102 protein-coding genes, 3 tRNA genes and 1 pseudogene (2 of these 106 running past the window's edge) are annotated in these 114,709 nt (G+C 64.3%); 71 read left to right on the plus strand and 35 right to left on the minus strand.

From position 1 onward, the window contains the following. Positions 1–34, minus strand: the 5' portion of a protein-coding gene (locus I6F21_RS17150; protein ID WP_036010340.1) for a DUF2842 domain-containing protein. The gene continues 188 nt to the left of window position 1, outside the view; 34 of the gene's 222 nt are visible here — the first part of the coding sequence; the start codon lies at positions 32–34; its stop codon lies beyond the left edge, outside the window. A gap of 110 nt (positions 35–144) precedes the next feature. Here I6F21_RS17150 and I6F21_RS17155 point away from each other — a divergent pair, with 110 nt between their 5' ends. After that, positions 145–1,227 (plus strand): COX15/CtaA family protein, encoded by a 1,083-nt coding sequence (locus I6F21_RS17155; protein ID WP_109143558.1) that lies wholly within the window; start codon positions 145–147, stop codon positions 1,225–1,227. 19 nt (positions 1,228–1,246) lie between these two features. On the opposite strand, the gene I6F21_RS17160 is transcribed toward I6F21_RS17155, so the two are convergent. The 4 genes from I6F21_RS17160 to I6F21_RS17175 form a co-directional block, all read right to left on the minus strand. Further along, positions 1,247–1,591 carry a hypothetical protein gene (locus I6F21_RS17160; protein WP_036025406.1) on the minus strand — a complete coding sequence of 115 codons (345 nt, stop codon included), beginning with the start codon at positions 1,589–1,591 and terminating at the stop codon, positions 1,247–1,249. Between the two features lie 106 nt (positions 1,592–1,697). Continuing rightward, complete coding sequence (locus I6F21_RS17165) at positions 1,698–2,978, minus strand: O-acetylhomoserine aminocarboxypropyltransferase (protein WP_036010324.1); 1,281 nt, start codon at positions 2,976–2,978, stop codon at positions 1,698–1,700. 149 nt (positions 2,979–3,127) lie between these two features. Next, positions 3,128–3,712 carry a CoA-binding protein gene (locus tag I6F21_RS17170; RefSeq protein WP_036010322.1) on the minus strand — a complete coding sequence of 195 codons (585 nt, stop codon included), beginning with the start codon at positions 3,710–3,712 and terminating at the stop codon, positions 3,128–3,130. A 26-nt stretch (positions 3,713–3,738) separates the two neighbouring features. Further along, positions 3,739–4,563 carry an enoyl-CoA hydratase gene (locus I6F21_RS17175; protein WP_225140077.1) on the minus strand — a complete coding sequence of 275 codons (825 nt, stop codon included), beginning with the start codon at positions 4,561–4,563 and terminating at the stop codon, positions 3,739–3,741. An 85-nt stretch (positions 4,564–4,648) separates the two neighbouring features. On the opposite strand from I6F21_RS17175, the gene I6F21_RS17180 reads away from it, so the two are divergent. From I6F21_RS17180 to I6F21_RS17205, 6 genes are all read left to right on the plus strand, one after another. After that, on the plus strand, positions 4,649–5,077 hold the full coding sequence (locus I6F21_RS17180; protein ID WP_024341189.1) for a PaaI family thioesterase: 429 nt from the start codon (positions 4,649–4,651) through the stop codon (positions 5,075–5,077). A 158-nt stretch (positions 5,078–5,235) separates the two neighbouring features. Beyond that, a complete protein-coding gene (gene rplM / locus I6F21_RS17185; protein ID WP_018642440.1) occupies positions 5,236–5,700 on the plus strand; it encodes a 50S ribosomal protein L13 in 465 nt (154 codons plus the stop codon). Between the two features lies 1 nt (position 5,701). Then, positions 5,702–6,181, plus strand: a complete 480-nt coding sequence (rpsI, locus tag I6F21_RS17190) for a 30S ribosomal protein S9 (protein WP_018642439.1) — start codon at positions 5,702–5,704, stop codon at positions 6,179–6,181. 229 nt (positions 6,182–6,410) lie between these two features. Further along, on the plus strand, positions 6,411–7,631 hold the full coding sequence (locus tag I6F21_RS17195; protein ID WP_036010314.1) for a GGDEF domain-containing protein: 1,221 nt from the start codon (positions 6,411–6,413) through the stop codon (positions 7,629–7,631). A 60-nt stretch (positions 7,632–7,691) separates the two neighbouring features. After that, the gene (locus I6F21_RS17200; protein WP_036010312.1) at positions 7,692–7,928 is read left to right on the plus strand and encodes a hypothetical protein; all 237 of its coding nucleotides are present in this window, start codon (positions 7,692–7,694) and stop codon (positions 7,926–7,928) included. 101 nt (positions 7,929–8,029) lie between these two features. Continuing rightward, positions 8,030–8,326, plus strand: a complete 297-nt coding sequence (locus I6F21_RS17205; RefSeq protein WP_025036647.1) for an antibiotic biosynthesis monooxygenase family protein — start codon at positions 8,030–8,032, stop codon at positions 8,324–8,326. A gap of 82 nt (positions 8,327–8,408) precedes the next feature. Here I6F21_RS17205 and I6F21_RS17210 read toward each other — a convergent pair whose 3' ends face one another. Continuing rightward, complete coding sequence (locus I6F21_RS17210; protein WP_225140076.1) at positions 8,409–9,560, minus strand: AI-2E family transporter; 1,152 nt, start codon at positions 9,558–9,560, stop codon at positions 8,409–8,411. A 355-nt stretch (positions 9,561–9,915) separates the two neighbouring features. Between I6F21_RS17210 and I6F21_RS17215 the strand changes: the two genes are divergently transcribed. From I6F21_RS17215 to I6F21_RS17225, 3 genes and pseudogenes are all read left to right on the plus strand, one after another. Next, positions 9,916–10,620, plus strand: a complete 705-nt coding sequence (locus I6F21_RS17215; protein ID WP_225140075.1) for a hypothetical protein — start codon at positions 9,916–9,918, stop codon at positions 10,618–10,620. 90 nt (positions 10,621–10,710) lie between these two features. Next, on the plus strand, positions 10,711–11,484 hold the full coding sequence (locus tag I6F21_RS17220) for a gamma-glutamyl-gamma-aminobutyrate hydrolase family protein (protein ID WP_036025392.1): 774 nt from the start codon (positions 10,711–10,713) through the stop codon (positions 11,482–11,484). Between the two features lie 137 nt (positions 11,485–11,621). Then, positions 11,622–12,159, plus strand: a pseudogene (locus I6F21_RS17225) (transposase). A 234-nt stretch (positions 12,160–12,393) separates the two neighbouring features. Here I6F21_RS17225 and I6F21_RS17230 read toward each other — a convergent pair. Next, positions 12,394–12,624, minus strand: coding sequence for a hypothetical protein (locus tag I6F21_RS17230; protein WP_249781910.1), 231 nt, complete (start codon positions 12,622–12,624; stop codon positions 12,394–12,396). Between the two features lie 191 nt (positions 12,625–12,815). On the opposite strand from I6F21_RS17230, the gene I6F21_RS17235 reads away from it, so the two are divergent. Next, complete coding sequence (locus tag I6F21_RS17235) at positions 12,816–14,198, plus strand: nodulation protein NfeD (RefSeq protein ID WP_225140074.1); 1,383 nt, start codon at positions 12,816–12,818, stop codon at positions 14,196–14,198. Continuing rightward, the gene (locus tag I6F21_RS17240; RefSeq protein WP_036010294.1) at positions 14,195–14,956 is read left to right on the plus strand and encodes a slipin family protein; all 762 of its coding nucleotides are present in this window, start codon (positions 14,195–14,197) and stop codon (positions 14,954–14,956) included. Before I6F21_RS17235 ends, I6F21_RS17240 begins: the two co-directional genes overlap by 4 nt. Positions 14,957–15,112: 156 nt before the next feature. Here I6F21_RS17240 and glnA read toward each other — a convergent pair whose 3' ends face one another. Together glnA and I6F21_RS17250 are read right to left on the minus strand one after the other, a co-directional pair. Beyond that, complete coding sequence (gene glnA, locus I6F21_RS17245) at positions 15,113–16,522, minus strand: type I glutamate--ammonia ligase (RefSeq protein WP_036010292.1); 1,410 nt, start codon at positions 16,520–16,522, stop codon at positions 15,113–15,115. A gap of 153 nt (positions 16,523–16,675) precedes the next feature. Further along, positions 16,676–17,014, minus strand: coding sequence for a P-II family nitrogen regulator (locus tag I6F21_RS17250; RefSeq protein WP_007603495.1), 339 nt, complete (start codon positions 17,012–17,014; stop codon positions 16,676–16,678). Positions 17,015–17,395: 381 nt separating this feature from the next. On the opposite strand from I6F21_RS17250, the gene I6F21_RS17255 reads away from it, so the two are divergent. Then, on the plus strand, positions 17,396–18,895 hold the full coding sequence (locus tag I6F21_RS17255; protein WP_225140073.1) for an NAD(P)H-hydrate dehydratase: 1,500 nt from the start codon (positions 17,396–17,398) through the stop codon (positions 18,893–18,895). A 4-nt stretch (positions 18,896–18,899) separates the two neighbouring features. Here I6F21_RS17255 and I6F21_RS17260 read toward each other — a convergent pair whose 3' ends face one another. Then, positions 18,900–20,201, minus strand: coding sequence for a multicopper oxidase domain-containing protein (locus I6F21_RS17260; protein ID WP_225140072.1), 1,302 nt, complete (start codon positions 20,199–20,201; stop codon positions 18,900–18,902). Between the two features lie 154 nt (positions 20,202–20,355). On the opposite strand from I6F21_RS17260, the gene I6F21_RS17265 reads away from it, so the two are divergent. The 3 genes from I6F21_RS17265 to I6F21_RS17275 all read left to right on the plus strand — a co-directional run bounded on the left by I6F21_RS17265 (position 20,356) and on the right by I6F21_RS17275 (position 22,894). Further along, positions 20,356–20,440, plus strand: a tRNA-Leu gene (locus I6F21_RS17265). 174 nt (positions 20,441–20,614) lie between these two features. Continuing rightward, positions 20,615–21,976, plus strand: coding sequence for a trigger factor (gene tig / locus I6F21_RS17270; protein WP_225183349.1), 1,362 nt, complete (start codon positions 20,615–20,617; stop codon positions 21,974–21,976). Between the two features lie 282 nt (positions 21,977–22,258). Next, positions 22,259–22,894 (plus strand): ATP-dependent Clp protease proteolytic subunit, encoded by a 636-nt coding sequence (locus I6F21_RS17275; protein ID WP_025036638.1) that lies wholly within the window; start codon positions 22,259–22,261, stop codon positions 22,892–22,894. Positions 22,895–22,956: 62 nt separating this feature from the next. Here the strand turns inward: I6F21_RS17275 and I6F21_RS17280 are convergent, their stop codons facing one another. Further along, entirely contained in the window at positions 22,957–23,163 is a 207-nt protein-coding gene (locus tag I6F21_RS17280) for a hypothetical protein (RefSeq protein ID WP_128265601.1), read from the minus strand. Positions 23,164–23,345: 182 nt separating this feature from the next. Between I6F21_RS17280 and clpX the strand changes: the two genes are divergently transcribed. The 3 genes from clpX (at position 23,346) to I6F21_RS17295 (ending at position 27,838) form a co-directional block, all read left to right on the plus strand. Next, complete coding sequence (gene clpX, locus I6F21_RS17285; protein WP_008547851.1) at positions 23,346–24,617, plus strand: ATP-dependent Clp protease ATP-binding subunit ClpX; 1,272 nt, start codon at positions 23,346–23,348, stop codon at positions 24,615–24,617. A gap of 320 nt (positions 24,618–24,937) precedes the next feature. Further along, positions 24,938–27,361, plus strand: a complete 2,424-nt coding sequence (gene lon / locus I6F21_RS17290) for an endopeptidase La (RefSeq protein WP_036010279.1) — start codon at positions 24,938–24,940, stop codon at positions 27,359–27,361. Positions 27,362–27,433: 72 nt separating this feature from the next. After that, on the plus strand, positions 27,434–27,838 hold the full coding sequence (locus I6F21_RS17295) for a GFA family protein (protein WP_036025378.1): 405 nt from the start codon (positions 27,434–27,436) through the stop codon (positions 27,836–27,838). Between the two features lie 121 nt (positions 27,839–27,959). On the opposite strand, the gene I6F21_RS17300 is transcribed toward I6F21_RS17295, so the two are convergent. From I6F21_RS17300 to I6F21_RS17310, 3 genes are all read right to left on the minus strand, one after another. Then, positions 27,960–28,036, minus strand: a tRNA-Val gene (locus I6F21_RS17300). Positions 28,037–28,229: 193 nt separating this feature from the next. Next, positions 28,230–28,592, minus strand: coding sequence for a hypothetical protein (locus I6F21_RS17305; protein WP_051057016.1), 363 nt, complete (start codon positions 28,590–28,592; stop codon positions 28,230–28,232). A gap of 234 nt (positions 28,593–28,826) precedes the next feature. After that, positions 28,827–30,341 (minus strand): autotransporter domain-containing protein, encoded by a 1,515-nt coding sequence (locus I6F21_RS17310; RefSeq protein ID WP_225140071.1) that lies wholly within the window; start codon positions 30,339–30,341, stop codon positions 28,827–28,829. A gap of 496 nt (positions 30,342–30,837) precedes the next feature. On the opposite strand from I6F21_RS17310, the gene I6F21_RS17315 reads away from it, so the two are divergent. Further along, a complete protein-coding gene (locus tag I6F21_RS17315) occupies positions 30,838–31,698 on the plus strand; it encodes a methyltransferase domain-containing protein (RefSeq protein WP_225183350.1) in 861 nt (286 codons plus the stop codon). A gap of 123 nt (positions 31,699–31,821) precedes the next feature. On the opposite strand, the gene I6F21_RS17320 is transcribed toward I6F21_RS17315, so the two are convergent. The 6 genes from I6F21_RS17320 to I6F21_RS17345 form a co-directional block, all read right to left on the minus strand. Next, the gene (locus I6F21_RS17320; RefSeq protein ID WP_225140069.1) at positions 31,822–32,802 is read right to left on the minus strand and encodes a cation diffusion facilitator family transporter; all 981 of its coding nucleotides are present in this window, start codon (positions 32,800–32,802) and stop codon (positions 31,822–31,824) included. Between the two features lie 2 nt (positions 32,803–32,804). Beyond that, the gene (locus I6F21_RS17325; protein WP_225140068.1) at positions 32,805–36,023 is read right to left on the minus strand and encodes a CusA/CzcA family heavy metal efflux RND transporter; all 3,219 of its coding nucleotides are present in this window, start codon (positions 36,021–36,023) and stop codon (positions 32,805–32,807) included. Beyond that, a complete protein-coding gene (gene ihpB, locus I6F21_RS17330) occupies positions 36,016–37,002 on the minus strand; it encodes a divalent metal ion exporter adaptor subunit IhpB (protein ID WP_225125155.1) in 987 nt (328 codons plus the stop codon). Before ihpB ends, I6F21_RS17325 begins: the two co-directional genes overlap by 8 nt. After that, positions 36,999–38,273 (minus strand): divalent metal ion exporter subunit IhpA, encoded by a 1,275-nt coding sequence (gene ihpA / locus I6F21_RS17335; protein ID WP_036010223.1) that lies wholly within the window; start codon positions 38,271–38,273, stop codon positions 36,999–37,001. The genes ihpB and ihpA overlap by 4 nt, the downstream gene beginning before the upstream one ends. Positions 38,274–38,328: 55 nt before the next feature. Next, complete coding sequence (locus I6F21_RS17340) at positions 38,329–38,691, minus strand: hypothetical protein (protein ID WP_225125157.1); 363 nt, start codon at positions 38,689–38,691, stop codon at positions 38,329–38,331. A 120-nt stretch (positions 38,692–38,811) separates the two neighbouring features. Then, entirely contained in the window at positions 38,812–39,042 is a 231-nt protein-coding gene (locus I6F21_RS17345) for a hypothetical protein (RefSeq protein ID WP_146207727.1), read from the minus strand. 358 nt (positions 39,043–39,400) lie between these two features. On the opposite strand from I6F21_RS17345, the gene I6F21_RS17350 reads away from it, so the two are divergent. Further along, complete coding sequence (locus tag I6F21_RS17350) at positions 39,401–40,291, plus strand: hypothetical protein (protein WP_036010217.1); 891 nt, start codon at positions 39,401–39,403, stop codon at positions 40,289–40,291. 64 nt (positions 40,292–40,355) lie between these two features. Here the strand turns inward: I6F21_RS17350 and pepT are convergent, their stop codons facing one another. Then, complete coding sequence (pepT, locus tag I6F21_RS17355; protein ID WP_225140067.1) at positions 40,356–41,606, minus strand: peptidase T; 1,251 nt, start codon at positions 41,604–41,606, stop codon at positions 40,356–40,358. Positions 41,607–41,704: 98 nt separating this feature from the next. Beyond that, positions 41,705–42,034, minus strand: a complete 330-nt coding sequence (locus I6F21_RS17360) for an HU family DNA-binding protein (protein WP_036010212.1) — start codon at positions 42,032–42,034, stop codon at positions 41,705–41,707. 233 nt (positions 42,035–42,267) lie between these two features. On the opposite strand from I6F21_RS17360, the gene I6F21_RS17365 reads away from it, so the two are divergent. Then, positions 42,268–42,344, plus strand: a tRNA-Asp gene (locus tag I6F21_RS17365). Positions 42,345–42,439: 95 nt separating this feature from the next. Here the strand turns inward: I6F21_RS17365 and I6F21_RS17370 are convergent. After that, positions 42,440–43,936 (minus strand): caspase family protein, encoded by a 1,497-nt coding sequence (locus I6F21_RS17370; RefSeq protein ID WP_225140066.1) that lies wholly within the window; start codon positions 43,934–43,936, stop codon positions 42,440–42,442. 16 nt (positions 43,937–43,952) lie between these two features. Next, entirely contained in the window at positions 43,953–46,148 is a 2,196-nt protein-coding gene (locus I6F21_RS17375; protein ID WP_346656820.1) for a caspase family protein, read from the minus strand. Positions 46,149–46,386: 238 nt separating this feature from the next. On the opposite strand from I6F21_RS17375, the gene I6F21_RS17380 reads away from it, so the two are divergent. Together I6F21_RS17380 and I6F21_RS17385 are read left to right on the plus strand one after the other, a co-directional pair. Beyond that, a complete protein-coding gene (locus I6F21_RS17380; RefSeq protein WP_036010209.1) occupies positions 46,387–46,638 on the plus strand; it encodes a hypothetical protein in 252 nt (83 codons plus the stop codon). A 252-nt stretch (positions 46,639–46,890) separates the two neighbouring features. Then, positions 46,891–47,997: an autotransporter outer membrane beta-barrel domain-containing protein gene (locus tag I6F21_RS17385; RefSeq protein ID WP_225140064.1), complete on the plus strand. Its 1,107-nt coding sequence runs from the start codon at positions 46,891–46,893 to the stop codon at positions 47,995–47,997. A gap of 166 nt (positions 47,998–48,163) precedes the next feature. On the opposite strand, the gene I6F21_RS17390 is transcribed toward I6F21_RS17385, so the two are convergent. After that, positions 48,164–48,367 (minus strand): hypothetical protein, encoded by a 204-nt coding sequence (locus I6F21_RS17390; protein ID WP_036010204.1) that lies wholly within the window; start codon positions 48,365–48,367, stop codon positions 48,164–48,166. A 379-nt stretch (positions 48,368–48,746) separates the two neighbouring features. On the opposite strand from I6F21_RS17390, the gene I6F21_RS17395 reads away from it, so the two are divergent. The 22 genes from I6F21_RS17395 (at position 48,747) to I6F21_RS17500 (ending at position 70,919) form a co-directional block, all read left to right on the plus strand. After that, positions 48,747–51,002, plus strand: a complete 2,256-nt coding sequence (locus tag I6F21_RS17395; RefSeq protein WP_225140155.1) for a TonB-dependent siderophore receptor — start codon at positions 48,747–48,749, stop codon at positions 51,000–51,002. A 667-nt stretch (positions 51,003–51,669) separates the two neighbouring features. Next, positions 51,670–52,035 (plus strand): NADH-quinone oxidoreductase subunit A, encoded by a 366-nt coding sequence (locus tag I6F21_RS17400; RefSeq protein WP_008136158.1) that lies wholly within the window; start codon positions 51,670–51,672, stop codon positions 52,033–52,035. Next, positions 52,032–52,616 (plus strand): NADH-quinone oxidoreductase subunit B, encoded by a 585-nt coding sequence (locus tag I6F21_RS17405; protein ID WP_172783815.1) that lies wholly within the window; start codon positions 52,032–52,034, stop codon positions 52,614–52,616. Before I6F21_RS17400 ends, I6F21_RS17405 begins: the two co-directional genes overlap by 4 nt. A gap of 11 nt (positions 52,617–52,627) precedes the next feature. Continuing rightward, positions 52,628–53,242 (plus strand): NADH-quinone oxidoreductase subunit C, encoded by a 615-nt coding sequence (locus tag I6F21_RS17410; protein WP_036010195.1) that lies wholly within the window; start codon positions 52,628–52,630, stop codon positions 53,240–53,242. A 2-nt stretch (positions 53,243–53,244) separates the two neighbouring features. Continuing rightward, entirely contained in the window at positions 53,245–54,441 is a 1,197-nt protein-coding gene (locus I6F21_RS17415) for an NADH-quinone oxidoreductase subunit D (protein ID WP_036025346.1), read from the plus strand. Next, the gene (locus tag I6F21_RS17420) at positions 54,441–55,448 is read left to right on the plus strand and encodes an FkbM family methyltransferase (RefSeq protein WP_225140062.1); all 1,008 of its coding nucleotides are present in this window, start codon (positions 54,441–54,443) and stop codon (positions 55,446–55,448) included. Before I6F21_RS17415 ends, I6F21_RS17420 begins: the two co-directional genes overlap by 1 nt. A gap of 12 nt (positions 55,449–55,460) precedes the next feature. Next, positions 55,461–56,072 carry an NADH-quinone oxidoreductase subunit NuoE gene (nuoE, locus tag I6F21_RS17425; protein WP_036025344.1) on the plus strand — a complete coding sequence of 204 codons (612 nt, stop codon included), beginning with the start codon at positions 55,461–55,463 and terminating at the stop codon, positions 56,070–56,072. Further along, positions 56,072–56,272, plus strand: coding sequence for a hypothetical protein (locus I6F21_RS17430; RefSeq protein ID WP_050991808.1), 201 nt, complete (start codon positions 56,072–56,074; stop codon positions 56,270–56,272). Before nuoE ends, I6F21_RS17430 begins: the two co-directional genes overlap by 1 nt. A gap of 15 nt (positions 56,273–56,287) precedes the next feature. Continuing rightward, positions 56,288–57,613 (plus strand): NADH-quinone oxidoreductase subunit NuoF, encoded by a 1,326-nt coding sequence (nuoF, locus tag I6F21_RS17435; protein WP_036025343.1) that lies wholly within the window; start codon positions 56,288–56,290, stop codon positions 57,611–57,613. A 5-nt stretch (positions 57,614–57,618) separates the two neighbouring features. Further along, positions 57,619–59,694 carry an NADH-quinone oxidoreductase subunit NuoG gene (gene nuoG, locus I6F21_RS17440; RefSeq protein ID WP_225140060.1) on the plus strand — a complete coding sequence of 692 codons (2,076 nt, stop codon included), beginning with the start codon at positions 57,619–57,621 and terminating at the stop codon, positions 59,692–59,694. A gap of 10 nt (positions 59,695–59,704) precedes the next feature. Further along, entirely contained in the window at positions 59,705–60,772 is a 1,068-nt protein-coding gene (gene nuoH, locus I6F21_RS17445; protein ID WP_085969087.1) for an NADH-quinone oxidoreductase subunit NuoH, read from the plus strand. A gap of 14 nt (positions 60,773–60,786) precedes the next feature. Beyond that, positions 60,787–61,275 carry an NADH-quinone oxidoreductase subunit NuoI gene (nuoI, locus tag I6F21_RS17450; protein WP_027550624.1) on the plus strand — a complete coding sequence of 163 codons (489 nt, stop codon included), beginning with the start codon at positions 60,787–60,789 and terminating at the stop codon, positions 61,273–61,275. A gap of 9 nt (positions 61,276–61,284) precedes the next feature. Then, a complete protein-coding gene (locus I6F21_RS17455) occupies positions 61,285–61,923 on the plus strand; it encodes an NADH-quinone oxidoreductase subunit J (RefSeq protein WP_036010173.1) in 639 nt (212 codons plus the stop codon). Then, complete coding sequence (gene nuoK / locus I6F21_RS17460) at positions 61,920–62,228, plus strand: NADH-quinone oxidoreductase subunit NuoK (protein ID WP_036010170.1); 309 nt, start codon at positions 61,920–61,922, stop codon at positions 62,226–62,228. The genes I6F21_RS17455 and nuoK overlap by 4 nt, the downstream gene beginning before the upstream one ends. 61 nt (positions 62,229–62,289) lie before the next feature. Further along, entirely contained in the window at positions 62,290–64,389 is a 2,100-nt protein-coding gene (gene nuoL / locus I6F21_RS17465; protein WP_225140059.1) for an NADH-quinone oxidoreductase subunit L, read from the plus strand. After that, positions 64,390–65,898 carry an NADH-quinone oxidoreductase subunit M gene (locus I6F21_RS17470; protein WP_036010164.1) on the plus strand — a complete coding sequence of 503 codons (1,509 nt, stop codon included), beginning with the start codon at positions 64,390–64,392 and terminating at the stop codon, positions 65,896–65,898. It abuts the gene before it with no gap. A gap of 22 nt (positions 65,899–65,920) precedes the next feature. Then, entirely contained in the window at positions 65,921–67,357 is a 1,437-nt protein-coding gene (gene nuoN, locus I6F21_RS17475; protein WP_225140058.1) for an NADH-quinone oxidoreductase subunit NuoN, read from the plus strand. Position 67,358: 1 nt separating this feature from the next. After that, positions 67,359–68,165 carry a biotin--[acetyl-CoA-carboxylase] ligase gene (locus I6F21_RS17480; RefSeq protein ID WP_225140057.1) on the plus strand — a complete coding sequence of 269 codons (807 nt, stop codon included), beginning with the start codon at positions 67,359–67,361 and terminating at the stop codon, positions 68,163–68,165. Then, positions 68,165–69,835 carry a ribonuclease J gene (locus I6F21_RS17485; protein WP_225140056.1) on the plus strand — a complete coding sequence of 557 codons (1,671 nt, stop codon included), beginning with the start codon at positions 68,165–68,167 and terminating at the stop codon, positions 69,833–69,835. The genes I6F21_RS17480 and I6F21_RS17485 overlap by 1 nt, the downstream gene beginning before the upstream one ends. A gap of 10 nt (positions 69,836–69,845) precedes the next feature. Then, a complete protein-coding gene (gene mce, locus I6F21_RS17490) occupies positions 69,846–70,250 on the plus strand; it encodes a methylmalonyl-CoA epimerase (RefSeq protein WP_036010154.1) in 405 nt (134 codons plus the stop codon). 9 nt (positions 70,251–70,259) lie between these two features. After that, a complete protein-coding gene (locus I6F21_RS17495; protein WP_025036606.1) occupies positions 70,260–70,535 on the plus strand; it encodes a DUF1467 family protein in 276 nt (91 codons plus the stop codon). A gap of 30 nt (positions 70,536–70,565) precedes the next feature. Next, positions 70,566–70,919 carry a hypothetical protein gene (locus tag I6F21_RS17500; RefSeq protein WP_036025327.1) on the plus strand — a complete coding sequence of 118 codons (354 nt, stop codon included), beginning with the start codon at positions 70,566–70,568 and terminating at the stop codon, positions 70,917–70,919. Here I6F21_RS17500 and I6F21_RS17505 read toward each other — a convergent pair whose 3' ends face one another. Beyond that, positions 70,920–71,183 carry a GlsB/YeaQ/YmgE family stress response membrane protein gene (locus I6F21_RS17505; protein ID WP_024341246.1) on the minus strand — a complete coding sequence of 88 codons (264 nt, stop codon included), beginning with the start codon at positions 71,181–71,183 and terminating at the stop codon, positions 70,920–70,922. It lies immediately after the preceding gene. 31 nt (positions 71,184–71,214) lie between these two features. Further along, positions 71,215–71,664 carry a YidB family protein gene (locus tag I6F21_RS17510; protein WP_036025325.1) on the minus strand — a complete coding sequence of 150 codons (450 nt, stop codon included), beginning with the start codon at positions 71,662–71,664 and terminating at the stop codon, positions 71,215–71,217. Positions 71,665–71,894: 230 nt separating this feature from the next. Here I6F21_RS17510 and mtnK point away from each other — a divergent pair, with 230 nt between their 5' ends. Continuing rightward, entirely contained in the window at positions 71,895–73,184 is a 1,290-nt protein-coding gene (gene mtnK, locus I6F21_RS17515; RefSeq protein ID WP_225140054.1) for an S-methyl-5-thioribose kinase, read from the plus strand. A gap of 64 nt (positions 73,185–73,248) precedes the next feature. Here mtnK and I6F21_RS17520 read toward each other — a convergent pair whose 3' ends face one another. Then, positions 73,249–74,133: a hypothetical protein gene (locus tag I6F21_RS17520; protein WP_225140053.1), complete on the minus strand. Its 885-nt coding sequence runs from the start codon at positions 74,131–74,133 to the stop codon at positions 73,249–73,251. A 227-nt stretch (positions 74,134–74,360) separates the two neighbouring features. On the opposite strand from I6F21_RS17520, the gene I6F21_RS17525 reads away from it, so the two are divergent. From I6F21_RS17525 to I6F21_RS17555, 7 genes are all read left to right on the plus strand, one after another. Further along, positions 74,361–75,947 carry an ABC transporter substrate-binding protein gene (locus I6F21_RS17525; RefSeq protein ID WP_225140154.1) on the plus strand — a complete coding sequence of 529 codons (1,587 nt, stop codon included), beginning with the start codon at positions 74,361–74,363 and terminating at the stop codon, positions 75,945–75,947. Positions 75,948–76,002: 55 nt separating this feature from the next. Then, positions 76,003–76,926 (plus strand): ABC transporter permease, encoded by a 924-nt coding sequence (locus tag I6F21_RS17530; RefSeq protein WP_057029432.1) that lies wholly within the window; start codon positions 76,003–76,005, stop codon positions 76,924–76,926. Continuing rightward, positions 76,923–77,744: an ABC transporter permease gene (locus tag I6F21_RS17535; RefSeq protein WP_225140052.1), complete on the plus strand. Its 822-nt coding sequence runs from the start codon at positions 76,923–76,925 to the stop codon at positions 77,742–77,744. Before I6F21_RS17530 ends, I6F21_RS17535 begins: the two co-directional genes overlap by 4 nt. Next, the gene (locus I6F21_RS17540; protein WP_225140051.1) at positions 77,741–78,721 is read left to right on the plus strand and encodes an ABC transporter ATP-binding protein; all 981 of its coding nucleotides are present in this window, start codon (positions 77,741–77,743) and stop codon (positions 78,719–78,721) included. Before I6F21_RS17535 ends, I6F21_RS17540 begins: the two co-directional genes overlap by 4 nt. After that, the gene (locus I6F21_RS17545) at positions 78,714–79,742 is read left to right on the plus strand and encodes an oligopeptide/dipeptide ABC transporter ATP-binding protein (protein ID WP_225140050.1); all 1,029 of its coding nucleotides are present in this window, start codon (positions 78,714–78,716) and stop codon (positions 79,740–79,742) included. Before I6F21_RS17540 ends, I6F21_RS17545 begins: the two co-directional genes overlap by 8 nt. Positions 79,743–80,759: 1,017 nt before the next feature. Beyond that, entirely contained in the window at positions 80,760–81,743 is a 984-nt protein-coding gene (locus tag I6F21_RS17550) for an ABC transporter substrate-binding protein (RefSeq protein ID WP_225140049.1), read from the plus strand. A gap of 159 nt (positions 81,744–81,902) precedes the next feature. Continuing rightward, the gene (locus I6F21_RS17555) at positions 81,903–82,916 is read left to right on the plus strand and encodes an ABC transporter substrate-binding protein (protein WP_225140048.1); all 1,014 of its coding nucleotides are present in this window, start codon (positions 81,903–81,905) and stop codon (positions 82,914–82,916) included. Positions 82,917–83,121: 205 nt separating this feature from the next. On the opposite strand, the gene I6F21_RS17560 is transcribed toward I6F21_RS17555, so the two are convergent. Further along, positions 83,122–83,748, minus strand: a complete 627-nt coding sequence (locus I6F21_RS17560) for a LysR family transcriptional regulator (protein ID WP_225140047.1) — start codon at positions 83,746–83,748, stop codon at positions 83,122–83,124. A 129-nt stretch (positions 83,749–83,877) separates the two neighbouring features. Between I6F21_RS17560 and I6F21_RS17565 the strand changes: the two genes are divergently transcribed. Then, a complete protein-coding gene (locus I6F21_RS17565) occupies positions 83,878–84,270 on the plus strand; it encodes a RidA family protein (protein ID WP_109143594.1) in 393 nt (130 codons plus the stop codon). Positions 84,271–84,315: 45 nt separating this feature from the next. Then, entirely contained in the window at positions 84,316–85,005 is a 690-nt protein-coding gene (locus tag I6F21_RS17570) for an L-2-amino-thiazoline-4-carboxylic acid hydrolase (RefSeq protein ID WP_225140045.1), read from the plus strand. Between the two features lie 310 nt (positions 85,006–85,315). Here the strand turns inward: I6F21_RS17570 and I6F21_RS17575 are convergent, their stop codons facing one another. The 4 genes from I6F21_RS17575 to I6F21_RS17590 form a co-directional block, all read right to left on the minus strand. Then, positions 85,316–86,341 carry an ABC transporter permease gene (locus I6F21_RS17575; RefSeq protein WP_225140044.1) on the minus strand — a complete coding sequence of 342 codons (1,026 nt, stop codon included), beginning with the start codon at positions 86,339–86,341 and terminating at the stop codon, positions 85,316–85,318. A gap of 11 nt (positions 86,342–86,352) precedes the next feature. Further along, complete coding sequence (locus I6F21_RS17580) at positions 86,353–87,855, minus strand: sugar ABC transporter ATP-binding protein (protein ID WP_157283573.1); 1,503 nt, start codon at positions 87,853–87,855, stop codon at positions 86,353–86,355. Between the two features lie 15 nt (positions 87,856–87,870). Beyond that, complete coding sequence (locus I6F21_RS17585) at positions 87,871–88,890, minus strand: sugar ABC transporter substrate-binding protein (RefSeq protein WP_036010114.1); 1,020 nt, start codon at positions 88,888–88,890, stop codon at positions 87,871–87,873. 143 nt (positions 88,891–89,033) lie between these two features. Next, entirely contained in the window at positions 89,034–89,438 is a 405-nt protein-coding gene (locus I6F21_RS17590) for a globin (RefSeq protein ID WP_225140043.1), read from the minus strand. 481 nt (positions 89,439–89,919) lie between these two features. Between I6F21_RS17590 and I6F21_RS17595 the strand changes: the two genes are divergently transcribed. From I6F21_RS17595 to I6F21_RS17630, 8 genes are all read left to right on the plus strand, one after another. Continuing rightward, a complete protein-coding gene (locus tag I6F21_RS17595) occupies positions 89,920–90,294 on the plus strand; it encodes a DUF2946 family protein (RefSeq protein ID WP_225140042.1) in 375 nt (124 codons plus the stop codon). 85 nt (positions 90,295–90,379) lie between these two features. Further along, complete coding sequence (locus I6F21_RS17600) at positions 90,380–92,590, plus strand: TonB-dependent receptor (protein ID WP_225140041.1); 2,211 nt, start codon at positions 90,380–90,382, stop codon at positions 92,588–92,590. Between the two features lie 67 nt (positions 92,591–92,657). After that, positions 92,658–93,191: a copper chaperone PCu(A)C gene (locus tag I6F21_RS17605; RefSeq protein WP_225140040.1), complete on the plus strand. Its 534-nt coding sequence runs from the start codon at positions 92,658–92,660 to the stop codon at positions 93,189–93,191. 29 nt (positions 93,192–93,220) lie between these two features. Beyond that, positions 93,221–93,739, plus strand: a complete 519-nt coding sequence (locus I6F21_RS17610) for a YcnI family protein (RefSeq protein WP_225140039.1) — start codon at positions 93,221–93,223, stop codon at positions 93,737–93,739. Next, complete coding sequence (locus tag I6F21_RS17615; RefSeq protein ID WP_225140038.1) at positions 93,739–95,301, plus strand: CopD family protein; 1,563 nt, start codon at positions 93,739–93,741, stop codon at positions 95,299–95,301. The genes I6F21_RS17610 and I6F21_RS17615 overlap by 1 nt, the downstream gene beginning before the upstream one ends. A 164-nt stretch (positions 95,302–95,465) precedes the next feature. Continuing rightward, positions 95,466–96,785, plus strand: coding sequence for a proline--tRNA ligase (proS, locus tag I6F21_RS17620; protein ID WP_225113118.1), 1,320 nt, complete (start codon positions 95,466–95,468; stop codon positions 96,783–96,785). Between the two features lie 90 nt (positions 96,786–96,875). Continuing rightward, a complete protein-coding gene (locus tag I6F21_RS17625) occupies positions 96,876–98,156 on the plus strand; it encodes a lipoprotein-releasing ABC transporter permease subunit (protein WP_036010095.1) in 1,281 nt (426 codons plus the stop codon). A 7-nt stretch (positions 98,157–98,163) separates the two neighbouring features. Further along, complete coding sequence (locus tag I6F21_RS17630; protein WP_036010093.1) at positions 98,164–98,868, plus strand: ABC transporter ATP-binding protein; 705 nt, start codon at positions 98,164–98,166, stop codon at positions 98,866–98,868. A 92-nt stretch (positions 98,869–98,960) separates the two neighbouring features. Here the strand turns inward: I6F21_RS17630 and I6F21_RS17635 are convergent, their stop codons facing one another. Then, positions 98,961–100,040, minus strand: coding sequence for a zinc-binding alcohol dehydrogenase family protein (locus tag I6F21_RS17635; protein ID WP_036025284.1), 1,080 nt, complete (start codon positions 100,038–100,040; stop codon positions 98,961–98,963). A gap of 111 nt (positions 100,041–100,151) precedes the next feature. On the opposite strand from I6F21_RS17635, the gene I6F21_RS17640 reads away from it, so the two are divergent. Beyond that, positions 100,152–100,925 carry a helix-turn-helix transcriptional regulator gene (locus I6F21_RS17640; RefSeq protein ID WP_036025278.1) on the plus strand — a complete coding sequence of 258 codons (774 nt, stop codon included), beginning with the start codon at positions 100,152–100,154 and terminating at the stop codon, positions 100,923–100,925. A 153-nt stretch (positions 100,926–101,078) separates the two neighbouring features. Further along, a complete protein-coding gene (locus I6F21_RS17645) occupies positions 101,079–104,228 on the plus strand; it encodes a GAF domain-containing protein (protein ID WP_074447997.1) in 3,150 nt (1,049 codons plus the stop codon). Between the two features lie 49 nt (positions 104,229–104,277). Here the strand turns inward: I6F21_RS17645 and I6F21_RS17650 are convergent, their stop codons facing one another. Next, entirely contained in the window at positions 104,278–105,594 is a 1,317-nt protein-coding gene (locus I6F21_RS17650; protein WP_225140036.1) for a hypothetical protein, read from the minus strand. Between the two features lie 574 nt (positions 105,595–106,168). Here I6F21_RS17650 and I6F21_RS17655 point away from each other — a divergent pair. The 5 genes from I6F21_RS17655 to I6F21_RS17675 all read left to right on the plus strand — a co-directional run. After that, positions 106,169–106,891, plus strand: a complete 723-nt coding sequence (locus tag I6F21_RS17655; protein WP_109143607.1) for an outer membrane beta-barrel protein — start codon at positions 106,169–106,171, stop codon at positions 106,889–106,891. Between the two features lie 446 nt (positions 106,892–107,337). After that, entirely contained in the window at positions 107,338–110,841 is a 3,504-nt protein-coding gene (dnaE, locus tag I6F21_RS17660; protein WP_225147148.1) for a DNA polymerase III subunit alpha, read from the plus strand. A 271-nt stretch (positions 110,842–111,112) separates the two neighbouring features. Then, a complete protein-coding gene (locus I6F21_RS17665) occupies positions 111,113–111,475 on the plus strand; it encodes a DUF2846 domain-containing protein (RefSeq protein WP_036010067.1) in 363 nt (120 codons plus the stop codon). A 339-nt stretch (positions 111,476–111,814) separates the two neighbouring features. After that, positions 111,815–112,510, plus strand: a complete 696-nt coding sequence (locus I6F21_RS17670; protein WP_128265646.1) for a carbonic anhydrase — start codon at positions 111,815–111,817, stop codon at positions 112,508–112,510. Between the two features lie 222 nt (positions 112,511–112,732). Beyond that, positions 112,733–114,709: the 5' portion of a caspase family protein gene (locus I6F21_RS17675; protein ID WP_225140034.1), read on the plus strand. The gene runs 834 nt beyond the window's last position; the window shows 1,977 of its 2,811 coding nt (coding positions 1–1,977); it begins with the start codon at positions 112,733–112,735; the stop codon falls past the right edge of the window.

A 114,709-nucleotide genomic window follows, 5' to 3' on the forward strand; every position in this document is an offset into this window, starting at 1 on the left:
TGGCGCCGAGGAACTTGCGGGTGCGGATCGTCATGGCGGGAACTTTAAGGCTTTCGCGTTACTTGCGCTGCGGGAGCGGGGGACTATAAGGGGCACTCAACCGGGTTCAAGTCTCTTCGCCACAGGCTTGGTTTTGTCCTTGAAATGACGACGAATTCCGCCCCATCCGAGCCGCATCGCGCCGTGCGCTGGTGGCTGATCTGTGTGGCCGCGCTGATCGCACTGATGGTGCTGGTTGGCGGTGCGACACGACTGACGGAATCGGGCCTATCGATCGTCGAATGGAAGCCGGTCACGGGCAGTGTTCCGCCGCTGTCGGAAGCGGCATGGGCCGAGGCGTTCGAGGCCTACAAGAAGATCCCGCAATATCGCGAGCTGAATTCAGGCATGAGCCTGTCCGAGTTCAAGACGATCTTCTGGTGGGAGTGGAGCCACCGGCTGCTCGGCCGCTTCATCGGCGTCGCCTATCTGCTGCCGTTCCTGTTCTTCCTCTGGCGCGGCGGACTGTCGGGTGAGCTGAAGCGCAGGCTGTGGCTGCTGTTTGCGCTCGGTGGCCTCCAGGGGGCGGTCGGCTGGTGGATGGTGGCCTCGGGCCTGACGGAACGCACCGAGGTGTCGCAATATCGGCTGGCGACGCATCTTTCGCTCGCGCTCCTGATTTTCGCGGGGATCGTCTGGACGGTGCGGCGGCTCGAGCAGCGGCCGCAGATCGCGGCGCCGGCTCGGCTGCGGTTCACGAGCGCGGTGCTGCTCGCGGTGACCTTCGTGCAGATCTATTTCGGTGCGCTGGTCGCGGGCTTGCGTGCCGGGCGGGCCTACAACACCTGGCCTGAGATCGATGGGGCGCTCATCCCCTCGGCGGAACGGCTGTGGTTCGAGACGCCGTGGTGGCGCAACATGTTCGACAATGTGCTGACGGTGCAGTTCGAGCACCGCATGACCGCCTACGTGTTGATCGTGCTGGCGCTGCTGCATGCGATCGACGCGGTGCGCTCGCGTGCAGGTGCGGCCGCGAGCGGCGCGTTGTGGCTGTTCGCGGCGGTGAGCGTGCAGGCGGTGCTCGGCATCCTCACGCTGCTCAACCAGGTGCCGATCGATCTCGCGCTGACCCACCAGGCGGTTGCGATCGTGGTGTTGACGCTGGCAGTGATGCAGGTGGAGCGGCTGGCGTCACGGCAGTCTGTGCAGGCGCAGCCGCGCGCGGTCCCCGTGGGTCAGCCCGGCTGATCACCATCAGCCCGGCTGATCAGCAATAGCCGTAGACGCCGCACGCATAGGGCAGGCGCCAGAAATAATCGACCTGTTTCCCGCCGTAATAGGCGCCCTGATAATCGTAGCTCCAGGGGCGGCCGTAATAGCCAGGCAAGGTGTGGGAGCCCGGCAGCAGCGGCGTGCCCGGCAGGTTGCGGATGTAGCTGCCGATGCCGTAGGCCGGCGAGATCAGCGCATCCGGATCGGTCTCGACATAGACCTGAGGTGGGTCCTGCGGCGGCCCGGCCGCGCGCCGCTTCGGCGTCGCCGGCAGATCGGCGGCAATGGCCGCCGAGGCCGTCAGCATCACAGCCAGAGCGGGCACCATCCAGCGCAGCATCGTCGGCTCCGAATCAAAGGGGCGATCCAAGCACGATGTATGAGGCAGATATGGTTAATGAGGGTTAACCGACGGCGGCCAAAACGGCCGCCGTCGTTCCCAGGCGCTACGTCCCCAGCGCCTGTTCCAGATCCGCGATCAGGTCTTCCTTGTCCTCGATACCGACCGAGATCCGGACCACGTCCGGGCCGGCGCCGGACTTGATCTTGGCGGCGTCGTCGAGCTGGCTGTGCGTGGTCGAGGCCGGATGGATCACCAGCGAGCGGGTGTCGCCGACATTGGCGAGGTGCGAGAACAACTGCAGCTTCGACACCAGGCTGACGCCGGCGTCATAGCCGCCCTTCAGGCTGAAGGTGAACACCGCGCCGGCGCCCTTTGGTGCGTATTTGCGCGCGAGCTGATTGTACTTGTCGCTCGGCAGCCCGGCATAGCTCACCGAGGCCACCGCCGGATGTCCCGCGAGGTATTCGGCAACGGCTTTGGCATTGTCGCAGTGCTTCTGCATGCGCAGCGGCAGAGTCTCGATGCCGGTCAGGATCATGAAGGCGTTGAAGGGCGACAACGCCGGTCCGAGGTCGCGCAGGCCCAGCACGCGGCAGGCGATCGCGAAGGCGAAATTGCCGAAGGTCTCCTGCAGCCGGATGCCGTGATATTCCGGGCGCGGCTCCGAGAGCATGGGGTACTTGCCGCCCGTGGACCAGTCGAAGGTGCCGGCATCGACGATGATGCCGCCGAGCGAGTTGCCGTGGCCGCCCAGGAATTTCGTCAGCGAGTGCACGACGATGTCAGCGCCATGATCGATCGGACGGATCAGATAGGGCGAAGCCAGCGTGTTGTCGACGATCAGCGGCACGCCCGCCTTGCGCGCCACGGTCGAGATCGCCTCGATGTCGGTGATGCTGCCGGCGGGGTTGGCGATGGACTCGATGAAGATCGCTTTCGTGCGCGGCGTCACCGCACGCTCGAAGCTCGCGATATCGTCGGGATCGGCCCACACCACGTTCCAGCCAAAGCTCTTGAAGGCGTGCGTGAACTGGTTGATCGAGCCGCCATAGAGCTTTCGCGCGGCGATGAATTCGTCGCCGGGTTGAAGCAGCTGCTGCAGCACCACGACCTGCGCGGCATGGCCGGAAGCGACCGCGAGCGCGGCCGTGCCGCCTTCGAGCGCGGCGACGCGCTCTTCCAGCACCGCATTGGTAGGATTACCGATGCGGGTATAGATGTTGCCGAACGCCTGCAGGCCGAACAGCGAGGCGGCGTGATCGGCATCGTTGAAGACGAAAGAGGTCGTTTGATAAATCGGAGTCGCGCGCGCGCCGGTGGTGGGGTCGGGCTGTGCACCGGCATGCACGGCGAGCGTTGAAAATCCCGGAAGGCGATCGCTCATTTGGGCGTCCTGTTCTTGTGGCCTGAAATTCGCGCGGCATGCTGATCGGCGCCGTGCCCGCCGTCAAGGCGCGGCGTCACATCGGAATCATTTTGGGAACGATCGTGCTGCGCATTGTCGCGTTTGCGAACGAAGCCTTCGCAATCGCGTCAGCTTTGCTCGCTCTTGTTCTTCGCAGCGCGATCCGATGCGGCGGTGTCGCCACCGCCGACACTCATCCGATTGAGGGACAGCCTCATGCCCTGCGTCGGCGCCGGCGCGCGCTTGGAGCTGAGCGTGCGCGAATTCACGCCCATCCAGGAGATTTCTGACGACAGGCGGCCATATTCGATCTTGGGGCAGCGGTTCATGACCACCTTGATCCCGACTGATTCCGCTTTCGCGGCCGCCGCATCGTCGCGCGCGCCGAGCTGCATCCAGATCACCTTCGGCAGCGGGTCGAGCGTGAGCGCCTCCTCGACGACGGGCATGATGTGGCTGGAGTTGCGGAAGATGTCGACCATGTCGACGGGGCGGCCGATATCCGACAGTGATGCGACGAACGGCTTTCCGAGCAGCTCCTTGCCGACATGGCCGGGATTGACCGGGATCATGTCGTAGCCGCGCTGCATCAGGTATTTGAACGCGAAATAGCTCGGCCGCACATTGACCGGTGATGCCCCGACCATCGCGATCGATTTCACGCTGTTGAGGATGCCGCGGATATAATTGTCGGGATAAGCGTCGTGGTTCATCACTTATCTTTTCTTGTTGGCGGGGGTCATTCATCCCGCCATGTCGGCGCGCGCTTCTCGATGAAGGCGCCGATGCCTTCCTCGGCGTCGCGCGCCATCATGTTCTCGGTCATCACCTCTGCGGCATAGCGATAGGCGTCTGCAAGGCTCATCTCGGCCTGGCGGTAGAAGGCCTCCTTGCCGAGCTTGATCGTGTAGGCGGATTTCAACGCGACCTGTTGCGCGAGCTCGATCGCGGCGCCGAGTTCGGTGCCGGCGGGAACGACGCGGTTGACGAGCCCGATGTCGCGGGCGCGCTCGGCCGTGACAGGCTCGCCCGTCAGCAGCATCTCCATGGCCTGTTTGCGCGGCACGTTGCGCGACAGCGCCACCATCGGGGTCGAGCAGAACAGGCCGATATCGACGCCGGGTGTGGCGAACTTCGCCTCGTGCGATGCGATCGCAAGATCGCAGCTGGCGACGAGCTGGCAGCCGGCGGCGGTTGCGATGCCCTGGACGGCCGCGACCACGGGCTTCGGCAGATGCACGACCGCCTGCATCATCGCGCTGCAGGCCGTCATGATCTGCGCAAAATAAGCCCGACCCCGATCCGGATCGGTGCGGCGCGCGGTCAGTTCCTTTATGTCGTGGCCGGCGGAAAAAGCGGGGCCGTTGGCCGCGATGACGGCCGCGCGGATGTGCTTGTCTTCCGCGATTGCGTTTAGGCTCGCATGCAGCTGTCCGATCATCGCCTCGGAAAGGCTGTTGCGCGCGGCTGGTCGGTTCAGCGTGAGCACGGCGACGCTGCCGACGATCTCGCGCAGCAGGATCGGCGGTTGCGGGGAGGGGGCGCGGGCGGCCTGAACGGACATTGACGCGACTTCCGCTAGATGATTGCAATTGGATGACACCGATAACTTAATGTAACAGGGCAGGCGAAGCGAGGGTGGGGACGGCATGGCGTTAGCGAAAATGAGCGTGGCGGAGCTCGAGCGGTTCCTCCGTGACGAGTTTCCCCAGGCCTTCAGCGGTGACGACATCACGATCGAGAGCGCGGACGGCCAGACCAGCCTCTTGCGCCAGCGCTACAGCGAACGGATGTTGCGGCCCGGCGGAACCGTGTCCGGGCCGACGCTGATGGCGCTCGCGGATTTCGCGATGTACGTGGTGCTGCTGTCCGCGATCGGGCCGATCGGGCTCGCCGTCACCACCAATCTCAACATCAACTTCCTGCGCAAGGGCCAGCCCGGGCAGGACGTGCTGGCCGAGGCCCGGCTGCTCAAGCTCGGCAAGCGCCTTGCGGTCGGGGAGGTGAACCTCTTGTCCGGGACCTCACCCGATCCGATCGCCCATGTCACCTCGACCTATTCCATTCCAAACGTTTGAGCTTTTTACAGGTAATATCGCACCATATTTTTAAGTTATTGAGTTTGCTTAGTTATTTTCGGCTCTGGGGCATTGACCGTTGCGCCGCTCTTCTCTAGAACCGCGCGCAGTCTGGTGCGGTGTTCGCGCCGATATCTCCCGTCCACGGAAACTCCGACATGAAAACCTTTTCGGCAAAGCCGGCTGAGGTGACGAAGAAGTGGGTGCTGATCGACGCCAAGGGTCTGGTCGTCGGCCGCCTCGCCACCATCGTCGCCATGCGCCTGCGCGGCAAGCACCTCCCGACCTACACCCCGCACGTCGATTGCGGCGACAACGTCATCATCATCAACGCGCAGCATGCGGTCCTCACCGGTCGCAAGCGCGAGCAGAAGACCTACTACAAGCACACCGGCTATGTCGGCCACGTCAAGGAGCGCACCGCGCGCCAGATCCTCGAAGGGCGTCATCCCGAGCGCGTGCTCGAGAAGGCCGTCGAGCGCATGATCCCGCGTGGTCCGCTCGGCCGCGTGCAGATGGGTAACCTCCGTGTCTACGGCGGCGCCGATCATCCGCACGAGGCGCAGCAGCCCGAGAAGATCGATATCGCCAAGTTGAACCGCAAGAACACGAGGGCCGCATAACATGGCCGAATCCATTCAGTCGCTCGACCAGCTCTCGCAGCTCAAGACGGCGGCCGCGCCCGAGGCGCCCAAGCACGAGAAGAAGGTCGACAAGTTCAACCGCGCTTACGCCACCGGCAAGCGCAAGGACGCGGTCGCCCGCGTCTGGATCAAGCCGGGCGCCGGCAAGGTCACCGTCAACTCGCGCGAGGTCGAGGTCTATTTCGCCCGTCCCGTGCTGCGCATGATGATCGAGCAGCCGTTCTCCGTGGCCCAGCGTTCGGGCCAGTACGACGTGATCTGCACCGTCGCCGGCGGCGGCCTGTCCGGCCAGGCCGGCGCGGTCCGTCACGGCATCTCCAAGGCGCTCACCTATTTCGAGCCGGAGCTGCGCTCCGTGCTCAAGAAGGGCGGCTTCCTCACCCGCGACTCGCGCGTGGTCGAGCGCAAGAAGTACGGCAAGGCCAAGGCCCGCCGGTCCTTCCAGTTCTCGAAGCGTTAATCGCTTTTGTCGCATTCGCCGCGAAAGCGGCTTCAATGAGATGCAAAAGGGCGCTGATTTCAGCGCCCTTTTTGTTGTTCGTTTGTATGCAAATTGATGGCGTGTTTCCCGAAAACTTGGGGACCGGCGAAAACCTGAATGGAACCCGCGAGACCTAGCGTCGCCTTCGGAAGGGCGCGCAAATCGGCTGGGCCGATCGCGTAACTGCTATGTTCTAGAGGGGGCCGACATGATGTCGCTCGATAGCATCACGCTCTATTTGGTCGCCACCATGGTCGCCGCACTGCTCGGCGCCATGATGGTGTTTTTCGGCAAGCAGGAGAACAGCCCGGCGCTGAAATGGTGGGGCACCGCCTATCTGCTCGGTGCCGCCTCCGTCGCGCTATGGACCGCGGCGGGCGACAGGCTGGGGCCGCACATTTACCTCGCACTGAACGCGGTCGGTTTCGTCGCCTGCGGCATGGTCTGGAACGCAGCGCGCGTCTTCCACGGCCGCAACCCGAACTGGCCGGGGCTCGTGCTCGGCGCGCTCGCCTGGGTCGCGGCTGCGACGCTGCTCGATCCCGCTTCATCGATGCTGCGCATGCTCGTCGGTGCCGGCATCGTCTCGGTGTACGCGGCCCTGACGGCGAGCGAGCTCTGGACCGAACGGCGCAAGAGCGTGCAACGGCGCTGGCCCGCCTTCGTGATGCCGGTGATGCACGGCTGCGTGTTGATGCTGCCGATCCTGATCGGCAGCTTCCTGCGCCCGCATGATGCCGGCTTCTCCTCGAGCATCTGGGTCACCGTGTTCGCGGTCGAGCTCATACTCTATGCCGTCGGTACCGTGTTCGTGATCTTCATGCTGGTGTCGGAACGCACCGTCACCGCGCACCGGACGGCGGCATCGACCGATCCCTTGACCGGCATGCTCAACCGGCGCGGCTTCTCGGAGGCTTGTGCGCGCGTGATCGAGCGCGAGGCCAAGGCCGGGCGGCCGGTGACCGTGATGATCTTCGACATCGACCATTTCAAATCGATCAACGACCGCTTCGGCCATCCCGCCGGCGACGAGATGCTGAAGCTGTTCTCCACCGTCGTGGTCAGCAATTTGCGCATCTCCGACCTGTCGGGCCGCATCGGCGGCGAGGAGTTCGCCGCGCTGTTGCCATGCTCACTGGAGGAGGGCGTGCTGGTCGCCGAGCGCGTGCGCGAGGCGTTCGAGACCTCCGGCGTCGTGGTCGACGAAGGTCCGGTCGATACCACCGTCAGCATCGGCGTTGCCGGAGGTCCGGCCGGCACCGAGCTGGAGGTGCTGCTGGCCTCGGCGGACACCGCGCTCTACCAGGCCAAGCGCGGCGGCCGCAACCGCGTCGAGGCGGCCGAGGAGCTGCCGCTGTCGCTGGAGAACTGGCGCCGCCAGAGCGCGGCGCGGACCGGCGCATCGCAGGCGCGTCCGGTCACCGCGTGAGCATGCAGGGCGGGCTTGCGGTAAATCTCTGTTTACCATTCGATCCCTACCATCGTGGTCATGGAATCGATCCGTCGACGGAATCCGCAAGCCGCCCTGATGTCGCTCGAAGCCGAAGCTGCCTCGGCCCGCGGCGGTTTCGCCTGTCTGTTCTCCACTGCGGACGAATACGAGAGCGCGCTGATCACCGAGCGTCGCGCGCAAGGACGCTACACGCAGCAACGCAGCTACTGGCCGTTCGTGCTGTTCGCGGGTTGTGCGCTGATCGTCGCGGGCACGGTCCTGCTGTTCGCCTGACGCACCCGCAATTTGGCCGGGCAGGGCGCCGTTTCGGCGCCTTTTTCTTTGGCGCCGGCTACGCTAGACACGGGCATCGAACAAACAGGGTGGAAAAGCCGATGATCACCGAGATCGCGCAAATCGACGTCAAGCCGGGCAGCGAGAAGGATTTTGAGGCCGCCGTTGCCAAGGCCAAGGCCGCTTTCGGCCGCTCCAAGGGCTTTCACGGCTTCGAGCTGCACAAGTCGATCGAGAAGCCGCAGCGCTACCGGCTGATGGTGAAATGGGCGACGCTGGAGAACCACACCGTGGACTTCCGCGGCTCGGAGAATTTCACCGAATGGCGCGGCCTGGTCGGCCAGTATTTTGCCGCGCCTCCCGAGGTCGAGCACACCGAGACCGTGCTGACGACCTGAGGCTTTATCTCGGGAGCACGATCTTATCGGAAAACCGCTCCACACTTTGCGTTAACGCGGCCCTCCGGGTCCGGATCATGCTCTAGGCCGCCTCCGCGAGAGGCGACGCCTCGTAGGTCTTGACATGGTCGATCATGACCTTGGCGATCGCCACCAGCGGGAGCGCCAGCGCCAGGCCCCAGATGCCGAACACGACGCCCAGCAGGATCTGGAACGCGAACAGCGTGGCCGGCGGGATGTCGAGTGCCTGGCGCTGCAGGATCGGCGTCAGCACGTAGCTTTCCATGGCGTGCACGCCCATGAACAGCAGAAATGCCGACAAAGCGGGGATCCAGCCCGAGGCCAGGCTCGCCAGCACCACGATGACGCCGGCGATGATGGCTCCCACCGTGGGGATGAAGGCGAGCAGGCCCGCCTGGATTCCTAGGATGAACGCGCCGGGGATGCCGATGACGGCAAGTCCGATCCAGGTTACGACACCGACCGCGATCATGACGATGATCTGGGCGATCAGCCAGCGCTCGAGCGTTTCAGCGATACGGTCGATGACGATGGCGAAACGGGTACGGTGCCGCGCCGGTGCCAGGAACAGCAGGCCGTCATGATAGACGCTGGGCTGGGCGGCGAAGGCCAGGCCCAGGAACAGCACGATGAAGATGTTGCCGACGCCGTGGATGGTGCCGAGCAGCAGTTTGAATGTCTGGCTCACGATCGCACCGCCGCTGGAGGCGAGCGTGCCGGCACTGGGCAGCGGAGCGCGCGAAGGCGTTGCCGGCGCGGGCGTTGCCTCCGAGGACGCGTTGGCGGCGGGGTCCGAGGCAGCGTTGCCGAGGTCGAAGAAGCTGGTGTCGATGCCGTGGCTCTCGAGCAGGGACCTGACATTGGTGATCTGCGACTTGATGGTCTTGCTCAGCAGCGAGGCCTGTTCGGCAATGGTGGCGCCGCCGAGATAGGCGACGCCCGCGAGCAGCAAAGCGAGCGCAACGCAGACGATTGCAAGCCGGATCGTGTGAGGCAGCTGGACCCGGCGGCCGAGCGCATTGACCAGAGCGTTGAGACCGAGGCCGAGCAGCATGCCGGTGAAGATCAGCAGCAGGGTGGCGGCAAAATACCAGGTGAAGGCGAGCAGCGCGGTGAACAGAACGACGCCGATGCCTCCGGCCGCGATCGCCCAGGCCTGATCCCGCGCGAGGTCGGCACGGGAGCGGGATCGTTCATCTGCGGGAAAGGTCACATCGTATCCTGTCTTTGGTGGCTGCAATGGGAGCACTCTTTCGACAAACACGCTTCCGATCAAGAGCAGGGCTATCGCAGATCACTTTTGGCGGCGGCCTGCGCGCACGCCTCGTCCTTCGAGACGGCGCTTCGCCTCCTCAGGATGAGGTTAATCTGGATCAGTGCCTGTTGAAACTGTAGCCACGCACTCCGCCCTCATCCTGAGGAGCCCGCCTAAAGCGGGCGTCTCGAAGGATGACTGCAGGGAAAAGCCCCTCAAATGCGATAGCCCCGCGATCACAAGCGGCAACGCGCCGGTTTGACGCTGCCGCGCGAACGGTGCAGAGCGGTGGCGAAAAGGAAGTGAGGAGCGCTTGGGCGTTATCAGCAAGTGGGCCGGTCTGCTCGGGCTGTTGGCTTTGCTCGTCGGCGGCGACCAGATCCGGATCAACCGGCCGGACCACAAATACCGCCTAACGGTCGAGGTGACGACGCCCGCCGGGATCAAGACCGGGTCGGCCATTCTCGCTGTCGTGCCCGATCGCAACTATAACCGCAGCGGCCGCACCACGACGCGCGGGGAGGCCGTGTTCGTCGATCTCGGCCAAGGCAAGAACATCGTGGTCTTGCTGGCGCACCAGCAGGGCGCCAAGCTCGACCTCGACGACATCAACTATGTGGCGCTCCGCGCCTATGGCGCCGCGCGCGGCAGCCGGGTGTCGTTCAAGGACATGAGCCGGCAGACCGGCATTGTCCCGGTGCAAGGAGAGCTCATCCCCGTGCTCGTGAGCTTTGGCGATCTCGGGGATCCCAACACCGCGCGCCTTGTCGCCAGCGACAAGGCAGAGGCAATCCTGGGCGAGGGCTATGCGATCCGCGGCTTCTCCGCCGAGGTGGTGCCCAACGGGTTCTGGCCGATCGACTTCGGAGGCGTGCTCGGGGAGCCCGTGACGCGCGGAATCGAGGCCAAGCTTCCCTGGCTGGCCGCGCCGGGCGAGACAGCGGCAATTGCGCTGAGGGCCGCGGGTCTGCCCGTGGAGGGCGGGTTGGGCGCCCGGGAGGCATTTGCGCGAAAATAGCATTGCCGTCCCGCGATCCCCTCTGTTGAATTTGTTCCATCGGAGGGGCATCTTTGGGGAATCTTCTTATCGGGAGGCGCGGAACGACAGATGAGAAAGCCGGTCGTCGGCGTGATCGGGAATTCCTATCGCGTCGAGAATCGATTTCAGGTCCAGATGGTTGGCGAGCGAAACCTGCGCGCCGTGGCCGAAGTCTCCGGCGGCTTGCCGTTGATGTTCGCTGGAGCCCCCGACATCACGGATATCCCGGCGCTGCTCGATACCGTCGACGGCATCATCCTCACAGGGGCCCGGGCCAACGTTCACCCGACCCGCTTCAACGTCGATCCCTGCGAGAAGCACGAGCCCTACGACATCCACCGCGACGAGGTCGCGCTGGCCCTGTCGGTCGCCTGCGTCGCCCGCGGCATTCCGCTGTTCGGCATTTGCCGCGGCCTGCAGGAGATGAACGTCGCCTTCGGCGGCTCGCTGCATCCCGAGATCCGCGAGATCCCCGGCCGCATGAACCACCGCATGCCCCGGCTCGAGAACGGCGAGATCCATCCCGATCCGACCGTGGTGTTCGCCGACCGTCACGACGTCGAGCTGACGCCCGGCGGCGCCTTCGCCACGATCCTCGGCTGCGAGAAGATCCGGGTCAATTCGCTGCATGGACAGGGCATCCTCGATCCCGGCAAGCGCGTGCTGATCGAAGGCATCGCCGAGGACGGCACCATCGAGGCGATCCGCATCGCGGAAGCCCCGAGCTTTGCCCTCGGCGTGCAATGGCACGCGGAGTACGACCCGCAGCACAATCCGATCAACCGCAAGCTGTTCGAGGCCTTTGGCGAGGCGCTGGTGACAAGGCAGAAGGCGGAGGCGTAGCCGCGGTCGTGTCCCGGACCAGCTGCAACGCGGAGCGTTGCGGCGCAGAGCCGGGAATCCAGCTTCTGCCACGTTGCGCACTCGGCTTGGACTGAGTAGGCCGATTAGCCGAAGGCGTAATCCGCCATCTTTAGTTCATGGGGCAGCTGCAATGCCGCCGTGCATTTGTTCCAGGTGGCTGCTGGTTCTTCACGGTCAATCTTCATGATCGTAGGCAGCGGCTGCTCGTCGAGCACATCGCAGCGCTGCGCGCGGCCGTTGCAGCGACCCGTCGGGTATTCGTTCACTATCGATGCGTTTGTCGTGCTTCCGGACCACCTTCATGCGGTCTGGACGCTTTCCCGCGGCGATGCCGACTTTTCGATGCGGTGGAGATTGATCAAAATGCGCTTCGCGAAGTCCCTGCCGAAGACAGAGCCTTTAACCGCTGTACAGATCGCAAGACGGGAGCGTGGCGTATGGCAGAACCGGTTCTGGGAGCACCTCATCCGCGACGAAACCGACTATGCACGCCATATCGAGTATTGCTACATCAACCCAGTCAAGCACGGATATGTGACCCGCGTGTTGGATTGGCCGCATTCGTCATTTCACCGAGATGTCGAGGCCGGACTGTTTCCGGCGGATTGGGCAGGAGATAGCAACGCGGATGGTAACTTTGGCGAACGTGCGTGAGCGTCGCACGCAGTAGGCGGATTACGCCTTCGGCTAATCCGCCCTACGAGGACTGTTTATCCAAGGTGCATCCCGAATTTCCGACGGAGTAAACCAATCAGTAGGAAATGCTCCGTCCTGGTTTTTGCGGCTCTGATTTGTTCTTTGAGAACGAATTGGAGTCAGATGCAGAACGAAAGCTGATGGCCGCTCCTTGGCGCAGGATTTCTCTACCGTGTTAAATCGTAGATGCGCTCAGGCTGTGCCCAGCGAGAGCGCCGCGACCGGACTGCGTCCATCGGTCATGCCACCGGCACCAACCTCACACCGCCCGCTCCATCCGTCGCGCACGATAGGATTGCGTGACATCAGTGTCAGCTTGCGGAAGCTGCTCTCATCCTCATAGCCGGCAGCGCGCGCGATCGTCTTGATCGGCTGCGTCGTCGATTCCAGCAGGGTGCGCGCGTGCTCGACACGGCTGCGCATGATGAAGGATTGCGGCGGCTCGTGCGTGAGTCCTGGAATTTTCGGTTCAACGTACGCTCGCCGAGGCCGAGCGCCTCCGCAATCCTGCATGGGCATTCCCATTGCGTTGCACAATCGCAATGTTGATCTCCGCGCGCAGCATTGAGGTTCATGAGAAGAATTACCATATGCTCTGCAAGGGAGCCCGTGCCGTGCAGACCATGAAGGCGGCCCTCGTTGCGGCGATCACCGTCGTGGCTTTGAGCTGCTGCCTCCTTCCCAGCTCAGCGGAGGAGAGCAAGCGCGTAGCCCTTGTTGTTTCGATCGACGGGGCGATTGGCCCGGCGTCAGCCAGCTACGTCCGGGAGGCTTTGGCCATGGCGAGCGAACGGCGCGCCGAGGTCGTGCTTCTGAGGATGAACACGCCCGGCGGGCTCAATTCCAGCATGCGCGAGATCATCGCTGATGTGCTCGCCTCGCACGTCCCTGTCATTGGCTACGTCGCTCCCTCCGGGGCCCACGCGGCGAGTGCGGGGACCTATATCCTTTACGCGACCCACATCGCGGCGATGGCACCAGGTACCAACATCGGTGCGGCGACGCCGGTCCAGATTGGCGGACCGCTGCCGGGCCTGCCGAGCGGCACACCCGACAAGGATGGCAAAGACAAGAAGGATGAGCCGAAGGACGCGATGACGGCGAAGGCCACGAACGATGCCGTCGCCTTCATCCGAAGCCTCGCCGAGCTGCGCAACCGCAATGCGGAGTGGGCGGAGAGGGCGGTCCGCGAGGCCGCAACACTCTCCGCCAACGGCGCGCTGGAGGCACATGCCATCGATCTCGTCGCGCGCGATCAGGCTGAATTGCTGCGGCAGGTTGATGGCCGTGTGGTGGAGCTCGCAGGCGGCAAGACGCAACGCCTCGCAACAAAGGATGCTGTCGTCGAAGCCATCGAGCCCGGACAGATATCCCGGTTCCTGGCGGTCATCACCAACCCGAACGTGGCGTTCATTCTCCTGATGGTCGGCATCTACGGCCTGATCTTCGAGTTCATGTCTCCCGGAGCCGTCGCCCCCGGAGTTATCGGCGCGATCTGCCTGCTGATCGGCCTCTACGCGCTCAATTTGCTGCCGATCAACTATGCCGGCCTCGCCCTGATGCTGGTGGGACTTGTGCTTCTCACCGTCGAAGTCTTCAACCCGACCTTGGTGGTCGGGTTCGGCGGGATCATCGCTTTCGTGCTGGGAGCAATGATGCTCTTCAGGAGCGAGGCGCCTGGGTACCAACTGTCGTGGTGGGTGATCGGCACCACTGCGGTCGTGTTCAGCGGCTTTGCTCTGATCGTGCTTGGCTCACTTCGGCGCGCCCGCAAAGCTCCTGCGCTGGTCGGCGCACAGGCCATGCGCGGCTTACCCGCCGAGGTTCTCGACTGGAACGGGAACGAAGGTCATGTCTTCGCCCATGGTGAGCGTTGGCAGGCGCGCGGCGCCGAAACCTTCAAGCCCGGAGAGACGGTGGAGGTCGCCAATGTCGTCGACCTGACGCTGCTGATACGCCGCACACCCGCCAGGACAGGCGAGGGAGGTACATCATGACGCTGGAATATCTGACGTATGCGGCGCTTGCGCTGCTTGTCATCGTGTTTCTATCCCAGGCCATTCGAATCCTGCGCGAATACGAGCGCGGCGTCGTCTTCACGCTCGGCCGCTTTACCGGTGTGAAGGGCCCGGGCCTGATACTCCTCATCCCGATCGTGCAGCAACTCGTCAAGGTCGATCTGCGGGTGATGGTGCAGGTGGTGCCGCCGCAGGACGTGATTTCGCGGGACAACGTCTCCGTCAAGGTCAACGCCGTCCTGTACTTCCGCATCGTCGACCCCGAGCGCGCCATCATCAAGGTCGGCGACTACATGGCGGCGACCAGCCAGCTCGCCCAGACCACGTTGCGTTCGGTGCTCGGCAAGCATGAGCTCGACGAGATGCTTGCCGAGCGCGACAGGTTGAACGCCGATATCCAGGAGATCCTCGACAAGCAGACTGACGTCTGGGGCATCAAGGTCACCGGCATAGAGATCAAGGACGTCGATATCAACGAAACCATGGTTCGCGCGATCGCCAAACAGGCCGAGGCGGAGCGCTTGCGGCGAGCCAAGGTGATCAATGCGATGGGCGAGCAGCAGGCCGCCGAAAAGCTCGTCGAAGCCGGCCGGATCCTGGCGCAAGAGCCTCAGGCAATGCAGTTGCGTTACTTCGCAGCTCTGCACGACATCGCCGGTGAACGCTCGTCGACCGTGGTGTTTCCGCTCCCCACCGGCCTGCTCGACCATTTGATGCCGCGACCTGACAACCCGTAACAGAAAGCGGCGAGGTGCTGATCGCGAGCGGGCGCCACGGCTCCGACCGAGCTGCAGCGGGCGTTCACGGCGACGTGGTAGCTGTCGAGCCTCCTCAAACGAAAAGGCGCCTCCTTCCGGAAGCGCCTTTTGCTTGTCGCGGATAGTTCGGACCGCTTAGCCCGAATAGTACATGTCGAACTCGACCGGGTGTGGGGTCATCTCGAAGCGCTCGACCTCGGTCATCTTCAGCTCGATATAGGCGTCGATGAAGTCGTCGTCGAACACGCCGCCGGCCTTGAGGAAGGCGCGGTCCTTGTCGAGGTTTTCGAGCGCCTCGCGAAGCGAGCCGCACACGGTCGGGATCTGCTTCAGCTCTTCCTTCGGCAAATCGTAGAGGTCCTTGTCCATCGCCGGACCCGGATCCATCTTGTTCTTGATGCCGTCGAGGCCGGCCATCAGCATCGCGGCGAAGCCGAGATAGGGATTGGCGAGCGGATCGGGGAAGCGCACCTCGACGCGCTTGGCCTTCGGCGACGCGGTGTAGGGGATGCGGCACGACGCCGAGCGGTTGCGCGCGGAATAGGCGAGCAGCACGGGGGCCTCATAGCCCGGGACCAGACGCTTGTAGGAGTTGGTCGACGGGTTGGTGAAGGCGTTGATCGCCTTGGCGTGCTTGATGATGCCGCCGATATAGTGGAGGCAGGTCTCCGACAGGTCGGCGTACTTGTTGCCGGCAAACACCGGCTTGCCGTCCTTCCAGATCGACTGGTGCACGTGCATGCCCGAGCCGTTGTCGCCGTAGACCGGCTTCGGCATGAAGGTGGCGGTCTTGCCGTAGATGTGCGCGACCTGGTGGATGCAGTACTTGTAGATCTGGATGTGGTCGGCCATCAGCGTCAGCGTGTCGAACTTCATGCCGAGCTCGTGCTGGGCGGAAGCGACCTCGTGGTGATGCTTCTCGACCTTGACGCCCATCTTGGCCATGGCGCCCAGCATCTCCGAGCGCATGTCCTGCACCGAGTCCTGCGGCGGCACCGGGAAATAGCCGCCCTTGGTGCGGACGCGGTGGCCGAGATTGCCGCCTTCATATTCGGTGTCGGAGTTGGTCGGCAGCTCCGAGGAGTCGAGGCGGAAACCGGTGTTGTAGGGGGTGGAGGAGAAGCGCACGTCGTCGAACACGAAGAACTCGGCTTCGGGGCCGACGAACACGGCGTCGCCCACGCCCATCGACTTCACCATCGCCTCGGCCTTCTTGGCGATGCCGCGGGGGTCGCGGTTATAGGGCTCGCCGGTGGTCGGCTCGAGCACGTCGCAGGTAATGACCATGGTGGTCTCGGCGAAGAACGGGTCGATCGTCGCGGTCACCGGATCGGGCATCAGGCACATGTCGGACTCGTTGATCGCCTTCCAGCCGGCAATCGAGGAGCCGTCGAACATCGTCCCTTCGGCGAAGATGTCTTCATCGATCATGCTGACGTCGAACGTGACGTGCTGCCACTTGCCGCGCGGATCGGTGAAGCGCAGGTCGACGTACTTCACGTCGTTGTCCTTGATCGATTTCAGGACGTCTTTGGCGGTCTTCATGCATACCCCTTATGGCTCTGCGGGTCGGTTTCCAGGTGAGCAAGATTGTTCTCGCTTTTGGCGAGCTCGCGCGCGACCGCACAAATGAAATCAGGCCGCCGAAGCAGCCTTATTTCTTGTCAGAGTGTCGCAAAATGCGGGATAGCACCCGGTTCAGATAGCGTCCAGCCCGGATTCGCCGGTTCGGATGCGGATCGCCTCTTCGATGTTGGAGACGAAAATCTTGCCGTCGCCGATGCGGCCGGTCTGCGCGGCGCGGCGGATTGCGTCGATGGCGCGCTCGACCAGATCGTCGCCGATCACGATCTCGATTTTGACCTTCGGCAGGAAGTCGACGATGTATTCTGCGCCGCGGTAAAGTTCGGCGTGACCCTTCTGCCGGCCAAAGCCCTTGGCCTCGGTGACGGTGATGCCCTGCAGACCGACTTCTTGAAGCGCTTCCTTCACCTCGTCGAGCTTAAATGGCTTGATGATGGCTTCGATTTTCTTCACTGCGCGACTCCCGGCCTTTCGATCCAATAGCAACGTCTTCGTCAGGACGCGCATTTCTCAACGCACGATCTTGTCTTCTCTGTGCCGGGATCCCTGACCCGTCCGGCAACAACGGCCGGCCACGCCCTTCAAGATGTCAGTGAGCACGACGAACCGAAGCGGCTTCCTCGAAAGCAGGGTCTATGCCAAGTTGCAAATGCCCTGATTATCGGAGCGTTATCAGCCTTTTAACGAGCATCTCTGAGTGATGGTGCCGACCTGCACAAAATACCGAAGACCGCAAAATAGGCAAACGGTTCAATATATGTGCATTTCGACGTTCCCACCGCCGGATCGGCGCAAAAGATGCCTGTTCAAGAGGCGTTTGTACTAGGAAGTGGCATGGAAGTTCTGACCAACGCCGAAATGCAGCGCGCCGACCAGCTTGCCATCGCGGCCGGCACGCCCGGTTTCAAGCTGATGCTCAGCGCCGGCCAGGCGGTCGCCGAGGCCGCCCATGCGCTGGTGGAGGAGGGGCCGATCCTGATCGTCGCCGGCCCCGGCAACAATGGCGGGGACGGTTTCGTGGCCGCGGCCGAGCTCGCCGCGCAGGGGCGCGAGGTTTCGGTGATCCTGATGTGCGAGCGGGACCAGCTCCAGGGCGATGCCGCCTCGGCCGCGCGCGGCTGGAAGCACCCGGTGCTGCCGTTCAACCCGCAGGCGATCGGCAGGCCTGCGCTGATCATCGATGCGCTGTTCGGCGCCGGCCTCAGCCGCACCGTGGATGGCGAAGCGCGCGCCATGATCGAGGCGATCAACGCCAACGGTGCCCCGGTGCTGGCGGTCGACCTGCCGAGCGGCATCAACGGCACCAGCGCGGCCGTGATGGGCGTGGCGGTGAACGCCACCGAGACCGTCACCTTCTTCCGAAAGAAGCCGGCGCATCTGCTGTTGCCCGGGCGCATGCATTGCGGCCGCGTGCGCGTTGCCGACATCGGCATCGATGCGCAGGTGCTGGAGGAGATCGCGCCGCAGACCTTCGAGAACGATCCGGATCTCTGGGGCGCGGCCTTTCCGGTGCCGCGCATCGATGGCCACAAATATGCGCGCGGTCACGTGCTCGCGGTCTCGGGCGATGCAGCCGCGACCGGCGCGGCACGGCTCGCCGCGCGCGGCGCGCTGCGCGCCGGCGCGGGCCTCGTGACGCTGGCGAGCCCGCGCGATGCGCTCGCAATCAATGCTGCCGCGCTCACCGCGGTGATGGTTCGCCCCGTCGACAGCGCGATCGAGTTCGGCGAGCTGCTCGGCGACAAACGCTACAACACCTGCATCATCGGCCCCGGTGCGGGCATCGGTGAGCGCACCTGCGATCTCGTCCACACCGCGCTTACCGCGCAGCGGCATCTGGTGCTCGATGCGGATGCGCTGACCAGCTTTGCCGCAACCCCCGAGCGCCTGTTCGAATCGATCAAGTCCTCGCAGGACAATGCGGTGGTGCTGACCCCGCACGAAGGCGAGTTTCCGCGCCTGTTCTCCGACCTCAGCAACAAGCATCCCGGCCGCTCCAAGCTCGAGCGCGTCCGCGCCGCCGCCGAGCGCTGCGGCGCCGTCGTGCTGCTGAAGGGCCCGGACACCACAATCGCCGCCCCCGACGGCCGCGCCACCATCGCCGCCAATGCGCCGCCCTGGCTCGCCACGGCCGGCGCCGGCGACGTGCTGTCCGGGATCATCGCCGGGCTCCTGGCGCAAGGCGTGCCGGCGTTCGAGGCCGCCAGCATCGGCGTCTGGATGCATGGCGAGGCGGGAAGCGAAGCTGGGCCGGGCCTGATCGCGGAGGATCTGACCGAGACGCTGTCGGCCGTGCACCGGCGGATCTATGACGCGCTGGGCATCGAATACTGAACGTTCACTCCACCCCGTACCAGCGCACCAGCCGCGGCGTGGCCCAGTCGGTCACGACGGATTCGATCAGCCAGCGTCCGGGCGAGGTCGCGGCGAACGCGATGCGCTGGGTCTGGCCAGGCTCGATCGCGAGCGTGTCGAGCCAATAGGGCTTCCAGCCGTCGTCGAGCTTGTCGAGCAGCCGGAAATGGTGGCCGTGCAGGTGAAACACGGTGGTGACCGGGGCGGGGTTCTGCAGCGCCAGGACCACGGTGCGGCCGGTCTTGGCGCGGAAGGCAGGGGCGGAGGCGGTGGAGAAGGTCGCGGGCCGTGCCCAGCCGGCATCGGCCGTACCGAGCGCGACATCGAACCGCAGGGCGCCTCTCAGCTCGAGCTTCTCGGGCAGATCATTCGGCGGGAGCGGTTGGGGCGGCGGCAGCGGAGCGCGCTCCAGCTTCCCGGAGACAGTCAGGTGTCCGACCTGGCGCACCGCCTTGCCGTCATGCAGCATAAACGGGGCCGAACTGGCCGCATCCACGAAGGCGTCGGCCCGCGCACCCGGGGCCAGCACCAACGCGCCGTTGCGCGCGGGGAACGGCTCGGCCGGCTGGCCGTCGAGGGCCATCACGCGGACTTCGTGGTTTTCCAATTTGATTGCGAGAACAGAGCGTTGCGAGCCGTTGATGAAGCGTAGCCGCAGCCGCTCGCCCGCCGAAGCTGAGAGTTCGAATGAAGTCTTGCCGTTGATTGTGTAAAGCGGCGTCGTGTCCTTCGGGTCCTGGCCCGGCGGGACCGCGGTGCCATCCGGCCGCAGGCGCCATTCCTGCATCAGCAGGAGCTCATCACGATCGACGGCGACCGGGCCGGTTTCGGCCACGATGATCGGAAGCGCGCGTGCGGGCTGCTGCAGGCGGTGCTCGAAGAGGCGGAAGTCGGCCAGCAGGGTGCCTGCATTAGGCACTGAAATAATTGATGTTTCTGTCGCATCCGGCGCTGCCGGGGCGCGGCCGCGAAGCGGGTCGGCGGCCATCGGCGCGTGGAGGCTGTACCAGACTGGCGCAATCGGCACAGGGAGGTTGTTGCTGAAGACCACCTGGCAGCGGTCGAAACGCTTGAGACGCACGTCTCTGAGGTGGCTTACGGCGGCCAGCTCCCAGATTGGTGTAGCCGGCTGACCCGGTCTCAAAGCCAGCGTTGCCGGTCTCGCCTGCAGCGCGAGCTGGGCCGTGACGGATGGGCCTGCACCGCCCACGATCAGCCCGGCTGCCGAGGCCCCTAAGCCGGCCAAAACCTCGCGCCGATGGGGAGCATGGATCCGCGTTGTCATGGCACGATCCGGACCACGCCGTGCTGGATAAGTCCAGCCGCAGTGCCTACTTGAAGCTTGCCTCCATCAGGCCATTTTTTTGCTGCGAACAGTCAGGCACATGCTATAAGCCCGGCCGCCCGCGGCATCGCGGCCGGTCTTGATGCGAATTCACGCGGGCGTGGCGGAACTGGTAGACGCGCTGGATTTAGGTTCCAGTGACGAAAGTTGTGGGGGTTCGAGTCCCTCCGCCCGCACCAAGCGCTTATCGCGTTTGCACGGATTACGAGGCCTGCTTCCGCGCGGATGATCATCCGCCTGGAGCGGGTCCGATGAACCACCGGCGTGAAGGCGTTTGCCTCGCGCCGGATCGATTAACGACAGCGTCCCGGCGCGCGACGTGCCGGGGCCGAACGAAAAGAAGATTGGACGCCATGCAGGTCACAGAAACCCTCTCGGAAGGTTTGAAGCACGAGTTCAAGATCAGCGTTCCCGCGTCTGATCTCGACGCCAAGGCCGGCGCCAAGCTCGTCGACCTCAAGGACAAGGTCCGTATCAACGGCTTCCGTCCGGGCAAGGTGCCGGTCTCGCATCTGAAGAAGGTCTATGGTCGCTCGGTCATGGCCGAGACCATCGACCAGACCATCCGCGACACCAACACGCAGCTGTTCTCCGAGCGCGGCTTTCGCCTTGCGACCGAGCCGAAAATCACCATGCCGAGCGAACAGGCCGAGGTCGAGGAGCTGCTGAGCGGCAAGACGGATTTGACCTACACGGTCGCCATCGAAGTAGTGCCGGCGATCGCGCTCGCCGACTTCAAGAGCTTCCAGGTCGAGAAGCCAGTTGCTGATGTCACCGACGCCGATGTCGACGAGGCGATCAAGCGCATCGCCGATTCCAACCGCACCTATGCCGCCAAGGGCGAGGGCACCAAGGCTGAGTCGGGCGACCGCGTTACCATCAACTTCACGGGCCGCATCAACGGCGAAATCTTCGAAGGCGGCACCGGCGAGGGCATCCAGGTCCTGATCGGCTCCAACACCTTCATTCCGGGCTTCGAGGAGCAGCTCATCGGCATCGGCGCGGGTGAGACGCGCACGCTGAAGGTGTCGTTCCCGAAGAACTACATGAACGACAAGCTCGCCGGCCAGCCGGCGGAGTTCGAGACCACCGCGACCCTGATCGAGGCGCCGCAGGACCTTGCGATCGACGACGAGTTCGCCAAGTCGCTCGGCCTGGAATCGCTGGACAAGCTCAAAGAGGCCGCGCGCGAGCGCCTGACCGCCGAGTTCGCCACCGCCACGCGCCAGCGCGTCAAGCGCGCGCTGCTCGACCGCCTCGACGAGGCGCATCGCTTCGAGGCGCCGCCCTCGCTGGTGGACGAGGAGTTCAGCCTGATGTGGAACTCGGTCAAGGCCGAGATGGACTCCGCCGGCAAGACCTTTGCCGACGAGGACACCACCGAGGACAAGGCAAAGGAGGAGTATCGCAAGATCGCCGATCGCCGCGTGCGGCTTGGCCTCGTGCTCTCCGAGATCGGCGAGAAGAACAAGATCACGGTGACCGACGACGAGGTCGGCCGCGCCGTGATCGAGCGCGCGCGCTCGATGCCCGGCCGCGAAAAGGAGGTCTGGGACTTCTACCGCAACAACGCCCAGGCGTTGGCCCAGCTTCGTGCACCGATCTACGAGGACAAGGTGGTCGACTTCATCCTCGAGCTCGCCAACGTGACCGAGAAGAAGGTTTCGCGCGAGGACCTCTACAAGGACGACGACTTGGAAAAGACCGCGGCCTGAAGGGTTTGAGATAGCCCGCTATTAAGGATGATGAGCGAAGAGGCCCAGCTAGCCAGGTGGCCGGCTGGGCCTCTTTGTGCGAATCAGCTTCAACTGCCGCCACGGATTAAGCCTTAATGCGCTGCGCACTTGTCAGAAGCGAAATGGGCTATATCTGTCGCTACGCCTTTCTGCTTCTTACCCAAGTTCCTGCATCACAGGACGTCCATTCGCCTTCCGGCAAATCCAGCCAAGCTGGCAAGCCTGCCCGGCGATGTCCGTCTCCGAAACCCTAGGTGACTCATGCGCGATCCGGTTGAAACCTACATGAACCTCGTGCCCATGGTGGTCGAGCAGACCAACCGTGGCGAGCGCGCCTACGACATTTTCTCGCGCCTCTTGAAGGAGCGCATCATCTTCGTGACCGGCCCGGTCGAGGATGGCATGTCGACGCTGATCGTCGCGCAGCTCTTGTTCCTCGAGGCGGAAAATCCGAAGAAGGAAATCTCGATGTACATCAACTCGCCGGGCGGCGTGGTGACGTCGGGCCTTGCGATCTACGACACCATGCAGTTCATCCGCCCGCCGGTCTCGACCCTGTGCACCGGTCAGGCGGCTTCGATGGGCTCGCTGCTGCTTTGCGCCGGCGAGAAGGACATGCGCTTCTCGCTGCCGAACGCGCGCATCATGGTGCACCAGCCCTCCGGCGGCTTCCAGGGCCAGGCAACCGACATCATGCTGCACGCCCAGGAGATCCTGAACCTGAAGAAGCGGCTCAACGAGATCTACGTCAAGCACACCGGCCAGACCTACAAGTCGATCGAGGATGCGCTGGAACGCGATAAGTTCCTCACTGCGAACGACGCCAAGGAGTTCGGCCTGGTCGACAAGGTGATCGACAAGCGCGCCGAGGAGCCGGCGCCGGCGAAGGCCCCGTAGCACTACTGAGGCGTCACGGCGAGCCCTCGGTTTGCCGTGGACCCGTCAGGGCAGCGTTCACGTTAGGTGCGCGTGCGCGCGGCGCAAAACGCGGTTTTGCGCCCTGCGACAAGCAGAAAGTTCCGCTTTCGTGCTTGTTTTTCGTGGCAATCCAGCAACGCCGGGGTGTTTTCCATCACTTCGCCCGTGCCAAGACCGGAAATCACGGTATTGTCACGGGTAGCCGGCGACCCCCGATTAGCGAATTCTTGATAGTCGGGTGACAGCATGGTTGGCTACGATTGATCGGCTATGATCGCGGGAGAATCGAACCACCGTGATTCGCACGGAATGTAGTAAAGCGTAGGGTCTTTTTTGGTACGGAATTTGCTCTACTTAAGCTTCATGCCGACCATCGTGTCGGAATGGAGCGATCGAGCGGAACGGGATCGAACCGCGGACGGAGACATGAATGAGTAAGGTCGGCACGAGCGACTCCAAGAACACGCTATATTGCTCGTTCTGCGGCAAGAGCCAGCACGAAGTCCGCAAACTGATCGCGGGTCCCACGGTCTTCATCTGCGACGAGTGCGTCGAGCTCTGCATGGACATCATCCGCGAGGAGAACAAATCCTCGCTGGTCAAGTCGCGCGACGGTATTCCGACGCCGAAGGAAATCTGCAAGGTGCTGGACGATTACGTCATCGGCCAGAGCCATGCGAAGAAGGTCCTGTCGGTCGCGGTGCACAACCACTACAAGCGCCTCAACCATCAGACCAAGCACAACGACGTCGAGCTCGCGAAGTCGAACATCCTGCTGATCGGTCCGACCGGCTCGGGCAAGACGCTGCTCGCGCAGACGCTCGCCCGCATCCTGGACGTGCCGTTCACGATGGCCGATGCGACGACGCTGACCGAAGCCGGCTATGTCGGCGAGGACGTCGAGAACATCATCCTGAAGCTGCTCCAGGCCGCCGACTACAACGTCGAGCGCGCCCAGCGCGGCATCGTCTACATCGACGAAATCGACAAGATCAGCCGCAAGTCCGACAACCCCTCGATCACGCGCGACGTGTCGGGTGAGGGCGTGCAGCAGGCGCTGCTCAAGATCATGGAAGGCACGGTGGCTTCGGTCCCGCCGCAGGGCGGCCGCAAGCATCCGCAGCAGGAGTTCCTGCAGGTGGATACCACCAACATCCTGTTCATCTGCGGCGGCGCCTTTGCCGGCCTCGAGAAGATCATCTCGGCGCGCGGTCGGTCGACCTCGATCGGCTTCGGCGCCCAGGTGCTCGCGCCGGAGGATCGCCGGACCGGCGAGATCTTCCGTCACGTCGAGCCTGAGGACCTCCTGAAGTACGGCCTCATCCCCGAGTTCGTCGGTCGTCTGCCGGTCGTGGCGACGCTCGAGGATCTCGACGAGACCTCGCTGAAGAAGATCCTGACGGAGCCGAAGAACGCGCTGGTGAAACAGTACCAGCGGCTGTTCGAGATGGAGAACATCGAGCTGACCTTCGCCGACGAGGCGCTTGGCGCGGTCGCCCGCAAGGCGATCGAGCGCAAGACCGGCGCGCGAGGCCTGCGTTCGATCCTCGAGGCGATCCTGCTCGAGACCATGTTCGACCTGCCGGGCCTGGAAGGTGTGGAAGAAGTCGTGATTTCCCGCGAAGTCGTGGAAGGCACGGCGCGTCCGCTCTACATCTATGCCGATCGGTCCGATCGTGCCGTCGAGAACGCCAGCGCCTGATCTGACGGCGCTGGAAAGCTCCAATCGTCTCCTCGAGTTGGCTGCGGAGCCGTGGTTCCGCAGCTGGTGTTGCGTCGCTTGCCGCGTTGCGTAAGCGCCTGATGGCGCGCGTTTTTCAATGACTTGACACCCCCCGGGTCGATAGCCACCTAATGTCGGCGGCGAGCGAAAATTCTCTTCAAGATTCGCCTCAGTTCCGTTCCGGCGAGCCGGTCCGACTTGTAGAGGACCGACCGGTTCTGCGGATCACCTCGGCACCTTGTGGCGGTTGCGCATGATCGCGGGCTGCGTGCAAGGGGGCAAAGCAAAAGGAAAAGGCCATGACCAATCCAAAACCCCGGCCAACAATCGTTCATGGCGAAGCACACGCCTATCCCGTGCTGCCGCTGCGCGACATCGTCGTCTTCCCGCACATGATCGTTCCGCTCTTCGTCGGTCGCGAGAAGTCGATCCGCGCACTCGAAGAGGTGATGAAGAACGACGCGCTGATCATGCTCGCGACGCAGAAGAACGCGTCCGACGATGATCCGGCGCCCGATGCGATTTACGAGACCGGTACGCTTGCCAGCGTGCTGCAGCTCCTGAAGCTTCCCGATGGCACCGTGAAGGTGCTGGTCGAAGGGCTCGAGCGTGCGCGCGTGGCGAAGTACACCGACCGCGCCGACTATTATGAGGCGACCGCCGTCGCGCTTGCGGACACCGACGCGAAATCGGTCGAGGCGGAAGCGTTGGCGCGCTCGGTCGTGTCCGACTTCGAGAGCTATGTGAAGCTCAACAAGAAGATCTCGGCCGAGGTCGTCGGCGTCGTGCAGGCGATCACCGATTTCGCCAAGCTCGCCGATACGGTCGCCTCGCATCTCGCGGTCAAGATCGCAGATCGCCAGGGCATACTGGAGACGCTGTCGGTCACCACGCGCCTGGAGAAGGTGCTGGGTCTGATGGAGAGCGAGATCTCGGTGCTGCAGGTCGAAAAGCGCATCCGGTCCCGCGTCAAGCGCCAGATGGAGAAGACCCAGCGCGAGTACTATCTCAACGAGCAGATGAAGGCGATCCAGAAGGAACTCGGCGACGACGACGGTCGCGACGAGCTCGCCGATCTCGAAGAGAAGATCTCGAAGACCAAGCTCTCCAAGGAAGCGCGCGAGAAGGCGCAGCATGAATTGAAGAAGCTGCGCCAGATGTCGCCGATGTCCGCGGAAGCGACCGTCGTGCGCAACTATCTGGATTGGCTGCTGTCGATCCCGTGGAACAAGAAGTCCAAGGTGAAGAAGGACCTGGAGCAGGCGCAAGCCATCCTGGACTCCGATCACTATGGGCTGGAGAAGGTCAAGGAGCGTATCGTCGAGTACCTCGCGGTGCAGTCGCGCGCCAACAAGCTGACGGGGCCGATCCTGTGCCTGGTCGGGCCTCCCGGCGTCGGCAAGACCTCGCTCGGCAAGTCGATCGCGAAGGCGACGGGGCGCGAGTTCGTGCGCGTCTCGCTCGGCGGCGTGCGCGACGAGGCCGAGATCCGCGGTCACCGCCGCACCTATATCGGCTCGATGCCCGGCAAGATCATCCAGTCGATGCGCAAGGCGAAGTCGTCCAATCCGCTGTTCCTCTTGGACGAGATCGACAAGATGGGCGCCGATTTCCGCGGCGATCCGTCCTCGGCGCTGCTCGAGGTTCTCGACCCCGAGCAGAACGGGACCTTCAACGACCACTATCTCGAGGTCGACTACGATCTGTCCAACGTGATGTTCATCACCACCGCGAATACGCTCAATATTCCGGGGCCCCTGATGGACCGCATGGAGATCATCCGGATCGCGGGCTACACCGAGAACGAGAAGGTCGAGATCTCGCGCAAGCACCTGATCCCGAACGCGGTGTCCAAGCACGGCCTGGACTCCAAGGAGTTCTCGATCGACGACGAGGCGCTGCTGCTTCTGATCCGCCGCTACACCCGCGAAGCGGGCGTGCGTAACCTGGAGCGTGAGCTCTCTACACTGGCCCGCAAGGCGGTGAAGGAGCTGATGATCTCCAAGAAGAAGTCGGTCAAGGTCACCGAGAAGACTCTGGAAGAGTTGCTCGGCGTGCCGAAGTACCGCTTCGGCGAGATCGAGAGCGAGCCGCAGGTCGGTATCGTCACCGGCCTTGCCTGGACCGATGTCGGCGGCGAGCTGCTGACGATCGAAGGCGTCATGATGCCCGGCAAGGGCAAGATGACGGTCACGGGCAATCTGCGCGACGTCATGAAGGAGTCGATCTCCGCGGCGGCGTCCTACGTCCGCTCGCGCGCGATCAACTACGGCGTCGAGCCGCCGCTGTTCGACAAGCGCGACATCCACGTGCACGTGCCGGAAGGGGCGACGCCGAAGGATGGCCCGTCCGCAGGTGTTGCGATGGCCACCGCGATCATCTCGGTCATGACCGGCATCCCGGTCCGCCATGATGTCGCGATGACCGGCGAGATCACGCTGCGCGGCCGCGTGCTGCCGATCGGCGGCCTCAAGGAGAAGCTGCTGGCTGCGGCCCGCGGCGGCATCAAGACGGTGCTGATCCCCGAGGACAACGCCAAGGATCTCACGGAGATTTCCGATGCGATCAAGGGCGGCATGGAGATCATCCCGGTCTCGCGCCTCGATGACGTCGTCGCCAAGGCGCTGGTGAAGAAGCCTACGCCGATCGTCTGGGAAGAGGACACTAAGGTGACGGTGAAGCCGGACGGCGATGAAGCCGCCGGCGGCCTGACCGCTCACTGAGATCGCAGCTCGAAAACGATGATAAAACGGCGCCTTCGGGCGCCGTTTTTGTTTGGGGAAGGGGAGGAGGCAATGCACGTCGATGGGCAATGCCATTGCGGGAAGGTCGCGTTCGAGGCCGAGGTCGATCCGGAGGCAGTCTCGGTCTGTCACTGCACCGATTGCCAGACGCTGACCGGCTCGCCGTTCCGCGTGACGGCCATCTGCACCAAGGCCGATGTCCGCCTGACCCGTGGCTCGCCCAAAATCTACGGCAAGCGCGGCGACAACGGCCGGATGCGCTTTCAGCATTTCTGTGCCGATTGCGGTTCCCCGCTGTTCACCAGCGGCGAGGGCGACCAGGCCGACGATTGGGGCATCCGTTGGGGCTCGATCCGCCAGCGGGATGCGCTGCGGCCGGTGAGGCAGATCTGGTGCCAATCGGCAGCGGTGTGGATCGATGCCGTGCCGCTGCTGCCGGGGCGGCCGCAGGATTGAAGTTGGCTGGCCGAGCCCGCCTTCGCCCGTTGGGCTTCGGCGCGGCAGCCTTCGATCGCTTCGCGCTTATGACCTTGATGTGCTGGCCTGCCGAGCCGTAGCTCGCGATGCGAGCGAAGGCTGGTGGGCGGTCACGGATTCGAACCGCGGACCCTCTCGGTGTAAACGAGATGCTCTAACCAGCTGAGCTAACCGCCCAATGGCGCCTCTTTAGCGCCCCGGCGGGGGCCGAAGCAAGGGCCGAGCGCGCCCGACCCGGCTGCAATTGCCGGCCCGGTGAGAGCTTTCATGCCGGACACGGCCAACCCTGCAGCAGGTCCGCTGCAGGGCAATCTTTCTCGCAGCGCGATCTCGACGTAAGGCCGAGGAGCCAGCGATCATGCTGCGGGTGTCAGGCTGTCTTGGTGAACATCGTCAGGACACCGTCGACGATGTTGATCGCGACGACTTGTGCCGAGCTCAAGCCCTTGGCCTTGAGCACGGAGGCGGCCTGCGGTGTGGCGTCGATGGACTGCCGAAGCGACTGGATGTCCGTCTCGCTCGTATGCGCCACGAGTTCATCGACCTTCGCGCGCACGGCCGGCTGCAGTTCCTTGACGTCCACAACCTGTATGCTCCGGATCACAGTGCTGGATTGCGTGGACGATTGCTCCGTGTCGGATTGCGACGATGCGCCCTGTGCCTGCACCAGGGCAGGTGTTCCCAGCGAGAGAGCTGCAACGAGGACGGATGCCGTGAAGCTGCGCATGGTCATGCCTTTTCCAGTTTGAGGAAGCGCGAACCTAGCGCGGAAATCTGGTTGGCATCTGATTCCGATGTGGCCGTTCGGTGAAACAATGCGGCCGCAATGCGCGCGGATGAGACGCTTGCGTCGGGTCCGGAGCCCAAAGCGTAACTCTGTTCCAGACTTTCATATTGACCGAATGCAGAAAGCAAAAGCCCCGGACGAACCGGAGCTTTGCCTTAGCGACGACCAGCAGTGGGGTGATCAGTACTTCGCCACGACGGGGCCGCCGCCCCAGTTGAAGCGATAGACCAGCTGGCTGCGAACGGCATGAACCCATTTCTCGGAATCGATCGACGCTCCAACCGACAGACCGGTTGCCGTGTCGCGGACGGCGTTCGTTGCGGTGTCGAATTCAGAGAACCGATATTCGGTCTTCCAGAACAAGCCCGGCACGATCTTCAGCGCGTGTTCTTCGCCGGCGCCGATGAACCAGCCCCTGTAGGTACGCTTGTCCATGAACACGCCGCTTGGTCTTCCGAACGGCGCAGCGTTGAGGGTGAAATCGGTACGGTCAAAGCTGGCTTCGGTATAGCCGACTGAGAAATAGGTTAGGAGGCTCGGGGTCGCCAGCCAGCCGAGCCGGCCGCCGCCCGCCCAGGCCGAGCTCATCTTCTCTTCGCCCACGATCCCGAAGCGAGGCGGGCTGAGCTGGCCCTTGAGGCTGCCGATATCGTAGTCGCCGAATGCGCCGACGACGAAGGCCGCGCCCGCTGCCGCAAACTGGTAGTCGCAGCCGCCCTGCACAGTCCCGAAGAAGCCGCGGCCTCCCGTCGTCGCTGTATCGCTGAAGCGGGTTCTGGTGGGACCATCGATGTAGGTCGTGTTGTCCTGATTCCAGAGCCCATAGCCTCCGCCGCCGCCGACGTGGCAGCCGGTCCAATTCGTGAGCGGCGTGGGGGCCGGAGGCGCCTTCAGATAGACAGGAGACGTCACATCGACGGCGGGGCCGCTCGAATTGAAGCGGTAGACCAACTCGCTGCGGACAGTGTGGACGTACTTCTTCGAATCCTCGGAAAAGCCGATCGGCAATCCGCTCGCCGTATCCCGGATCGGATTTGTGCCGACATTGAAGTCGGAGAAGCGGTATTCCGTTTTCCAGAAGAGACCCGGCAGGAAGCCCAACGCATATTCGGCGCCGGAGCCGATGAACCAGCCATCGTAGGTTCGCTTGTCCTGATAGAGGCCGGCCGCAACTCCGAAGGGCGGAAAGTTCAGATTGAAGTTCGTGCGGTCGAAAGTCGCTTCGGTGTAACCCGCCGAGACATAGGTCAGCAGGCTAGGCGTCGCCAGCCAGCCGAGCCGGCCGCCGACCGCCCAGGCCGAGCTCATTTTCTCGTCGCCAACCATCGAGAAGCCGGAGGGAGTGAGCCGCCCGGTTAGACTGGCGAAATCATAATCACCGAAGGCGCCGATCACGAAGCGCTCGCTGGCCGCCGCAAACTGATAGTCGCATCCCGCCTGTACCGTCCCGAAGTACCCGCGGCCACCGGTGGTGATCGTATCGGCATTCTGAAAGCGGGGCGGACCGTCGACAAAAGTCGAATTTTCCTGATTCCACATGCCGTAGCCGCCGCCGCCCGCGACATAGCAGCCGGTCCAGTTGACGAAAGCTGCGGCGACAGCCGGTGGCTTGGCGTATTTGCGCGGAAGGTCGGCTGCCAATGCTGATCCGGAAAACGTCACCAATGCCACGAGGGCGGGCGCAACCTGCTTCATTCCAAACATTCCCATTCCACCAGACCGCGGCCAAGCGACGCCTCGCCAAGCCACAATCGACTCCTCGGGACAAACATACGAAGTTTGATTCAGAATGCTGTTGCAGGAAGGCTACAATCGCGGAAAGTGTGCGGCTCGCCTGTGCATATCCAGCCGCGAGCCGGGCTTTTCGCGACACAGCGTTTCTGGTGTCGGTCTCGTGGGAGCAGAGGGTGCGAGCCTTGGCCCTTCGAAGGGACCGGATGGCGTCCAGAAGAACCTCTTTGCTAGCAGACGGTTCTGACGGTTCGACGCGTGCAGTCCAGTGCTGCGGACATCGACAGTTTTCCGAAAGTCAGTCTCTGATCGGACGCGGCCCGGACGGGCCGGTACGCGCCGACGCGGCAATCCGTCGCGCGACCTCCAAAGCGCTCTCACACGTGCCTGACGTTAGGGCGCCCGCTTTTCGACCGAACAAGCTTCTATGATAGAGCAAGAATAGATGATGGAGCCTTGAATGGAACGACCCGCCGGGCACGCAGAGAACGCCGACCAGATCGCCTATTGGAACGGGCCGAGCGGGCAGCGCTGGGCCGATCGCCACGCGGCGCAGGAGAAGCTGCTCGGCCCTATTGCCGACGTGTTGATCGACCGCGCCAAGCCGAAGCCGGGCGAGCGCGTTCTGGATGTCGGCTGCGGCTCCGGCGCGACGACGTTTGCCTTCGCAAAGGCGGTGGCGCCCGATGGCTTCGCGCTTGGCCTCGACGTCTCCGAGCCGATGCTGGCGCAGGCGCGGGTGCTCGCGCCGAAGGGCCTGCCGCTCGACTTCGTGCTGGCGGATGCGACCGTTTATCCGTTCGAACCGGCGAGCTTCGATCTGCTCGCTTCACGCTTCGGCGTGATGTTCTTCGCCGATCCCATCGCGTCCTTCGCCAATCTGCGTCGCGCGCTGAAGCCGGCCGGCCGGCTCGCCTTCGCCTGCTGGCGGGAGCCGAAGGAAAATCCGTGGGCGATGACGCCGCTGATGGCGGTCTACAAGCACGTGCCCAAGATGCCGCCGGTTGGGCCGGAGGAGCCGGGCCCGTTCGCCTTTGCTTCGGAAGAGCGCGTCATGCGCATCCTGAAAGGCGCAGGATTCTCGGACGTCGCGATGGAGCCGCACAATCTGGCGATGGACATTGCTATCGGCGGCGGGCTCGAGGCCGCCGTCGACGGCTCTCTCCAGATCGGTCCCGCCAGCCGCGCACTCCAGGGCCATCCGCCCGAGACTTATGAAGCTGCCAAGGTTTCGATCCGCGAGGCGCTCGCGCCGTTCCTGAAGGAGCAGAGCGTGGCGCTCCAGGGCGCGATCTGGATCGTGACGGCGAAGGCGGGGTAGGGCGCAGCGCTCTCCACCGTCATTGCGAGCGAAGCGAAGCAATCCAGAATCCCTCCGCGGAGACAATCTAGATTGCTTCGTCGCAACGGCTCCTCGCAATGACGATGCGGAGGCAGAGTCGCCTCACACCACATCATCCGGCGCGAGCGCGCAGCCGTTGTCGGGATGCGTCTCGACCTGGAGCGTGGTGTGGCCGATGCGGAAGGATGTCTTGAGGAGCTCCGTCGTCTGCATCAGGAATGCGTCGTCGCTGCCTGCGGGCATCACGAGATGGCAGGTCAGCGCCGTCTCGGTGGTCGAGATCGGCCAGACGTGGAGATCGTGAATCCCCGACACACCCGGTCGCGCCAGCAGGAACACCCTGATTGCGGCGAGGTCGGTACCCTTGGGCGCGGCCGCCATCGACATGTCGATGGAGCCGCGCAAGAGGCTGGTCGTGCTCCAGAGGATGGTGGCGCAGATCATGAGGCTGGTGATGGGATCGAGCCAGAGCCAGCCGGTCCAGATGATCAGCGCGGCCGAGACCACGACGCCGAGCGAGACCGCGGCGTCGGCGGCCATGTGCAGATACGCGCCTTCGATGTTGATGTCGTCCTTGCGTCCGCCAGCGAACAGCAGGGCGGTGAAACCGTTGATGAGGATGCCGATGCCGGCGACCACCATCACGGTGACGCCTGCGACCGGCTCCGGCTCGCGCAGGCGCAGGATCGCCTCCCAGCCGATCGCGCCGGTCGCGACCAGCAGGAACACCGCATTGGCCAGCGCCGCCAGGATGGTGGAGGCGCGAAAGCCGTAGGTAAAGCGGCCTTTGGGCGCGCGGCGGGCTGCGATCGAGGCGCCCCAGGCAATGACGAGGCCGAGCACGTCCGACAAATTATGGCCGGCATCGGCGAGCAGGGCGGTGGAGTTGCCGACATAGCCGTAAACCGCCTCGGCGACGACGAGCGCGATGTTGAGCGTAATGCCGAGCGCGAACGCCTTGCCGAAATTGGCGGGTGCATGGACATGGCCGTGTCCATGACCATGATCGTGTGTATGGCCATGCGCATGCGAGTGGCCCGCATGATCATGGTCGTGATGACCGTGGTGGTCGTGGCTGCCCAATTCTAGCGCTCCGCAGACGCCGCCAAATCAGGGGCCATTGTAGGCGTTTCATCTGCCACGTCACGGCGGAAGAGCACGTACAGCGCCGGCAGCACCAGCAGCGTCAGGACGGTCGAGGAGAGAATGCCGCCGATCACCACGGTTGCGAGCGGCCGCTGCACCTCGGCCCCGGCGCCGGTGGCGAGCGCCATCGGCACGAAGCCGAGCGAGGCGACGAGCGCCGTCATCAACACCGGGCGCAGCCGTGTCAGCGCGCCTTCGCGCACGGCCTCCGCGACCGAGCGTCCCTCGCTGCGCAGACGCTCGATGAAGGCGATGATGACGAGGCCATTGAGAACGGCAACGCCGGATAGCGCGATGAAGCCGACGCCGGCGCTGATGGATAGCGGAATGTCGCGCAGCAGCAGCGCCGCGACGCCGCCGGTCAGCGCCAGCGGCACGCCGGAGAACACCAGCGCCGCATCCGCCGCCGATCCCATGCCCATGAACAGGAGCAGGAACACCAGCAGCAGCGCCACCGGCACCACGATCGTCAGGCGCTTGGTGGCCGAGACCAGCTGCTCGAACTGGCCGCCCCAGCCGATCCAGTAACCCGGCGGTAGCTTGACCTTCTCGGCCACCGCGGCCTCGGCCTCCGCGACGAAAGAGCCGAGGTCGCGCGCGCGGACATTGGCCGTGACGACGATGCGCCGCTTGCCGTTCTCGCGGCTGATCTGGTTCGGCCCCGGCGTCGCATCGACGGTGGCGACCGATGACAGCGGCACATAGCGCATCTGGGTGAGGGGCGAGCTGGCCAGCGCCGTTCGAACGGCGCTGCCGGTTACCGCCTCCTCGGCGGGCGGCAGCGGGATCGGGATCGCCCGGATCGCCTCGAGATTGCCGCGCAGGTGCTCCGGCAGGCGCACCACGATGTCGAAGCGGCGATCGCCTTCGAACAGCTTGCCGGCCGACTTGCCGCCGACCGCGATCTCGACGATGCCCTGCACCTCGGCGACGCTGAGGCCGTAGCGGGCAAGCGCCTGGCGATCGAGGCGCACGGTGAGGATCGGCAAGCCCGAGACCTGCTCGATCTTGACGTCGCTGGCGCCGCGGATGCCGCGGATCGCGGCCTCCACCTGCTTGGCGGCGCCTTGCAGGATGTCGAGATCGTCGCCGAAGATCTTGACGCCGACATCGGTGCGGACGCCGGAGATCAGCTCGTTGACGCGGAACTGGATCGGCTGGGAGATTTCGTAGGCGCTGCCGGGAATCTCGTCTGCAGCATGCTCGATGGCCTCGACCACCTCCGATTTCGACTTGCCCGGATCGGGCCATTCGGCGCGCGGCTTCAGCATGACGTAGCCATCGGTCTGCGCCGGCGACATCGGGTCGGTGGCGATCTCCGCGGTGCCGATGCGGGTGAAGAACTCCTTCACCTCCGGAATCTGCATGATGCGCTTTTCCAGCGCCTTCTGCAGGTCCAGCGACTGCGTGAGGCTGGTACCTGGAATCCGGATCGAGGCCAGCGCGACGTCGCCTTCGTCGAGACTCGGAATGAACTCGCCGCCCATGCGCGAGGCGGCGATGCCGCTCGCGGTCACGATGAGCACGGCGGAAAGGGCGACGGCGAGCCGGTTATCGATGGCAAAGCGGAGCAGGGGGACGTAGGCGCGCTTCGCCGCGCGCATGAACAGGTTTTCGTGCTCGGACACCTTGCCGGTGACGAAGATGGCGACGGCCGCCGGCACGAAGGTGATGGAGAACAGCACGGCCGCGCCCAGCGCCATCAGCACCGTCAGCGCCATCGGCGTGAACATCTTGCCCTCGACGCCGGTCAGCGTCAGCACGGGCAAATAGACCACGGCGATGATCAGCGTTCCGAACAGGCTCGGCTTGATCACCTCGCTCGACCCGCGCAGGATCGCGCGCAGCCGTTCGGGCGTCGTCAGCAGCCCGCCTTTCTCGCGCTGAGCCACCGCCAGCATGCGCAGGCAGTTCTCGACGATGATCACGGCGCCGTCGACGATGATGCCGAAGTCGATCGCCCCCAAGCTCATCAGGTTGGCGCTGACCTTGGTCTCGACCATGCCGGTGATCGTCAACGCCATGGACAGCGGAATGACGCAGGCCGTGACCAGCGCGGCGCGGAAGTTGCCGAGGATCAGGAACAGCACGGCGACCACCAGCGCCGCGCCTTCCAGCAGGTTGTTCCTGACGGTGCGGATGGTGGCTTCGACGAGATCGGTGCGGTCGTAGACGGTCCGCGTCACGACGCCCTCGGGCAGCGATTTGGCGATGTCCTCCAGACGGGCTGCGACGCGGCGGGCCACGGTCCGGCTGTTCTCGCCGATCAGCAGCATGGCGGTGCCGAGCACGGTCTCCTCGCCGTTCCAGGTCGCAGCGCCCGTGCGCAAATCGCGCCCCTCGGTGACAGCAGCGACGTCCCTGATCCTGACCGGATTGCCGCCGCGCGAGCCGATGACGATGTCCTGGATTTCGCTGACAGTGCCGACCTGGCCCGGCGAGCGAACCAAATATTGCTCGCCGTTGCGCTCGATATAGCCGGCCCCGACATTGGCGTTGTTGGCGGCGAGCGCGGTCATCACGTCGCGGAAGCCGAGCCGGTAGGCCATCAGCTTGCCGGGATCCGGCAGCACGTGGAATTGCCGCTCGAAGCCGCCGATCGTGTTGACTTCGATCACGCCCGGCACGTTGCGAAGCTGCGGTCGGATGATCCAGTCCTGCACGGTGCGCAAGTCGGTCAGCGAATAGTCGCGGTCGCCCTGCGTCTTCGCGCCCGCCTTGGCCTCGACGGTGTACATGAAGATTTCGCCGAGGCCGGTCGAGATGGGACTCATCGCGACCTCGACACCCGCCGGCAGCTGGTCTTTCACCTGCTGGATGCGCTCGCCGACGAGCTGCCGGGCGAAGTAGATGTCGGTGCCGTCCTTGAAGACGACCGTGACCTGGCTGAGGCCGTAGCGCGACAGCGAGCGGGTGTAGTCGAGCTTTGGCAAGCCGCCCATCGCAGTCTCGACCGGGAAGGTGATGCGTTGCTCGGTCTCGAGCGGCGAATAGCCGGGAGCGCGGGTGTTGATCTGGACCTGGACGTTGGTGATATCAGGCACGGCGTCGATCGGCAGGCGCTGGAAATTCCAGGCGCCAAAGGCGACGGCGCCGAGCGCGAGGACGAGGACCAGCCAGCGCTGCTGCAGCGAGACGGCGATGAGACGCTCAATCATGCTCGGCCTCACCCTTGCCCATCTCCGCCTTCACGACGAAGCTGTTCTCCGCGACGTAATGCTCGCCGGCCGAAAGCCCGGCCTTGATCTCGACATGGCGCGGATCGGAATCGCCTGTTTCGACCGGGCGCGCCTCGATCTTGTCGCCGTCCTCGCGCACGAACACGATGGTCTTGTTCTCCAGCGTCTGGATCGCGCTGCGGCGCACGGCAACCGCGACATTGCGCGCTGCGAGGATCAGCCGCGCCGTGACGAACAGGCCGGGCCGCAGCCGTCCGTCCGGATTTGGCAGCACCACGCGCGCCAGCGCGGTCTGGGTCTCGCTCGAGCCGATCGGTGCCATGTAGGAGATCGTGCCCTTGATCTCGCCGCGGCCGTCGTCGGGATCGATCAGGACCTCGTCGTTGAGGCGGACGCGGCGGAGGTCCTGGCGGTAGATCGACAGGTCGACCCAGATCGTGGAGAGGTCGGCGACCACGAAGGCCGGCTTCTGCTCGGAGGCGTATTCGCCGAGCGAGATCTGCCGCTCGATGATGGTGCCGGCAATCGGCGCCTTCAGCTCGTAGACGGTGAGGCTCTGGTTGCTCTCGATCGCGGCGAGCAGGTCGTCCTTGCCGACCTTGTCGCCGATCCGCTTCTGGATGGATTTGGCGAGGCCCGGAAAGCGCGGCGTCACCTGGACCACGGCTTCCTGGTTGGCGCGCAGGATGCCGTTGAAGGCGAGCGTGTCGGTCAACGTGGCGCTCGCGGCTTCCGCCAGCGTGACGCCCGCGGCCGCCAGCTTGACGTCGGAGATGCGGATGCGGTCGGCGCCGTGCTCGTCCTGCTCGACGCGATCGTTCGGCTTCTTATGTTCGGAATGCTCGGCGTGTTCGCCGTGCTCGGTGTGCGCGAGCTTGTCTGCTGCGAGCAGGGAATAGCCGTAAGCGCCTAGCGCGGCGGCGACGATGGCTACAAGGATGGTGGAGGACGTCTTCATCGCGCGCTCTCCCGGGCCAGCGTAAAGGGATTGCCGACAAGGCCTTCGATGATGGCCACGCCGGCGTGGAAATTCTGCAGCGCCTCCTGCTCGCGCAGCCGCGCCTGGGTGACGCTGGCCTGGGCGTCGAGCACTTCGAGCAGGGTGAAGCGGCCCTGGCCATAGCCTTGCGAAATCGCCTCGGACGCTTCGACGGCCTTGGGAATTGCGGTCTCGCGCAGCACCGCGAGCTCGCGCAGCGATCCCTGCAGCGAGTCATAGGCGCGGCCGGCGATCACGATCAGCGCGTTGCGGTTGGCCTCGCGCTCGGCTTTGGTCTTGGCGAGGCTTTCCTGGGCCGAGAGGATGTTACCCTGGTTCTGGTCGAAGACGGGGATCGGCACGGAGACGGTCAGCCGCGCCGCATCGTCGCCCGTTTCGTTGAAGTGGCGCCAGCCAGCCGCGATCCGCACGTCCGGATAGGGCCTGAGCCGCGCCAGTAGCAGCTCGGCATTACGCTGGGCGTAGACTGCGGTCCAGCGCACCAGCTGCGGATTGGCGTCGATGGCGGCAACCACGGCCTGGAACGCCGGCGGCCGCCCGGTGGTGTCGAGCCGGCCGGACACCTCGCCGAATTTGGCGGCGGGATCGCCCATCAGCACCGCAAGCTCGCGCCGGGCGCTCGCCAGCGTCGCCTTGAAGCGCTCGCGGTCCGCCTTCACCAGGGCGGAGGCGACCTCGGCGCGGCCGGTCTCCGCCGGCGAGGAGGCACCGGCCTCGACACGGCGGCGCAGAAGCGGCGTCAGGCGGTCGATCGCGGCGATCTGCTCGTCGAGGATCTGGATGCGCCGCTGCGCGCCGAGCACGCTGAGAAAGGCGATCGCGGTCTCCGACAGCACCTCCAGCCTGATCGCCTTGCGCTGGATCGCGGCGACCTCGACGCCGGCTGCGCCTGCGGCAATCCGCGCCTCGCGCTTGCCGAACAGCTCGAAGGCCTGGCTGATCTGGAGCGTGGTCTCCGCCGAGCGCGTTCCGCGATATCTGCCGGAGCCGAATGAATCGTCCTGTTCGTAGGACAGTTCCGGATTGAGCAGGGCGCCCGCCTGGATACGCTGGCCGGTGGCGATGCCGACGTCGCGCTCGGCTGCCGTCAGGCGCGGGCTCGCCGCCAGCGCGCGCGACAGCGCGCTTCGCATCGTTAAAGTCTGGGCGTGAGCCGGTGCAAGCGCCGATGCTGCAATCAGACACGCTGCCGCGCACGCGAGGCGCGCGGCCATTCCCCTGCAAAACATGAAATCGACCTGTGAAGGATGAACCTAATGGGCGCGCCGCGCCCGACCAATCCGTTCAGGCAATAGGTCTGGGAGGGGGAGAGTCGGTATCGGGCACAATTCCGGCGAGGCGGGGGGCCTGTTGCGGGCTCGGTGCCGACACGAGCGCGATCGCAGCGGTCGATGGTGCCGGCTGTGCCACGGTCAGCGAAAAGCAGCCGTGGCAATGATGTCCGCCGATGGTCTTGTGGTCGTCATGGCCGGTAGCGCCATCGAGGACCGCGGCGATCTCCGAACCGCCGCGGGGCGTGGTGACGTCGATGTCGTGCGCGCCGTGCAGAGCGCCCGCGAGCAGATAGACCGCCGCGATCAGCACGGACAGCAGCCCGCGCGGAAAACGCGAGCGGCGGGATCCTGAGGGCTGACGGTTTGCGAGCACGAGTTCACTCTGGTTGCGGTCTGTGCCCGGCCTAGCATGGGTGCGGGAACAGTGTCGACCCGCAACATTGTTACGTCCCTGGAACAATTGCCGCAGCAGTGCATGCGGTGCCAGCGCCTCTCACTGGCGGACAATGACGTGCCGATGCGGCGCCATGGTTTCGAACGCGGGGGCCGGAGCGTCGCTGCCATTGTCACCTTCCATGGTGATGACCGCCCGACAGCTCGCTTCCATCGCCCGTTCCAGCCATTTGATGGCTTCGTCGATCCATTGGTCGTGGTGCTCGGGATCGGCGAGGGCCTTCTCCCGGAATGCATTCGCCTGATGCAGGCACGCCGTTCTGCGGTCCACGCGCCTCTCCTGATCCGGAGGTTCCGCCCCATCCCACCATTGATGATCCCGGATCCGGCGTCGTTAACATACGACAGGAGGAAACCTGCCGGCCGCAACGCGGAAAGGCCCCAGCCGGACGAGCCGGCTGAGGCCTCATGTGCTCACAATCTCTATCCCTAGAACTTGGACAGACAACCCGCATCCTCCAAGTTCGTTCCATACGATCTGTCCAATTTGGAACGTTCCTCATACCTCGCGATTAGCGAGAGAAGAAACTGAGGAGGACGGACAATGGACGGACTGATTTATCTGATCGGCTTGATCGTCGTCATCATGGCGATCCTGTCGTTCTTCGGCCTGCGCTGAGAGCGCCGCGATGACGGTCGAGACTCTGATGCGGGAAGAGGTCATGGAAGGCGGCTTGGCAGTTGAGGCGCCTCGAACCATCCAGTGGAGCTCGGTGTTCGCGGGTGCGCTTGCTGCGAGTGCAATGTCGTTCATCCTGATCGGTTTTGGTGTCGCGGTCGGCCTCGGTGTCAGTTCGGCCTCGCCGAGCTGGCGCGATGCGTCGGCGGCGCTGGCGCTACTCTCCGGGCTCTATCTGATCATCCAGGCGATCGTCAGTTTTGGATTTGGCGGTTACGTCGCCGGCCGGACCACCCGGTCCGAGCCCGCGCTCGCAACGATCGAGGATGACGGCGAGCGGCGGGACGGGCTTCACGGGTTGACCGCCTGGGCGCTGGCGGTCCTGGCCGGCGCCGCGCTGCTGGCCCTTCTCGGCGCTGCCGCGATCGACCGTTCCCCGATGCGCAGCTCGGCGAGCAACACCTCGGCGGCCGAGCCCTTGTTGAGCTATGAGCTCGACAAGCTGTTCCGCGCGCCGCGCCGCGCTCCGAACACCGACCTAAGGGAAGCGCGCGCCGAAGCCGGACGTATCCTGATGACGTCGTCCAGCCACAGCGGCGTCGCCGCCGATGACCGGACGTACCTCGTGCAGCAGGTCGCCGCGGTCACGGGACTGGCGGCCCCCGACGCCGAAAAGCGCGTTGACGCCCTGATCGCAGACGCGAAGACGGCGATCAACCGCGCGCGGCGCAACTCGATCATCGTGGCGTTCTCGGTCGCAGCCGCGACCCTGATCGGCGCCGCAGTGGCCTGGGCCGCGGCGGTTGCCGGCGGACGCCATCGCGATGGAGAGCCGTTGCCGAACTGGATGGCGAGCGCCAACCGCTTCCACCGCAACCCGCGCGCAATGCCGGTGCCGTAGGCCCCTCAACCAAATGGAAATGGCCGGGCGCAAGCCCGGCCCTATTCGACGTCTTCAGGAAGCGTCAGGCCTTCTCTTCCCAGATCATCGCCAGATGCACGATGGTCTGCACCGCCTTCTCCATGTCCTGCCGGCTGACCCATTCGAGCCGCGAATGGAACGCGTGCTCGCCGGCAAAGATGTTGGGGCAGGGCAGGCCCATGAAGGACAGGCGCGAGCCGTCGGTGCCGCCGCGGATCGCGGTGCGCATCGGGCGCAGGCCGGCGCGGCGGATCGCCTCGATGGCGTATTCGAGCACGTGCGGGTGACGATCGATCACCTGCTTCATGTTGCGGTACTGCTCCTTGACCTCGAACGTGTAGGTCGAGCGCGGGTAGTCCTTCATCACGTCCTTGACGATGCCCTCGAGCAGCGCCTCCTTCTCCTTCAGCCCTTCCTCGGTGAAGTCGCGGACGATGAAGGAGAGCGTCGCCTGTTCGAGCGCGCCGTCGATGCCGATCGGATGCAGAAAACCCTGCTTGCCCGAGGTGGTCTCGGGCGAGCAGCCCTCCTTCGGCAGACGCTCGACGATGGCCGCGGCGATCTTGATCGCGTGCTCCATCTTGCCCTTGGCGTAGCCGGGATGGGCGCTGACGCCGTTGATGGTGATGGTGGCGCCGTCGGCCGAGAAGGTCTCGTCCTCGACGCAGCCGGCGCTCTCGCCGTCCATGGTGTAGCCGAAATCGGCACCCAGCTTGTTCAGGTCGACATTGTCGACGCCGCGGCCGATCTCCTCGTCCGGCGTGAACAGGATCTTGATGGTGCCGTGCTTCACGTCGGGATTGTTGATGAAGAAATGCGCGGCATCCATGATCTCGGCGACGCCGGCCTTGTTGTCGGCGCCCAATAGCGTCGTGCCGTCGGTGGTGATGATGTCGTTGCCGATCTGGTTCTTCAGCGAAGGGTGCTCATTGAAGCGGATCACCTGGCTGGTGTCGCCGGGCAGCGTGATGTCGCCGCCGCGATAGTTCTTCACGATTTGCGGCTTGACGTCCTTGCCGGTGACGTCGGGCGAGGTGTCCATATGCGAGCAGAAGCAGATCACCGGCACCTTCTTGTCGGTGTTGGCCGGGATCGTTCCGTAGACGTAGCCGTAATCGTCGAGATGCGCGTCCACAACGCCCATGGCCTTCAGCTCGGCAGCGAGCACGCGGCCGAGATCCTTCTGCTTCTCGGTCGACGGCGAGCTGGGGGATGCCGGATCGGACTGGGTGTCGATGGTGACGTAGCGCAGGAAGCGCTCGGTCACGGTATGCGAAAAGGAGAGGGAGGACATTTCGGGTCAAACCGCCGGGTGTTCTTGAAGCTGGCGGTATATCAGAAAAGCGGGCCGTGATGCGGCCGCAACGGGCTCGGGGTCTGGCTTTAGCGGCCTCAGATCGCTTCCTTCAGTTCCTTCACCGGGCGGAACGCGACCTTCCTGGTGGCCTTGATGTGGATCGCTTCGCCGGTGGAAGGATTACGGCCGGTGCGGGCGGCGCGCTTGCGGACCTGGAGGATGCCGAGGCCGACGATGCGGACCCGGTCGCCCTTCTTGAGGTGCTTGGTGATCAGATCGACCATGTCGGTCAGCACGGCCTCGGCATGCTTTTTGGAGACATCCTGGCGCTCGGCAATGTCGGCGGCGAGGTGCTTGAGCGTGATCGTGGCGGGCGCGGCTGCCTTCTTCGCAGAATCCTTCTTAGCCGGATCCTTCTTAGCCATGTCTGGCCTCCTCGATCTTGCAGGTCGTCCAGAGGGAGATGGCCCCTGACCCGCAAGTTCCCGGAGGCGTAGACGATTCGGGACCGGACTGACTACGCCGCCGGCATTACCGAGGGCCGCGTTCGTGTGTGCCAGCAGTGGAATCGGCTGGTTTGAGCTGTGGATGCAACATCCTTGACTTCACCAGATCGGGCCTTTAAGTCCCCCCTCGTTCCGCAGACATTGCGTGTCACGCGGGAGTAGCTCAGTTGGTTAGAGCGCCGGCCTGTCACGCCGGAGGTCGCGGGTTCGAGCCCCGTCTCTCGCGCCATTTTTGGCAAATAGATCAAATAGTTGCTGTCTCGGCCAAAAGCGCCGCTTGGACTGCCGTTTCATCCCGATCGCTTCCTCCCCGCCAGAATTCGTCTATTTCGGCTTGGACTCCTCGATATGCGCGAGGATGCGCCGTGCGTCGGTGCTGCCGGCCTGCGCTGCCTTGGCCAGGAGCCGCCTGGCCGCGGCAAGGTCCCGTCGGCCGCCGATTCCGTTGGCGTTGCACCGGGCGAGATTGACCAGAGCTTCGAGTCCGCCCATCGCGGCGCCCCTCTGGTACAGCGCCCGAGCCAACTTCAGGTCTCGCCTGGCTCCCAGTCCCTTCTCGGCAAGCTCCCCCATCCTGTTGATGGCCGTCGCATCGCCGAGCTCGGCGGCCCGCTGGTACAACGCATAGGCCTTTGCGGGATCGCTGGCCGCGCCGATTCCACGCTCCTGCTGTAGGCCGAGGCTGACGAGTGCTGGCGCAATCTTCTTCTCGGCGGCCATCTCATAGTAGAAGCGCGAGCGGGCGGGATCTTTCTCGACGCCGTTGCCATTCTCATACATCAATCCGAGCTCGTAGAGCGCGCGTGCGTTGCCGAGCTCGGATGCCGCCTTGTAGCTCGCCACCGCTCCTTCGTAATCGCGCATGGCGAACAATGAACGCCCGAGCTGGTAGTGCAGGCGGTCCACCCCTGGAGACCGCTTGACCGCCTCCGCGCACGCCGCAACCGCGCCCGCCGCCTTTGTATCGTCGCGCGTCTCGCCTTGGTCGGCGCGTCCCCTCAAATCCGCGAGCCCGGCAACGGCGTTGTCGCAGTGCTGCATGACGGCGGTATCGTCCTGGACGACTTGCTTGACGGGATGGAGATAGATCTTGTCCTTGGAAAGCTGACCATACATGTAGGGCGTCTGCTTCCGGTGCGTTGCCTGCCGAACCTCGTCGCGAACGTTGCGAAACACAAAGTTGATCTCGAGGTCGGCCTGCCGGAGGTATTTCAGCAGCGCCGCAGTGAAAGGGCTGTTGCGGCCTTCGCCTTCTTCCGCGGTCCGCCCCGGCTCCGCCGGAAAGAACACGAGCGTGTTGCGGATCGGTGCGCTTCCGGGTGAGGTCAGGGAAGAGCTGCTGCGGCGGCCATTCGGTATGGCAGGGAACGGGTTCTCCCGCATGGCATCCAGGATCACCAGACCCAGCCTGCGAGCCCGCCCTGCGGCAGCGGTCACCGCAGCCAGGGGAACGGTCTCTGCGTTGGCCGACTCAGGTGTCGCAAGATGCGCATCCACGGGGATCAGGTAACTGCCGACACCGGCAGCTGCACTGTATCCGGCAAAATAGAAGACCGCGATGTCCGCAGCGGCGGACTTCTCGGTGAAGGCGACGAGCCCCACGCGCAGATCGTCGATGGTCGTGTTCTTGCGCAGATCGACATCGAAGCCGAGGCCGGCGAGACCCGCGGCAATGTCCTCGGCATCATTGACGGGAGAGCCGAGCGGCGGCGCGTTCGCGTAGCTCGCGTTTCCAATGACCAAGGCGACACGGCGGTTGGAAGCTTCTGCTTCGGCGTCGAAGAGAAGCCCGATGGCAATGAACAGTGCCAGCCAGCGCAAGATGGAGTTGCGTCCCTTAGTCGATGCCCGAACGGAGCTGCCGCATCATCCAGTCGCGGTCGGTGAGAAAATCGAGGCCGAGCAGACCATAGTCGACGCGCAGAAACCCGTCCACTCCAGACGACACCGCCGCGGGAGTCTGCCGCGCGACCTCCTGCGCCATCACGCCGACATAGAACCTCGCATCGCCCTTGTATCGATAGCGGTAGAGGCGGAGGCCAGTATCGGTCCAGCCGAGTGCCGTAATGTCCTCCTTGAGGCGGATGTCCGATGGAATGGTGACGCGGCTCGCGGCATTCGAAGCGGCAGTCGAGGCCGCTCTGCTGGCCGCGCTTGATGCAGCGCTCGAGGCTGATCGGCTGGCAGCGTTCGACGCTGCGGCTGATGCCGCCTGCGATGCCGCCCGGCTTGCTGCGCTCGACGCGGCATTGCTGACCGCAGTCGAAACGGCATTGCTGACCACGTTGCCGACGACGTTACTGACGACGCCGCTGACCACATTGCCGACATTCTGGTTCACGCGTGCAACTACTCGCCGATATTCGCGATTGCGAACCTTTTCCTCTTCCGAGCGGGTGTAGGCGGAAACCAGGAGCCCGCGCCTGCGCGCCTCGGTCACCGCGTTGATCATGCATCCCTTGGGATTGCCCTTGGACCGGCAAAGCTGGAATTGAAGCTGGACGTAGTCCGGGTATTTTTTGATGGATCTGGCGCACGCCCCGGAATCGCCGTCGAAGCAGGCGTTCACGTCGCTATCGTGCGCTGATTGCAGCATCAGTTCGGTGGAATTGACCGGTCGCAGGGCAAGGTCGCTGCCCGGCGGCAGGCGGTTATGGCGCGAGCTCGGATAGCGCTCGGCAAACCGGCCAACCACGCTCTTGTCGCGTGATTCCTTCAGGACGTCCCATGCCTTCTCGACTGCCTCCGAATTGCCGGTGGTCGTCTCGGCCGAGGCGAGCTGATAGCTCGCCGGTGGCGGACCGGGCATGTCGATCTGCCCGGTGGCTTGGCCCGGCTTAGCCGATTTCTCGAGCGAAGCCTGCGCGACCCGGGCGCTCTCGACATGCTGGCCAAACGGATAGAGATCCAAATAGGCGCGGTAGGCCGCGAGCGACTTCTGTCGCTCGACGATCTTCCAGGCGTTCGTTTCAGCCGTCTGCAACTGCGCAATGCGCTGGTCGATTTCGGCCGTATGCGCGCTCGCCGGGAATTGCTGGGCGAAACGGCGCAAGGTCGCGATCTCGTTGGTCGAGCGGACGAACTCCCAGGCGAGCTGCTCGGCATCTGCTCCACCATCGCCGCTTGCGATGTCGGCTTCGCCGTTGAGATAGATGTCGCCCTTCGGCAGCGTCCCGTAGATTGCCGGCTCTTGTGTCCCGGTCTCCTTCCAGACTTCGTCGTGCACGATCCGGAAGAGATAGTTGATCTCGAGTTGCGGCGTTTCGACATGGCGCAGGAGCGAGCCGGAGTAGGGGCTATTCCGCCCGGCCCCGTCGCTCGCCGTCGTGCCGGCAGCGGCCGCAAAGGCAACGAGCACGTTGTCGCTCACCTCGACAGGGGCAAGACCGCGCGTGTCGGCCGCGAAAGGCGTCGGGGAACGGGGTGTGCCGGACACTGGCGCGGCCGCCTTGGATGGCCGCGACGACAGCGCGCGTCCCGCGGCGGCGACCTTCGTCGTTTCGAACGGGTCGTTGCGGCAGGCGTCGAGAACCACGAGGCCGATGATCTTCGGCATCACGGAGATATCGATCAGGGTCTCGAGATTGATCGCCTCGGCATAGACATCGATCTCGGACTTGATTTCGGCATCGACCGGAATCAGCCAGTTCTTTCCGTCCATTTCGACGCCATGGCCTGCGAAGAAGATCACCGCCTTGTCGGCCGTCTTCGCCGCATTGCCGAATTCGATGAGGGCCTGCCGGAAATGATTGTAGTCGAGGTCGGCGAGGTGTCTGACGGAATATCCCAGACGACCCAGCGACGTCGCCATGTCGGCGGCGTCGTTGGCCGGGTTGATGAGTTTTGGGACCTTGCGATAGTTGCTGTTGCCCACAACGAGCGCGATCCTGTCTCCAGCGGTCGCCTGCAGTATTGTCGAAACGAGCATCGACAATGCTACGCAGCCGAGAACGGCGATCCGGCGTGCCAGTTCCTGCAACGTGAAGAGGGGACGCGAGCTTGCGAGAACGAAAATCCCGAAATGGGCAGGCATCGGCAGAAACTCAGAAAATGAAAAATCGCAGAAACGGGCTAAGGCGGCTTGTTCGTGGATTTTACATCAAGGGATGCTGGATGACGACATCAAAGGCCTCCGTGTTCAGGATTTCGTGAACCGGGAGTGGCGATGCTTCGACCAAGAGGCTGCACATCGCGAGCGGTGAAACCAGTCGCGCTGCGCTGGTGTTGATGGCGCAGGCGGCGGAGGCCGGCGACATCTTCGGAGACTGCGGATGACCAGGATAGTCAAGTTCGCCTGTGCGCCGATTCTGGCCCTGCCGCTGCTCGTCGCTTTGTGCAGCGTGGCCCGCTGCAATGATCCGGCCGAATCGTCACGCGACTCGATCATTCAGAACGTTCGAGAGGACGTGCGGCGGCACATCCGGGCACGGGAAGCAGGCAAGCCTAAGAAAAGTCCGGAGCTGAGCCAAACGGCAACGCAGCGTGGTGCCACGAAGAAGCGAAACCGCTCGACGGTGGAGTAGTGGGATATCGGCGCGCGCCCTGCGTTGGGTTGCTTCTCGTATCCGGGCGTGTTGCTCGGCGTGCAGCGCGGCCTGGGAAAGTGTTGCAAATGAGCATCAGCTGGGCGCGCTTGATGGAGCCGAACCCCCAATTCAGCCAATCAGGTGAAGACGCCGCGGGTGCTTTGCAAATAAATTCGGCGCCTGAAGCTTGCGGGAATTTACCTCCCGCCAAGGCTCGGGGCTGAACCAGCAGGGGGCTGATCGAATACCATGAGGGCAGGAATTTTCCGCCGCAGCTTTGTCGTGGCCGTACCTTTTTTGCTTAGTCTGTTTGCGACGCGACCGGTCTCCGCACAGGAGGTCAATGTTCCGCAGCAAGTCATCAACAACACCGTTCAGAACATCATCCAGAACGTCCGCGACCAGATTCAGCATCGCAGGGTCGTTACTCCTCCTGGAATGCTGCGCTTCAGCGGCGAGGAGTCGGATTTCGACCGCCGTGATCCGTTCGCCGCAAGGGGTGTCAGCAATCCGTTCGGTGCCCTGGCCTACGCCAAGGCTCCGGCACTTGCAGCGCCGCCCCCGGCGGTCTGGCTTTACGGCGCGAACCTCGTCGGCAGTGGCGACAGTGCGCAATCGAGCGGGGTCCAGGTCAGCGTTGCGACGGTGACCGGCGCAGTCGATGTGACCAAGATCGGTATCTTCACTGCAACCGACGCGCTGACCTTCATCGGGACTGGCTCCCATTCGTGGGCGCACACCTTCACGAATGGTGGACTGACGACCGATGGTTCAATTCCATCGACTTCCGGCACCCTGTCGTATCTCAACGGCGGTTTCTCGACTGACTTCACCGCGCTTGCGAGCTGGACTCGCACCACATCCAATCTTCCCCTTGCCGCGACCGCGGACGGCACCGGCATCGCCTATACCTGGAACGGCCAATACCGGTTCGACTTCCCCTACACCGTGTGGTTCGAGCCCACGGTCGGCGTAACCTATTCGGAGGGCTATACCGCCAATTTCGGCAGCAAGACGGGCGATTCAACCGAATTTCACGGTGGCATGCGCGCCGGCTTCGAGACGGACTGGCTGGGCTTTAAGATCCAGCCGTCGATCTCCGGTCAGTACTACAGGATCGTTGACGCGAGCGGCGCCGGCGCTGTTGGAGGTGCGGTCCCCGTTGCGGCCGGCGTGATCGGTACTAATGGTCTTCGCGGTTCCGCAAAGGTCAACGTGCTCTGGACGCCGCAGCTGTCGTCCTACCTCGAAGTTCATGGCAGCAGCATCACCTTGCCGGACCCCCTGCTGCCTGGGGTTGGCGGATTCGGAACCTCGATCGCGGGTACTCAGGCCGGCCTTCGCTATACCTGGTAGAGTGATCTCGAAGACGGATGCCCGCCGTGCCCGGCGGGCATCTTCTTGCGCTCCTCTCGCGCCTGGCGGAGGCAACATCCCCCGCGGCGCCGTCGCATGGGTGAAACCGAACGAAAAGGCCGCCTGAAGGCGGCCGTTTGGTATCAAACCGGACCTTTTCGGTTGTTCAGCGAATCTCGGACGTGCCCGCGCTGGTCACCACCACCGGCTTGCCGGCCTTGATGACCTGGGTGGACTGGGCGGTCTGGCTGTAATCGGCATGGGTGCGGGCCGCAATCCCGAAGCCGGCCACGGCAATGCCGGCCACCAGCGCCACCACCACGATCTTCAGGTGGGTCGCACGATCAGCAGAATGAATTGAGTGGTTCATCTGAGCCTCCCGACGGGCTTTGCCGTCGTCTACGGGCTCATCTTCTAAGCGCCGTCTGTTTCCGGATGGTTTCGCGGGTTCCGCAAAATGGTTTCATCTCGCCCGGCCGGCAAGTTTCATTCGGACGGCCGCGCTGGGCTGGTCTGGGGCGCCGTTTGGCCGCCTGATCGTCTTTCGGTGATCGCCGCCGAAGCCCGCTGATGTTGCAGCAACATACGGAAATATTGGAGCATTTCTAAGAGTCCTTCTAAGAAGCATTCAATTAGGGAATTCCCGCGCCCTCACATAAGCGTCATCGCGAGCGCATGCCGTTCCGGGGACAGGCGGCATGACGCATCGAAACATGCAGCTTTGGGGTGGCGCGTTGAACAGTCTTGGAATGCTGCGGTCGGCCGTGTTGGCGACCGCATCCGCTTGGGTTTTGATGCCTGAGGCATCGCTTGCACAATCTTCCGCGCAGAGTGGCGCGCAGAACATTCCGCCGGTGACGGTCACGGCGCCGGAAGCGCGCCGCCGCACCGCGGCGACGCCTCAGCGCCGCGCGACGCGGATCTCGGCGCAGACCCCTGCCTCGAACAGGCCGCAGCCACGGCGCGACGTCGGCTTCGTCGAGACGCCGCGCGGGCCGGTGAATGGCTATGTCGCCGGCCGCAGCTCGTCGGGCACCAAGACCAACACGCCGATCATGGAGACGCCGCAGGCGGTGTCCGTCATCGGTGCCGAGCAGATCCGCGACCAGAAGCCGAACAAGCTCGACGAGGTTCTGCGCTACACCGCCGGCGTGCGGGCAGGGACTTTCGGTACGGACACGCGCAACGATTGGTGGCTGATCCGCGGCTTCAAGTCCGAGGACATTGGGCTGTTCCTCGACGGCATGCAGCTGTTCTACACGTCCTATGCGAGCTGGAAGCTGCAGACGCCCAACATGGAGCGTGTCGAGGTGCTGCGCGGTCCGTCGGCGGTGCTGTATGGCGGATCGAGCCCGAGCGGCATCGTCAACGTCATCAGCAAGATGCCGCCGGCCGAACCGATCCGTTACATCGAGACCGGCGTCAACAACTTCGGCAACGCCTATGTCAGCTTCGACATGGGCGGTCCGGTTGCGACCAGTCCTGATAACGGCAAGCTGTTCGCGCGCGTGGTCGGCCAGGTCCAGAACGGCGGTACGCAGGTCAACTTCACACCTGACAACAACTACTTCATCGCGCCGTCGGTCACGTGGAAGCCCGATGCCGACACGACCTTCACGGTGCTGGCGTCGGCCTCGAAGCAGGATACCCGCGGCATCAACTTCCTGCCCTATCAGGGCACGGTGACCAGCGCGCCGTTCGGCAAGATCCCGACCAGCTTCTTCGTCGGCGATCCCAGTGTCGATAAGTTCACGCGCGAGCAGGAGATGCTCGGCTACCAGTTCGAGCGTCATCTCACCGACGATGTGACGTTCCGTCAGAACGCGCGCTTTGCGCATGTCGACATCACCTATCGCGGCTATGTCGGCAACGGCTGGGACAACATCAACACGGCGACGATGGGCCGCTATAACTGGTATGCGAAAAACACCGCGAATCAGGCCAATCTCGACAACCAGCTGGAGTATCGTTTCAACACCGGCGCCGTCAGGCACACGATGCTGTTCGGTGTCGATCTGCGGGGCTATCAAATCGACGATTACCAGGCCTTCGGGTTCGGTGTGCCCTCGATCAACGTCTTCAATCCGGCCTACGGAGGAGCTGAGGTTCCGCTACCCGGCTCGCCGTTCCGCAACTTCCTCATCACGCAGAAACAGGCTGGTACTTACGTTCAGGACCAGATGAAGCTCGGCAATTTCACGCTGGTGCTGAGCGGCCGCAATGACTGGGTCGAGACGACGCAGGAAGCCCGGGACACCGGCGCCACCGTCGCCAGCCGCGACGACAGCAGGTTCAGCGGCCGCGCCGGGTTGATCTACAATTTCGACAACGGCATCTCGCCTTACGTCTCCTATTCAACGAGCTACAATCCAATCATCGGCCTTAATGCGTCGAACCAGCTTTTCCTGCCGGAGACCGGTAAGCAGGCCGAAATCGGCGTGAAGGTTGCGCCGGTCGGATTCGACGGCTATTTCACTGTTTCGGCGTTCGACCTTGTCCGTCAGAATGTCCCGACAACGGTGCCGGGCAGCGTTCCGCTCCTGCAGAACCAGACTGGCGAGGTGACCTCGCGCGGCATCGAGCTCGAGGCGGTGGCCAATGCCACGAAGGAGCTGAAGTTCATCGGTGCTTTCACGGCCTATAATCTCTTTGTGAGCAAGGATCTCGATCCGACGCTCGTCGGCAAGACGCCGACCAACACGCCCGAACTCCTGGTGTCCGGCTGGGCCGACTACACCTTCAAGGACGGACCGCTCGCGGGCTTCGGCTTCGGCGGCGGCGTACGTTACATCGGCTCGTCCTGGGCCGATACCGCCAACACGCTCGAGGTTCCCGCGGTCGTGCTCGGCGATCTCGCGCTCCACTATGAATGGCAGAACTGGCGGACGGCGCTGAACGTGATCAACCTGACCGACAAGATCTATGTCGCAAGCTGCGCGTCGTCCACGTCCTGCTTCTACGGCGACCGTCGGCGCGTCACCGCCAGCGTCTCCTACAAATGGTGAGGACAGGCGAGGGCAGGGCCGGAAGGCTCTGGGACGAAGCGCAACCGATCGTGACGTTCGCTCGGCTCCACCTGGGCGTCCGCTGATCTGCGGTTACGATGAGCTCGCGGGCCATGCCCCCCGGCCCAAAGCTCATCCGGGCGCGGCGCGAGCGACCGGCAGGTCGCCGCCGCGCCCGCGACCGGCTTGGAGCCAATCGCGGGCACATTCGCCGGACGAGCCCTGGTCCTGTGATGACGCATGGCTCCTCCGATTACTCTGAGCTGTGGACAGGTCTTTCCTGCACCTGAGGCGGCGGCACCAGCATTGTTGGTCCTGACCGCGCCGATCGGCAAATCTGTCGCCGCGACAACGGGGGAATTGCCCCTGCGGCGCTGCATCAAAGCCCGAGCATTTGGTCGGTCAGCGCGCAGCGAATAGCTGGCTCGGCCCGAGCGCCGCAATCTCAGAACGGCTGACCTGCGAGACCGTGGCAGCCCTTGCTGGGTGGGGCGATCTGCTCCATACCAGCCGCGGGGTGATTCCGGGATTTTCACCGTTCTGGGGGCGGCAAAGGGCCTGAAAAGAGCGTGTCTTGCGCCCATTGGTGCACTGCGCTAAGGCTCAGAATAATTCCAAATCGGACGAATCCGTGGCTGTCCCGAGGCTGCGGGAAAAGGGCTCGCCAATGAGCGGCATTCTGCAGAACTATCTTCCACTCGTCGTCTTTATAGGGGTAGCGGGCCTGATCGGCCTCGTGCTGCTGATCGCGCCGTTCATCGTGGCGTTCCAGCAGCCGGATCCCGAAAAGCTGTCGGCCTATGAGTGCGGCTTCAACGCCTTCGACGACGCCCGCATGAAGTTCGACGTCCGCTTCTATCTCGTCGCCATCCTCTTCATCATCTTCGATCTCGAGGTGGCGTTTCTGTTTCCCTGGGCGGTGGCGTTCGGCAAGCTTGGCGCGACCGGCTTCTGGTCCATGGTGGTGTTCCTCGCCGTGCTGACGGTCGGGTTCGCCTATGAATGGAAGAAAGGGGCCCTCGAATGGGATTGAACCCGGCTACACAGTCCGCAGGTCCGGTGATCGCACCGGCCCCGAAGGGCATTCTAGATCCTTCGACCGGCAAGCCGGTCGGGGCCAATGATCCGTTCTTCCTCGAGGTCAATTCCGAGCTGTCCGACAAGGGCTTCTTCGTGGCCGCGACCGACGACCTCATCACCTGGGCGCGTACCGGCTCTTTGATGTGGATGACCTTCGGTCTCGCCTGCTGCGCGGTCGAGATGATGCAGGTCTCGATGCCGCGCTACGACGTCGAGCGCTTCGGCTTCGCCCCGCGTGCCTCGCCGCGTCAGTCCGACGTGATGATCGTGGCGGGAACGCTGACCAACAAGATGGCGCCGGCGCTGCGCAAGGTCTACGACCAGATGCCCGAGCCGCGCTACGTCATCTCGATGGGCTCCTGCGCCAATGGCGGCGGCTATTATCACTATTCCTACTCGGTCGTGCGCGGCTGCGACCGCATCGTGCCGATCGACATCTACGTGCCGGGCTGCCCGCCCACGGCGGAGGCGCTGCTCTACGGCGTGCTGCTGCTGCAAAAGAAGATCCGGCGCACCGGCACCATCGAACGCTAAGGTTTTACGTCATGGACGACGCCAAGCTCGACGCCCTGGGGCAGACGATCGTTAGCGCGCTTCCGGGCGCCGCGACCGGTCACTCGGTGGCCTTCAACCAGCTCACCGTGGACGTCGAGGCCGCCAGGATCGTCGAGGTGGTCAAGTACCTCCGCGATGACCCGAACTGCCGGTTCGTCAACATCACCGACATCACGGCGGTGGACTATCCGGATCGCGAGAAGCGCTTCGACGTCATCTATCACTTCCTGTCGCCGACCTTGAACGCGCGCATCCGGCTCAAGGCGCAAGCCGACGAGACCACGCAGGTGCCCTCGCTGATCGACGTCTTCCCGGGCGCGGACTGGTTCGAGCGCGAAGCCTACGACCTCTACGGCGTGTTCTTCGTCGGCCATCCCGACATGCGCCGCATCCTCACGGACTACGGCTTCGAGGGCCATCCGCTGCGCAAGGATTTCCCGCTCACCGGATTCGTCGAGGTCCGCTACGACGATCAGGAGAAGCGGGTGGTGTACGAGCCGGTCCGCCTCAACCAGGAATTCCGCAAGTTCGACTTTTTATCCCCTTGGGAAGGTGCCGACTATCCGGTGCTTCCGGGCGATGAAAAAGCGGGGCCGAAGGTCTGATCATGAACGAGCAACCGCAGAATCTCCGTAACTTCACGATCAATTTCGGACCGCAGCACCCGGCGGCGCACGGCGTTTTGCGCCTCGTGCTCGAACTCGACGGCGAAGTGGTCGAGCGCGTCGATCCGCATATCGGCCTGCTTCACCGCGGCACTGAGAAGCTGATCGAGCAGAAGACTTATCTGCAGGCGATCCCTTATTTCGACCGGCTCGACTACGTCGCGCCGATGAACCAGGAGCATGCCTTCTGCCTCGCCGCCGAGAAGCTGCTCGGCATCGAGGTGCCGCGCCGCGGCCAGCTGATCCGCGTGCTCTATTGCGAGATCGGCCGCATCCTCTCGCATCTGCTCAACGTCACCACGCAGGCGATGGACGTCGGCGCGCTGACCCCGCCGCTGTGGGGCTTCGAAGAGCGCGAGAAGCTGATGGTGTTCTACGAGCGCGCCTCGGGCAGCCGCATGCATGCGGCCTATTTCCGTATCGGCGGCGTGCATCAGGACCTGCCGCAGAAGCTGGTCGACGACATCGAGGCCTGGTGCGATCCGTTCCTCAAGGTTGTGGACGATCTCGACCGTCTGCTCACCGCCAATCGCATCTTCAAGCAGCGCAACGTCGACATCGGCGTGGTGCCGCTCAAGGAAGCCTGGGAATGGGGTTTCTCGGGTGTGATGGTGCGCGGCTCGGGCGCGGCCTGGGACTTGCGCAAGTCGCAGCCCTATGAGTGCTACGCCGAGATGGATTTCGACATTCCGATCGGCAAGAACGGCGACTGCTACGATCGCTATTTGATCCGCATGGAAGAGATGCGCCAGTCCGTGCACATCATGAAACAGTGCATCCAGAAGCTGAACGCGCCTGACGGCAAGGGCCCGGTCGTCGTCGAAGACAACAAGGTCGCGCCGCCGCGCCGTGGCGAGATGAAGCGCTCGATGGAAGCGCTGATCCACCACTTCAAGCTCTACACCGAAGGTGTCCACGTGCCGGCCGGCGAGGTCTACGCCGCGGTCGAGGCGCCCAAGGGCGAGTTCGGCGTCTATCTCGTCGCCGACGGCACCAACAAGCCCTACAAGTGCAAGATCCGCGCGCCGGGCTTCGCGCATCTCCAGGCGATGGATCACATCTGCCGCGGCCATCTGCTGGCCGACGTCTCGGCGATCCTGGGCTCGCTCGACATCGTGTTCGGAGAGGTCGATCGGTGATGGCGCAGGCGCCAATCCAGTTTGACCGTGCCTCGGGGGCCCTTGAAGGGGCGAACCTGTGGGAGCGGACGGCTGCCTTGGCGCTGGTGACGGGATCGAAGATCTCCTCGCACTTCTCGCATATGGGCTACATCGCCTGCGCGAATTTGCTGCGCAAGACGCTGCCCGAGCGCAACATCGCGATCAGGCTCAATCCCGACGCGGTGTTCGAATTCCCTTACGGCGACGGCTATTGGAGCAAGCTGCTCAACCGCTCCTACATTTACGAGGACGAGCTCGAGCTCTTGTTCGCCGATTCCATCGACGTCGACTACACGCTGCTCGATTGCGGCGCCAATTACGGTTATTGGTCGGTGCTGGTCTCGAGCAAGCCGTTCGGCGCGCACAAGGCGATCGCGATCGAGCCGTCGGGCCAGAACTATTCGAAGCTCGCCAACAATGCCCGCATCAACGCTGGCCGCTTCGAGACCATGAAATGCGCCATCGGCGCGGCGCGCGGCACCGCGCGTCTGTCGGGCACAAAGCACGAAGCCTTCAGCATCGCCGGCGATCAGTCGGCGGGCGGCGAAGAGGTGCCGGTGATCGCGCTCGACAATTTGATCGAGGACGGCAAGGTCGCGGCCACCGGCAAGTACCTGATCAAGCTCGACGTCGAAGGCGTCGAGATCGAGGCGATCAAGGGCGGCGTCCGCCTGCTGCAGACCGACAGCGTCATCATGTGCGAGGAGCACGGCAGCGACCGCTCGCACGCAGTGTCGCGCTTCATCCTCGAACAGACCCCGCTGAAGCTGATCGTGTTCGATCCGCGCAGCAACCGCATGGAAACCGTGACCGAGCTGTCGATCCTCGACCGCATCAAGGTCTCGACCCACGTCGGCTACAACGTTTTCGGCACCGCAAGCGCATTCTGGCAGGACAGGATCGAGGCCATGAACGCCAAGAACCTGGGTACCAAAAATCTGAATGCCAAGAATCTGAATGCCGTGTCCGCGCGCCGCATGCAGTGAGAGATTGAAGAGATGTCCGTTCGCCGATTAGCACCGAAGGAAGTCCAGCCCGCGAGCTTTGCGTTCACGGAGGAGAACCTCGCATTCGCCCGGCAGCAGATCGCGAAATATCCCGAAGGCCGCCAGGCCTCCGCCGTCATCGCCATCCTCTGGCGTGCGCAGGAGCAGAACGAGGGCTGGGTGTCGGAAGCCGCGATCCGCGTCATCGCCGACATGCTCGACATGCCCTATATCCGCGTGCTGGAGGTCGCGACCTTCTACACCATGTTCCAGCTCGCCCCCGTCGGCAAGAAGGCTCACGTCCAGGTCTGCGGCACCACCCCGTGCCGGCTGCGCGGCGCCGAGGATCTGATCCACGTCTGCGAGCACCGCATCCATCACGAGCCCTTCCATCTCTCCAAGGACGGCAATTTCAGCTGGGAGGAGGTGGAGTGCCTGGGCGCCTGCGTGAACGCGCCGATGGTGCTGATCGGCAAGGACACCTATGAGGACCTGACCAAGGAAAGCTTCGGCAAGGTGCTCGATGGCTTCGCTTCGGGCAATCCGCCCAAGCCCGGTCCGCAGAACGGCCGCCAATTCTCGGCGCCGATGACCGGACCGACCACGCTCAAGGAGATCACCTGATGCGTGATCTCGTCGTAACCGGAGGGACCGCGGCCGTGAAGAAATGGGGCTTCGTCGCCATGCACGCCGCGATCGCGGCTGCCTTCATGTTCCTGCTGCAGCGTTACTTCATGAACGCCTCGCAGGAGACCAGTCTGCTCTGGGCGCTGTTCTTCGCCGTCTGCGCCGCCGGACTTGCCTACAAGCAGTCCATTCGTTGATCGGAAAGCACTGATATGCTCGAGGACAAGGACCGCATCTTCAAGAACCTCTACGGCCTCCATGATTGGGGGCTGGAGGGTGCGCGGCGTCGCGGCGCCTGGGATGGCACCAAGAACATCATCGACAAGGGCCGCGACTGGATCATCAACGAGATGAAGGCCTCGGGCCTGCGCGGCCGCGGCGGCGCCGGCTTCCCCACCGGTCTCAAGTGGTCCTTCATGCCGAAGGAATCGACCGACGGCCGTCCCAGCTATCTCGTCGTCAACGCCGACGAATCCGAGCCCGGCACCTGCAAGGACCGCGAGATCATGCGGCATGATCCGCATCTGTTGGTCGAGGGCTGCCTGATCGCGAGCTTCGCGATGAACGCGCATGCCTGCTACATCTATGTCCGCGGCGAGTTCATCCGCGAGCGCGAGCGCCTTCAGGCCGCGATCGACCAGGCCTACGAGGCCAAGCTGATCGGCAAGGACAATCTCAACGGCTGGCCGTTCGACCTCTACGTCGCCCACGGCGCCGGCGCCTATATCTGCGGCGAGGAGACCGCGCTGCTCGAAAGCCTCGAAGGCAAGAAGGGCCAGCCGCGGCTGAAGCCGCCATTCCCGGCCAATGTCGGTCTGTTCGGCTGCCCGACCACCGTCAACAACGTCGAATCCATCGCCGTTGCGCCCGATATCCTGCGCCGCGGCGCGGCGTGGTTCGCCGGCATCGGCCGCCCGAACAATGTCGGCACCAAGCTGTTCTGCATCTCCGGCCATGTCGAGCGGCCCTGCAACGTCGAAGAGGCTATGGGCATCCCGTTCCGTGAGTTGATCGAGAAGCATTGCGGCGGCATTCGCGGCGGCTGGGACAACCTCAAGGCCGTGATCCCCGGCGGCTCGTCGGTGCGCATGGTGCCGGCCGAGCAGATCATCGACACGCCGATGGATTTCGATAGCCTGAGCAAGCTGCGCTCGGGCCTCGGCACCGCCGCGGTGATCGTGATGGACAAGTCGACCGACCTGATCCGTGCGATCGCCCGCATCTCCTATTTCTACAAGCACGAGAGCTGCGGCCAGTGCACGCCGTGCCGCGAAGGCACGGGCTGGATGTGGCGCGTCCTGACCCGCATGGCCGAAGGCCGTGCCCACAAGCGCGAGATCGACATGCTGCTCGAGGTCACCAAGCAGGTCGAAGGCCACACCATCTGCGCGCTCGGCGACGCCGCGGCCTGGCCGATCCAGGGCCTGATCACGCACTTCCGCCACGAGATCGAAGCGCGCATCGACCAATATTCGCACAAGGCCGATGTCGACGACATCGGCGTCCGCGATCCCGTGAACATGGTCGCGGCGGAGTAAGAGACATGACCAAGCTCATCATCGACGGCAAAGAGATCGATGTCCCCGCCGAGTACACGCTGCTTCAGGCGTGCGAGGCGGCCGGCGCCGAGATTCCGCGCTTCTGCTATCACGAGCGGCTGTCGATCGCCGGCAATTGCCGGATGTGCCTCGTCGAGGTGAAGGGCGGCCCGAAGCCGGTCGCGAGCTGCGCCTGGGGCGTGCGCGATTGCCGTCCGGGCCCCAAGGGCGAGCCGCCGGAGATTTCGACGCGTTCGCCGATGGTGAAGAAGGCACGCGAAGGCGTGATGGAATTCCTCCTGATCAACCATCCCTTGGACTGCCCGATCTGCGACCAGGGCGGCGAGTGCGACCTGCAGGACCAGGCGATGGGCTACGGTGTCGACACCAGCCGTTTCGCCGAGAACAAGCGCGCGGTCGAGGACAAATATCTCGGCGCGCTGGTCAAGACCTCGATGAACCGCTGCATCCAGTGCACGCGCTGCGTCCGCTTTTCGGCGGAAGTCGCCGGCGCGCCCGAGATGGGCGCCACCGGCCGCGGCGAGGACATGGAGATCACGACCTATCTCGAGCACGCGCTGACGTCCGAATTGCAGGGCAACCTCGTCGACATCTGCCCGGTCGGCGCGTTGACCTCGAAGCCCTATGCCTTCGCGGCGCGCCCGTGGGAGCTCGGCAAGACCCAGTCGATCGACGTCATGGACGGCGTCGGCTCTGCGATCCGCGTCGACACCCGCGGCCGCGAGGTGATGCGGATCCTGCCGCGCATCAACGAGGCCGTGAACGAGGAGTGGATCTCCGACAAGACCCGGCACGTGGTCGATGGCCTCCGCACCCAGCGTCTCGACCGGCCCTATATCCGCGAAGCCGGCAAGCTGCGCGCAGCGAGCTGGACCGAAGCCTTCGCTGCGATCGCCGCCAAGGCGGCGCGCACCGACGGCAAGCGCATCGGCGCGATCGCAGGCGATCTCGCCGGCGTCGAGGAGATGTTCGCGCTGAAGGACCTGCTCGGCAAATACGGTTCGAGCAATCTGGCGGTGCAGGGCGGCGACGCCTTCGATCCCGCGCTCGGCCGCGGCTCCTACATCTTCAATCCGACGCTCGCCGGCGTCGAGCAGGCGGACGCGCTGCTCATCATCGGCGCGAACCCGCGGAAAGAGGCGGCCGTGTTCAACGCCCGCATCCGCAAGCGTTGGCGCGCCGGCGGCTTCAAGGTCGGCGTGATCGGTGCCAAGGCCGACCTGACCTATGATTTCGACCACCTCGGTGCCGGTACCGAGACGCTGGCCGAGCTCGCGGCCGGCAAGCATTCCTTCATGGACGTGCTGAAGAACGCTGAGAAACCGATCATCCTGGTCGGTGCGGGCGCGGCCGCCCGTCACGACGGCGCCGCCATTCTCGCCGCCAGCGCCAAGCTCGCGCTCGATGTCGGCGCAGTCAAGGACGGCTGGAACGGTTTTGGCGTGCTGCACGAGACCGCCTCGCGCGTCGGCGCGCTCGACATCGGCTTTGCCGCAACCAGCGGCGGCCTCAATGCTGCGCAGATGACGACCTTCGGCACGCTCGACTTGCTGTTCCTGCTCGGCGCCGACGAGATCAAGGCGCCTGACGGCACCTTCGTTGTCTATATCGGCACCCATGGTGATCGCGGCGCGCACCGCGCCGACGTCATCCTGCCGGCGGCTGCCTACACCGAGAAGTCCGCGATCTACGTCAACACCGAAGGCCGCGTGCAGATGACGGGCCGCGCCGCGTTTCCGCCGGGCGAGGCCCGCGAGGACTGGGCGATCATCCGCGCGCTGTCGGAAGCGCTCGGCAAGAAGCTCGGCTATGACTCGCTTCAAGCCCTGCGCCAGGCGGTGTTCAAGGCCGTGCCGCATCTGATCCGTCTCGACCAGATCGAGGCCGGCTCGGCCGACCAGATCAAGAAGCTGGCGGGGAAGGGCGGCTCGCCCGAGAAGGCGCCGTTCAAGCCTCTGGTCGAGGACTTCTATTTGACCAACCCAATCGCGCGTGCGTCCGCCGTGATGGCGGAGTGCTCGCGCCTCGCCTCCGGGCAGATGCTGACCGCAGCGGAGTGAGCGTGATCTGATGGAATTCTTCGAAAGCGCATTCTGGACCGGGTTCCTCTGGCCGCTGATCATCATGGTCGCGCAGAGTGTCCTCGTGCTCGTCGTCCTGCTGGTCGCGATCGCCTACATCCTGCTCGCCGATCGCAAGATCTGGGCGGCGGTGCAGATCCGCCGCGGCCCGAACGTCGTCGGCCCGTGGGGCCTGCTGCAATCCTTCGCCGACCTGTTGAAGTTCGTGCTGAAGGAGCCGATCATCCCGGCCGGCGCCAACAAGGGCGTGTTTCTTCTTGCTCCCTTGGTCTCATGCGTGCTCGCGCTCGCCGCCTGGGCCGTGATCCCGACCAATCTCGGCTGGGTGATCGCCGACATCAATGTCGGCGTCCTCTTCATCTTCGCGATCTCGTCGCTGTCGATCTACGGCATCATCATGGCCGGCTGGTCGTCGAACTCGAAATACCCCTTCCTCGCCGCGCTGCGCTCGGCCGCGCAGATGGTGTCCTACGAAGTCTCGATCGGCTTCGTCATCATCACCGTGCTGCTCTGCGCCGGCACGCTGAACCTGACGGCGGTGGTCGAGGCCCAGCACGCGCGGGGCCTTGCCAGCCTGATCGGGCTGCCGCAGCTGACGATCCTGAATTGGTACGTCTGGCCGTTGTTCCCGATGTTCGTGGTGTTCTACGTCTCGGCGCTGGCGGAAACCAACCGCCCGCCCTTCGACCTCGTCGAAGCCGAATCCGAGCTCGTCGCCGGCTTCATGGTCGAGTACGGCTCGACGCCGTACCTCTTGTTCATGCTCGGCGAGTATGTCGCAATCGTCACGATGTGCGCGCTGGCGACGATCCTGTTCCTCGGAGGCTGGCTGCCGCCGGTGGACCTGCCGCCCTTCAACTGGGTGCCGGGGATCATCTGGTTCTCGCTGAAGCTGTTCTTCATGTTCTTCCTGTTCGCGATGGCGAAGGCGATCGTGCCGCGCTACCGCTACGATCAACTGATGCGCCTCGGCTGGAAGGTGTTCCTGCCGCTGTCGCTGGCGATGGTGATCGTGGTGGCCGGCGTGCTGCATTTCGCCGGCATCGCGCCGAAGTGAGGGCCGTCATGGGTATCAACGTCAACGCCACTGCACGCTCGCTTCTGCTGTCGGAATTCGTCTCGGCGTTCTTCCTCGCCATGCGTTATTTCTTCCAGCCGAAGCCGACGCTGAACTATCCGTTCGAGAAGGGCCCGATCTCGCCCCGCTTCCGCGGCGAGCACGCGCTGCGCCGCTATCCGAACGGCGAAGAGCGCTGCATCGCCTGCAAGCTGTGCGAGGCGGTCTGCCCGGCGCAGGCCATCACCATCGAGGCCGGCCCGCGCCGCAACGACGGCACCCGCCGCACCGTGCGCTACGACATCGACATGGTGAAGTGCATCTATTGCGGCCTCTGCCAGGAGGCCTGTCCGGTCGATGCCATCGTTGAAGGCCCGAACTTCGAGTTCGCGACCGAGACCCGCGAGGAGCTCTATTATGACAAGGCCAAGCTGCTCGCCAACGGCGACCGCTGGGAACGCGAGATCGCCAAGGCGATCGAGCTCGACGCGCCGTACCGGTGAGGTGAGGGCATGATCCTTCCCGCGCTGTTCTTCTATCTCTTCGCCGGCGTCTGCGTCGCCTCGGCTGTGATGGTGATTGTCTCGCGCAATCCCGTGCACTCCGTGCTGTACCTGATCCTGGCCTTCGTCAACGCCTCCGGCCTGTTCGTGCTGATGGGCGCCGAATTCCTCGGCATGATGCTGATCGTCGTCTATGTCGGCGCGGTCGCGGTGCTGTTCCTGTTCGTGATCATGATGCTCGACGTCGACTTCCTCGAGCTGCGCGAGGGCTTCATCGAGTACCTGCCGGTCGGCCTCGTGATCGGCGGCATCTTCATGTTCGAGTTGCTGCTCACCGTCGGCTTCTGGGTCATCAATCCCGGCGTCTCCAAGACGATCACGGCGGCGATCCCGGCCAACGTCAGCAACACCGAGGCGCTCGGTCTCGTGCTCTATACGAAGTACATCCACTACTTCCAGCTCTCGGGCATGGTGCTTCTGGTCGCCATGATCGGCGCCATCGTGCTGACGCTGCGCCACAAGGAGAAGGTCAAGCGGCAGGACATCAACGTTCAGAACGCGCGCACGCCCGACATCGCGATGGCGGTGCGCAAGGTGGCGCCGGGGCAGGGGCTCTCGGACGCGGACGCGGCGGAGTGGGTGAAATGACGATCGGGCTCGGACACTATCTGGCGGTCGGCGCGATCCTGTTCACGCTCGGCATCCTCGGCATCTTCCTGAACCGCAAGAACATCATCGTCATCCTGATGTCGATCGAGCTGATCCTGCTCTCGGTCAACATCAACCTCGTGGCGTTCTCGAGCTTCCTCGGCGACATCGTCGGCCAGGTCTTCGCGCTGCTGGTGCTGACGGTCGCGGCTGCCGAAGCTGCGATCGGTCTCGCCATCCTGGTGGTCTATTTCCGCAACCGCGGCTCGATCGCGGTTGAGGACGTCAATCTGATGAAGGGCTGATCGCATGATCCGGAAAAGTGGGTACCGGTTTTCCGACCAGATCATGCGGAAAGAGTAAGTCATGGTTCAGGCAATTGTCTTTCTGCCTCTGCTGGGCGCCATTCTGGCTGGCCTGATCGCGCTGTTCGGCGCGCATGCCCGCAACCCCTCGGGCGACGAGCTCGATCATCACGGCGGCCACGGCCATGGCGCGCATGCCCATGCGTCCGACAAGATCAACGAGGATGCCTCCGTCATCCACGAGAGCCATCACGACGACGCTCACGACGATCACGGCCATGGCCCGACCGAGCCGCCGGCGGCGGGCTCGCGCGCAGCCGAGCTGATCACCACCGGGCTGCTGTTCGTCTCGGCGGCCTTGTCCTGGATGACGCTGGTCGACGTCGGCTTCATGCATCACGACTACAGGATCCAGCTGCTGCCCTGGATCTTCTCCGGCGATCTCCAAGTCTGGTGGACGCTGCGCGTCGATACGCTCACCGCCGTAATGCTGGTGGTGGTGACGACCGTGTCCTCGCTCGTGCACCTCTATTCCATCGGCTACATGGACGAGGACCCGAACCGGCCGCGCTTCTTCGGGTACCTCTCGCTGTTCACCTTCGCCATGCTGATGCTGGTGACGGCCGACAATTTGGTGCAGCTGTTCTTCGGCTGGGAAGGCGTGGGTCTCGCCAGCTATCTGCTGATCGGCTTCTGGTACCAGAAGCCCTCGGCCAACGCTGCCGCCATCAAGGCCTTCGTGGTCAACCGCGTCGGCGACTTCGGCTTCGCGCTCGGTATCTTCGCGGTCTTCATGCTGGTCGGCTCGACCGATTTCGAGACCATCTTCCACGCCGCGCCCGGCCTCACCGGCAAGACCATCAACTTCCTCGGCTGGCACGCCGACGCGCTGACGCTGACCTGCCTGCTGCTGTTCATGGGCGCGATGGGCAAGTCCGCCCAGTTCCTGCTGCACACCTGGTTGCCGGACGCGATGGAAGGCCCGACCCCGGTGTCGGCGCTGATCCATGCCGCGACCATGGTCACCGCCGGCGTGTTCATGGTGGCGCGCCTGTCGCCGCTGTTCGAGCTCGCTCCGAATGCCCAGGCCGTCGTGATGTTCTTCGGCGCGACCACGGCGTTCTTCGCCGCGACCATCGGCCTCGTCCAGAACGACATCAAGCGCATCGTCGCCTACTCGACCTGTTCGCAGCTCGGCTACATGTTCGTGGCGATGGGAGCAGGGGCCTATTCGGTCGGCATGTTCCACCTGTTCACGCACGCCTTCTTCAAGGCGCTGCTGTTCCTAGGCTCCGGCTCGGTGATCTACGCGATGCACCACGAGCAGGACATCCGCAACATGGGCGGCCTCTGGAAGAAGATTCCCTACACCTATGCGGTGATGGTGGTCGGCACGCTGGCGCTGACCGGCTTCCCGCTCACCGCCGGCTACTTCTCCAAGGACGCGATCATCGAGTCCGCCTACGCCTCGCACAATCCGTTCGCGGTGTACGGCTTCCTGATGACGATCATCGCCGCCGGCCTGACCTCGTTCTACTCCTGGCGCCTGATCTTCAAGACCTTCCACGGCGAGCCGCATGACGAGCATCATTACGAGGCCGCGCATGAGGCTCCGCTCTGGATCCTGATCCCGATCGGCGTGCTCGCGGTCGGCTCGTTCGTCGCCGGCCTGCCGTTCAAGGAGCTGTTCGCCGGCCACGGGGTCGAGGAGTTCTTCCGCGAGTCCGTCAAGATGAACCCGCACATCATCGAGGAGATGCATCACATCCCGCAGACCATCGCCTTCCTGCCGACGGTGATGATGGTGCTGGGTTTCCTCGTCTCCTACCTGTTCTACATCCGCCGGCCCTACCTGCCGGTCGAGCTCGCGAACACGCAGCCGATGCTGTACCAGTTCCTGCTCAACAAATGGTACTTCGACGAGCTCTACGACATCATCTTCGTCCGACCGGCGAAGTGGATCGGCTACCAGCTCTGGAAGAAGGGCGACCGCTTCATCATCGACGGCTTCGGCCCCGACGGCGTCTCGGCCCGCGTGCTGGACGTCACCCGCAACGTCGTCAAGATCCAGACCGGCTATCTCTATCACTATGCATTCGCCATGCTGATCGGCGCCGCCGGCCTGATCACCTGGTTCATGTTCGGCTTTGGAGGCCAGTAAATGACAACCTGGCCCATTCTTTCGGTCACGACGTTCCTGCCGCTGGTCGGCGCGCTGATCGTCTATCTGAGCCGCGGTGACGACGAGGCGGCGCGGCGCAATTCGCGCTGGATCGCGCTCTGGACCACGCTGATCACCTTCGCGGTGTCGGTGATCCTGGTCATGCGCTTCGACCCCAGCAACCCCGACTTCCAATTCGTCGAGAAGGCGAACTGGCTCGCCACCGGCATCACCTACCACATGGGCGTCGACGGCATCTCACTGCCGCTCGTGATCCTGACCACCGCCGTGATGCCGTTTTGCATCATCGCGAGCTGGAAGGCGATCACCAACCGCGTCCGCGAATATATGATGGCGTTCCTGATCCTGGAAACGCTGATGATCGGCACCTTCTCGGCGCTCGATCTCGTGCTGTTCTACCTGTTCTTCGAGGGCGGCCTGATCCCGATGTTCCTGATCATCGGCGTCTGGGGCGGTCCGCGCCGGGTCTATGCCTCGTTCAAGTTCTTTCTCTACACGCTGCTCGGCTCGGTCCTGATGCTGCTCGCCATCATGGCGCTGTACTGGAACGGCGGCACCACCGACATCCCGACGCTGATGCACACCGCCGTGCCGCGGTCGTTGCAGACCTGGGCGTGGCTCGCCTTCTTTGCCTCCTTTGCGGTGAAGATGCCGATGTGGCCGGTGCACACCTGGCTCCCCGACGCGCACGTGGAGGCACCGACCGCGGGCTCCGTGGTCCTCGCCGCGATCCTGCTGAAGATGGGCGGCTACGGCTTCCTGCGCTTCTCGCTGCCGATGTTCCCGCTGGCCTCGCACGACTTCGCGCCGCTGGTGTTCACGCTCTCGGCCATCGCCATCATCTACACCTCGCTGGTGGCGCTGATGCAGGAGGACATGAAGAAGCTGATCGCGTACTCCTCGGTCGCGCATATGGGCTTCGTCACCATGGGCATCTTCGCCGGCACCATGCAGGGCGTCGCCGGCGGCGTGTTCCAGATGATCTCGCACGGCATCGTCTCCGGCGCGCTGTTCCTCTGCGTCGGCGTCGTCTACGACCGCCTGCACACCCGCGAGATCGCGGCCTATGGCGGCCTCGTCAACCGGATGCCGCTCTATGCGATGACCTTCATGGTGTTCACCATGGCCAATGTCGGTCTGCCCGGCACGAGCGGCTTCGTCGGCGAGTTCATGACGCTGCTCGGCACCTTCAAGGTCTCGATCCCGACCGCGTTCTTCGCCAGCTTCGGCGTGATCCTCTCGGCGGCCTACGCACTATGGCTCTATCGCAAGGTCGTGTTCGGAGCGCTGGTCAAGCCGCAGCTGGCGAGCATGAAGGATCTCACCTTGCGGGAGTGCGTCATTCTATTCCCGATGATCGCGCTGACGATCCTGTTCGGCGTCTATCCGAAGCCGGTGCTCGACATGTCGGCCGCTTCGGTCCAGCAACTCGTCAACAATTACAATACCGCCGTGACGGCCGTGAAGGCCGCCGCACTGCTCCAGTGATCGGGCAGGTCAGGATATCGCCATGAGCTTTTCGACTGCAGGTTATCAACTGGCGCCGGTGCTGCCCGAGCTCGTGCTCGCGGTCGGCGCGATGGCGCTTCTGATGCTCGGCGCCTATCGCGGGCAGGAGACGACCAAAACCGTCACCTCTCTGGCGGTGGTGCTTCTGATCGTGGTCGGTGCGCTCGTCTACATGCAGCCCGCGGGCAAACAGGTGACGTTCGGTGGCAGCTTTATCGTCGACGACTTCGCCCGCTTCATGAAGATCCTGGCCCTGATCGGCTCGGCCGTGACGCTCGTCCTGTCGACCGAGTTCCTGTCAGACCCGTCGCGCCGGATTTTCGAATACGCCATCCTCGTGCTGCTCTCGACGCTCGGCATGATGGTGCTGATCTCGGCCGGCGACCTGATCTCGCTCTATCTCGGCCTCGAATTGATGTCGCTGGCGCTCTACGTCGTGGCGGCCTCGAACCGCGACAACGCCAAGTCGACCGAAGCCGGCCTGAAGTACTTCGTGCTCGGCGCGCTGTCCTCGGGCATGCTGCTGTACGGCGCCTCGCTGGTCTATGGCTTCACCGGCACGGTGAGCTTCACCGGCATCGCCGCGGCCGCGACGGTCTCGAATGTCGGCCTGGTGTTCGGCCTCGTCTTCCTGCTCGTCGGCCTCTGCTTCAAGGTCTCGGCCGTGCCGTTCCACATGTGGACGCCTGACGTCTACGAGGGCGCGCCGACCCCGGTCACCGCCTTCTTCGCGTCGGCGCCGAAGGTCGCCGCGCTCGCAGTCTTCACCCGCGTGACGCTCACCGCATTCCCCGGCATCGTCTCGCAATGGCAGCAGATCCTGGTGTTCGTGTCGATCGCCTCGATGGCGCTCGGCTCCTTCGCCGCGATCGGCCAGAGCAACATCAAGCGCCTGATGGCCTATTCGTCGATCGGTCACATGGGCTTTGCGCTGGTCGGCCTTGCCTCCGGCACGGTGGAAGGCGCGCAGGGCGTGTTGATGTACATCGTGATCTATGTCGCGATGACGCTCGGCTCGTTCTCCATCATCCTCGCGATGAAGCGCAACGGCCAGGCCGTGGAGCAGATCAGCGATTTCGCCGGCCTGTCGCGCACCAATCCGCTGCTCGCCTTCATGTTCGCGATGCTGCTGTTCTCGCTCGCCGGCATTCCGCCGCTCGCCGGCTTCTTCGCCAAATGGTACGTCTTCGTCGCCGCCATCAAGGCGAACCTGTTCACGCTCGCCGTCATTGGCGTGCTGACCAGCGTGGTCGGCGCATACTATTATCTCGCCATCGTCAAGACGATGTATTTCGACGAGCCGGCCGGCCGGGTCGATCCGGTGCGCATCGAGGTGCGGACGGTGCTGGCGGTGGCGGGCCTGTTCAATATCCTGTTTGCGCTGTTCGCGGGGCCCGTGGTGAGCGTCGCCTCCGCCGCGGCAAAGTCGTTGTTCTAGGATGGCCTTCGCGCTCGGTCCTCGCGCATCGGCTGCGGGCTACAGGCTCGCGGCGTTCGAACGGACCGGCTCGACCAATACCGAGGCGATCGAACACGCCAGGGCCGGCGAGCGCGGCCCGATGTGGTTCGTCACGTCCGAGCAGACCGCCGGCCGCGGCCGGCGCCAGCGCGCCTGGATCGCGCCGCGCGGCAATCTCGCCGCCAGCATCCTCGAAGTCATGGACGTCGCCCCCGCCGTCGCCGCCACGCTCGGCTTTGCCGCAGGGCTGGCCGAAGAGACGGCACTGGAGAAGGTGAGCCTCGAGGCCGCGCTCCGTCTCGGCGAAGGCCGGCCCCGCTACGCGCTGAAATGGCCGAATGACGTGCTCGCCGGCGGCAAGAAGCTGGTTGGTATTGGCCTCGAGGCCGAGGCCGTCGGTGGCGGCCTTGCCGTCGTGGTCGGCATCGGGACCAATGTGGTCGCCGCGCCCGAGGGCACCCCGACGCCCGCGGTGTCGCTGGCCGCCCTCGGCGTCCAGATCAGCGCCGAGGAGCTATTCATGGCGCTGTCGGATGCCTGGGTCGAGTTCCGCGGCATCTGGGACAATGGCCGCGGCTTTGCCGAGATCCGCAGGCTCTGGCTAGAGCGCGCCGCCGGCCTCGGCGAAAAGGTTGCCATCCACACGGGAACCATGACGCTGGAAGGTGTTTTTGACACGATCGACGACACCGGCTGCCTGATCGTCCGCACCGCGGAGGGCCGCCTCATTCCGGTGGCGGCCGGCGAGGTGTTCTTCGGGCCCGTCGCCTCGGTGGGAGCAGCGTGATGGCAAGGCCGGACGAATTGGTGTTTGCGCCGCTCGGCGGCGTCGGCGAGATCGGCATGAACCTGTCGATCTACGGCCTCGGCAACCGTCACCAGCGCGCCTGGCTTGCGGTCGATCTCGGCGTCTCCTTCGGCGATGAGGAGCATCTGCCCGGCATCGACCTGATCATGCCCGACATCTCCTTCCTGGAGAAGGAGCGCAAGAACCTGATGGGCCTCGTGCTGACCCACGCCCATGAGGATCATTTCGGCGCCATCATCGACCTCTGGCCGAAGCTGAAATGCCCGATCTACGCCACCAGGTTCAGCGCCGCGCTGTTCGAGGCCAAATGCGCCGCCGAGCGCAACGCGCCCGAGATTCCGGTCACCGTGGTGCCTTCAGGCGGCCGTGTCGATATCGGTCCGTTCAACGTCGAGTTCATTCCGGTCGCGCATTCGATTCCGGAAGCGCATGCGCTGGCGATCCACACCGACGCCGGCATCGTGCTGCACACCGGCGACTGGAAGATCGACCCGACCCCGACGCTTGGAGCCGCGACCGACGAGAAGCGGCTGCGCGAATTGGGCGAAGAGGGCGTGCTCGCCTTGATCGGCGATTCCACCAATGCCGTGCGCGACGGCCGTTCGCCCTCCGAGGCCGAGGTCGCCCGAACCATCATCGACCTCGTCAAATCCGCCAAGGGCCGTGTCGCGGTGACGACGTTCGCCTCCAACGTCGCCCGCGTCAAAGCAGTGGCTGACGCCGCGAGGGCCGCCGACCGCGAGGTCGTCGTGGTCGGCCGCGCCATGGAGCGCGTGGTGCAGGTCGCGCGCGAGACCGGCTATCTCGAGGGCGTGCAGAACTTCCGCTCGCCCGAGGTCTACGGCCACCTGCCGCAGGACAAGGTGCTGGCGCTGTGCACGGGCAGCCAGGGCGAGCCGCGCGCCGCGCTGGCCCGCATTGCCAACGACGACCATCCTGAAATCACGCTGAACCGCGGCGATAGCGTCATCTTCTCCTCGCGCACCATTCCCGGCAACGAGAAGGCGGTCGGCTCGATCATCAACAATCTGGTGCTGCAGGGCGTCGAGGTCATCACCGATCGCGATGCGCTGGTCCACGTCTCCGGCCATCCCCGCCGCGACGAGCTGCGCGATATGATCTCCTGGGTGAAGCCGCAGATCCTGATCCCGGTCCACGGCGAGGCCCTGCACCTGCATGAGCACGCCAAGCTCGCCCGCGCTGCCGGCGTGCCGCGCGTGCTGGTCTGCCGCAACGGCGACCTCGTCAAGCTCGGCCCCGGCGATCCCGGCATCGTCGGCGAGGTGCCGTCGGGACGTCTGTACAAGGACGGCACGATCCTGGAAGACTCCAAGTCCCGTGCCGTCGTGGAGCGGCGCCGCATGGGCTTTTCCGGCTGCGCCTTCGTCGCCATCGCGATGACCGCGCAGGGTGAGCTCGCCGGTGATCCCGAGCTCGATTTGGTCGGCATCCCCGAGAAGAACAGGGCCGGCGAGACCTTCGACGACATCGTCTTCGATGCCGTGATGTCGACCATCGAAGGCCTGCCGAGGGCGCGCCGGCGCGATCCGGACGCCTTGGCCGAGTCGGTGCGACGCGCTGTCCGGGCCGTGATCAACGAACATTGGGGCAAAAAGCCCCCCTGTCTGGTACATGTACTGACGGTATAGGGAGGGGAACATGTTGGGCCGGCTCAACCATGTCGCGATCGCGACCAAGGATGCGGTCAAGGCCGCGAAGATCTACGGTGCGGCCTTCGGCGCCCAGATTTCCGAGGCCGTGCCGCTGCCCGAGCACGGCGTCACCACCGTGTTCGCGACCCTGCCCAACACCAAGATCGAGTTCATCGAGCCGCTCGGCGAGGCCTCGCCGATCGCGAAGTTCATCGAGCGCAATCCCGACGGCGGCATCCATCACGTCTGCTACGAGGTCGTCGACATCATCGCCTCGCGCGACACGCTGGTGAAGGAGGGCGCGAGGGTGCTCGGCGACGGCGTGCCGAAGATCGGCGCCCACGGCAAGCCGGTGCTGTTCCTGCACCCCAAGGATTTTTCCGGCGCCCTCGTCGAGATCGAGCAGGCATAGGGCCGCGTCATGGCCATCCAGATTTCAACCTGGCTCGCGATCTATTTCGTGCTCTGGTGGGTGATGCTGTTCGTGACGCTGCCGTTCGGCGTGCGCAGCCAGCACGAGGACGGTGTTGGCGCGCCCGGCACCGATCCCGGTGCTCCCATCCTCACCCGCATGGGGCACAAGCTGATCTGGACCACGATCATCTCGGCAATCGTGTTCGGCATTGGCCTTGCGGCCTATCATGCCGGCTATCTCTCGATCGAGCGCCTGTCGAAGATGATGGGAATGCCGTTTTAAGTTTTGATTGGCGTTGTTATGGGGTCAAAAATGACATTTCAGCGTATCGTCATTGCGCTTCTGGTGCTGATCGTCGCAGGGCTCGGTGCCATCGGCTATTTCGAATGGCGAATGGCGGTGCAGGTGCGCACCCTGAAGGCGTTCGTCGAGGGCTATGTCTTCAACGAGGCCGTGCTGGCCTGCGAACAGGCCAAGAGCTCGACGCCGTTCAAGTGGAACGGCGGCAAGAGCACCTCGGTGATCGGCCTGAACTCGGTCAAGACGGACAAATACACGGTCAGCGCCAGCTACACGCTGGTCGCGGACAGCGTCTATTGCGACTACGATCCGATCAAGAGAAAGGCCGACATCGGCTCCAGCTTCCTGGAGCGGGAGACTTTCTAGCTAGATCGCGCGGCGCTGCCGGCCGGCGAAGAGACCGTAAACGAACAGCACGATGATCGCGCCGACCACGGCACCGATCAGGCCCGCACCCTCGCCAGGGCGATACCAGCCCAGCGCTTGCCCAAGATACGAAGCGACGAAGGCGCCGACGATGCCGAGGATGGTCGTCAGGATGAACCCTGAAGGTTCGTTGTCGCCCGGCATGATGAACTTGGCGATCACGCCGGCGAGAAAGCCAATGATGATGGTCCAGAGAATGCTCATGAGTACACCTTTTCGAGTTGAGCCGCTGCTTCTATGCGTCGGGCAGGCGTCCATCCGGCGTGTATTTGTCGATTGCGGAAGGAAGCTCGCGGGTTAGCCGTGAGACGATCTCCTCCTGGGAAAGCCCGGTCTGCTGTGCGAGCTTTTCCAGGACATCGCTGCCGATGGCCTGCTTCAGCTCCGGCGGGGAGATCTCCTTGTTGGGGCCCGGCTTCACCCATGAATCGGCGATCTCGCCCTGCCCATTCTGGTTGAATCTCTCCAGGAGCTCGCCAATCCCGCCATTGAGCAGGCCCCCGATTCCGCCAGCGCCGAGCATGCCGCCGAGATTGCCGAGCATGCCTCCGAGCGGTTGCTGGCCGCCGGTGGACGAGCCGGCGCCCGCGCCTTTCAGCAGCTCCGCCAGCTTGTCGCGGTTCTGATATCCGGCGATGGCCAGCATCGCCAGCAGGGCAGTCATAGATGGCATTCCGCGGCTCATCGCTCGCTCCTTTTAGAAGGTCAGAAACCCAAAACCGTCTCAGCTTGCTTGGGTTCCTCAATCGACCAATCGGAGCTCGCGACCAAGCGTCCCAGCTTGGCCGCCACCAAAGCACCGGGTGGCAGACAACGTACATTGTGGCTACGATCCGATGAAAAGAATGGCCGGATCGGCTCGAGCTTGCCAGCATCGGGAGTAGCGATCCGGCCCAGACATGGGATGGGATCGCAATGACCGGGGACCGGGCAGGGGACTATCGGATTTTGCACGAGGCGGACTTGCGGGACTATCTCGCGGGCTTGCCTGATATCGCCGCGCTCCTTGGCGGCGAGGCGTCCTCCTGGGCGATCACCGAGGTGGGCGACGGCAACCTCAACCTCGTCTTCATCGTCAAGGGCGCACGCGGCGGCATTGCCGTGAAGCAGGCGCTGCCTTACGTCCGCCTGGTCGGCGAGAGCTGGCCCTTGCCGTTATCGCGCGCCCATTACGAGTATCTCGCGCTGTCCCGCCAGGCCCAGCTCGCGCCCGACCTGGTGCCGGCCGTGCTGCATCACAACGAGGCCCTGGCGCTGACGGTGATGGAGCTGCTCGAGCCCCACATCATCATGCGAAAGGGCCTGGTCGCGGCAACGCGCTATCCGCGTTTCGTCGACGATATCACCACCTTCATGGCGCAGACGCTGTTCTTCACCTCCGACCTCGCGCTGTCAGCGGCCGAGAAGAAGGAGGCCATCGCGGCCTTTGCCTGCAACCATGCGCTCTGCAAGATCACCGAGGACCTGATCTTCACCGATCCCTACCGCATCGCCGAGCAGAACCGCTGGACCGCGCCCCATCTCGACGGCCTCGCCGCGAACCTGCGCGAGGACTTGGAGCTGCATGTCGCGGTCTCCCGGCTGAAGCTGAAATTCATGGCGAGCCCGGAAGCGCTGATCCATGGCGACCTCCACACCGGCTCGATCATGGTCACGGACGGCCAGACCCGGGTGATCGATCCGGAATTCGCATTCTATGGTCCGATGGGCTTCGACATCGGCGCCGTGCTGGCCAATCTCCTGATGGCCTATTTCGCTTCCGCCGGCCACGAGCGCGCGCCGGGCGAACGGGCGGCATTCGAGGCCTGGGTGCTGGAGACGGTCGAGCAGGTCTGGACCGAGTTCGCCCGAAAGTTCCTCGATCTCTGGCGGGCGGGAGGCACCGGCGATGCCTATCCGGTCTCGCTTTTCGCCGGCGAGCAGGGTGCCGTGCGGCTGGAAGCCGAGCGAAAAAGTTACGTGCAACGCCTGTTCGCCGACGCTGTCGGCTTCGCAGCCGCAAAAATCATCCGCCGCATCTTCGGCCTCGCCCACAACATCGATTTCGAGCTGATCGAGGACCCGCGCACGCGGGCGGTCAGCGAAGCCCGTGCCGTGCGGCTGGCGAGGGCGATGATGGTGGAGACGGCGTCGTTCCGGACCATCGCGGATGTGACGAATGCCGCGCGAAAACTGCGGGACTGGATGCCGGAATTGTCGGGCTGAACCGGCCTCATGAGGAGCCCGCCCACGCTCCGTGATTGCGAGATGAGAGATCGTCCCCGGAACGTTAGTAAAGCCGCATCGGCAGCAGGACGCCGTCCGCGCCGGCCAGCAAACCCCAGGTCTCGTTGGCCGCGACCTCGAACTCCCGGCTCGCTGCCGCTCCGCCGTCCACCTTGAGGGTGACCTTGTACCTGCCGGGCGGCAGATCGAGCTTCTGGCTGTCCGGCAATTCGCCTGCGGCACCGTCAGAGTTCGCCAGTTCTTCGCCGGCGTGCGCCGCCAGATTGACGGCCTGGTCGGCGACGGTGATCACCGCCGCTTCATCCGTCTTGTTGCCGAGCATCAGCCTCACTTGCCCGGGCTTCGGCAGCAGGCCGACGGTCGCCGAGGCGAGCTTGCGCCTCGACAGCTCGGCAATTGTCTTGTCGTCCTGACGTGAGAGCCGGAGCAGGACCGGTCCCTCTCTCGTCAGGAACGTGATCACGGCCCGGTCCGGCTCTTCGACGGCACCTTCTTTCTCCGTCCAGCCACGCTTGCCGAGTGCGTCGCGATAGAAGCCGAGCACAGAAGCGAAATCGCGCGGCGTCTCGGCGTAGATCGACTGGATCTGCGGCGAATCCTTCGCCGTCGTGAGGGCCCAGCCTTCGGGCAGCGGCAGGCCGGTATGCTCGGAGAGCTTGGCTTCGAAATGTGCTCCCGCACCGCGCGCCATCATCCCGACGGGGATGCTGAGCAGTCGTTCGACGAAATTGTCGAGAGTGTCATGGCTCCGGACCGCCCACCAGGTCTGGTCGACATTGTCGTTCGCGCCGGAGGTGCGACTCCAGCCGAACTGGATAGCGTCTGTCACGCTCTCTCCACCCAGGCCGGCCGCGACCGGGCGCGCCAGCACGGCCGTCGCGGCGACCAGACCGGCCGCGAGCAGGGCAGCTAGCGTTCGGCGATTCATTTTTTTCCAGATCCCTTGGGGCTCAGATAATGATCCTGAGCTTGGTCGCGTTGATCAGGAAAAATGTTCATCAATCCTCCTCGCCCGATGACGCACCGCGTCAATGCCCCCGCCGAAGGACTGCCTCAGGAACCGGCAGCATTTGCCGTAAAAACGAAGCTTGCTTTCGGCAGGCGACGAATGATCAAATCACTCATCGGAATACGCCTGCGTCGGGGGGACACATGATGTTCAAGGCCATCGCGATCGTTGCCGGTTTGGGACTGGCGCTCGCCGCCACAGCCGAGGCGCAGACGCCGCGCAAGGGCGGAACCATCCGCATGACGGCGCCCTACGGCTCGAGCTTCACCAGCCTCGACATTCACACCACGCAGCGCGCCCAGGACGAGATCTACGCCAAGGCCCTGCACCGTTCGCTCTACATCTGGAATTCGGCGGAAGGCAAGCCGGTGCTGGAGCTCGCCAAGGAAGACGTGGTCTCGGGCGGAGGCCTCGTTCACACCTTCAAGCTGCGCGACGACGCCTATTTCCATAGCGGCCGCAAGATGACCGCCGACGACATCATCTGGTCCTACAACCGCATCATGGACGGCAGCAAAGCCTATCCCGGCGCGCGTTACGTTCGTGTGATCGAGGGCGCGGCCGCGGTCGAGAAGGGCCAGGCCAAGGAAATCTCCGGCCTGAAGAAGATCGACGACTTCACCATCGAGATGAAGCTGACGGAGAAGGTCGATCCCGGCTTCTACTTCTTCACCGCGCTGACCTCGATCTATCCCGCCGACGAGGCCGCCAAGGAAAGCTTCATCCAGAAGCCGATCGGTCTCGGTCCGTTCAAGTTCGTGGAGCACGTGCCGGGATCGCGCATCGTCCTGGAGCGCTGGGACCGGTTCTACAAGCCCGGCAAGCCCTATGCCGACAAGATCGTGGTGTCGGTGATGGGCGAGGCCGCGGCACGCGACGTCGCCTTCCGAAACAAGGAGATCGACACCTCGGTGCTGGGACCTGCGCAGTACGTCGCCTACCAATCCGACGCCGACCTCAAGGGCACCATCGTCGAGGTCGCCGAGGTGTTCACGCGCTACATGGGCATGAATCCCGCGGTCAAGCCGTTCTCCGACAAGCGCGTGAGGCAGGCGATCAATTACGCCATCGATACCGATTTGATCATCAACAAGCTGGTCAAGGGCAAAGCCTACCGCGCCACCAGCTGGCTGCCGCTGACCTCGCCGGCCTACGACAAGGCGATGAAGCCTTACCCCTTCGATCCTGCCAAGGCCAAGCAATTGCTCACCGAGGCGGGCTACGCATCCGGCTTCGAGTTCGAATGGACCACCAGCCAGAATGAAAGCTGGGGCCTGCCGATCGTCTCGGCCGTCATCCCGATGCTGGACAAGGTCGGCATCAAGGCCAAGGTCAAGCAGGTCGAGACCGCGGTGCTGGCGGAGGTGGTTCGCACCGGCGACTATCAGGCCTTCATCTATTCCCAGGCGAGCGGCCCCGATCCTCAGGCCGCGCTCAAATGCTTCCATTCGGCGACGCCGCAGGCGGCCTGTAACTACACGGCCTACAAAAATCCCGACTTCGACAAGATCCTCGATGAAGCCGGACAGGCCGACGATCCCACAAAGCGCATCCAGTTGCTGCAGAAGGCCAATGCGCTGCTCTACGAGGAGGCGCCGGTCTGGTTCTTCAACTACAACAAGGCGGTCATGGCGGTGCAGCCCTGGCTGAAGGGAATTCAGCTCAACGCGACGGAGCTGACCCACCAGAACGTCGAGGACCTCTGGGTCGACGAGACCTCGCCCGCGAAGTGACACGCGCGCTCCCGCCTAGCGCGACGGGCGAGGGAGGGAGCCGGGAAAAGTTGAGATGCTCGCGTTCCTGATCCGCCGCGTCCTGCAGACCATCCCGACCGTGCTCGCCGTGGTGCTGCTGGTGTTCGTGCTGTTCAGCGTCGTTCCCGGCAGCATCGTCTCGAGCATGAGCGACGACAGCGATCCGCAAGTCGAGCTGCGCATGAAGAAGCAGCTCGGCCTCGATCAGCCCGTCTATATGCGTTTCGGCACCTATATCGCTGGCCTCGCGACCGGCGATTTCGGAACCTCGTTCCGGACCCGTGAGCCTGTCACGACCATGATCGCCAAGCGGGCCTGGCCGACGCTGCAGCTGATCTTCGCATCCATGGCATTTGCGATACTGCTCGGCGTGCCGCTCGGCTTCGTGGCGGCCTTGCGGCCGGGCAGCCTCGTCGACACCGTCTCGATGATGCTGGCGGTGTCCGGCCTGTCATTGGCCAAGTTCTGGCTCGGACTGCTCTTGATGTACCTGTTCGCGCTCAAGCTCGGCTGGCTGCCGAGTTTCGGCTATGGCGACGGCGGCCTCAAATATCTGATCCTGCCCGCCGTGACGCTCGGTGTCTCGCCGATGGCGCTGCTGGCGCGGACGACTCGCGCCGCGGTGCTCGAGATCATGACCGCGGATTTCGTCCGCACCGCGCGCTCGAAGGGCATGAGCGAGACCAGGGTCGTCAAGTGGCACGTGATGCGCAACGCGCTCGTCCTCATCCTCACGACCATGGGCCTGCAGTTCGGCGCACTGATGGGGCAGGCGGTCGTGGTCGAGAAACTGTTCTCCTGGCCGGGCATCGGCTCGCTGCTGGTCGACAGCGTGCTCCAGCGCGACATTCCCGCCGTCCAGGGCTCCATCCTCGTCGTGGTGATGTTCTTTCTCGCGATCAATCTGTTGATCGACATGCTCTACGGCGTGATCGATCCCAGGATCAGATACGCATGAAGCTGCGCGCCAATCTCGTCATCGGGGGAGCGTTGTTCGCGCTGGCGATCGTCGTCGGCCTGCTCGCGCCATGGCTGGCACATACCGATCCCGTGATGGACGCCAACCTCATGAATGCGGAGGAGCCCCCGAGCTGGACCTGGTGGTTCGGCACCGACGCGCAGGGCCGCGACATCTATTCCCGTGTCCTCTACGGCGCGCGCGTCTCGCTGACGGTCGGCATCGTCTCCCAGCTCATCAACAGCGTCATCGGCGTGGCGCTCGGCCTCAGTGCCGGCTATTTCGGCGGCTGGTGGGACGATGTCGTCAACGCCCTGACCAACCTCATGCTCGCGATCCCCTCGCTGATTTTCGCGCTCGCCATCATGGCCGTGCTCGGTCCCGGCCTGACCAGCCTTTTGATCGCGCTCGGGCTGACCAACTGGTCGTTCACCTGCCGGCTCGCACGGGCCTCGGCACTGTCGCTGCGGAGCCAGGGCTATGTGCAGGCGGCAACCGTGCTCGGCTACGGTGACGTGCGCATCATGATCACGCAGCTCCTGCCGAACATGCTGGGACCGATCGTCGTCATCGGCACGCTGGGCATGGGCAGCGCGGTCCTGTCCGAAGCCGCATTGTCGTTCCTCGGCCTCGGCGTCCGCCCGCCCTTTCCGAGCTGGGGCAGCATGTTGTCGGAAGCCCGCGAGCAGATCACGACGGCGCCGTGGCTTTCGATTTTCCCGGGCCTTGCCATCTTCCTCACCGTGCTCGGCCTCAATCTGCTCGGCGATGGTCTGCGCGACATCCTCGATCCGCAATCGCGGAGCCGGCGCATATGACCGGCGCGCCGCTGCTCGAGGTCGAGAATCTCCGCATCGATCTCGATGCCGGATCAAGACGCGTTGCGGCGGCCGAAGGCATTTCATTCCGTATCGATGGCGGCGAGACCTTCGGCCTTGTGGGCGAATCCGGTTGCGGCAAGAGCATCACGGCGCTCGCTTTGATCGGCCTGCTGCGGCCACCCTTGTCGATCGGCGGCGGCGTCATCCGGTTCCAGGGCCAGGAGATCCAGCACCTGTCCGCTGCGAGGCAACGGCAACTGCGCGGCAATCGCATCGCCATGATCTTCCAGGAGCCGATGACGGCGCTGAACCCGGTCTCGCCGGTGGGGCGGCAGATCGCCGAGATGTTCGTGCTGCATAAGGGCAAGAGCTGGCGGGAGGCCAACCAGCTGACGGTCGAGGCGCTCGCGAGCGTCCGCGTCCCCGCGCCGGAGCGGCGCGTGAAGGACTATCCGCATCAGCTGTCGGGCGGGATGCGCCAGCGCGTGATGATCGCGATTGCGCTCGCCTGCGGTCCGGACCTGCTGATCGCCGACGAGCCGACGACGGCGCTCGACGTCACCGTGCAGGCGGAGATCATCGAGCTGATGCGCAATCTGTGCGCCGAGCGCGGAACGGCGATCCTGATGATCAGCCACGATCTCGGCCTTGTTGCCAATGTCTGCCGCCGCGTCGCCGTCATGTATGCCGGCCGCATCGTCGAGGAGCGCGGCTCGGCCGACATCTTCCGAGCGCCCTCCCATCCCTATACGCAGGGCCTCGTCGACTCGCTGCCGCGGCTCGGCAGCCGTGCTGCGCTCGGCCGCAGCAGGCTGAAGGAGATCGCGGGCGTCGTGCCGGCGATCACGCGCTTCCCCGATGGCTGCCGGTTCAATCCGCGTTGCGCGCAGGCGACGGATATTTGCCGAACCACCGCGCCGCAGACGGATGGGCTGGAGGCGGGCGGTTTCGTCCGATGTCACCACCATGCATGAGCCAAAGGGGAGAGCGGATGACGATGTGATCCTCAGCGTGGAGGATCTCGCCGTTCATTTTCCGCTTGGAGGCGGCCTGCTGGGCCGCGGCCGTCGGCTGCTCCGCGCCGTCGACGGCGTCGACCTCAACCTGAAGCGCGGCGAATGCCTCGGCCTCGTCGGCGAATCCGGCTCCGGCAAGTCGACGGTCGCATTGTCCATTCTGGGCCTGCTGACGCCGACGCGCGGCCGCATCGTGCTGGATGGGCAGGTCGTCACCAACCGGCAATCCGGTGACCGGAAGGCGCTCGCCCGCATCGTGCAGATCGTGTTTCAGGATCCCTACGCCTCGCTCAATCCGCGCCAGACCGTGCGCCGCACGCTCGAAGATCCCCTGCGCGTGCACGGCGTGACCGCGAAAAGCGAGGTCGAGGACCGCGTCGCGACCATGCTGAGGCATGTCGGTCTGCGCCCCGAGCAGGCCGACCGCTATCCGCATGAATTCTCCGGCGGCCAGCGCCAGCGCATAGGGATCGCCCGCGCCCTGATCCTCAACCCGAAGATCGTCATCTGCGACGAGCCGGTCTCGGCGCTCGACGTCTCGATCCGCGCCCAGATCATCAATCTGCTGCTGGAATTGAAGGACACGCTCGGCCTGTCCTACATCATGATCAGCCATGACCTCGGCGTTGTCGAGCACATGAGCGACCGCGTCGCGGTGATGTATCTCGGCCGCATCGTCGAGAACGGCAACTGGCGCGAGATCTTCGAGCGCCCCGCGCACCCCTACACGCAGGCCCTGATAGCGGCCATCCCCGATCCGCTGCGCCATGCTCCGCTGGCAACGACCGGCGGCGACCTGCCGAACCCGCTCAACTCGCCGAACGGCTGCGCCTTCAGCCCGCGCTGCCGTTACGCCGAGGCGGTGTGCCGGAGCGAGCCGGGACCGGCACTGGGGACGCGGGCGGATGGGCATGCGGTGCGGTGCTGGCGGAGTGAGGAGATTGCGGGGCGGATGGCGTTAGTCTCGACCGAGGGCTGATGCGCCGAAGGCGCGTCTAGTCCAATAGGATAAGAGTCGAAGAAAATTTGCATGCCGGCTATTGGCCGCTGTCCGGGGTAAAGCGGGCGAGCCGCGTGCTCATTTCGACGCTTCTGACCCCGAGCGGACTTCAGCGCCTGCGAACAAGGCCCCGCTTCGCACCCAAGCCACACGCTGTGTCGAATAAATCCACAGACGGTGAGCAGGATGGTGAGAAGGCCAATCTCCCAACGACCGGCGGCAAATGGAGCGATGCAAATCAGATAGACCAAGAAAAGCCGTCCAAGCCAGGGTAAACCCAAGATAGGTCCGTCCGGTCGGGATGTTGCTTCTGTTATCCGTCATGACCAAGGACAGCATTCGACGACCTTACCCGGCCAGAACCTCGTTCAGCGCGCCGCTCTCGCCTTCATCAGAACGAACAGGTGAGAAACGGCCGCCATCAGCGAGAAAATGACTATCCCCAATTCAGCACCGTGCACATGCTGCGGCGCATATGTTGAAGCCAGCCAAATGACGAGCCGGACGGCGGCATGAAGGCGATCATCCCCCGCACAGTGAGCCGTTTTAGGGCGTACCTAGTTGGCTCGCCGTTGGGACCCCAGTGCATAGCAACGCGCTCGCTCGCAATACGCGGGCCAAGATAAAGTTTGCCCCGACGACGACCGCGATAGCGAAGCCAAAGACGTAGTCTGCTGGCACCATGTTTTCCCGTCTTCCAAACACCAGCCCGAGAATATCCAAAGGTGGAGAACCAATCCATTCATGTTAAGATGGACTGCTCGCGTCTACTTCCTCTGGTTGCTGGTACATTGACTGGATGCGACCGCTTCTGGCGCGATGGTGAAGTGCGGTTTGGCTCAGATATTGTCAGCTGATCGGGGCACACCGGAAGTGACGCGGCGCTGTTCAAACCGGCGCTTTTGACCCGTTACGGACATTTGGTCGCGGGGGAGGCCTGTCCTAACCTAGGTGCTAACGTGCTACCTTTATAATTCTTTTCCATTTGGGGTTGTCATGAGACGGCGCGAGTTGATTGCGCTTCTCGGCAGCACAGTGACCATTTGGCCGCTGGCCGCTTGGGCGCAACAGGCAAATAGATCATTTCGTGTTGGCGTCCTTTGGCATGCGGCGAGCGCCGAGGAAGAAGATGTCTATCTGAATGTGGTCACTAAAGCATTCAGTGACCTCGGATATATCGACGGCAGATCTATTCAGCTTGAGCACCACTTCCCGGCTGAACGACCCGAGCGATTTCGCGCGTTTGCAAGGGATATGGTCGAAAGCAGAGTAGATGTGATCCTTGCGGTGACATCACTCGGCGCCAAAGAAGCCAAGCAGGCCACAAGTACGATCCCAGTGGTTTTCGTTTTGGATGCCGATCCTGTGAGTAATGGTCTTGTCGAAAGTCTAGCGCGCCCCGGTGGTAACCTAACCGGCCTTTCGCTTATGTCGAACGACGTGTCTGGCAAGCGCGTCGCTCTTTTTAAGGAGTTGGTGCCGAACCTATCCCGTATGGCCATCATGGTTGATCCGAGGGACCCTGCAGCCCCCCGCATTCGGGGAGCTTACGAAAGAGCATCGCAAGCGCTGTCGGTTTCGACCGAATCATTCGAATTAACAACGCCGGATGAGATTGAACAGACGTTTTCCGCGATTGCGCAAAGCGGATTTCATGGCGTCGCTCTAGCCTCACCACTGCTTTTCAATGAACGACGACGGATCGGAACTGCTGCCCTAGGCCATAAGTTGCCAACCCTATCCCTTATCGGCGAAATGGTCCCACACGGTCTTCTCCTATCTTATGGACAGGACTTCCCTGACTATTTCCGCCGGGCAGTGGGATTGATCGACAAAATTTTGAAGGGCGCGAAGCCGGGTGATTTACCGGTAGAACAGCCGACCCGTTTCAAGCTCACAATCAATCAAAAGGTTGCCAGAACGCTTGGATTAACGATTCCCCAATCCCTATTAATCGGTGCGGACGAAATCATTGACTAGGTTGGCAACGGGCCCGCCGCGCTGTCCGTCGAATCGCCCGTTTTTGACCCATGGCGATCATTCCTCCGGCTATTGCCGCTGGGGCAACAGGCTCGCTAATTGTTCGCAGCGAGGTGCTAATCTCGGCAGCCAATAGCGTGGCCCATACAGGAGGGACACATGCGACGGCGGGAGTTTATCGGATATCTCGGCGTTTTTGGCGCCGCAACAGGATCGACATTGTTTGGTCGAGGCTCAAGGGCGCAGCCCGCGCGCAAACGTCCGCTCATCGCATGGGCAGGGGCTCCGCCTCCAGGAGTGAAGTTCCCCCAATTTATGGTAGACTTGGTGTTCGGAAATTTCGTTAAGGGACTCTCGGATTTCGGCTACGAGCAAGGCCGTAACATCGATATTGTTCGGCGAACGGACATCCTCCGCGACCGGGTACCGTCGATCGAGGACGTGGTGGCTCTGCTCAAACCCGATATCATTGCTGTGCCAGCAACACTGGAAGCCGTCGCCGCCCGAAAGGCAACATCCACAATACCGATTGTCTGTCCCGCGCTGGCGGATGCGGTCCATCTCGGCTTGATTGCCAGCGAAGCTCGCCCAGGAGGAAACGTAACGGGCATTGAACCCTACATCGCGGGTTTGCCGGCAAAGCAAATTGAACTTGCGCGAGAGATCGTGCCGAAAGCAAGGCGCGTCGGTCTGCTTACCAACATGAATGATCCCAAGGGGCCGCCTCAAGTCGGGGATTTAAGGGAAGCTTGTGGGGCTCTGAGTTTCAGCGTGGTCGAAGCCGAGACCGGTACGGCGCAGGACATTCCGACTGCGCTCGCCATGTTGGCTGACGAAGGAGTCGATGTCACAATTGTTCTTCAGACCAACCTGCTGCTCAACATGAGCGAACAGATCGCCGCTATCGCACTTGAGAAGCGGCCGCCGACCGTCTTTGGATATCGCGAGCACGTTACCCACGGTGGCCTCGTGAGCTATGGCGTCGACCTGCGCTGGTGCTATCGTCGCGCCGGCTATTTTGTGGACAAGATCCTTAGGGGGGCGCATCCCGGCGATCTTCCCATCGAATTTCCAAGCAAGCTGTGGTTGGCAGTTAACCTCAAGACGGCAAAGGCTCTCGGCCTGGCTGTGCCGGCAGGGCTCCTCGCCCGCTCTGACGAAGCGATCGAGTAAGGAAGCACACTTCTGCTGCTGGGCCAACTCTGACGTCTGGTGTAGCCGGCTTCTGTGCGGCTACCAGGAGCATAGCGGACCGCATCCGCGCTCAAACTGCGGCGCGATTTAATGAGTACGCGCCCTGGATGGTCACCGCGATTTTTCTCTGGGTAAGGATGCGTCGAGTTGAACGGTAGTCCTCGGCCTCGGCCCTTTGGTCCCATCAACTCCCGACGCCGCCGACCAGGCGCGGGCGACGGTCTGCGAGCGTTTTTGCCGCGGGCAGCGCGCGCAGCCATGCCCGAAAACTCACGATCTCCGGGCAATCCGCCGTGCCTTCCGGCGCAACCAGCCAATCACCCGGGCCCGATCCCTCGTTGATCCGCTCGCAGCGATAGCCCGGATGGTGGCTTACGCCGCGGGCGATCAGCACGTCCACCTTGCCCTCGACGAGCTCGTGCAGGCCGGCGGGCTGCAGCACGCTCAAACCGATGTCCGCATGTGCGCTGCGAAACGCCCCAAGTTCGAGGCGGCGCAGGTCGTAGCTGCCGTGGACCCCCACTTGCAGCAGCACCGTGCCTGCCGGCTTCAGCTGCGAGGTCGCCTCGGCAATGTGGCGGAAGCCTTCGGAGATCCCGGGCAGATAGGCCCGGCCGGCCTCGGTGAGGATGAGCTGCTTGTGCAGACGCTCGAACAGCTGCACGCCGAGGCGCGCCTCCAGCGCTTTCACCTGCTGTCCCACGGCCGCGGGCGTAACGTGCAGCTCGTGCGCGGCCAGCTTGAAGCTGAGATGGCGCGCGGCGGCCTCGAAGGCGCGGAGCGCGTTGAGCGGGGGCAGGGCGTAGGTCATCGCAGCGCACTTTGACACCGATAAGCTGCGGCCTTGCAATAGATTTTCTTGCGCTGAACCGCAGCAATGATGCTTTGCGCAGCAGCGAGGCCGCCGGCTACGGTTGGCCCGCAAATCCGGAGAATCGCCATGTCACCAGCTCACATCGTCAGCCACAATCCCGCGACGGTTCACCCGCCCGTCGGCGGCTACTGCATGGGCCTGGAGTTGAAGCAGCATCGCCGCCTGCTGTTCATCAGCGGCCAGGTGCCTCAAAATTCCGACGGCTCCGTGCCTGACGGCTTCGAGGCGCAATGCGAGCAGGCTTGGCGCAACGTCAGGGAAGTGCTCGCCGCGGCGGGCCTTGGCATTGAGCACCTGGTCAAGGTCACCACGTTCCTGACCGATCGCAGCCAAGTCGTCGCCAACCGCGCCATTCGCCGCGCGGTGCTCGGGGAGCACCAGCCGGCATTGACGGTCGTGGTGGTCGAGACCGTCGACAGCAAATGGCTGTTGGAGATAGAGGCGATCGCCGCGGAATGAGGCGGCGTCGTCGATATGCAATGAGCCAATCATATCAGGTGTCCAATGGCTGAGATTCATCCGTTCTACCAAACGCATCGCCGCGCGATGGAGGCCGCCATGCGCGAGCGGATAGACCTTGCCGAAGCGATGCTCCGCGAGCGCACGCATCTCTCCGACATCGACGCAATCAGGCAGGAGGTGATGGACGAATTCGAGATCGTCCTCACCCAGATGCCCTATGTCGGCGGCGCGGCAAGCCGCATGAGCGACTTCTTCATGCGTCTGACCGGCTTCATGGCCATCAGCCGGGTGCTGCGGCGCCACGGCGTTCCGGTGCCGGTGATCGGCGAGATCGAGCGGGAGACCTACAAGGCGCAGCTGCTGACGATTCCCGAAGCCGAGCGTCTCGTCGCAGGGCGTCAGTTCATGTCACGGGAGAACCAGGCCTTGATGCGCGAACAGGCGGCAAGAAGCGTTACAAAGGCTCACCAAGCGAAGTTTCCGGAAGATTTCGTCTACGATTTCGTCGAGCCGGGTCCCGAGGACACTTTCGAATTCGGCATCGACTACAAGGCCTGCGGCTTCTGCAAGCTCGCGGCGCGCCGCGGCGATACGGAGATCCTGCCGAACATCTGCGGCCTCGACTTCGTCGCCTACGCCACGCGAGGCATCCGCCTGGAGCGGACCCAGACGCTGGCCGGCGGCGCCAGCCACTGCAATTTCCGCTTCTCGCGATTAGACCGCACTCGTTGACCCGCGATCTTGATCCCGAGTCCACGTCGTCATTGCGAGCGCAGCGAAGCAATCCAGAAATGCATCCGCGGAGAGAGTCCTGGATTGGCTTCGCTGCGCTCGCAATGACGGGGACGCACCCGATGACGGGGGACGCACCGGCCTTTCAAAGCCGGCTGGCGATGATGCCACTATACCCCTGTTTTGCCCGACGGAGCAAATCGACTTCGCCGAATCCGCAATTTAACGACGCCCGCCGGCAAGTCATTGATTCCGCTGGCACCGGCTACTGTGCATGGGGTTGTTTTCGCATTTTTGTCTTGCCGGCCGTCTATTCCGCCGCTTTCTCCCTCAAGCGCTGCGCATAGACGTTGATGACCAGCGCCGCCAGGAGGATCAGGCCGCGGATCAGGATCTTCAGGAAGCTGTCGATGTTGACGTGGTCGAGGCCGTTGTTGAGCACGCCGAGTACGAACAGCCCGACGATGGTGTTGCCGATGCCGCCGCGGCCGCCGAACAGGCTGGTGCCGCCGACCACGACGGCGGCGATGGAATCGAGCAGGTAGGTGTCGAACTCGTTCTGCTGCGCACTGCCGAAATGGGCGACGCCGAGCATGCCGCCGAGGCCCGAGCACACCGCCGAGATCACCATGACCGCGCCGAGGATTAGCTTGACGTTGAGGCCCGAATATTCGGCCGCCTCGCGATTGCCGCCGACCATGTAGACGTAGCGACCGAAGCGCGTGTAGGTCAGCACCAGATGGCCGCCGAGCAGCATGATGGCGGCGACGATGACGATCCACGGGATGCCGCCGATCGAGCCCGAGCCCAGCGTCGTGATCAGGCTTGGCACCTTGTAGGCGATCTGGCCGCGCACCAGCAGCGCGGAGATGCCGGCGGCGATCTGCATCATTGCCAGCGTCATGATGAAGGAGGGGATGCCGATCACGGTCAGCCCCACCGCGTTGACGAGACCGAGCAGGGCGCAGAGCAGGAGCGGCAGGATGATCGCGACGGCGCCGGGCAGGGGGATGTTGGCGATGTTGACGTAGGATTCCTGCAGCGTGAAGTAGGCGACCGCAATGCCCGTGACGTTGGCGATGCTGGCGACCGACAGGTCGATTTCGGCGCAGAGGATCACGAAGGTGAGGCCGACGGCGATGATGCCCGTCACCGACACCTGGGTCAGGATGTTGCCGAGATTGTCGAGCGTCGCGAAGGAGGGGCTGGCGAAGGCGAAGAAGGCGGTGAGGAAGATCAGCGTCAGGAACGGGGCGATGTTGCGCATCTGCGAGCGCAGGAAGGGCGCAAGGCCCCGTGCCCGTTGTCCTGTCGCCAAAGCCGTCTCGCTGCTCATGTGCTTCTCCGTCACGCCGCTTCCAGCAGGCGGTCCTTGCTGACCGGCTCGTTCTTGAATTCACGCACCAAGGCGCCGCGCTTGAGCACGAGGATGCGATCGGCCAGCGACAGCACCGTTTCCGGCTCGGTCGACAGCACGATGATCGCGAGCCCCTTCGTTCTGAGGTCGCGCACGATGTTGATGACGTCGTTCTTGGCGCCGACATCCATGCCGCGGGTCGGCTCGCACAGCACCAGCAGCTTGGGCGGATAGGTCAGCCATTTCGCCAGCGCGACCTTCTGCTGGTTGCCGCCCGAGAGCATGCCGAGATCGAGGCCGACCACCGGCGGCCGGATCTGCAGCTGCTCGACCTGGCGCTTGGCGATGTCGCGCTCCTGCGCCGGCTTGAGCAGCAGCGAGGAGATGCGGTCGAGAATGCTGATCGAGATGTTCTTGTAGACCGGCTCCTGGTGGAACAGCATGTCGCGCCGGCTCTCCGGCACCAGCGCCACGCCGGCGCGCCGCGCCGCCGCCGTGCTGGCGAAAGTTTTCGGCACGCCTTCGACTGCAAGCGTGCCGCCGTCCGGCTTCAGCTTGCCGAACAGGATGCGCGACAGCTCCTGCTGGCCGCAGCCCATGAAGCCGTAGATGCCGAGCACCTCGCCGGCACGGGCCTCGAACGAGACGTCCTGAAGGCTGCGGGACAGCGACAGCTGGTCGACGCTGAGAATGACCTTGCTGTCGCTCGGCTGGGGCAGCATCAGGTCGTCGGTGTAGCTATGCTCGAGCGCCTCGCCGCCGCGGCCGATCATGGCCTCGATCAGCGCGCCTTTGCTGGTCGCGGCGCTCGCCGTCTCCGCAACCTTGCGGCCGTTGCGGAACACGGTCACCGTGTCGGACACCAGCAGGATGTCCTCGATGAAATGCGAGATGAAGACGATCGCGGTGCCTTCCTCGCGCAGCCGCCTGAGCGTTGCGAACAGGCGCTCGACCTCGGGCGGGGAGAGGGCGGAGGTCGGCTCGTCCAGGATAACGATGCGCGCGCCGGAGAACAGCACGCGCGCGATCTCGATCAACTGCTGCAGCCCGATCGGAAGGTCGCCGAGCCGTGCCATCGGATCGACGTCGATGCCGAAGCGGGCGAGCTGCTCGCCCGCCTCGCGCGCCATCCGCCGCCATTGCACGAGGCCGAAGGCGTTGGTCGGCTGGTTGCCGAGGAAGACGTTCTCCGCGACCGTCAGGTCGGGCGCGACGCTGAGCTCCTGGTGCACCATGGCGATGCCGGCGGCGTGCGCATCGCGCGCCGAGCGAAAATGCATCTCCTGGCCGTCGACCAGGAAGCGGCCGGAGAACTCGGTGTGCACGCCGGCGATGATCTTCATCAGCGTGCTCTTGCCGGCGCCGTTCTCGCCGACGAGACCATGGATCTCGCCGGGATAGAGCGCGAAGTCGACACCACGAAGCGCTTCGACGCCGCCGAAGCTCTTCGTGATGCCCTGCAGTTCCAGGATGGGCTGTTGTCCCACGCTCATGAAGGATCTGGAGGCTCAGATCAGGAAGTGATCCTGCATCCACTGCATCCCGGCCGCATTCGCCTTGGTCACGACCGGACCGTCGGTGACGACGTTCTTCGGGATGCCCTGTCCGCTCTTCTCGCCGCCGACCACGGCGGAGACGCCCGCGACGATCGCGCCGCCATGGATGCGGCAGGACGGATTGCGGACGGTCGCGAACATGCGGCCTTCGCTGACCGCCTGGATCGCCGGCGGCATGGCGTCGACCCCGCCGATCAGGATGTTGGTGCGATTGCGCGCCTTCATGATGTTGGCGGCGGCCAGCGCCATGTCGTCATTGTGGAAGAAGGCCGCATCGATCTGCGGGTATTTGGTCAGATAGGTCTCCCAGAGACGGGCGGTCTTCGAGACGTCCCAATCGGCCGGCTGGGTGTCCAGCACTTCGATGCCCGGGAATTGCTTGACGACCGAGTTGAAGCCCTTGGCGCGGCCCTGCGCACCGGTGTGGCCGAGCGCGCCCTGCGTCATGATGATCTTGCCCTTGCCGCCCATGGCGTTGCACAGCGCCTGTGTCACCGAAGCGCCCATGAACTCGTTGTCGGGAGCGAGGAAGGAATGGACGTTGATCTGATCGAGCGGCGCGATCAGCGTGTCCATGTCGATCACAGGCGTGCCGGCGTCGATCATCTTCTGCACCGGCTGGGTGAGGGTGCCGATGCCGAAGGCCTGGATCGCGACGAAGTCCCATTTCTGCGAGGCCATGTTGTCGATCGCCGCGCGCTGCTTCACCGCATCGAGCTGCCCGTCGAACCAAGTCACCTCGACATTGAACAGCTTGCCCCAGAATTCCGCCGCCTGCTTGCCTTGCGCGCACCAGGTGGCCTGGAGGCCGGCGTTGGAGAACGCCGCCTTCAACGGCTTCTCGCTGCGTCCGACTGCGGCCAGTGCGGGGTTTATGCCCATGCTGCCGAGGATGGCAGCTCCGGCGCCGGCGGCCGCAGCCGCCTGAAGAAGATCGCGCCTGGTCGTCGAGAAATCTTTCGTCCCGGACATCGCTCGCTCCCATATTATTTTGTCGTCGGCGCGTCATTGGTAGCGCTACCGATCTCCGAAAGTCTCTCACAAGAGTTGTTCGCACTCAATCTGCATTCAGCCGCAGCGTCGTCGCAGCCCGTGCGTTGGTGCAGCGCAAAGCGTCAGGTGGCCGCGGCGGCGAATGCGTCGATCTCGGCGAGCAATGTATCCCAGGCCTGCACGATCTCGGGCGTCCATTCATCGCCGAGCAGATCGCGGAGCGCATCCCTGATGACGGCGAAGAACGCGATGAACAGCTCGCGCGGCGTGCCATAGGCGTCGTGCGAGGCGACCTCGCACGCGATCAGCCGGAAATGCCCGCGGCGCTCGCCGGCGAAGTCGAGAATCGCCTCGATCGTCAGCGCCAGCATCGACCCCTTCACGAGGTCACCGCCGTCCGTGCGGAACATCGCCTGCGTTTCCGGATGGAGATCGAACAGACGTCGATAGACGAACGGCGTGAGGTCGGCGCAGCGCGAGGCCGCACGTTCGAAGCTGTTTTCGATGAGAAGAGAGGCCGCGTTCATCGACGGTTCAGCGCCGCGGGCAAAAAAAGAGCGGGGCCCTGGCCCCGCTCAAAAATTGTGTCGACCCTATTATCCCCGATCTTAAGATTTGATCTTGATTGACGGGGCGACGCTGCGTTTTGCGCGCCAGGGGCTCCTCCCGAGACTTGGACCACCAGGCCTCGACCTCGCGGTCAGCGCCTGAGCAAGAGGGATGCTAGATCAACTTTTCTCACTTGTCATCATTTTCGGCAACGAATGTTCAAAATAGGAGCAACTGACGAAACGATCGGGCTTCCGGCCCCCTAAATATATGACAGATATAAGAAATTTGTGGATGGCCGGGCGGGTTTTCCTGCCTCAGATGCCGGCCCGCCGGAGGGTGGGGTCGTCCGACCACAATTTTTCGAGCAGTTTGCGCAGGGCCCAACAGGCGGTGGAACTGGCCTCGACTCGGCTGCGCCCGAGTGATTAGTTAGCGCACGAACGAATGGTCCGGCGGATGCGCGCACGTCTGCAAAAATTCCTGCCTCTGGTCCTGCTCGCCCTGGTGATGCAGGTGCTGGCGCCGATCGCCGCCTGTCTCGCGGCCGGCCAGGCTGCGGCCGATCCGTTCTCTGCAGGCGTCATCTGCCACAGCGCAAGTGAGCGGGGCGGCCCGGTCGACGAGACCGGGACACCGGCCGCAAAAGCTGGCGCATGTGCGCTTTGTTGCCTCGCGCACGCTGACGCTTCGCTTGACGCGCCGCCCCATGCGGCGTTCTCAACTCCCGTCCGCCCCATCGCCCGCATCGTCTGGCACGTGGCGAACGCGCCCGTCCTCGCCGCCATCGACGGTTCGAGCGCTTGGGCGCGCGCTCCCCCTCGCATTTCCTGATCCGCGAAACCTTCAGCTCCGCGCCGGCTTCGGCCGTGCCGGGATCGCTATGCACCGGCTCTCTGCCGGCATCAGGAATGACCTCATGCCTCGTACAGGCTTCTTTCGACTGCTTTCCGCACGCAAAATTCTGCTTGCCTCAGCTTCTGCCCTCGTTGTGCCATCCAACGCAATCGCGGAGGAAAACCGACGCGAGCTTCCTCCCGTCACAGTCGACGCGCCGCGGGAGAAACGGGCCTCTCCAGCCCGCGCACAGCGAACCGCCGCGCGATCAACGCGGGCCCGCGCGCCCGCAACTGCGCGTCCGCAACCGACGGCAGCTTCCGAAGGGGGCCTCGGTCCTGGTGCCCTGACGGTTCTCACCGCCCAGCAGGCACTGAGCGAGATCAACCAGACGCCGGGCGGCGTAGCGCTGGTCGCAGCGGAGGCCTACCGGAATTCGACTCCCGCCAGCACGATCAAGGATGTCCTGGACTACGTTCCCGGCGTGTTTGCGCAGCCGAAATGGGGCGACGACACCCGGCTTTCGATCCGCGGATCCGGCCTGTCGCGCAATTTCCATCTGCGCGGCGTGCAGCTTTACATGGATGGCATCCCAATCAATACGGCGGACGGCTACGGCGATTTCCAGGAGATCGACCCGACCGCCTACAAATACGTCGAGGTGTACAAGGGCGCGAACGCGCTGCAGTTCGGAGCCAATTCGCTGGGAGGCGCCGTCAACTTCGTGACGCCATCGGGACGCGACCGATTTCCGAATGGAGTCTCGCTCGACGTGGGAGCCTTCGGCTTCAGGCGACTGCAGGCCAATGCAGGAGGCGCCAACGGGCCGTGGGATGGTTTCGTCACCGCATCGACGCAGGCGACGGACGGCTTCCGCGATCACAGCTTCGGCTCGGGCAACCGCGTGAGCGGCAATGTTGGCTACCAGTTCTCGCCGGATTTCGAGACGCGATTCTATCTCAACGCCAACGAGGTGCGGCAGCGCATTCCAGGAACCGTCACCAAGGCGTCTGCCTTGACCAATCCGGAGGCCGCGGCTCCGGCGAACGTTGCGCTGGACCAGCAGCGCAACATCGACACGATCAGGCTGGCAAACAAGACGACGATCCGATTCGACGACACCAGGTTGGAGTTCGGCGCTTTCGGCGTCGACCGGCACCTCATGCATCCGATCTTCCAGTGGCTCGATTATCGCTACAAGGATTATGGCGGCTTCGCGAAGGTTACGGACGACCGCATCATCGGCGGTTACCGCAACAGGCTGGTTGCGGGCGTCAACCTGTTGAACGGCAGGATCGACAACCAGCAGTTCGCCAACATTGCCGGACAGAAGGGGGCATTGCTGTCGTCGTCGATCGATCGCTCCGAGAACACCTCGGTTTACGTTGAGGACAGCTTCTACTTTCTGCCGAATGTCGCCGCGATCGCCGGCACGCAATTCCTGCATGCGACCCGCAATCGGCAGGACCGGTTTCTCAGCGACGGCGACCAGTCGGGAGCAACCCGCTTTGATCTTTGGTCGCCGAAGGCGGGCCTGCTGTGGCAGATCGACCCGACGTGGCAGGCCTTCGCCAATGTTTCGCGGAGCGCCGAAGTGCCGAGCTTCGGCGAGAGCGCGCGCGGTCCTGGCATTCCGACGATTCCGTTCACCAGCATCCGCCCGCAGATTGCGACGACTTACGAGATCGGGACCCGCATGCGACGGCCCGACTATTCGTGGGAGTTGACCGCCTATCGCGCCAATATTCGCGATGAGCTGCTGTGCCTCTACAGCGCGTTCGGCAATTGCAACGTGACCAATGCCGACCGAACCTTCCACCAGGGCGTCGAGGCTGGGGCAGGGGCAGCAATCTTCCGCCACCTCTTCGTGACAGGAGGCGCGCCCGACAAGGTGTGGCTCAACCTCGCCTATACTTACAACGATTTTCGCTTCGACGGCGACACGGAGTTCGGCAACAACCAGCTGCCCGGCGCGCCGCGTCACTATTTGCGCGCCGAGTTGCTCTACAAGCATCCGACCGGGTTCTATGCTGGTCCGAACGTCGAATGGGTGCCGCAGGCCTATTTCGTCGACAGTATGAACACGTTGACGACGGAGCCGTATGCACTGCTCGGATTGAAAGCGGGCTTCGACAATGGCGGACCGTTCTCCGCCTATATCGAGGGTCGAAACCTCACCAACAGGACCTACATTGCAAGCGCCAGTATCATCGATCGCGCCACGGCGACGTCGGCGTTGTTCGAGCCAGGCGCCGGCCGGGCGGTCTACACCGGAATGAGGTATCGATGGTAAGCGCACTGAGGCTGCCGAGACCACCACGACCGATCGCGCTCGATCAGATCAAAACTGAGGGAACCAAATGAACAGGATCAAGCTATCACTTCTCGCCGCCGCCATGCTGCTCGGCACCAGCGCGGGTGTCGCAGCCGACGACGTCAAGGCCGGCGATCTCGTCATCTCGCAGGCCTGGAGCCGGGCGACGCCGGGCGGCGCCAAGGTCGCCGGCGGCTATCTGACCATCGAAAACAAGGGGAGAGCCGCCGACAGGTTGGTCAGCGTGTCCGCCGATATCGCAGGCAAGGCCGAGATTCACGAGATGGCCATGGACAACGGCGTGATGAAGATGCGCGCGCTCAACAAGGGACTGGCGATCGAGCCCGGCAAGACCGTGAAGCTCGCGCCCGGCGGCAATCATTTGATGCTTCAGGAGCTGAAGGGGCCGTTCAAGCAGGGCGACAAGGTGCCGGTGACGCTTCAGTTCGAGAAGGCCGGAAAGGTCACTGTTGCGCTCGCCGTCCAGGGCGTCGGCGCGCAGGCGCCGGGCGATGGCGGACACTCGGGTCACATGGACATGAAGAAAATGCCGGATCATTCGGGAATGAAGATGAAATGAGACTGTTCTGGACTCTCGGGAGACCGAATATGTCGAAGCGATCCTGCCTGATCCTGATTGCCGCGCTCGCCGCAACACCAGCGGCGGCGCATGTCTCGCTTGAGACCAAGCAAGCCACGATCGGCGCGTCCTACAAGGCGGTGTTCACCGTGCCGCATGGCTGCGCGGGCTCGCCGACGGTGAAGATCCGCGTGCAGATTCCGGAAGGGGTGATCGCGGTGAAGCCGATGCCGAAGGCCGGCTGGACCGTCGACGTCGTCGAGGGCAAATATGCCGGAGAATACGACTATCACGGCAATAAGGTATCGTCCGGCGTCAAGGAGGTGGCGTGGTCCGGCGGCAAGCTGCCGGACAAGAACTATGACGAGTTCATCATGCAGACGGTGCTGACCGACAAGCTCAAGGCGAACACGACCTTGTACTTCCCAGTGGTTCAAGAATGCGAGACCGGCGTCAGACGCTGGATCGAGATCCCAACCGAGGGGTCAAGCCATTCGCATGAGGGCAAGTCGCCGGCGCCTGGCGTCAAGCTCCTGCCGAAACCCTGATGCGCCTCCTCGCCGCGCTCGCGACGCTGCTCTTCGCTGCGGGCTTCGCGAGCGGTGCGCTCGCGCATGCGGCGCTGATCTCGGTCGAGCCGGCGAATGGCAGCACGCTCGCGACCGCGCCCAAGATGGTCGAGCTGCGGTTCAACGAACCGGTAACGCCGGGCGCGATCCGGCTGATCGACGGCACGGGCAGGGCGCGGGACGAGACGCGCGTCAGTGCGTCCGGCGACACGATTTTGATCCAGATGCCAGCGGATCTGGCTGAGGGGACGGCGGTCGTCAGCTATCGCGTGGTCTCGCAGGATGGCCATCCGATCGTGGGATCGGTGATGTTTTCAGTCGGCATGCCGTCGGAAACGAAGCTGCCCGCGAGTACGGACCATTGGTTGGCCGCGCTGATCTGGCTGGCGCGCGTTGGCCTCTATCTCGGTCTGTTCGTAGGCGTCGGCGGTGTGTGGTTTGCGCGCTGGATATCATGGTCTCTGGCCGGCATGACCGTGCCGCGCATGGCGCTCGCGGTCGGCCTTTCCAGCGCGGTGGTGTCGCTCGGTGCGCTGGGTCTCGATCTCCTCGGCCTGCCGCCGGCGGCGCTCGCGACGGCCGCGCCTTGGAAGGTCGCGGTGGCAACCAGTGCCGGCCGCGCGTTTCTAGTTGCTGCCGCCGCGATGCTGTTCGCTTCGCTGGCGCTCCGCAGCGCATGGTCTTCGCGTGCTCTTGCGATCATGGCCATGGTCGGTGTGGCCCTGTCGCTCGCCATGAGCGGGCATGCCGCAACGGCGCCGCCTCGAATGATGATGCGACCGGCGATGTTTCTTCACGGCCTGTGCGTTGCGCTGTGGATCGGCGCTCTTGCTCCCCTGGCGGCATTGCTGTCGAAGCCGACGCCGGCAACACTCGCCGTCGTGAAGCGCTTCTCGGGCATCGCCATGCCGGCGGTCGGCGTGCTGGCATTGACGGGCCTCGCCCTTGCGATTGTTCAGCTCGAAAAATTTTCGGCGTTGGTCGAGACCCGCTATGGCCTCATCCTCTCGATCAAGCTCGGCCTGGTTCTCATGCTGCTCGCACTTGCGGCGCTCAACCGCTTCCGCCTCACTCCGGCACTCGCCCGCGATCGTGGAGCCCAAGCCATCCTCAAGCGCTCGATCCTCCTCGAATGCGTGATCGCCCTCGCCATCTTCGTCGTCGTCGCCGGCTGGCGCTTCACGCCGCCGCCGCGAACGATCATTCCGGAGACGCCTTTGGCGATCCACATCCACGGCGACAAGGCGATGTTCCAGGTGCTGGTGTCGCCTGGAAAGGTCGGCAAGGACGATTTCGTGCTCCAGCTCATGACCGGCGAGGGGACGCCCCTGGCGGCCAAAGAGGTGACGTTGACCCTCAGCCTGCCCGAGCGCGGCATCGAGCCGATGGAACGGGACGCCTTGCTCGGACCGGATGGCTACTGGCACGTGCGCAAGGTCGAGCTGCCCTTCGCCGGCCGCTGGCGTGTGCGCATCGAGGCGCTCGTGAGCGATTTCGAGAAGATCACGCTGGCGGACGAACTCGAAGTGCCACCGCCCTAGGCTCACCGGCTTTGCTGAGCACGGTGCTCCTGAAGTCAAACCTGAAGGCAACGGAAAAATGTCAGGTATTTCGCCGCGTTAGCGGCTTTTCCTCATTCCCGTCTTGTGTTTTCGCTCCCAATCCGGTTTCACTGCAGGCGATCACTGATTCCCAGAGTATTACCATGCGGTTGTCGCGGTTCTTTCTGCCCATCCTGAAGGAAAATCCGAAAGAGGCGGAGATCGTCTCGCATCGGCTGATGCTGCGTGCCGGCATGATCCGGCAGGAGGCGGCGGGCATCTATGCCTGGCTGCCGCTCGGCTTTCGCGTGCTGAAGAAGATCGAGCAGATTGTGCGCGAGGAGCAGAATCGGTCTGGCGCGATCGAGGTCTTGATGCCGACCCTCCAGCTCGCCGACCTCTGGCGCGAGAGCGGCCGCTACGACGCCTACGGCCCGGAGATGCTGCGCATCGCCGACCGCCACAAGCGCGAGCTGCTGTACGGACCGACCAACGAGGAAATGATCACCGAGATCTTCCGCGCCTATGTGAAGTCCTACAAGAACCTGCCGCTCAATCTCTATCATATCCAATGGAAATTCCGCGACGAGCAGCGTCCGCGTTTCGGCGTAATGCGCGGCCGCGAGTTCCTGATGAAGGATGCCTATTCCTTCGACCTCAACGAGGCCGCGGCGCGCGTCGCCTACAACAAGATGTTCGTCGCATACTTGCGCACCTTCGCGCGGATGGGGCTGAAGGCGATCCCGATGCGCGCCGAGACCGGCCCGATCGGCGGCGATCTCAGCCACGAGTTCATCGTGCTCGCCGAGACCGGCGAATCCGGCGTGTTCATCAATCGCGATGTGCTGGACCTGCCGGTGCCGGGCGAGGACGTGGATTATGAGAGCGACCTGACGCCGATCATCAAGCAATGGACCTCGCTCTATGCGGCGACCGAAGACGTCCACGATGCCGCGCGGTTCGAGCAGGAGGTGCCCGTGGACAAGCGGGTGAACACCCGCGGCATCGAGGTCGGCCAGATCTTCTATTTCGGCACCAAATATTCCGAGCCGATGAAGGCGCTCGTGGCGGGGCCTGATGGTGTCGACGTGCCGATCCATGGCGGCTCGTACGGTGTCGGCGTCTCGCGCCTGCTGGGTGCCATCATCGAGGCTTGCCATGACGATGCCGGCATCAAATGGCCGGAAGCGGTGGCACCGTTCCGCGTCTCGATCCTCAACCTGAAGCAGGGCGATGCGGCCGTCGATGCGGCCTGCGAGAAGCTCTATGCCGAGCTCACGGCCAAGGGCGTCGACGTGCTCTATGACGACACCGATCAACGCGCCGGTGCCAAATTCGCCGCCGCCGACCTGATCGGCATCCCCTGGCAGATCATGATCGGGCCGAAGGGGCTCGCCGACGGCAAGGTCGAGATCAAGCGGCGCAGCGACGGCGCGCGCGAGACCATGTCGCCTGCCGACGCGGTTGCAAGACTTGTGGGCTGAGAAGGCTGATCGGCTGAATATTGTTCATCGCGCGATATCGCGGCCGCCAATCCGGCCACAATTGACCCCGAATCATGGGATTATCGAGCGATGGATGAGACCATGACCGAAACCGTGCAAACCGCGCCTTTCGCGCCCTTCGAGTGGATGCTGTCGGCGCGCTATTTGCGCGCGCGCCGGAAGGAAGGATTCATCTCGGTCATCGCCGGGTTCTCCTTTCTCGGCATCATGCTCGGCGTTGCGACGCTGATCATCGTCATGGCCGTGATGAACGGCTTCCGCAAGGAGCTGCTCGATAAGATCCTGGGCCTCAACGGCCACATCCTGGTCCAGCCCCTGGAATCGCCGCTGACCGACTGGAAGGACGTTGCCGACCGCCTCAGCCAGGTCGAGGGCATCCGGCTCGCGGCGCCGGTGGTTGACGGTCAGGCGCTGGCGTCATCGCCTTGGAACGCCTCGGGCGTCCTGGTGCGCGGCATCCGCTCCGACGATCTCAACAACCTCACCTCGATCGCCAAGAACATCAAGCAGGGCTCCCTCGAGGGCTTTGACGAAGGGCAGGGCGTTGCGATCGGCCGGCGCCTCGCCGATCAGCTTTCGCTGCATGCCGGCGACAGCATCACGCTGGTGGCGCCGAAGGGCGCAGTGACGCCTATGGGAACGACGCCGCGCATAAAACCGTACAAGATCGTCGCGGTGTTCGAGATCGGCATGTCCGAATACGACCTCGGCTTCGTGTTCATGCCGCTTGCCGAAGCGCAGGCCTATTTCAACCGCAGCAACGACGTCACCTCGATCGAGGTGTTCACGACCAACCCCGACAGGATCGACGCCTTCCGCAAGGCGGTGACCGAGGCGGCGGGCCGGCCGATCTTCCTGGTGGATTGGCGGCAGCGCAACTCGACCTTCTTCAACGCGCTCCAGGTCGAGCGCAACGTGATGTTCCTGATCCTGACCATGATCGTGCTGGTCGCCGCGCTCAACATCGTCTCCGGCCTGATCATGCTGGTGAAGGACAAGGGCAGCGACATCGCGATCCTGCGCACCATGGGCGCCTCGCAAGGCTCGATCATGCGGATCTTCCTGATCACGGGCGCTTCGATCGGCGTCGTCGGCACGCTGGTCGGCTTCTGCGTCGGCCTCGTGATCTGCGTCAACATCGAATCGATCCGGCAATTCCTGTCCTGGCTGACCTCGACCGAGCTGTTCTCGCCGGAGCTCTACTTCCTGTCGAAACTGCCCGCCGAGATCGACGTCGGCGAGACCACGGCCGTCGTCATCATGGCGCTGACGCTGTCGTTCCTGGCGACGCTCTATCCGTCGTGGCGCGCCGCGCGCCTCGATCCCGTCGAAGCGCTCCGGTACGAGTGAGGGACTGATGGAGCAGCAGCAGGGGGCAGAAGATGTACCGGTCATTTATCTCCACGAGATAAAGCGGCAGTACTTGCAGGGCGAGGTGCCGCTGACGATCCTCGACGGCGCCAAGCTGGCGCTGTGGGCCGGCCAGTCGGTCGCCCTGGTGGCGCCGTCGGGCTCGGGCAAGTCGACGCTGCTGCACATCGCGGGGCTGCTGGAAGCCCCCGATTCCGGCGAGGTCTATGTCTCGGGCGCACCGACTTCGCAACTGCCCGACATCGAGCGCACCCAGCTGCGCCGCACCGATATCGGCTTCGTCTACCAGTCGCATCGGCTGTTGCCGGAGTTCTCGGCGCTTGAGAACGTCATGCTGCCGCAGATGATCCGCGGCCTGAAGAAGTCCGAGACCGTCAAGCGTGCCAAGGAGATCCTGGGCTATCTCGGCCTCGGCGACCGCATCACCCATCGCCCCGCCGAGCTGTCCGGCGGCGAGCAGCAGCGTGTCGCCATCGCCCGTGCAGTGGCCAATGCGCCGCGCGTGCTGTTTGCGGACGAGCCGACCGGCAATCTCGACCCCGGCACCGCCGAGCACGTGTTCCAGGCCCTGATGCAGCTGGTCAAGGCGACGCACGTGTCGATGCTGATCGCCACCCACAACATGGAGCTCGCCGGCCGCATGGACCGGCGGGTCTCGCTGTCGAACGGCCAGGTGGTCGAGCTCGACTAAAGAGCTCGAAAACAACCCCATGCACAGTAGCCAAGTGCTTGGTGAGACTTCCGAAAAAAATCGAAGACGGCGGTCCGTCGCCGCCTCACGATTCAGGGCCTGATCACCGTCAATTTGAACGGTCCGCCATTGGCGGCAGCATGCGCCACGGCTTCGTTGGCGTGGTCGAGATCGAAGGTCTCTGTCTCGTACTCTTCCAGCCGCAGCAGCCCGGCACGCACCAGTGCGATCAGGCGGCTGGCCGCATCGGGCGGATACATCCAGACGCCGTGGATGCTGATGCAGTTGCGCATGATCCAGGGGTAGGGCAGCTCGAGGCCCGGCCCGCCCGCCATGCCGACGCCACCCATCAGCACGACGCGTCCGTAAGCGCGGACCGTCATGACTGCCGCGCGCACGACAGTCGGGCTCACCGAGGGCGGCATGATGTCGAAGACGCAGTCGATCGGCCCCGGTGCGGCGCGCTTCATCGTCTCACGGTCGTCGTCCTCGTCGCCCGAGAGCTTGACCGGCTTCACCCGCGCCCCGAAGCGGCGGACGAGGTCGGCGAGGATCCGTTCGTTGCGGCCCGGCGCGACCACGCAGGCTGCGCCCATCGCCAACGCGACGGAGACGGCGGCGCTGCCGAAATTGCCGGTGGCGCCGCTCACCAGCACGGTCTCGCCCGGGCGAAGGTTTGCCGCAAGGAAGCCGCCATAGGGCACCAGCAGCGTGCCCAGCGCGCACCATTGTTTCGCCTGCTCGGACGTGATCGGGCCGAGGGGTTTGACGTTCTCGGTCGGCACCCGCATCTGCTCGGCGAAGGAGCCGTGGCGAAAGTGCCGTTGCAGGCGCATGCCGCCGGGTCCCGCGGCGGTCAGGCCCTGCAGGGCGATATCCGGCGCCGCGGCGTCATCGCGCGAGCGCACTGTCGGATCGCAGAACACCCAGTCGCCGACGGCAAGCCTGGTCGCGTCCGGACCGATCGCGCGCACGCGGCCGACGCCGCCTGGGCCTGGAATGATTGGCAGGTCGAGCGCGTAGTTGCGCGTCCCGTCGAAGACCTCGTTCATGTAGGACAGCACGCGCGTCGCGACGACGTCGACGATGACCTCGCCGGTGCCGAGCACCGGTTCGGGGACAGTCTCGATCGCCAGCGGCGAGCCGAAGGATTTGAGTACGGCAGCTTTCATGATGTTCACCTCGAGGTCGGGTGAAGTCCGTATGCGCCGACCTGTCCGGAGACAGGAAGGCCTGGTATTATCCTAGTATTCCGTAGGCCCTCTATCGCCGGGACATCTGCCATGGTCGATCCACGCCGCGTTGAATTCGGGGACTTCCTGAGGTCCCGCCGCGAAAAGCTGTCGCCGAAGGCGGTCGGGCTTCCGGCGGGCAGGCGCCGGCGCACCGCGGGGCTGCGCCGCGAGGAGGTTGCGCAGCTCGCCGGCATCGGCGTCGACTGGTACATCCGTCTCGAGCAGGGCCGCACGGTCAGCCCGTCCGTGACCACCGTGGATGCGCTGGCCCGGGCCCTCCGTCTCAGCAAGGCCGAGCACGCCCACCTCAAGGCGCTGGCGCGCGAGCCCGCAAGGAGCCCCTTCACCCGCGAGATCGTGCCTCCGCCCATTCGTCGCATGATCGAGAGCCTGCATCAGCCGGCCTACATCACCGGCCGGCGCTGGGACGTGCTGGCCTGGAACGATGCGGCCGAGGAGGTGTTCGGGTTCGGGCGATTGCCGGAGCAGGATCGCAACACGCTGCTTCTTATGTTGACGAACAAGCAGACGCGAAAATCCTATGGCGCCGGCTGGACCGACGTAGCCAAGGCGATGGTGGCGATGTTTCGTGCCAATCACGACGTCTGGGCCGGCGATCCCGCCTTCACGGAGCTGCTGACGCGGCTGCGCGAGAGCAGTCCGGAATTCGTCGAATGGTGGGAGGCGCACGACGTTCGCAGCACCATCTCGGGCCGCAAGACCATGAACCATCCGACCAAGGGCGTGCTGCACTTCGAGCACACCAGCTTCCAGGCCAATGACGATCCCGCGTTGAAGCTCGTAATCTATACGCCTGTCTAAGCCGCCTTTGAGAGCGCGCTTCCGCCGCATCACGCCACGTCGGCTAAGCAGCATCCGGAGCACCCCCCTTGCGCCGGGGAACCTAAGGGCAATCCTACGGTTACCGTTTCATCGGTGTGCAGGTGGAGCGAGGGACGTGTTCGGGGTTGACCGATGACGACAGCGACCGGTGGGGCCTCGGCCGACCGCAACGCCGTCTTAGCCACCCTCGGCGATTATATTCGGGAGATCGGTGACCCCGACGATCTCGCCTATGCGGCGGCGGAGCTGCTGGGCCGCAGCCTCAATGTCAGCCGGGCAGGTTACGGCACCGTCGATACCTCCGCAGAGACCATCACGATCGCGCGCGACTGGAATGCGCCTGGGATCTCGAGCCTGGCCGGCGTGCTGCGCTTTCGCGACTATGGCAGCTATATCGAAGACTTGAAGCGGGGTGAGACGGTCGTCTGCGCTGATGCTGAAAAGGACCCTCGCGTCGGCGACCGCGCCCGAGCTCTCGAGGCAATCTCGGCCCGCGCATTGGTCAACATGCCGATCTCCGAGCCCGACGGGGTCGTGGCGCTGCTCTACCTGAACAATGCAATGCCGCGCGAATGGAGCGCAGCAGAGCTAGAGCTCATCCGAGAGGTTGCCGAACGCACCCGCACCGCCGTCGAACGTCGCCGCGCCGAGAGCGCGGTGCGCGAGAACGAGGCGCGGCTCATCTTCCTCGACGCTCTCAATAAGGAAACGGCGAAGACGCGCGATGCCGACGGCGTCATGGCAGTGACGACGCGAATGGTCGGTGAGTATCTCGGCGTCTCCAACTGCGCCTATGCCGACATGGATCCCGATCAGGACGGCTTCACCATCCGCGGGGATTGGGTGGCCCCCGGTGCGATGCACATAGTGGGGCACTACAGTCTTGCCGACTTCGGCGAGAAGGCGGTGCGAGAGCTGGGCGCCGGGCGGCCCCTCATCATCAACGACAACCTGAAGGAGATCGCTCCCGAGGAAGCCGCCACTTTCCAGCGCATCGGGATCGGTTCGACGATCTGCATGCCCTTGGTGAAGGAAGGGCGCCTGACCGCTTTGATGGCCATTCATCACCGCGGCTCGCATCTGTGGACGCCGCGCGAACTTGCCTTGCTGACCGAGGTGACGGAGCGATCATGGGCGCACATCGAGCGCGTCCGATCCGAGCAGGCGGCGCGCGAAGCTGCCGAACGGCTGGTCCTCGCCAACAAGGCCGCCGGAATCGGCACCTGGGACTACGATCCGATCAACGATGTCCTTCGATGGGATAGCCGCTGCAAGGAGGTGTTCGGTCTCTCACCGAATGCCGAGGTCAGCTATGAGGGCTCATTCCTGAAAGGCATTCATCCCGACGACAGGCAGCGCGCTCATGAGGCCGTCTCGACCGCGTTACAGCCCAATTCTCCGGGAAGCTACAACATCGAATACCGGACCGTCGGTATCGAGGATGGCGTCGAGCGTTGGATCGCCGCAACGGGCCACACGATCTTTTCCAATGGTCAGGCCACGCGATTCATCGGGACTGTGCTGGATATCTCCGCCCAAAAGAAGACCGAGCGTCATCTCAGGATCCTCAACGACACGGGGGCATCAGTTGCCCGCGAACGTGATCTCGATAGGATCGTCCAGATCGTGACGGATGCCGGCGTCGAGCTGACGGGCGCCCAGTTCGGCGCCTTCTTCTACAACGTCCCGGCCGCGGACGGAGGCAGCTACATGCTGTACTCGCTGTCCGGCGTGCCGCGATCCGCTTTCGAAAACTTCCCGATGCCGCGCGCCACCGCCGTGTTCGAGCCGACCTTTAAGGGCACGGGCGTGGTGAGGTCGGACGACATCCTGCAAGACCCGCGCTATGGCAAGAATGCGCCGCGGAAAGGCATGCCCGAGGGCCATCTTCCGGTCCGGTCCTATCTGGCGGTCCCCGTGATCTCGCGCAGCGGCGAGGTGCTCGGTGGGCTTTTCTTCGGTCATGCGGAGGTCGGTCGATTCCACGAGGAGCACGAATCCGCATTGCTCGGCATTGCCGGCCATGCCGCGACGGCCATTGACAACGCCCAGCTGCTGACCAGGCTCGAAGCGCTCAATGCCGAGCTGGAGCAACGTGTCGCCGACGAGATCGCCGAGCGCATGAAGGCCGAGGAGCAATTGCGGCAATCGCAGAAGATGGAAGCCGTCGGGCAATTGACCGGGGGGATCGCCCACGACTTCAACAACATGCTGGCCGTCATCCTCGGCAGCTTGAATCTCGCCAAACGGCGGCTCGGCAAGGGCGAGCTCAACATTGACCGTTTCTTGGATAGTGCAACGGATGGTGCGAACCGTGCCGCCACGTTGACACAAAGATTGTTGGCGTTCTCGCGGCAGCAGCCTCTTGCGCCCGAGGTCGTGGACATCAACAAGATGGTCGGTGAGATGAGTGAGCTGCTCGAGCGCTCGCTCGGCGAGCTCGTTCGTCTCGAGACGGTCCTCGCGGCTGGCCTTTGGCGCGTCAAGGCAGACCCTGCGCAGCTCGAAAGCGCTCTCGTCAATCTTGCTGTCAATGCCCGCGATGCCATGCCGAAGGGTGGCAGGCTGACGATCGAAACCGCCAACGCCTCGATAGATCGAAAATACGCCCGCGAATACGCGCTGCAGCCCGGGCAGTACGTGCTCATTGCGGTGACGGACAACGGCACGGGCATCGCGGCCGACGTGCTGGGAAAGGTCTTCGATCCGTTCTTTACGACCAAGGTCGTCGGCAAGGGGACTGGACTTGGCCTCAGCCAGGTCTACGGCTTCGTGCGGCAGTCGGGCGGCCATGTCAAAATCTATTCGGAGGTGGACGTCGGCACGACCGTGAAGATCTATCTTCCACGCTTCGCGGGCGAGGAGCCTGTCTCAACCCCGTCGCACGGCGTGCTGCATCCCGGTGCAAGTCCGCAGAGCGAGACCATCCTCGTCGTCGAGGACGACGAGCGGGTCCGCGGCATCTCGTCCGAAAGCCTGCGCGAGCTTGGCTATACCGTCGTCGAGGCCGCCAGCGCCCGGGAGGCGATCGGCAAAATCGAAGGCGGTTTCGTTCCGGATCTGCTGTTCACCGACGTCGTCATGCCCGACATGACCGGTGCCGAACTCGCGGCCGAGCTGTCGAGACGATACCCGGATCTGAAAGTGCTGTTCACCACCGGCTACACGCGCAACGCGATCGTCCACAATGGCGTGCTCGATGCCGGCAAGCATTTGCTGTCCAAGCCCTTTGCGATCGAAGACCTGGCCGCCAAGGTCCGCTCCCTGCTCGATGAGGGTTGAATGAATGTTGCGTGTTGAATCGCCCGCCCGGGGCGAGTTCGACGTCATTTCAAGGCGACGGAGCGGGCCGAGGGTTTGTGCTGACGGTCAGTTGGGGGGCGGGCGTCCAAGGGCTTTCGGGCCAATGAGCTGCCTGCCAGGGAGCGGCTTTCCCCGGCAACGTCGGCCAGGAGCTTGCCGGGCCCGGCGTCGGCAATGAACAGGATGCCGTGAGCCGAGCCCATTGTGACGGCAGGCCCGCCAAGTCGAGCTCGAATGTCATGATGTCCGTCTTGTCGTCCGCGATCGGCGTGCTTTCGCGGACCTGCAGGGAGCGGGAGGCCAGTATCGCCTTGACCCTGTCGGGGTCGATGTTGCTGCGCCAGACCTCGTGCTTGCCGGTCCGCACCGGAGATCCTCCGGCCGTCTTCTCCTTGTCGGCATCCGCCGTGATCAGGATCGTGCTCTTGCCGGTGGCCGTTTCGTCGACCTCGGCCGCAAATGTCAGCGGTGCGCCCTTGCTGCTTTCGCAAGACAGGCGCAGCTCCATCGTTCGGAACGCGGAGCCGTTCGCCTTCTTTGCGGTCGCGATCTTGCGGACGAACGGCCGGGCCTCTTTCTCCAGCGTCCATTTCGTTTCGGCGAGCGGTCGCGTGTCGATGCCGAAACCGTAGAGCTCGGATCGCGTCAATACGTGTAGGCTTTCGAACTTCACCGTCCGGATGAGGGAATCGAGCTCGCGGCCAATTCCCATCGCAGCGATGAACGCGGCGCGATCGCGATCGGCCGCTAACAGCCGGCGACGCCTGTATTCCGCGACGGCCGCTGGATCGGGCCGTCCGTCGAAGGCGAGCACCAGCCTGGAATTATGGACCGCTATTGCGGCGTCGGGGGCGACCTCGCGCGATGCCGCCCCCAGAAACAGGTATGCGCAGGCCGAGTTGCACATGGCGCGGGTCGTGGTGAGCTCGGCCTCGACCTCGCCGCTTGCGTTCTTGAGCTTCAGGCAGGCGGCATCCACCTGCGTGCCCGCGGCGCAGGCGGTCGCGATCGTCCGGCCAACCCTGGCAACCGCCTTGCGGCTGCGCAGCAACCGCGCGATCGCGTAGGACTGCTCGACGTTGCCGCCGGGCGAATGAACGTAGATCGGACGCTGCAGGTCCTTGACGGCGGCGAGGAAGCGGCGAATGCGCAGCGCCGCCTCGCGATCGATCTCGCCCTCGATGGCGATCCAGCGATCGCAGCCCGGCCCGCATGCGTCGGCCGGCCCCTTGGCGAGATAGATCGTCAGCCTGGAAGCAAATCCGGTTTTCTCGGCCGGCGCTGCTTCGGCACGCAAAGCGGCCGGGAGCAGCGAGGCCAGGAGGAGCAGGATACGGGCGAGCATGGCAGGATCGACTGCGCGAAGGAAGGCTAGGCCCGACGCTATCCGATGACCGGCGCGGTCACAACTTGCAGTCCCACGCCCATGCGGACAGACGGCCGGCCCCCGCAACCCCGATTCGAGAGCGTTCCGGCGCCTCGGTTCGCACCTCGCGGTAGCGAACTCCATCGCCCGACGCTGGCGGCGACGCGCATGCCGGTTAGCGCGGATTAGAGGGATGATCGTCTGAACGCGCGCGGGCGAGCGTGCGATTGACGCGCCCACGAATGTGATGAAAGCGAGCGAAAAGATGGCGACAATTTGGATGAGGAACTTGTTCGCATTCGCCTCTTCCATCACGCGAATGTGCGCGCGACGATGTTGCGCGCGCATGCAGCTTGTCTCGCCTCGTCAACATTGAAACTGCTGCAAAACCCCTTGTTTGATGGGGTGTCCGCGATGCTCGATTAACATTCGTTAATGAGCAAAGTCCTTTCGATCACACTGTGGCGCCGCGGCTACAGCAATTCCGTCGATCGCTGTTATGACGACCCACGGCCGGGGGGCCCACTACTGAAGAAACTGGAACGGGAATCAAATGAAGAAGAATTTGTTGCTTGCAGCTGTCAGCCTGGTCGCGCTTGGTGCGACTGCGCCGGCACTTGCGGCTGATCTCGCGGCACGGCCCTACACCAAAGCACCGCCCGCGGCGATCGCTGCGGTGTACGACTGGAGCGGCTTCTACATCGGTCTCAACGGCGGCGGCGGTTCGGCTGACACGTCGTGGGATCTGGTCGGCTTCGGTCCGGAAGGCTCCCACAACTCGACCGGCGGCACCGTCGGTGGCCAGATCGGTTACCGCTTTCAGTCCGGCCAGTTCGTGTTCGGTCTCGAGGGCCAGGGCAACTGGGCCGACTTCTCGGGTGACAACATCAGCGCAATCACCGGTTTGCGGAACCGGACGCGCGTCGATGCGTTCGGTCTGATCACAGGCCAGGTTGGCTATGCCTGGAACAACGTCCTGCTCTACGCGAAGGGCGGTGCGGCGGTCGTCAGCAACAAGTACGACGTCTACAGCGTCGTGACGGGTGCGAATCTCGACCGGGCCGACGAGACCCGCTGGGGTGCCACGGTTGGCGCGGGCCTGGAGTTTGGTTTTGCTCCGAACTGGACGGTCGGCGTCGAGTACAACCACATCTTCCTCGGCGACCACAACGTCACCTTCGCCAGTGGCGCTGTCGAACGCATCGGGCAGGACATCGACATGGGTCTCGTCCGCCTGAACTACAAGTTCGGCGGCCCGATGATCGGCCGTTACTGAGACTGACCGCTCCACGTGAGCGGCTGACGAAAGCCCCGGCCTCGGCCGGGGCTTTTTTGCTGTTTGTCTTCAGCGAGTTAACCATCTCCTTTCGGCGGCTTGCGGATCGCTTGACTCCATAGAACGAAATGAGAACAATGTTCTTCATACGTTCCAACAAGGGAGCCGGCCATGTTCAGGGTTTTCGTGGAAGAAGCCGCCGCACTGGCGTCCATCACGCTGTTCGTCGGGATGATTGCGATCTGGGCCCAGGTCATTCCGCAGCTGTAGGCCGGCTTTCTCCGACCTCTTGGGGAAAAGCGGGACGACGCGCCCAAGCGGCCGCTCCGGCGTGGACTCTCAAGCTGTGAGACCCCACCATTGAGAGGCGAGTCGGCTGCGAGTGCATGATGCCTTGAGGCGCCGGCGACCGCTCCATCTCATCTGCAAGAGGCCGTCACGCGACCATGCCGAGCGCCGGATTTGTCCACCTTCACGTTCACTCGGCCTATTCGCTGCTCAAGGGCTCGATCAAGATCGCCAAGCTCGCCGAGCTTGCCAAGAAGGACCACCAGCCGGCGCTGGCGCTGACCGACACCGACAATCTGTTCGGCGCGCTGGAGTTCTCCGACAAGATGGCGGGCTCCGGCATCCAGCCGATCGTCGGCTGCGAGCTCGCCATCGATTTCGGCGACCAGGATCCCAACGCGCGCAACGCGATGGGACCCTCGCGCGTGGTGCTGCTCGCCGCGCAGGAGCGCGGCTATCGCAGCCTGATGCGGCTGAACTCGCGTGCGTTCCTGGAATCGCCCGACAGCCATGCTCCGTTCATCAAGCTCGACTGGCTCGAGGGCGAGACCGAGGGCCTGATCGCGCTGACGGGCGGGCCGGACGGGCCGATCTCACTGGCGCTCGCCGGCGGCATGGCCGAGCTCGCCGGGGCGCGGTGCGAGCGTCTGGCTGCTCTGTTCGGCGACCGTCTCTACATCGAATTGCAGCGCCACAACGCCGAGAAGGAGCGGCGCGTCGAAGGCGGCCTGATCGACATCGCCTACGCCAAGGGGCTGCCGCTGGTTGCGACCAACGAGCCATATTTCGCGACCACCGACGATTACGAAGCGCATGATGCGCTGCTCTGCATCGCCGGCGGCCGGCTGATCGCTGAGACCGACCGTGTGCAGCTGACGCCGGATCATCGCTTCAAGACGCGCGCCGAGATGGCGGTGCTGTTCGCCGACATTCCGGAGGCGCTGGCCTCGACGGTGGAGATCGCCGAGCGCTGCTCGTTCCGGCCGATGACGCGCAAGCCCATCCTGCCGTTCTTCACCGTCGGCGCCGCGGCGAGCTCGGATGCCGCCGCGGTCGAGGCGGCCGAGCTGAAGCGCCAGGCGGAGGAGGGGCTCGCCAACCGTCTGCGCGTGCACGGCCTCTCTCAGGGCACGACGGAAGAAGACTATAACAAGCGCCTGGCGTTCGAGCTCGACGTCATCATGCGCATGAAGTACGCGGGCTACTTCCTGATCGTGTCCGACTTCATCAAATGGGCCAAGGCTCACGGCATTCCGGTCGGGCCGGGCCGCGGCTCCGGCGCAGGTTCGCTGGTGGCGTGGGCGCTGACCATCACCGACCTCGACCCGATCAAGTTCGGCCTGCTGTTCGAGCGCTTCCTCAATCCGGAACGCGTCTCGATGCCGGACTTCGACATCGACTTCTGCCAGGACCGCCGCGGCGAGGTGATCAGTTACGTGCAGCAGCGCTACGGCCGCGACCAGGTCGCGCAGATCATCACCTTCGGTACGCTGCAGGCGCGCGGCGTGCTGCGCGACGTCGGCCGCGTGCTGCAGATGCCCTACGGCCAGGTCGACAAGCTGACCAAGCTGGTGCCGCAGAATCCGGCGGCGCCGGTGACGCTGGCGGCCGCGATCGAGAGCGAGCCGAAGCTGCAGGCGTTCCGCGACGAAGATCCCGTGGTGGCGCGCGCCTTCGACATCGCCCAGCGTCTCGAAGGCCTGACCCGCCACGCCTCGACCCACGCGGCCGGCATCGTGATCGGCGATCGCCCCTTGAGCGAGCTCGTGCCGCTCTACCGCGATCCTAAATCCGACATGCCGGTGACCCAGTTCAACATGAAATGGGTCGAGCCGGCGGGCCTCGTGAAGTTCGACTTCCTCGGCCTGAAGACGCTCACCGTGCTCGACGTCGCCTGCAAGCTGCTCAAGCCGCGCGGCATCGATGTCGATCTCGCCACGCTGCCGATCGACGATGCCGAGAGCTATCAGATGCTGGCGCGCGGCGACGTGGTCGGTGTGTTCCAGGTTGAAAGCCAGGGCATGCGGCGGGCGCTGATCGACATGCGCCCCGACCGTTTCGAGGACATCATCGCGCTGGTCGCGCTCTATCGGCCGGGCCCGATGGCGAACATCCCGACCTATTGCGCGCGCAAGCACGGCGACGAGGAGCCGGAATATCTGCACCCCGTGCTGGAGCCGATCCTGAAGGAGACCTTCGGCGTCATCATCTACCAGGAGCAGGTGATGCAAATCGCGCAGGTGATGTCGGGCTATTCGCTCGGCGACGCCGACCTGTTGCGCCGCGCCATGGGCAAGAAGATCCGCGCCGAGATGGACAAGCAGCGCGACATCTTCGTCGCGGGGGCGGTGAAGAACGGCGTGCCGAAGGGGCAGGCCGAGACCATCTTCGAGCTGCTGGCGAAATTCGCCGACTACGGCTTCAACAAGAGCCACGCGGCGGCCTATGCGCTGGTGTCCTACCACACCGCATACATGAAGGCGCATTATCCGGTGGAGTTCATCGCCGCGTCCATGACGCTCGATCTGAACAACACCGACAAGCTCTCCGAATTCCGCTCCGAGGCGCAGCGGCTCGGCATCAAGGTCGAGCCGCCGAACATCAACCGGTCGGGCGCGACCTTCGAGGTCGGCGAGAACACGATCTACTACGCGCTCGCCGCGCTCAAGGGCGTCGGCATCCAGGCGATCGAGCAGATCATCGCGGAGCGCACCCGGGGCGGCCTGTTCACCTCGCTCGCCGATTTCGCCGCGCGCGTCTCGCCGCGCGCGATCAACAAGCGCATCATCGAAAGTCTCGCCGCCGCCGGCGCCTTCGACACGCTGGAGCCGAACCGGGCGCGCGTCTTTGCCGGTGCGGATGCGATCCTCGCCGCCTGCCAGCGCGCGCATGAAGCTGCGACCATCGGCCAGAACGACATGTTCGGCATGTCGGCGGATGCGCCGACCATCATGCTGCCGCAGGTCGAGCCATGGCTGCCGGCCGAGCGGCTGCGCCGCGAATACGACGCGATCGGCTTCTTCCTGTCGGGACATCCGCTCGACGATTACGCGACCGTGCTGAAGCGGCTGCGGGTGCAGAGCTGGGCCGAGTTCTCGCGCGCCGTGAAGACCGGCGCCACCGCCGGCAAGGTTGCCGCGACCGTGGTCTCGCGCATGGAGCGGCGTACCAAGACCGGCAACAAGATGGGCATCATGGGGCTGTCCGATCCCACCGGCCATTTCGAGGCGGTGCTGTTCTCGGAAGGCCTTGCGCAATATCGCGACGTGCTGGAGCCGGGCGCGGCCGTGCTGCTGCAATTAGGAGCCGAGCTTCAGGGCGAGGACGTCCGCGCCCGCGTGCTGCATGCCGAGCCGCTCGATGATGCCGCGGCCAAGACGCAGAAGGGGCTGCGCATCTTCCTGCGCGACACCAAGCCGCTGGACTCGATCGCCAAGCGTCTCGCCGGGCCCGAGATGGCGGCTTCCAACGGCGGCGCGCCGAAGGTCGGCAGTCCGGGCATCGCACCGCGCGGAAACGGCGACGGCGAGGTCTCGCTGGTGCTGATGCTCGACCTCGAGACCGAGGTGGAGATGAAGCTGCCCGGCCGCTTCAAGGTCTCGCCGCAGATCGCCGGCGCGATCAAGGCGGTGGCAGGCGTCGTCGACGTGCAGCAGCTTTAGCTTCTCCGCCACGCGTTCCGGTTTTTGCAAAGTCGTCATACTGCATCGGTTGCAACCCTGCGCTGATTCCGACTAGCATGTCCCGGGGAATGGAATGGGGCGTGTGATGCTGCGACAGGTTGCGTTGTTGTTGGCCGTTTGTGCCATGCTGACGGGGTGCGTCAGCAATCAGGTTGGGACGGACTTTGCGTCGGTGTCGAAAAAGGTTGGTCCTCCGCGCGCGGGGCACTCGCGTGTGGTGTTCCTGCAGGACAAGAGGAGCGGCTTGAGCATGGCTATTTGCGCCTGCGAGGTGAAGCTCGACGGTGCGCCGCTCGGAAAAGTCGTGGCCGGAAAATACGCCTATGCCGACCGGCCTGCCGGGCGTCACGACGTGCTGCTCACCGAGCTGATGTTTCCGGGCGAGACCAAGCGCGAGATCGTCATGGAGGCAGGCCGGACGCATTTCTACCTGATCAAGAGCAGCCCCCGGCACGATGCGGCCATGGGCGGCGCCGTGCTCGGCGGTTTGGCCGGACTTGCGGTCGTGTCCGTCGCGACGGCGGGCGAGGCCAATCTCGGTCCGGGCGAGCTCGTCGCGCTGGATGAGGCAACCGCGCGGACGAAGCTCGCGGAGCTGGAAGCCGTCGAGTAGGACGCGCGGTACGACGACGTGCCTCTGATCGCGCTGGCGCAGGGGCTCTTTGGCGGGTTGATCTCGAATGCATGCAGGCGGACGCATGTTCGTGCAATCGTCGGGCGCGGAATGACCGGCCTTTCGGCTTGCAGCATAGCGCGCGGTGCAGCAATCATCGGTTGCATCAACTAACATTTGTTATTTCTTCATATCGGCGCACCTATCTTCGCGACGCTTCATTCGTCCACTGACCCGAGGAGACGTCACATGTGCGACAAGTGTTCTGACACTCTGCATCACCAATCTCTGCGCCAAGACTCTCTGCGCCAAGACATCGCGCCGTCGCGGCGATCGGCGATGCTGTTTGGCGCCGCCGCGTTCGGCATGACCTTCGCCGGTGGAGCTTTCGCCAGTGGCGCCTTGGCCAAGGACGCCAAGCAGCCGCCGAAGCCGCAGAACGTGCTGTCGCCCGACGCGTCGCTGAAGCGACTGATGGAAGGCAATGGGCGCTACGTCGCCGGCGTGTCGCGACGTCACGATTTCAAGCACGAGCGCGAGGCGCTGGCCGGCGGACAGAATCCGTTCGCGGCCGTGCTGAGCTGCGCCGACTCGCGCATCGCACCGGAATATGCGTTCGACGCGGGGCGCGGCGACCTCTTCGTCTGTCGCGTCGCCGGAAATTTTGCCGGCACCGAGACCATCGCAAGCATGGAATATGCGGTGGCGGTGCTGAACACACCGCTGATCCTCGTGCTCGGCCATGATGCCTGCGGCGCGGTCGACGCGACGCTGAAGGCGATCAAGGACAATACGTCGCCGCCGGGGCACATTCCCTCGTTGGTCGATGCGATCGCGCCCGCCGCAAAGGCGGCGATGCAGCAGGGCGGGGACGTGCTCAACAAGGCGATCCGGCAGAACGTGGTCGACAACATCGCCAAGCTGAAGACGGCTGCGCCGATCCTCAATGCGGCCGCGGAGCAGGGCAAGCTGAAGGTCGTCGGCGGCATCTACCGGCTAACCACGGGCACGGTCGATCTGATCGCCCAGGGCTGAACGGACCGAGGAGCCTTGTGCCGCAGTGCGGTCGCGAGGCTTGCAGGCCTCACGTGGAGGTTCGAGGTTTGACGTGAGGTTTGGCGTGGAGGTTTGAGTTGGGCGGCGGCGCCATGCCGCCGCCTCAATCCGCGCTTTTCGTTCAAGTGCCATTCAGCTGGCCGCGCGCCTGATATGCGGTATATGCGGTGGCCACCTCAACGACAAAAGCAGGCACAAGCCATGCGTGGGACGCTCAAAGTCTTCCTCTGCCTTCTCCTGCCGATGGCGGTCCTTGCCGCAGGCGCGCCGCATCAGGCGCGTGCCCAGCAGCAGGAAAAGCGTATTGCGCTCGTGGTCGGCAATGGCGCCTACGCCAAATCGCCGCTGGCGACCACCGCGAACGATGCCGGCCTGATCGCGCAGACGCTCCAGGCGGCCGGCTTCGACGTGGTCGGCGCGCGCGATCTCGACGGCGACACGCTGCGCAAGAGCTTGCGCGATTTCATCCAGAAGGCCCAGGCGTCGGGCCCGGGCACCGTCGCGATGATCTATCTTGCCGGCTACGGCGTGCAGCTCGCCGGCGAGAACTATTTCATCCCGGTCGATTCCAACATCAGCCGCGACACCGACATACCGACCGAGGCTCTGCGCATCAGCGACTATGCGCGCCAGCTCGCATCGATTCCGCTCAAGGCCAATATCGTCGTGCTCGATGCAGCCCGTGCGCAGCCCTTCATCGAGGGCGGTCAGCCGATCGCGAGCGGTCTGGCGCTGGTCGAGCCCGAGGCGAACATGCTGATCGCCTTCAATGCCGCGCCCGGCACGGTGGCGCCGGAGGAGCCGGGGCCCTACGGCATCTATGCGCAGTCGCTCGCCGAGATGATCCGCACCGGCGGCCTGCCGCTGCCCGAGGTGTTCGACCGCGTCCGCCTGCGCGTCAACGAGGCCTCCAAGGGTGCGCAGGTGCCCTGGAACGAGCAGAAGATCTCGGCGCCATTCTCGTTCTTCGAGCGCGCGCCCGATGCGCCGCCGCCGCAGGCTGCGCCCGACCAGGTCGCCGCGATCCGCGGCAAGCCGATCCGCGATCTCGGGGTGCAGGACGCCTATGCCGCCGCGCTCGAGCGCGACACGCTGGCGGCCTATGAAGAGTTTCTCGCGGCCTATCCGAACGATCCCCTCGCCAAGCGCGTGATGGCGATCGTTGCCGCGCGCCGCGAAGCCATCACCTGGCGGCGGACCTACCGGACCGACACGCCGGAGGCCTATTGGTCGTATCTGCGCCGCTATCCGCGCGGGCCGCATGCGGCGGATGCGCGGCGCCGCCTTGCGATCCTCACCGCGCCGCCCGAGCCGCCGCCGACCTTCGCGATGATCGACTACGACGTGCCGCCACCGCCGCCGGAGGAGGTGGTCTATGTCGATCGCCCGGTGCTGTATTTCAGCGATCCCGATTTCGGCTTCGCGCCGCCACCGCCGCCGCCGGTCTATTATCTGCCGCCGCCGCCGCCGGATTTCGTCGTGCTGCCGCCGCCGCTGCCGGTGGTCGGTCTGTTCGTGCTGCCGCAGCCGGTGTTCGTGCCGATCCCGGTGTTCGTGAGGCCGCCGGTCTATGTCGCGCCGCCGCCGAACAACATCATCTACCAGAACATCCACAACACCACGGTCATCAACACCGTGATTAACCGCCCGCCGGCGCCGCCGCCGGCCGCGGGGCCGGCGCTCGGATCTGGGATCGGACCTGGCAATCTGGCGCCGGCGGTTGCCGGCCGCGCCACGCCGGCAGGACCGGCCGTGCCGCAGGCGGTCGTTCAGCGCGCCGCCCTGATCCAGCAGGGCAAGGCGCCGATGCCGCCGAGCGCGACCATCCAGCCGACGGCGAGGCCAGGTATCCCGACACCAGCTCCGGCCAATGTCGCGCCTGGCACGACAGCGCCGCCGCCCGCCGGCGCCAAGCTGCCGCAGGCCAATATTGTGCCGCCGCCGGGAGCTCCCGGCAGCCCGCCAGCCGGAGCGGCGCCCGGAGCTGGGACGCCGGGAGGCACACCAAGTCCGACCGCAAACGCTCCCGCCGGCAGTGCCGCTACAACCCCGCAAGCGCTGGCTCCGACCAAGCCGCCGCCGGCCAATACGCTGCCGGTGCCGGGATCTCCGGGCAGCCCGCCGGCCGGAGCGCCGCCCGCGACGGGGACGCCCGGCGGCACGCCCAGTCCGAGCGCG

This window comes from Bradyrhizobium sp. NBAIM03 (assembly GCF_020194055.1).
GTDB lineage: Bacteria > Pseudomonadota > Alphaproteobacteria > Rhizobiales > Xanthobacteraceae > Bradyrhizobium > Bradyrhizobium yuanmingense.

Bases quoted from the DNA above. Each gene is read 5' to 3' on its own strand.
- I6F21_RS17155 (WP_109143558.1), top strand. From the start codon at position 145: ATGACGACGAATTCCGCCCCATCCGAGCCGCATCGCGCCGTGCGCTGG.
- I6F21_RS17160 (WP_036025406.1), bottom strand. From the start codon at position 1,591: ATGCTGCGCTGGATGGTGCCCGCTCTGGCTGTGATGCTGACGGCCTCG.
- I6F21_RS17165 (WP_036010324.1), bottom strand. From the start codon at position 2,978: ATGAGCGATCGCCTTCCGGGATTTTCAACGCTCGCCGTGCATGCCGGT.
- I6F21_RS17170 (WP_036010322.1), bottom strand. From the start codon at position 3,712: ATGAACCACGACGCTTATCCCGACAATTATATCCGCGGCATCCTCAAC.
- I6F21_RS17175 (WP_225140077.1), bottom strand. From the start codon at position 4,563: ATGTCCGTTCAGGCCGCCCGCGCCCCCTCCCCGCAACCGCCGATCCTG.
- I6F21_RS17180 (WP_024341189.1), top strand. From the start codon at position 4,649: ATGGCGTTAGCGAAAATGAGCGTGGCGGAGCTCGAGCGGTTCCTCCGT.
- rplM (WP_018642440.1), top strand. From the start codon at position 5,236: ATGAAAACCTTTTCGGCAAAGCCGGCTGAGGTGACGAAGAAGTGGGTG.
- rpsI (WP_018642439.1), top strand. From the start codon at position 5,702: ATGGCCGAATCCATTCAGTCGCTCGACCAGCTCTCGCAGCTCAAGACG.
- I6F21_RS17195 (WP_036010314.1), top strand. From the start codon at position 6,411: ATGATGTCGCTCGATAGCATCACGCTCTATTTGGTCGCCACCATGGTC.
- I6F21_RS17200 (WP_036010312.1), top strand. From the start codon at position 7,692: ATGGAATCGATCCGTCGACGGAATCCGCAAGCCGCCCTGATGTCGCTC.
- I6F21_RS17205 (WP_025036647.1), top strand. From the start codon at position 8,030: ATGATCACCGAGATCGCGCAAATCGACGTCAAGCCGGGCAGCGAGAAG.
- I6F21_RS17220 (WP_036025392.1), top strand. From the start codon at position 10,711: ATGAGAAAGCCGGTCGTCGGCGTGATCGGGAATTCCTATCGCGTCGAG.
- I6F21_RS17230 (WP_249781910.1), bottom strand. From the start codon at position 12,624: ATGCGCAGCCGTGTCGAGCACGCGCGCACCCTGCTGGAATCGACGACG.
- I6F21_RS17240 (WP_036010294.1), top strand. From the start codon at position 14,195: ATGACGCTGGAATATCTGACGTATGCGGCGCTTGCGCTGCTTGTCATC.
- glnA (WP_036010292.1), bottom strand. From the start codon at position 16,522: ATGAAGACCGCCAAAGACGTCCTGAAATCGATCAAGGACAACGACGTG.
- I6F21_RS17255 (WP_225140073.1), top strand. From the start codon at position 17,396: ATGGAAGTTCTGACCAACGCCGAAATGCAGCGCGCCGACCAGCTTGCC.
- I6F21_RS17260 (WP_225140072.1), bottom strand. From the start codon at position 20,201: ATGACAACGCGGATCCATGCTCCCCATCGGCGCGAGGTTTTGGCCGGC.
- tig (WP_225183349.1), top strand. From the start codon at position 20,615: ATGCAGGTCACAGAAACCCTCTCGGAAGGTTTGAAGCACGAGTTCAAG.
- I6F21_RS17275 (WP_025036638.1), top strand. From the start codon at position 22,259: ATGCGCGATCCGGTTGAAACCTACATGAACCTCGTGCCCATGGTGGTC.
- I6F21_RS17280 (WP_128265601.1), bottom strand. From the start codon at position 23,163: ATGCTGTCACCCGACTATCAAGAATTCGCTAATCGGGGGTCGCCGGCT.
- clpX (WP_008547851.1), top strand. From the start codon at position 23,346: ATGAGTAAGGTCGGCACGAGCGACTCCAAGAACACGCTATATTGCTCG.
- lon (WP_036010279.1), top strand. From the start codon at position 24,938: ATGACCAATCCAAAACCCCGGCCAACAATCGTTCATGGCGAAGCACAC.
- I6F21_RS17295 (WP_036025378.1), top strand. From the start codon at position 27,434: ATGCACGTCGATGGGCAATGCCATTGCGGGAAGGTCGCGTTCGAGGCC.
- I6F21_RS17305 (WP_051057016.1), bottom strand. From the start codon at position 28,592: ATGACCATGCGCAGCTTCACGGCATCCGTCCTCGTTGCAGCTCTCTCG.
- I6F21_RS17310 (WP_225140071.1), bottom strand. From the start codon at position 30,341: ATGAAGCAGGTTGCGCCCGCCCTCGTGGCATTGGTGACGTTTTCCGGA.
- I6F21_RS17315 (WP_225183350.1), top strand. From the start codon at position 30,838: ATGGAACGACCCGCCGGGCACGCAGAGAACGCCGACCAGATCGCCTAT.
- I6F21_RS17325 (WP_225140068.1), bottom strand. From the start codon at position 36,023: ATGATTGAGCGTCTCATCGCCGTCTCGCTGCAGCAGCGCTGGCTGGTC.
- ihpB (WP_225125155.1), bottom strand. From the start codon at position 37,002: ATGAAGACGTCCTCCACCATCCTTGTAGCCATCGTCGCCGCCGCGCTA.
- ihpA (WP_036010223.1), bottom strand. From the start codon at position 38,273: ATGTTTTGCAGGGGAATGGCCGCGCGCCTCGCGTGCGCGGCAGCGTGT.
- I6F21_RS17350 (WP_036010217.1), top strand. From the start codon at position 39,401: ATGACGGTCGAGACTCTGATGCGGGAAGAGGTCATGGAAGGCGGCTTG.
- pepT (WP_225140067.1), bottom strand. From the start codon at position 41,606: ATGTCCTCCCTCTCCTTTTCGCATACCGTGACCGAGCGCTTCCTGCGC.
- I6F21_RS17360 (WP_036010212.1), bottom strand. From the start codon at position 42,034: ATGGCTAAGAAGGATCCGGCTAAGAAGGATTCTGCGAAGAAGGCAGCC.
- I6F21_RS17375 (WP_346656820.1), bottom strand. From the start codon at position 46,148: ATGCCTGCCCATTTCGGGATTTTCGTTCTCGCAAGCTCGCGTCCCCTC.
- I6F21_RS17380 (WP_036010209.1), top strand. From the start codon at position 46,387: ATGACCAGGATAGTCAAGTTCGCCTGTGCGCCGATTCTGGCCCTGCCG.
- I6F21_RS17385 (WP_225140064.1), top strand. From the start codon at position 46,891: ATGAGGGCAGGAATTTTCCGCCGCAGCTTTGTCGTGGCCGTACCTTTT.
- I6F21_RS17390 (WP_036010204.1), bottom strand. From the start codon at position 48,367: ATGAACCACTCAATTCATTCTGCTGATCGTGCGACCCACCTGAAGATC.
- I6F21_RS17395 (WP_225140155.1), top strand. From the start codon at position 48,747: ATGCTGCGGTCGGCCGTGTTGGCGACCGCATCCGCTTGGGTTTTGATG.
- I6F21_RS17400 (WP_008136158.1), top strand. From the start codon at position 51,670: ATGAGCGGCATTCTGCAGAACTATCTTCCACTCGTCGTCTTTATAGGG.
- I6F21_RS17410 (WP_036010195.1), top strand. From the start codon at position 52,628: ATGGACGACGCCAAGCTCGACGCCCTGGGGCAGACGATCGTTAGCGCG.
- I6F21_RS17415 (WP_036025346.1), top strand. From the start codon at position 53,245: ATGAACGAGCAACCGCAGAATCTCCGTAACTTCACGATCAATTTCGGA.
- I6F21_RS17420 (WP_225140062.1), top strand. From the start codon at position 54,441: ATGGCGCAGGCGCCAATCCAGTTTGACCGTGCCTCGGGGGCCCTTGAA.
- nuoE (WP_036025344.1), top strand. From the start codon at position 55,461: ATGTCCGTTCGCCGATTAGCACCGAAGGAAGTCCAGCCCGCGAGCTTT.
- I6F21_RS17430 (WP_050991808.1), top strand. From the start codon at position 56,072: ATGCGTGATCTCGTCGTAACCGGAGGGACCGCGGCCGTGAAGAAATGG.
- nuoF (WP_036025343.1), top strand. From the start codon at position 56,288: ATGCTCGAGGACAAGGACCGCATCTTCAAGAACCTCTACGGCCTCCAT.
- nuoG (WP_225140060.1), top strand. From the start codon at position 57,619: ATGACCAAGCTCATCATCGACGGCAAAGAGATCGATGTCCCCGCCGAG.
- nuoH (WP_085969087.1), top strand. From the start codon at position 59,705: ATGGAATTCTTCGAAAGCGCATTCTGGACCGGGTTCCTCTGGCCGCTG.
- I6F21_RS17455 (WP_036010173.1), top strand. From the start codon at position 61,285: ATGATCCTTCCCGCGCTGTTCTTCTATCTCTTCGCCGGCGTCTGCGTC.
- nuoK (WP_036010170.1), top strand. From the start codon at position 61,920: ATGACGATCGGGCTCGGACACTATCTGGCGGTCGGCGCGATCCTGTTC.
- nuoL (WP_225140059.1), top strand. From the start codon at position 62,290: ATGGTTCAGGCAATTGTCTTTCTGCCTCTGCTGGGCGCCATTCTGGCT.
- I6F21_RS17470 (WP_036010164.1), top strand. From the start codon at position 64,390: ATGACAACCTGGCCCATTCTTTCGGTCACGACGTTCCTGCCGCTGGTC.
- nuoN (WP_225140058.1), top strand. From the start codon at position 65,921: ATGAGCTTTTCGACTGCAGGTTATCAACTGGCGCCGGTGCTGCCCGAG.
- I6F21_RS17480 (WP_225140057.1), top strand. From the start codon at position 67,359: ATGGCCTTCGCGCTCGGTCCTCGCGCATCGGCTGCGGGCTACAGGCTC.
- I6F21_RS17485 (WP_225140056.1), top strand. From the start codon at position 68,165: ATGGCAAGGCCGGACGAATTGGTGTTTGCGCCGCTCGGCGGCGTCGGC.
- mce (WP_036010154.1), top strand. From the start codon at position 69,846: ATGTTGGGCCGGCTCAACCATGTCGCGATCGCGACCAAGGATGCGGTC.
- I6F21_RS17495 (WP_025036606.1), top strand. From the start codon at position 70,260: ATGGCCATCCAGATTTCAACCTGGCTCGCGATCTATTTCGTGCTCTGG.
- I6F21_RS17500 (WP_036025327.1), top strand. From the start codon at position 70,566: ATGACATTTCAGCGTATCGTCATTGCGCTTCTGGTGCTGATCGTCGCA.
- I6F21_RS17505 (WP_024341246.1), bottom strand. From the start codon at position 71,183: ATGAGCATTCTCTGGACCATCATCATTGGCTTTCTCGCCGGCGTGATC.
- I6F21_RS17510 (WP_036025325.1), bottom strand. From the start codon at position 71,664: ATGAGCCGCGGAATGCCATCTATGACTGCCCTGCTGGCGATGCTGGCC.
- mtnK (WP_225140054.1), top strand. From the start codon at position 71,895: ATGACCGGGGACCGGGCAGGGGACTATCGGATTTTGCACGAGGCGGAC.
- I6F21_RS17520 (WP_225140053.1), bottom strand. From the start codon at position 74,133: ATGAATCGCCGAACGCTAGCTGCCCTGCTCGCGGCCGGTCTGGTCGCC.
- I6F21_RS17525 (WP_225140154.1), top strand. From the start codon at position 74,361: ATGTTCAAGGCCATCGCGATCGTTGCCGGTTTGGGACTGGCGCTCGCC.
- I6F21_RS17530 (WP_057029432.1), top strand. From the start codon at position 76,003: ATGCTCGCGTTCCTGATCCGCCGCGTCCTGCAGACCATCCCGACCGTG.
- I6F21_RS17535 (WP_225140052.1), top strand. From the start codon at position 76,923: ATGAAGCTGCGCGCCAATCTCGTCATCGGGGGAGCGTTGTTCGCGCTG.
- I6F21_RS17540 (WP_225140051.1), top strand. From the start codon at position 77,741: ATGACCGGCGCGCCGCTGCTCGAGGTCGAGAATCTCCGCATCGATCTC.
- I6F21_RS17545 (WP_225140050.1), top strand. From the start codon at position 78,714: ATGCATGAGCCAAAGGGGAGAGCGGATGACGATGTGATCCTCAGCGTG.
- I6F21_RS17550 (WP_225140049.1), top strand. From the start codon at position 80,760: ATGAGACGGCGCGAGTTGATTGCGCTTCTCGGCAGCACAGTGACCATT.
- I6F21_RS17555 (WP_225140048.1), top strand. From the start codon at position 81,903: ATGCGACGGCGGGAGTTTATCGGATATCTCGGCGTTTTTGGCGCCGCA.
- I6F21_RS17560 (WP_225140047.1), bottom strand. From the start codon at position 83,748: ATGACCTACGCCCTGCCCCCGCTCAACGCGCTCCGCGCCTTCGAGGCC.
- I6F21_RS17565 (WP_109143594.1), top strand. From the start codon at position 83,878: ATGTCACCAGCTCACATCGTCAGCCACAATCCCGCGACGGTTCACCCG.
- I6F21_RS17570 (WP_225140045.1), top strand. From the start codon at position 84,316: ATGGCTGAGATTCATCCGTTCTACCAAACGCATCGCCGCGCGATGGAG.
- I6F21_RS17575 (WP_225140044.1), bottom strand. From the start codon at position 86,341: ATGAGCAGCGAGACGGCTTTGGCGACAGGACAACGGGCACGGGGCCTT.
- I6F21_RS17580 (WP_157283573.1), bottom strand. From the start codon at position 87,855: ATGAGCGTGGGACAACAGCCCATCCTGGAACTGCAGGGCATCACGAAG.
- I6F21_RS17585 (WP_036010114.1), bottom strand. From the start codon at position 88,890: ATGTCCGGGACGAAAGATTTCTCGACGACCAGGCGCGATCTTCTTCAG.
- I6F21_RS17590 (WP_225140043.1), bottom strand. From the start codon at position 89,438: ATGAACGCGGCCTCTCTTCTCATCGAAAACAGCTTCGAACGTGCGGCC.
- I6F21_RS17595 (WP_225140042.1), top strand. From the start codon at position 89,920: ATGCGCGCACGTCTGCAAAAATTCCTGCCTCTGGTCCTGCTCGCCCTG.
- I6F21_RS17600 (WP_225140041.1), top strand. From the start codon at position 90,380: ATGCCTCGTACAGGCTTCTTTCGACTGCTTTCCGCACGCAAAATTCTG.
- I6F21_RS17605 (WP_225140040.1), top strand. From the start codon at position 92,658: ATGAACAGGATCAAGCTATCACTTCTCGCCGCCGCCATGCTGCTCGGC.
- I6F21_RS17610 (WP_225140039.1), top strand. From the start codon at position 93,221: ATGTCGAAGCGATCCTGCCTGATCCTGATTGCCGCGCTCGCCGCAACA.
- I6F21_RS17615 (WP_225140038.1), top strand. From the start codon at position 93,739: ATGCGCCTCCTCGCCGCGCTCGCGACGCTGCTCTTCGCTGCGGGCTTC.
- proS (WP_225113118.1), top strand. From the start codon at position 95,466: ATGCGGTTGTCGCGGTTCTTTCTGCCCATCCTGAAGGAAAATCCGAAA.
- I6F21_RS17625 (WP_036010095.1), top strand. From the start codon at position 96,876: ATGGATGAGACCATGACCGAAACCGTGCAAACCGCGCCTTTCGCGCCC.
- I6F21_RS17630 (WP_036010093.1), top strand. From the start codon at position 98,164: ATGGAGCAGCAGCAGGGGGCAGAAGATGTACCGGTCATTTATCTCCAC.
- I6F21_RS17635 (WP_036025284.1), bottom strand. From the start codon at position 100,040: ATGAAAGCTGCCGTACTCAAATCCTTCGGCTCGCCGCTGGCGATCGAG.
- I6F21_RS17640 (WP_036025278.1), top strand. From the start codon at position 100,152: ATGGTCGATCCACGCCGCGTTGAATTCGGGGACTTCCTGAGGTCCCGC.
- I6F21_RS17645 (WP_074447997.1), top strand. From the start codon at position 101,079: ATGACGACAGCGACCGGTGGGGCCTCGGCCGACCGCAACGCCGTCTTA.
- I6F21_RS17650 (WP_225140036.1), bottom strand. From the start codon at position 105,594: ATGCTCGCCCGTATCCTGCTCCTCCTGGCCTCGCTGCTCCCGGCCGCT.
- I6F21_RS17655 (WP_109143607.1), top strand. From the start codon at position 106,169: ATGAAGAAGAATTTGTTGCTTGCAGCTGTCAGCCTGGTCGCGCTTGGT.
- dnaE (WP_225147148.1), top strand. From the start codon at position 107,338: ATGCCGAGCGCCGGATTTGTCCACCTTCACGTTCACTCGGCCTATTCG.
- I6F21_RS17665 (WP_036010067.1), top strand. From the start codon at position 111,113: ATGGCTATTTGCGCCTGCGAGGTGAAGCTCGACGGTGCGCCGCTCGGA.
- I6F21_RS17670 (WP_128265646.1), top strand. From the start codon at position 111,815: ATGCTGTTTGGCGCCGCCGCGTTCGGCATGACCTTCGCCGGTGGAGCT.